Source organism: Mesorhizobium sp. M7D.F.Ca.US.005.01.1.1 (assembly GCF_003952545.1).
GTDB classification, from domain to species: domain Bacteria; phylum Pseudomonadota; class Alphaproteobacteria; order Rhizobiales; family Rhizobiaceae; genus Mesorhizobium; species Mesorhizobium loti.
Map to the genome: position 1 here is coordinate 1,704,372 of NZ_CP034453.1, position 113,456 is coordinate 1,817,827.

The following is a 113,456-nucleotide window of genomic DNA, read 5'->3' on the forward strand; positions in this document are numbered from 1 at the left end:
CGGTCATTTTTACGTGTGGGTACAGCATTTTTTATTGCCGATAAGCTTGGCAATTTTTGCAGGATATCTCTTGGTCAAATACGGAACCTTTTCTATCCCTCCACACATGTAGACGCAGAGCAGCGGAGCTCGATGGTGCGCTGAAGACGGTGGTCCACTCAGAACCCTGTAAATCCTGGCTACACCGTCAATTTATCGCCGCTAGCCCATGCAACGGCACCGCTTCCGGGAACAGATGCAGCAGCCCTGAATCGACGCGCCTGCGCAGATGCGCATCCACTTCGGCTCTGTCCTTGCAGCCATGGAACCTGCCGCCGCAATGGTCGCGCAGGCGCACGAGATCGATCATGACAGGCGACATCGGCAAGCCGGCGGCGTCGAGCAGGCTTGCGCTGAGAAAGCCGACGTCGAGCGGCGCCATGTCAGGCATCGGGTGGCGCAATGGATGGTTGAAGGTGGTGAGCGTGTAGAAGGTGCGGTAGGCAAGCGAGCCGGGCGTTGCCAAGGCGTCGTCGCCGGCGATGGCGTCGACGAACGGCTTTGTCGCAGACGACTGGTGATCGCCGAATTCGAGCACCACGGCGGCGCGCTGACCGGCATCCGCTTGCCTGTTGTCGAGGAAATCCTGGAAATCGCCGCGCGCCACCGCCATCCGGCGCAGATATTCATTGGCCTGGAAATCGTCCGAGAAAGGCTCGCCCTCGACCTTCAGTTCCGGCTCCATCCGCCCCTCATAGGGTGAGTGCGGGAACATGGTCTGGATCTCGAGGAACAGCGGGCGGCCGTCCTCCTTGCGGTGCCTGGCGATGAACGCCTCGGCTGCGTGATAGTAGAAGTTGTCGCGCAAATGATAGAAGGGCGCGGCGATGTCCTTGATGTCGAGAACGGTCTCGAAACCGATCGACTTCAGGAACGGCCCTTCATTGACGAACGAAAAGTCCATCGGCGTCATCACGACAGTCCGATAGCCGCAGCGCGCCAGCACCTCCGGCAAGGCACCGGCGATCTTGTCCTGCAGGGTGATCGTCAGATAAGGGCTTCGCCAGCCGAAATCGGTGGCCGACAGACCGGTCATTAGCGACAGATTGGTGATCCAGGTGCCGCCGCCAAACGTCTCGACCTGCATCGGATGCGGCGTGCCGGCCCCAGGTGCGAACCTTTGCAGGAAGCCCGCGCCATTCTTGAGCTGCGGAAAATAGCCGGGATCGGACTGGCTTTCGCTGAGCACGAAAAAGACGTCGGGAAGGTTCGCGCGGTCACCGCAATCGACCGTGTCGGCAAAAGGCGGCTGTGGCGCGACGGCTTGCAGCCGCTTCTCGAAGGTCGATTCAACAACGAGGTTGCGCAGATCCAGCAGCGAGACGAAGAAGGCCGACATATGCCGGCCCTGCATGTAGTAGAAATAGCGGTCCTTCGAGGCCTCGGCCGGAAAGGTCAGCGGCACCAGGGCGACGAGCACCGCCATGATCAGGACGCGCGCCGACACCGGCCAACCGATCTTTCGATCTATCCGGAACAGAAGGATCGCCGCCGCGACGCCGAGCCCCAGGGCAATGACAACCGGCGCGATCAGATGGAGGTAGGAGCCGAGCAGGAAGCGATACACTTCCGGATCCCTCGACACGAAGACCGCGTCGTAGAAATGCAGCGAAAACCCCTTCATCCGGAACTTGATCGCCGAAACCACGGTGACGAAGGCAATGCCCATCCAGGCGAGATAGACGGAAAAGGCGAGGCGTCCCGAAGCCAGGAACAGAAGTCCGGCAAGGGTTGCCACCAGCGCCAGCGAGAACGGCACCGACAGCCATTCGTGCTCGGCCCGTCCGGCGGCGAAGACGCCGGCGAGGCTGACCACGGTCAGCGTCAGCGGATGGTAGAGCACCCGTCCTAGGATTTGAAGCTGAATCACAGATTTTCCCATGAACATGCCTGAGCATAGTTTCGGGAAACTCTTCGATTATTCGTGGGCTAAGAACAAATGTATAGTGAACTTAACCTTAACTCCGGGCTGGTGCGCGGGATTGTCCGGTGCGCGCCAGCGCTCACGCGGGGCCAGCCTGAAAGGTGCCTGGCCCCGCGGCGCCTTGATCAGTAATGGTGCCAGCGGCGCCAGTGATGATGCGGGTGCCAGACGTAGACCGGAGCGTGCCAGTAGTGGTAGCGCGGGCGCACGACGACGACGCCGTTCGGCACGCAGCGACCCCAGCGGTTAGGGTGCCAGCCGATGCCGCAGCCCCAGCGGACATGCTCGACCAGTGCCGGGGCGGCCGGCTGGGCAACGGACACGATGGGCATTGCGCTGGACGCGGTGGCTGTCACGACCGTTCCGCTGAGGGCCAGGATGGCAGCTGCTGCATAGTTTTTCAGGCGACTCATAATTGGGCTCCGAGTGCTTTCGAGTTTGAAGATGGCCGCCCCGCATGGTGCGATCGGGCAGGCTTGTCCCTTCTCTTCGTTAAACGGCGTCTCCGGCCTTTTCCGTCGGTCGTCATGGCGACTTTTTTGGCGCAACGGCGGCGCGGCGTTCCATATGGCGCAGCAATGCCTGTGCCAGCACGCTCCGGTTTTCGGGCGACGTGTTCGCCGCGAAGTCGGCAATGGCTTGTTCAAGCCGGGTGCGCACCGTCACGTCGGCGTTGCGTGCCCGCTCCAGGGCAGCCGACAAGGCAGCCTTGTCCACGACAGGCTGCTGCAACAGGTCGGCTGCCTCCTGCCTGGCCTGCTGGCCATCGAGAATGATCTGTCGGGACTCCACGCGTACCCGGCGCAGCGCTTGGCGGAACGCCTTGCGGTCCTGGTTGGGAAGCTGTCGGCCAGCCGATTCCAGCGAGACACCCGCGCCTGCTTTGGCATTTCTCAGCCAGACCGCACCACCGACAAATGCGCCAGCAAGAAAGACGTTCAGCACCACGGAAGCGATGACCAGGCCACGGATCCAGCGCGTGCTCATAGGCTGTCCTCTCCGTTCTCGGCATCGGGGCCAGCATCGCCAAATGCCGTCACATTGGCATCCAGCACAGTGTGGTCCGGCTGGACCTCGGGCGTGACGATGGCCACCAGGGCCAGTCCTGCCAGGCCGCCGGCGAGACCAATGCCGGCAAGTCCCAGCCCCAGCCACCAGAACCGCTGACGCCGGCGCTGGATGAGGTGCCGGCCGGCGGCCTGCTGGATGCTGCCGTGCAGGGCCTTGCCGGGGGCGTCGACGCGGTAGCTGTCAAGCCGCGCGTCGAGTGTCCCGGCATGCTTCAAAATGGCCTCGCCCGCTTCGCTTGCGGCAAAGATAGTGCCGGCCATCCGTTCAGCCTCGGGCCATCGCCGCAAGTCACCGCCATAGGCCGCAGCCAGGGCGGCAAAGCGCTTGGCATCCATTGCCGGTTCGTTCCTGGACCCTTCAGCCATGTGTCTTCCCCTTGCCCATTGGCGCCGCGCGCTCGCGCGGCATGGGGCTGACAGGAATCGAGCGCCAGGCAGCGCCTGCAAGGCGCGATGGCCGTTGCGCCTTGGTGCCGATCCGGTTCTCACTCATCGGCGCCATCCCTGGTCAGGATCGTCTGCAGCGAGCGGCGGCCGCGTGCAAGCAGGCTCTCCAGGGCATCGACGCTGATCTGCAAGGTCGCTGCCGCCTCGATGTTGGACATCTCCTGATAGTAGACCAGGATGATCGCCTCGCGCTGGCGCGGCGCGATACCTTGCAGCGCCTGTTTGACCCGATGATCTTCCTCCCCGGGATGAGCATCGGGAAGCGGCGCAGGATCGGCCACGTCCGGCACCTCGTCGGTCACCCATTCGCGGCGTCGGCGCAGCCGGTCGTAGCACAGGTTCAGCGTCACCCGGTGGACCCAGGTGTCGAAGCGCGCATTGCCGTACCGCCAGCCCGAGGCATGACGCCAGATCCGGACAAAGGTTTCCTGGGCGACATCCTCGGCCTCCGCCGCATCGCCGAGCATGCGCACGGCAAGCGCCAGGATGCGCGGCAGCTTGCGCGCGACCAGGGCTTGCACGGCAGCCGGATCGCCGGCGCCGACACGGCGAACCAGCTCCTCGTCCGGATCCGCAGCCATCAGTCGGCGCACTCCCGATGTTCATCGCGCGTCATTGCCTCTTGGTCATTGCTCCTGCTTGGGAGCGGTTTTGTGGCTTGGCAGTTCGTCGGCCGTCAGAACGCCGTCGGCATTCTTGTCCAGCCGGGCAAAGCGCTTGGCGAAGAATGCATCGAGCTCGGCGCGGTCGATGAAGCCGTCATGGTTGGAATCGATCCGCGCGAAGGATTTGGCGGGGTCGCCCTTGCCGTTGCGTTTCGCCTGAAAGGCCGTCCACTCCAGCAGGCTGATCTTGCCGTCGCCGTCCGTGTCGGCCGCCATGATCGCCTTCTCGCGCCGCTTCTGGAATTTGGCCAGCGTGATGTCGGATTTGACCCCCGAGGCGCTTGGCGCGGCGGTCGGCGGTGCAGGGGGCGGTGTCGTTGTCTGGGCGAGAGCCGCAACGGCTTGCAAACTCAAGGTAACGACGATTATCGAACGGCTGATCATGCTTTGCGTCTCCGGGTTGGTGCGTTGCAGACGGCCTGTTCCGCCATCACGCTTCAACCGTTAAACGCCGCGACCCGAAAAATCCGTCGGTCGCGCGTGCTGATCCGTTCGTGCTCGAAAAAACAAATAGAGCCCATCCCGATTCCATCGGGATGGAACAGGCTCTAGTCTGATTGGTCGGCCGCAACCAGTTGTTCAGGCTTGAACCCGGCATGTTGCGGGGTCCACACCTCGCCCTCGCGATTGAACCAGTGGCACATATACATGCCCGAGGCCGCACCATCGCTGACCGTCATCCTGGGGCCTCCGGATTTCAGCTTGACGACGTCTCCGGTCTTGAAATTGTTGGGCATTTTTGACCTCCCATGCTGAGGCCACGAGTTTCACATCAAACCGGGGTCTCGACAATGGCAGATGTGCTTCGCCGGCGTCGCAATCCTTTGCACTAGCAGAGCATCCCCCGAGCGCCAGCCGAACGCGTTGCGGCGGTCCGATCTATCTCTTCGGTCTTAACCTTTCCGTAAATATTTGGCGGCTACTTGGACAGCGATGGCCTCGTGGCGGAGCGGCTACGCTGGAGACTGCAAATCTCTGAAGCCTCGGTTCGATCCCGAGGCGAGGCCTCCACCTTTCCAGGATACTATCGGACCATCAGGGGATCCTGTCCGGCAGGCATTCAGCGGCGACAATCGACAAAGAAGCGACAGGTCGGGCACAAGAGGCTTGGCCCCGGACGCAAGAGGCTTAGCCCAGTGAGGGCGCTATTGCCTGTTCTTTTGGGAGAAGTGGTGCCGCTTGCGTGACTCGAACACGCGACCCCCGCATTACGAATGCGGTGCTCTACCAACTGAGCTAAAGCGGCCCGGGAGGCCAAGGCCCCCAAGATGTGGGGGTGATAGACGCAACCGGCCGCGAATTCAAGATGCGACTTGGCAAATCATGCGAGGATGTCGTGCCGCCGTCGAAAGCCGGCCGCCGCGTTGTTTGCCAACCGGTTGTTAAGTCATGTTCAGCACGGCGCGCACCTTCCTACGCGTGAAAACCGATGAAACATGCTGATTTTGTTGCCGGAACAGCGCCGGCATGGACTTTGGACACCTCTCCAAGGCAGAATGCGCCGCTCGCCCGTTGATTGATTGGTCGCCTGCGGCTAACGATCACGGCAAGGTTGGCGAACGGACAGAGGGACCCGCTTGGACGCGATCGAAAAAGCGATCCGGAACGCCTTGGAGAAAGGCAGCGCCGAGGACCGCGCGTTCCGCGAGAGGGTCTATCGCGCGGCTTTTGCCGCGCTTGATCGCGCGCTCCAGGCCAATCCCGGCGTGACCGTGGAAGTAGCCATCAAGCGCCGCAAGGCGATCCAGGCGAAAATCACCGAAATCGAATCCGAGTTTCTGCCGGCGGTGCCGGATGTCGGCCCGCAAGGCGATGCACCGGCGGTCGAGCTTGGTGCAGACTCGGCGCCTGCGGTCGAAACCGGCCAACAGACACCGTCCCCCGCTGTCGTCGTCGATGGGCCCGTGCAATCCGCTTCCGATGCGCCGCGCTCGCGCGTGCTGCCCGTCGTTCCCGACATCATGCCGGACGCTACTCTTCCCGACGCTCCGGCCATCGACATGTCCGCTCCGGCCTCGGCCGGCGCGGCGACGGAAGTGGCGCCCGATCGCGATGAACGGCGCATAAGAGGGCGTCGCCTGCCGCTGACCGCCATCTTCCTGACCATAACGCTGCTTGCCGCTATTGGCATTGGCCTGTTTTTCGCCGTGCAGACCGGCGTGTTCAAGACACAGGCGCAGCTTGATACCGCCCCGCCCGAAGCGCCGCCGACCGTCGACGACGACGATTTCGCACCGGCCGACGGCGGCCCGGCAAAGCCTGGTGACGCGGACCAGGCGCGCGACTGGATCAACGTGTTTTCGCCGGCCGATGCGTCGCATGTCAGCGCCCCGTCGGACGCCAAGGCCGAAGTGATGAAGGACGACACCGGGTCGTTCCTGCGCATCCGTTCCGGCGCCTCCGGTTCGGCGATCAGCTTCGATGTCGGACAAGGCGTGCTGGAGAAGCTCGCCGGCAAGCATGCCGTGTTCGACATCATCGCCCGCTCCCAAGAAGGCAAGGAGACGCAGATTTCCGTCGACTGCAATTTCGGCGAACTGGGTGACTGCGGCCGCAAGCGCTACGCTGTCGGCCAGCAGCAGAACGAATATCTGTTCGACGTACAGTTTCCCGAAAAGCGTCCGGGCTCGGCCGGTACGATTGCCATCAATTCCGACTTCGACAAGCAGGGCAAGGCCGCGGACATCTACGAGATCCGGGTTTCGGTCGAGCCGTAAGACAGCTCTAGCGGTCGAGCAGCGCCTGCAGCGTCTCGATGCGGTCTGCCTCATTGGCCGGCTTGTCCCAGCGCAACCGTGAAATGCGGGGAAAGCGCATGGCGACGCCGGATTTGTGCCGGGTCGAGCGGTTGAGGCCTTCGAAGGCGACTTCCAGCACCAGGCCGTTGTCGCGGTCGGCCCGTACCGAGCGCACCGGCCCGAAACGCTCGACGGTGTTGTCGCGGACATATTTGTCGACCTGCTTCAGCTCCTCGTCGGTGAAGCCGAAATAGGCCTTGCCGACCGGCACCAGCTCCTCTTCGCCTTCGGCACCGGACCAGACGCCGAACGTGTAGTCCGAATAGAAGCTGGAGCGCTTGCCATGGCCGCGTTGCGCATACATCAGCACCGCGTCCACCGTGTGCGGATCGCGTTTCCACTTGAACCACGGGCCTTTCGGCCGGCCAGCGACATAGGGTGAGTCCCAGCGCTTCAGCATCACGCCTTCTATGATCGGGTGCGGTGGTGCCCGGCGCAGTTCCTCCAGCGCCTGCCAGTCTGTGAATTCGACGAACGGTGACAGATCGAAGCGGCTCGGGTCGAGCGTCCCGGCGAAGCTTTCGAGGCGGCCACGCCGCTCGCGAAACGGCAGCGCGCGCAAATCCTCGTCGCCGATCTGTAGCAGATCGTAGCAGCGCATGAAGGCCGGGTACTGCAGCTGCATCTTCGGCGTCACCGTCTTGCGGTTCAGGCGCTGCTGCAGGTCCGAGAAGGTTCCCGTTGCCTCCCGGGGATCGCCGACCAGCAATTCGCCGTCCAGCGTCGCGGAAAAATGCATGGCGTCGGCGAGGTCCGGAAAGGCGCCGGAGACATCGTCGCCGGTGCGCGAATAGAGCCGGCGGATGCCGCCTTCGGCCACCGCCTGGACGCGGATGCCATCCCATTTCCATTCGGCGGCATAATCCGCCGGATCGAGCTTTTCGAGATCGCCGTCGCCGACCGGGTTCGACAGCATCACCGGGCGAAACAACGCCATCGCCGTGTTCCTGGGCTTTTCGGCCTTGCCTTCCAGCCACGCGAACAGTGTCGTGTAGGGCGGCGACAGCCCGTGCCAGAGCTCCTCGATCTCGGTGACATCGACGGTGCCGAAATCCGCCAGCGCCTGTTTGGCCAGCCGCGCCGACACGCCGATGCGCAGGCCGCCGGTGACCAGCTTGATGATAGCAAAGCGCGCCGAGATGCCGGCGCTATCGAGCAGCCCTGCCAGCACCTTGGGTCCGTCGGAACGGCTTGCCGCCTGCAGTTTCGCGACGACCTCGCCAAGCGTCGGCTCGCGGTTCGGGATGTTTCCGGGCGTTTGCGGCCAGACCAGCGAGACTGTCTCGGCCAAATCGCCGACATAGTCGTAGGAATAGCCGAACAGCACCGGATCCATGCGCTCGGTGACCAGCGTGCGCAGCATCGCCGGCTTAACCGCGGCGATGTTGAGATCGCCGGTGATGGCGGCCAGCGCCAGCCCGCGGTCGGGATCCTCGACGCTGCGGAAATAGTCGGTCAGCAAGGTCAGCTTGCCGTTGCGCGACGGCGTCAGCACCAGACGGTCGAGAAGTTCGGCGAAGCGGTTCATACCATCAATCGCCCTCGTCCTCGTAGCCAACCAGATGCAGCGGTCGCGCCGCGATGCCTTCGAGTTCGCACCAGCGCACCAGCGCTTCCTCGCGGCCATGCGTCACCCAGATTTCCTCGGCTCCGGTCTCCTTGATGGTGGCGGTCAGTTCGTCCCAGTCGGCATGGTCCGAGATGATCAGCGGCAGTTCGACGCCGCCCTGCTTGGCGCGCTGGCGAATACGCATCCAGCCCGACGCGAAGCACGAGATCGGATCGGGAAAACGCCGCGCCCAGCGATCGGCGAAGGCCGATGGAGGGCCGACGACGATAGCGCCCGCGAAGTCGTCCTTGCCGCCCTCCACCGTTGCCGGCTCGAGAGTGCCCAAATCGATGCCCTGGCTCTGGTAATACTCGCTGAGTTTGGCCAGCGCGCCATGGATATAGAGCGGCCGGTCGTAGCCGGCGTCGCGCAACAGCCGCATCACCCGCTGCGCCTTGCCCAGCGCATAGGCGCCGACCAGATGCGAGCGTTCGGGAAACTGCGCCGCCGATTTGAGCAGCCGGGCGATCTCTTGCGTGTCGGGGGGATGGCGAAACACCGGCAGGCCAAAGGTCGCTTCGGTAATAAACACATCGCACCGGATCGGCTCGAATGGCGCGCAGGTCGCGTCCCTCTGCCGCTTGTAGTCGCCGGAAGCGACGATGCGCGTGCCCTGATGTTCGACGGATATCTGCGCCGAGCCCAGCACATGGCCGGCGGGATGGAAGCTGACGCAGACACCGTTGAGCGCAATCGTTTCGCCGAGCCGGGCTGCTTGCGTTGTTCCCGCGAAATCCTCGCCATAGCGCAGACCCATGATGTCGAGCGTCTGTTGCGTCGCCAGCACCGAGCGGTGGCCGGAGCGCGCATGGTCGGAATGGCCATGCGTGATCAGCGCGCGGTCGACCGGCCGCACCGGGTCGATGAAGAAATCGCCCGGCGGGCAATAAAGGCCTTCGGGCCGGGGATGAAGCAGGTCGCTGGCGCGCATGGCCCCAAGATAGGATATAATTCCGCTGCGGGAAGCCTGTTGTAAGTCACTGCTGACTCCCGCATACAGCACCGCCGGCTCGATCCGCCGGCAGGACCCATCGCCATGAAACCGCTTCAGGCCTCGTCCGGCGACTTGAACGCCGATCGCCGTGCCGATTATGCCGAGATGCTGCATGCGGACGGCGATCATGCGGCAGCGGCGGAATTGCTGCTCGGTGCGCTGGGGATGACACCGCAATGGGCGATGGGCTGGTTTCGCCTCGGCGAGATACAGCAGGCGGCGGGCGCGCCGGATCTGGCTGCGCAGGCCTGGACGATGTCGCTGCAACTCGATCCATCGGATCATCAAGGCGCTGCACTGAACCTGCAATTGATCGGCAAGGCGCCGGCGCTCGATGCGCTGCCCAGCGCCTTCGTTGAGACACTGTTCGACCACTATGCCGAGAGCTTCGATGAATCACTGGTCGACAGACTGGGCTACCGGCTGCCTGAGTTGCTCGATCATGCCATTCGAACGGCAAGGCAGGGGCGCTTCGCGCTGGCGCTGGACCTCGGCTGCGGCACCGGCCTGATGGGTGAGAGGCTGCGGCCAATCGCCGATCGGCTGGAGGGTTATGACATCTCGGCTAGGATGCTGAAGCAAGCGCGCGCCAAGGGCGCCTATGATTTCCTCGGCAAGGCTGATCTGCGGGATTTTTCCTATACCGGCCCGAAAGCCGATCTGGTGACGGTGGCCGATGTCTTCATCTATGTCGGCGCGCTGGACGGCGTTGTGAAGACGATTGCCGGCTTGCTGGCAAGGGATGGCCTGTTCGCCTTTTCCGTCGAGAAGCTGGCCGGCAGTGGCGATTTTGTCCTGCAGCCATCGCGCCGCTACGCGCATGCGCAACACTATGTGCGCGACGTCCTGGCTGCCAACGGATTTTCGGTCCTGTCGCTGGAAACAACCGTGATCCGGCAGGACCGGCGGGAACCCGTCAACGGGCTGGTCGTTGTGGCAGGCAGGCTGCCGGCGGCTTGAGGCTGCAGTCTCTTGTGGCCTTGCGGACATCCGTGCTGCGAAAAAGTCCGATTTGCATGCGCGACTGATATTTGCGATCTGGTCGCATCAGGGCGGGATATCAGGAGGAGCATAGTCGATGCGCTGGAACATGATGATCTTGGCATCTTGCCTGCTGACCGCCGGCTGCGTCGGCGGCACCTCGATGGCCGAACGGCAGGACGCCAACATCCAGTCTTCCCTGCAGTATGACAGCGTGCCGTGCGACCAGTTGCTGGCGCAGCGCAACGGCTTGGCGCAGCAATACAACCTTTCGGCGAAGGCCAAGCCGACCTTCTCCAATCCGGCCATGGGCTTCGGCCCGTTCACGCCGGACATGCGCTCCAAGGCCAAGCGCGACACCGACAAGGCGAGCGGCGAGATCGATGCCATGAACCGGTCGATTGATCGCCGCGACTGCGGCCATCCGGACAAGCAGAAGAAGCTCGCTCTGCCTGGTTAATATCCGGCTTTGCGGTCCACCAGATTGTCGAGCTTTTCGCCGCGCTCGAAGGCGTCCATCTGGCGCAGCATGATTGGCGCCAAATGGACAGGGTCGGAGGTCGCCGCCGCGTGCGGCGTCACGAACACTTTTGGATGCCCCCACAGCGGGCTGGTCTTCGGCAGCGGTTCGACCTCGAACACGTCGAGGCTTGCCTCCTTCAGTGTGCCGTCATCCAGCGCCCGCAAAATGTCGGCGTCCTTTTGCAGGCGGCCGCGCCCGGCATTGATCAGCACCGAGCCGCCGAGGCCGTTGCGCTTCCTCAATTCCTTCAGCACGCCGTAGTTGATGATGCCCTTGGTGTCCGGCGTCAGCGGCAAAAGCACCACCAGGATGTCGGTCGCCTTGAGGAAGGGAATCAGCCCGGCCTCGCCGGAATAGGTCGCGACGCCTTGCATGGCCTTGTCGCTGCGCGACCAGCCATTGACGGCAAAGCCGAGCGACAGCAGCACCGTGGCCGCGGCGCGGCCGAGACTGCCGAGACCCATGATGCCGACCGAAATGTCACTGGCCGGCCTTTGCTGCGGCTCGTGCCAGATCTTTTTCGGCTGCTGCGACCGGTAGAGCAGGCCCTGGCGGTGATGGTCGAGCACCCGCCAGACGACATATTCGGTCATGTACTGGGTGAGGTTGTCGGCGACGACCTTGACGATCGGCACATCGGGCAGGCCGGGATCGGCGAAGATATGGTCGACACCGGCGCCGATCGAGAAGATGGCGCGCAGATTGGGCAGCGACGCCAGGATGTTCGGCTTCTGCTTCCACACCACGGCATAGGTGATCGAGGGGTCGCTGGCGCCGTCCGGCTCCAGCACCACCTCGCGTTCGGCCGACAGGAGTTCGCGCCAGCGCTGCGGATGAAAGCCGGTGACGGCAAGCAGGATGCGGCCTTTTTCCATTGCGATCTTCTCGTCCTCTTTACGCAAATCACTCGCTGACGATGCCGACCGGCGCCGTTTCTATCTTGAAGGCGGCCGAGATCAGAGCCCGAGTATAGTCGGTTTGCGGATTTTCAAAAATCTGCTGGGAAGGGCCGGCTTCGACGATCCTGCCATTGCGCATGACGATGACGTCGTTGGCCAGTGCGCGGATGACTTTCAGGTCATGGCTGATGAAGAGATAGGCGAGGTCGTGCTTGGCCTGCAGGCTGCGCAACAGGTCGACGACCTGCGCCTGCACGCTCATGTCGAGCGCCGATGTCGGCTCGTCCAGCATGACGAAGCGCGGGTTGAGCACCATGGCGCGTGCAATGGCAACGCGCTGGCGCTGGCCGCCGGAGAACTCGTGCGGGTAGCGGTTGCGCGTCGCCGGATCGAGGCCGACTTCCTTCAGCACGGCCGCCACCTTGTCGTCGCGCTGGTCGGGCGACAGCTTAGGCTCGTGGATCTTCAGGCCTTCCTCGATGATCTCGGCGATCGACATGCGCGGGCTGAGCGAGCCGAACGGATCCTGGAAGACGATCTGCAATTCGCGCCTGAGCGGTCGCATGGCGTTGAAGGACAGCTGGTTGATGTCGCGGCCGTTGAACTGGATGGTCCCGGTCGAGGAGATCATGCGCGCCAGCGCCAGGCCGAGCGTCGTCTTGCCGGAGCCGGATTCGCCGACCACGCCCAGCGTCTGGCCGGCGCGCACGGTGACATCGATGCCGTCGACCGCCTTCACATTGTCGACGGTGCGGCGAAAGAAGCCCTGCTTGATCGGGAACCAGACCTTTATGTCCTTGCCGGTCATGACAGGCTTGGCGGCGGCATTGGCGGCCGGCGGTTTGCCCTTCGGCTCGGCCGCCAGCAGATGCCTTGTGTAGGCATGCTGCGGATTGGCGAAAATCTCCTTGGTCGGCCCGGTCTCGACGATCTTGCCCTTGGTCATCACGCAGACCCGGTCGGCAATCTTGCGCACAATGCCAAGGTCGTGGGTGATGAACAGCATCGACATGCCCTTGCGGCTCTTCAAGCCGGCCAGCAGTTCGAGGATCTGCGCCTGCACGGTGACGTCGAGCGCCGTCGTCGGTTCGTCGGCGATCAAAAGTTCAGGCTCGTTGGCCAGCGCCATGGCGATCATCACGCGCTGGCGCTGGCCGCCTGACAGCTGGTGCGGATAGGCATCGAGGCGCTTGTGCGGATCGCGGATGCCGACCTCGTTGAGCAAGGCCAGCGTGCGCTCCTTGGCCGGTCGGTCGGCCATGCCTTGATGCAGCTTCAGGATCTCGACGATTTGATGCTCGATCGTGTGCAGCGGATTGAGCGACGTCATCGGCTCCTGGAAGATCATGGTGATCTTGTTGCCGCGCACCTGCCGCAACTGCTTCTCGCTCATCGCAAGCAGGTCGGCGCCCTGGAACAGGATCTTTCCCGAGGGGTGGCTGGCGCTGGGGTAGGGCAGCAGCTTCAGCACCGACAGCGCCGAGACTGATTTTCCGGAGCCGGATTCGCCGACCAGCGCCACCGTCTCGCCCTTGGCGATGTCGAACGAGATGTGGTCCACAGCCAGCGACTGGCCGCCGCCCTGGCCGAAGGCGACGCTGAGGTCCTGTACGCTGAGCAGGGGCGCTTCGCTCATCGGAACGTCTTGCGCGGATCGAAGGCGTCGCGCGTTGCCTCGCCGACGAAGACCAGCAGCGACAGCATCAGCGAGATGACGATGAAGCCGGAAATGCCGAGCCACGGCGCGTTGAGGTTGCGCTGCGCCTGCTTCAGCAGTTCGCCGAGCGAGGCGGAGCCGGGCGGCAGGCCGAAGCCGAGATAGTCGAGCGAGGTCAGCGTCGAGATCGAGCCTGAGAGCAGGAACGGCAGGAAGGTCAAGGTCGCTACCATGGCGTTGGGCAACAGGTGCCGGAACATGATGGTGCGGTTGGGCACGCCGAGCGCGCGGGCCGCGTTGACATATTCGAAATTGCGGGCGCGCAGGAACTCGGCCCGCACCACGCCGACCAGCGCCACCCAGGAGAACAACAGCATCAGGCCGAGCAGGATGAAGAAGCCTGGCGGCAGGATGGCAGCGACGATGAGCAGCAGATAGAGCACTGGGATCGCCGACCAGATTTCGATGAAACGCTGGAACAGCAGATCGGTCCAACCGCCGAAATAGCCTTGCACGGCGCCGGCCGCGACGCCGATCAGGGCCGAGCCGGCGGTCAGGATCAGGCCAAACAGCACCGAAATGCGGAAGCCGTAGATGACGCGCGCCAGCACGTCGCGTGCCTGGTCGTCGGTGCCGAGCCAGTTCCAGTTGCCGACGATGCAGGCCGGGTCGGCCGCACCCTGCGGATACTGGTTGCAGCGCGTCTTGGCGTCATACTGCCAGGACGGCTTGGCCGGAGCTGCTTCCGGAATAGCGTTGTTGACGGTCTGATAGGAGTAGCGCACCGGCGGCCAGATCATCCAGCCATTGGCGTTGATCTCGTCCTGGATGACCGGATCGCGATAGTCGGTGACGGCATAGAAGCCGCCGAATTTTTCCTCGGGATAGGCGACCAGTACCGGAAACAGGATCTCGCCCTTGTAGGAAGCGATGATCGGTTTGTCGTTGGCGATGAATTCGGCAAACAGCGACAGCACGAACAGGACGAGGAAGATCCACAACGACCAGAAGCCGCGCCGGTTGGCTTTGAAGTTCTGCAGGCGGCGCTTGTTGAGCGGCGACAGAAACGGCCGCTTGATCCGCGCGGGTGCAGCCTCCGCGGTGGCAGTAGCCTCCGACATCAGACGTCTCTCCGCTCGAAATCGATGCGCGGATCGACCCAGGTGTAGAGCAGGTCGGACAGCAGCCCGACGAACAGCCCCAGAAGCGAGAAGATATAGAGATTGGCGAACACGACGGGATAGTCGCGCTCGACCACCGACCGGAAGCCGAGCAGGCCGAGGCCATCGAGGGAAAAGATGTTCTCGATCAGCAGCGAGCCGGTGAAGAAGGCCGAGATGAAGGCGCCGGGAAATCCGGCGATGACGATCAGCATGGCATTGCGGAAGACGTGGCCATAGAGCACCTGCCGTTCCGACAGGCCCTTGGCCCGCGCCGTAACCACATACTGCTTGCGAATTTCTTCGAGGAACGAGTTCTTGGTCAGCAGCGTCGTGGTGGCGAAGGCCGACAGCACCAGGGCGGTCAGCGGCAAGGTCATGTGCCAGAAATAGTCGACGATCTTGCCCCACCAGGACAATTGATCCCAATTGTCCGATGTCAGGCCGCGCAAGGGAAACCAGTCCCAGAAGGATCCGCCGGCAAACAGCACCATCAGCATGATGCCGAACAGGAAGCCAGGGATGGCATAGCCGACGATCACGACGCCGCTGGTCCAGACGTCGAAGGGGGTGCCATCCTTGACCGCCTTGCGGATGCCGAGCGGGATCGAGATCAGGTAGGACAGAAGCGTGATCCACAGCCCGATCGAGATCGACACCGGCATTTTTTCCAGGATCAGGTCGAGCACGGAAATGTCGCGGAAATAGCTGTCGCCGAAATCGAAGCGGGAATAGTTCCACAGCATCATGCCGAAGCGTTCGAGCGGCGGCTTGTCGAAGCCGAACTGCTTCTCCAGCTTCTTGATGAATTCCGGATCGAGCCCCTGCGCGCCGCGATATTTCGAGCTGACGTCGCCGGCGACGTCGAAATTGGCGCTGCCGCCCGCGTCGCCACCGCCGCCGCCGAGGCGGTCGCTGCCGCCCTGGTTGGTCAGCCTGGCGATGACCTGCTCGACCGGGCCGCCGGGGGCGAACTGGATGACAGCGAAGGATATCGCCATGATGCCGAACAGGGTCGGGATCATCAAAAGGATGCGGCGCAGGATATAGGCGCCCATCAGGCTTTCTGCCTTCGTTGGACCGATATCTCAGCCTTTGCCAATTTTTGCCGCCTTGCCCTTATCGAACCACCACAGCGTCTCGACCGGAAAGCCGAAATCGGGCTTCTGCTCGACAAAGCCGAACATGTCCCAATAGGCGACGCGGTGATTCGCCAGATAGTATGTTGGAATCCAGTCCAGCCGCGCGCGCAAGACCCGGTCGAGCGCTCTAAGCGCCGTGACGAGTTCAATTCGGCTTTTCGCCTTGCCGGCTGCCACGATCAGCGCGTCGATGGCTTTGCTTTCGGTGCCCGGATAGTTGCGCTGCCCCGGCGTTTTCGCCATCCGGGAATCATAGAGCATCTCCAGGCCGTCGTCGGTCGGCGTCGCCCCGATCGACCAATGCAGCAAGGCAAGATCGAAGTCGTAATCGCTCTGCCGCTGTTCATACTGTGCCGAATCGATTTGCCGGATCGATGCGTCGATCCCGATCGCCTTCATATTCTCGGACCATGGGGTGTAGATGCGAACGATGCCGTCATCCTCCGCCAGCATTTCGACCCGCAGCTGCTCACCCTTGTCGTTGACGACGAAACTGCCCGCGCGCTTCCAGCCGGCTTGCGCAAGCAATCTTGAAGCCTCGCCCAGCAGCTTGCGGTCATGGCCCGAACCGTCAGAGAGGGGCTGCGTTACCGCTTCTCCAAAGACCTCTGGCGGCAACTCGGTCCGGAACGGCTCCAGCAGGGCTAATTCGCCAGGCGAGGGCAGGCCTTCGGCCTTGTAGTCCGACCGTTCGAAGTTCGATTGAGAGCGCTCGTAAGAGCCGTAAAACAGGGCCCGCTTCATCCATTCGAAATCGAAGCATCTGGCTATCGCCTGCCGCACCCGCTCATCGCGGAACTGCGGACGACGCTGATTCAGCGCGACAGCCTGCATGTCTGGCGTCTTCTCGCCGGGAAACTCCCGTTTGACGACCTTGCCGTCCTTCAGCGCCGGAAAGTCGTATCCGGTCGCCCATACCCGTGAGGTGAATTCCTCGCGAAAATGCGTGTCGCCTTTCTTGAAGGCCTCGAATGCCGCTTGCCGGTCAAGATAGAAGTCGATGCGGATGCGGTCGAAATTGTAGAGGCCACGGTTCACCGGGAGATCGCGGCCCCAATAGTCGGGCACACGGTCATATTCGACAGTCTGTCCGGCCGCCACGCGTCCAATCTTGTAGGGTCCCGAACCAAGCGGCGGTGTCATCGTCGAGGAAGCGAAATCATTGGCCGTATAAAAGGCCTTGGAGACGATTGGCATCCCAACGATCGAAAGGATGTTTTGCGCCGACTGTTTGCCGTTGAGGGTGAGATCGACGGTGGCGGGATCGACCGCAACCGCGTCGGCCATGTACCGCAACGCCTGGGAAAGGTTCGGATGGCCCTTGTCCTTATAAAGCTTCAGCGCGAAGACAACGTCTTCCGCAGTCAGCTGCGAGCCGTCGTGGAAACGCGCTTGCGGTCGCAGCGCGAAGCGGAAACCGTTGCGGTCCTGCGACAGGGTAACGGTTTCGGCAAGCAGGCCATAGACCGCATCCGGCTCATCGAGCGCGCTTGTCATCAGCGAATCGAAACAGAGTTCGGTGCGCGGCGGCGCCTCCCCCTTCAACACCAGTGAGTTCAATGTGTTGAAGGTCAGGAAGCTCTGATTGAGGGTCGAGTTCGGCGGCGCGAAATTCATCTGGCCGCCCTTTGGGGCGTCCGGATTGACGTAGTCGAAATGCGTGAAGTCCGGTTTGTATTTGAGGTCGCCGAAGGCAGAGAGGCCGTGCAGTTTGGTGCCGGTCGCAGTGTCGGCGAAGGCCCGGCCTGGCAGCAAGGCGGCGGCAGCAGCGGCACTGCCCAAGGCCAGGAAGTCGCGGCGGGGCAGGGCCGCCATCAATTGCTGCCCTTGTATTTGGCCGCCAGCGCCTTTTCTCTGTCCGGGTCGATCCACCAGGAGTCCAAATCGACTCCGAGATAGGTTGGTTGTTTTTCAGGCATGCCGAACTTGTTCCAGTACGCGGCCCGAACTTTCCCCAAGTGCCATTGCGGCACCATGTAGAAATTCCAAAGCAATACCCTATCGAGGGCATGGGTCGCAGCCGCCAGGTCGTCGCGGTCGGTCGCAAAGATGACGCGGTCGATCAGCGCGTCGACGACAGGGTTCTTGATGCCGGCCAAATTGCGTGACCCGGCCCTGTCCGCAGCCGTGGAACTGAAAAAGTCGCGCTGTTCGTTGCCGGGTGAGTTGGATTGCTGAAAACCTGCGAGCGCCAGCATGTCGAAGTCGAAAGCGCGGGTACGGTTCGTATATTGGCTGTCATCGACAATGCGCAGCGTTGCATCGATGCCCAGGCGCCGCAAATTGTCGATGAAAGGCGAGGCGACCCGCTCGTCAACGGGATCATTGCCGAGGAACTCGATCTTGAACACTTCGCCGGTCTTCGCATTCACCAGCTTTCCGGCCTGATTGATCCAGCCGGCTTGCTTGAAAAGCTCGTAGGCCTTGCGCAAATTCTCGCGACCCGATTGTGGCGTGTCGTAGACCGGCAGCTTGAATTCCTGCGTGAACAGTTCAGGCCGCAACTTGTCTCGAAACGGCTGGAGTATCTCCAACTCCTTGCCCTGTGGCAGGCCGGTCGAGGCCAGATCGCCGCCTTCGAAATAGCTGTCCGTGCGCGTATAGGCGCCGAAGAAAATGGTTCGGTTCATGCTCTCGAAATCATACGCGTAGGTGAGTGCCTGGCGTACGCGCACATCCTGGAACAGCGGGCGGCGCGTATTTATCAAATAGGCCTGCATCGGTTCTGGTGAGGTCGTGGGGAATTCCTTTTTGATGACATCTCCGGATTTGATCGCTGGAAAGGTATACTCGACCGCCCAACGCTGGGCGCGTGCCTCGGCGCGGAAGTCCTCGAAGCCCCCTTTGGTGAAGGCCTGCCAACCGGCGTTGTCGTCAAGGAAATAGCTGAAACGCTGCTTGTCGAAATTCTCGCGGCCGATCTTCACCGGCAGTTTGGCGCCCCAATAGTCCGGCACACGCTGCCAGATGATTTCGGAACCCGGCTTGAAACTAGCGATCTTGTAGGCTGCTGACCCCAGCGGCGGCTCCAGACTCGTCTTGGTGATATCGCGCTTCTTGCCGCTGGCGTCGTTGCCCTCCCACCAATGCTTCGGCAGAATGACGAGATCGCCGAGAATCTTCGGCAGTTCCCTGTTGCCTTTCTGATTAAAGTGGAACTCGACCTCGCGATCGGAGACCGCGACCGCGTCGGTGACGTTCTCAAAATAGCGGTTGTACAACGGGCTGTTGGCCTTCAGCACCTGGAACGACCAGATCACGTCGTCGACAGTGATCGGCTGGCCGTCATGCCATTTCGCACGCGGGTCGAGCCGGTAGGTCGCGGAGGAATAGTCAGCCGGATATTTGTAGGCATCGGCAATCAGTGGGTGGCTGGTGCTGCCTTCGTCGGTCGCCTGCTCCATCAGCGTGTCGTAGAGCAGGCCGCCGCCGAATCCGACCAGGCCAGCCGCCGGTGATCCCTGAACGATATAAGGATTGAAGTTGTCGAACGTGCCGATCACCACCCGGTTCAGCGTGCCGCCCTTGGGCGCGTTCGGATTGACGTAGTCGTAGTGCTGAAAATTGTCGCCGTATTTGGATTCGCCGATCAGCGATGAGGTGGTGCGCCATTCGTCGGCTCGGGTCGCTTGCAACCCCGCCGCCAGAAGGGCTGCCGCCAGCAACGACTTGAGAAGCGTTCGGCCAACCGTCATGCACTATCCTCTTCGCAATGCCCGTTGATAGGCAATCTAGATGATTTGGCGCTCGTGAAAACCGCCATGCGCGGCTTTGTCGCCGCATATGTGGTTTTCCTAACAAAAAAGCCGGGCTGAACCCGGCTTTTTCAAGATCGTTGAGCTGACAGTTTGTTTATTTGGCCGGGGCAGCTGGAGCGGCAGGTGTCGCCGGCTTGGCTGGAGCGGCACCTTCAGCCGGCTTTGCCGGAGCAGCTGCATCGGCAGGCTTGGCGGGCGCGGTTGCATCGGCGGCAGCGCCTGGCGCCGGCAGCGGCTTGGGATTGTCCGACAGCGTGCGCAGATAGGCGATGACGTTGGCGCGGTCCTCGTCCTTGGGCAGGCCGGCGAAGCCCATGGCGGTGCCCTTCACGAATTTCTTCGGCGAGGTGATGAAGTGGTTGATGTTGTCGTAGGTCCACTTCTCGGTGCCGCCCTTGGAAAATTCCTTCATGCCGGCCGAATAGGCAAAGCCTTCATGCTCGGCCACGGGGCGGTCGACGAGATCCCACAGATCGGGGCCGACCTTGTTGGGGCCGCCCTTTTCGCCGGAATGGCAGGCCTGGCACTTCTTGAAGACGGCAGCGCCCTGCTCGACATTGGCGGTCGCCAGCAGATCGGCGATCGGCTTGGCTGCGGCAGCAGGCGCGGCCGGGCCGCCTTCGGCGGGCTCGGTGGCCTCGATGGCGAAACCGGGCTTTTCCGGAGCCGGCGAGGCAAACAGCGCATCGGACACAATGCCGACCGAGAAGACCACGAAAACGGTTCCGAGCAATCCGGCGAGCAGTTTGTTGACTTCGTTGGAATCCATACGCCCCTTGCTCCCTTTTCCGGCGGACCGAACCGTCCACTCCGTCCGTCGGTATCGTGACCCACCCTGCCAGGGCGGTCAAATCGGGCGGAAACTAGGTCTTTTGCTGCGGCGTTGCAACACCTATAAGGGCGCTTCCAGTGAGACCTTTTGCCACTTTCCTTGTCCTCTTTGAGACGCCTTGCACCTGAGATGTCCACGCTGATCCTGATCCCGGCCCGCATGGCCTCGACCCGCCTGCCGGGCAAGCCGCTGGCTGACATAGCCGGCGCCCCGATGATCGTCCATGTCGCCCGCCGCGCCGCCGAGGCCGACCTTGGCCGGGTGGTGGTGGCGACCGACACGCAAAGCGTGGCCGAAGCGGTGCGCGCGCACGGTTTCGAGGCCGTGATGACGCGCATGGACCACGAATCCGGCTCCGACCGCATCCACGAAGCGCTGGTCGCGCTCGATCCTGACCGCAAGGTCGAAACGGTCGTCAATGTCCAGGGCGACCTGCCGACCATCGATCCCGGGATCATCGTTGCATCGCTGAGGCCACTCCAGGATAGAGCGGTGGACATCGCCACGCTCGGTGTCGAGATCGTCCGCGATGAGGAAAAGACCAATCCCAACGTCGTCAAGATCGTCGGTTCGCCGCTTTCGGGCACCAGGCTGAGGGCGCTCTATTTCACCCGTGCCACAGCACCTTGGGGCGAGGGGCCGCTTTATCATCATGTCGGACTCTATGCCTATCGTCGCGCCGCGCTTGAACGTTTTGTCGCGCTGAAGCCGTCGCCGCTCGAACGCCGCGAGCGACTGGAGCAGTTGCGGGCACTGGAGGCCGGCATGCGCATCGATGCGGAGATCGTGCGTTCGATGCCGCTGGGCGTCGACACGCCGGACGACCTCGAACGCGCCAGAACCATCCTTGCAAACTGAAAAATCCCTTCGAAGCTGAGACCCCCTGAATCGAGAATTGGCCATGCCTGAAAAGACCAACAGAATATCCTTCCAGGGCGAGCCGGGCGCCAATTCCGACACCGCCTCCCGCAACGTCTATCCATCGATGGAGCCGTTGCCGTGTCCGACCTTCGAGGATGCGTTCAACGCGGTAGAGACCGGCAAGGCCGACCTCGCCATGATTCCGATCGAAAACACCATTGCCGGGCGCGTCGCTGATATCCATCATCTCTTGCCGGAATCGAAGCTGCACATCATCGGCGAATATTTCCTGCCGATCCATTTCCAGCTGATGGTGCTGCCGGGCGTCAAGCGCGACGAGATCAAGACGGTGCACAGCCACATCCACGCGCTTGGCCAGTGTCGCAAATACATCCGCAAGAACGGCTGGAAGGCGATCGTCGCCGGCGATACGGCCGGCGCCGCCAAGATGGTCTCCGAGGTCAAGGACCGCACCATGGCGGCGCTGTCGCCGGCGCTGGCCGCGACGCTCTACGGGCTGGATATCATCGAGCAAAATGTCGAGGACACCGATTCGAACGTCACCCGCTTTGTCGTCCTGACCAAGAACAAGCAATGGGCGGAGCGCCCGTCGCCTGACGTCAAGATGATGACGACCTTCATCTTCCGCGTCCGCAACGTGCCGGCCGCGCTCTACAAGGCCATGGGCGGCTTCGCCACCAACGGCATCAACATGACCAAGCTGGAGAGCTACCAGCTCGGCGCGTTCACGGCGACGCTGTTCTACGCCGACATCGAGGGCCATCCCGACGATCCACTGGTCAAGCTGGCGCTGGACGAGCTTCGCTTCTTCTCGCGCGAGGTGCGGATTCTGGGCGTCTATCCGGCCAGCGAGTCGCGTGAGCAGTGGAAAGTGGCGGATTAAATCACCGCCCCCAGCGGCACGTAGTCGATCTCCATGAAGGCCTCGACCTCCGGCACCCAGCGGTCGCGCACGAAGGCGACATGGTCTGGATGGTCGTTGTACCTGTTGTAGGCGGCCTGGTCGGCGAACTCCATCGAGAATCCGAAGCGATAGTCGTTCTTCGGGCTAACCTGCCGCAATTGCTCGAAATGCGTGACGCCCCTGATCGCGGTGAGGATTTTCTTGGCGTCGACGAGGAACCTCTTTTCCTCCAGCGAATGCGGCGGGTGCTTCAGGGTGAAGACGACGGTGTGACGGATCATGTCCTGCTCCTGCTATGTCTTTCGGTGTTCGCGGTCATCATTCCGAGTCGACCCAGGCGCGGATCAGGTGATGCGCAATGGCGCCTTTCGGTGGCGTGATCAGATTGACGGGATGCTCCCTGGTCAGCATCAAACGCACTTCGTCGCGGGCAAACCAGCGGCAGTCCTCCAGCTCGTTGAGGTCGGCCTGGATATCGTCGTTGAGCGGTTCGCCGAAGCAGCCGATCATCAGCGAATAGGGAAACGGCCAGGGCTGGCTGGCATGGTAGACGACACGGCCGAGCCTGATGCCGGCCTCCTCCAGCGTCTCGCGGCGCACCGCCGCTTCGATCGTCTCGCCCGGCTCGATGAAGCCGGCAAGGGCCGAGTACATGCCCGGCGCGAAATGACGGCCGCGCCCGAGCAGGCACTTCTCCCGCGTCGCCGTCAGCATGATCGCCACCGGGTCGGTGCGTGGAAAATGCTCGGTGCCGCAATTCGGGCAATGCCGTTTGTATCCGCCGGCCCGCATCTGCGATTCGGTACCGCATTTGCTGCAGAAACGATGGCTGGCGTGCCAGGCAAGCAGGGCGGCCCCTTGCGCCATCGCGCCGGCAGCCGCCTCGTCGATCAGCCCTTGCATATAGACCGAGCGATAGTCGATGGCCTTGATGGTTTCCGGCAATTGCTCGGCGTCGATGCCGGCGGGCACGGCCAGCACCGGTCCCTGTTCGGAAAAACCGAGCAGGATGCCTTGCGCAAGGGAGACCTTGAAGGGCTCGCTCTCGGCGGCGCTGAACCAGGGGTCGAGACCGCCGCCATCCCCGAGCCTCAGATAGAGCCGGCCGCCATTCATCAGAAGCAGCCGCGTCGCCGGGTCGGCGAGCGCCTTGTCGACGGAATCGTCGGCGCGGTTTTCGGATTGCCGGTCGATGGTGTTGCCGGCAAAGCCGACGAACTGGCTCGGCTCGCGCAAAGGCGCGTCAAACAGGCGGAAGCTCATGGAGACTCTGGCGTACGTTGCGGGATGGACACGGGGAACGCTTATAGCGCCGCCTTGATCGTTTCGGCAAACCGCCGCAGGTCGGAACGTTGATAGGGCTCACGCAGGCCGTGCCCCCATACCGGGCCTGGCCAGCCGGGATCGCCTTCCGAACGCGCAATGACATGGATGTGCAGCTGGCGCACAATGTTGCCGAGAGCGCCGGTGTTGATCTTGGTGCAGCCGGTCGCTTTTTTCAGTCCCTGTGCCACCATATTGGTCTCGAAGGTCAGCATCGCCTGGTCGAGCGGCGTCATGTCGTGGATTTCCTCCGCGCCCGGCCGCTGCGGCACCAGGAGCAGCCATGGCCAGCGGCGGTCGTTCATCACGCGCAATTCGCACAGCCCAAGCCACATCAACTGCTCGCTGTCCGCCTCCAGCCGGGTGTCCAGCGTGAATCCGGCCTTCAGGCCCGGCAGCATCGGCGTTTCCCTTGCTTTTCTTGGTTTCCTCAAACGCAGGAACGCTAGAGCGGCGGCAAGGGGGCTGCAAGCGAATCATTGCGCCGCTCACGGTTTGGTGCGCCAATTTCATCTTTTGGCGATTTCTCCGGCGCACTTGCATTTCGTCGCACAATTGCCGATATGGAAAGCGGGAGGTTGGTGGTGGACGATCCACTCGCCAACCGGGTCAGGTCCGGAAGGAAGCAGCCCTAACGAGCCCGGAACGGGTCATTGTTCCAGCCTCCCACCTCATCGGCCCCTCTCGCGACATTGACGATGCATTGCAGCGCGGGCGAGACTATGCGCAGGAATCGGCCGCCTTCGGGTGTGGCCATTTGGAGCTTACGGGCGAATGAGCGAAGCCGGAAATTCGGGACCAAAAAGCCTGGAGATAGGCAAGGCCGCCGCCTATCGTGTTCTGGCGCGCAAGTATCGTCCCTCGAACTTCTCCGAACTGGTCGGCCAGGAGCCGACGGTGCGCACCCTCACCAATGCCTTTGCCACCGGCCGCATCGCCCAGGCCTGGATGCTGACCGGCGTGCGCGGCGTCGGCAAGACCACGACGGCGCGCATACTCGCACGGGCCCTGAACTATAAAACCGCCACCGTCGACCAGCCGTCGGTCGACCTTGCCGTGCTCGGCGAGCATTGCCAGGCGATCATGGAAGGCCGCCATGTCGACGTCATCGAGATGGATGCCGCCTCGCACACCGGCATCGACGACATCAGGGACATCATCGAGCGCGTGCGCTACGCGCCGGTCTCGGCCCGCTACAAGGTTTACATCATCGACGAAGTGCACATGCTGTCGACGCAGGCCTTCAACGGCCTGCTGAAGACGCTTGAAGAGCCGCCGCCGCACGTCAAATTCGTCTTCGCCACCACCGAAATCCGCAAGGTTCCGATCACCGTCCTGTCGCGCTGCCAGCGCTTTGACCTAAGACGCATCGACGCCGGCGCGCTGGTCGCGCATCTCGCTTCGATCTCGGCCAAGGAAGGCATTTCGGTCGACGACGACGCGCTGGCGATGATCGCGCGCGCCGCCGAAGGCTCGGCCCGTGATTCGCTCTCCATCCTCGATCAGGCGATTGCCCATGGCGCCGGCTCCGTCAGCGCCGATGCGGTTCGGGCGATGCTGGGGCTCGCCGACCGCGCCCGCATCGTCGACCTGTTCGAACATGTGATGAAGGGCGATGTGGCGGCGGCCCTTGGCGAATTCCGCGCGCAGTACGATACCGGTGCCGATCCGGCTGCCGTGCTGACCGATCTGGCCGAATTCAACCATCTCGTCACCAGGCTGCGTTTCGTGCCGACGGCCATCGAGGATGCCTCGCTCTCCGAGGACGAGCGGCAACGCGGCGCGGAATTCGCCAGGACGCTGTCGGTCCGTGTGCTGTCGCGGACATGGCAGATGCTGCTCAAGGGCATTCCCGAGGTGCAGTCCTCCAACCGGCCGGTGAGTGCAGCCGAAATGGTGCTGATCAGGCTGGCGCACGCCGCCGACCTGCCGACGCTGGACGAGGCGTTGAGATCGCTTGAGGGCGCAGCACCGGTGCAAAATGGTGCGCCGCGCCCGAATGGTGCGCCCGCAGGTTCCGGCAATGGCGGTGGCGCCAGCGCGGTGGCGCAGACCCGCATGCCTGCCGGGTCGGGCGGCGCACAGACCATGCGGCTTGTGGAGACCACGCCCGCCCCCGTTGCCTTCGTCGCTCCGCCGGAACCCGTCGTGGAGACGCAATCGGCACCGCTGAAATCGCTGGCCGACATCATTGCCCTGGCTGATGCGCAGCGCGACATCGCCTTCAAGGTGCAGGTCAAGAGCTATATCCGCCTCGTGCGCATCGAGCCCGGCCGGATCGACGTCGGCCTGACCAGCGACGCGCCCAAGATGCTGCTCAACGACCTGACGACAAAGTTGCGCGCCTGGACCGGCCGCAGTTGGCTGGTCTCGCTGTCGAAGGAAGAGGGTGGCCAGACGCTTGCCGAGATGGAATCGGCCAAGCGCGAGAACGCCTTCCTCGATGCCAAGAGCGACCCGACGGTGGCCGCCATCCTGGCCCGCTTTCCCGGTGCCAAGATCATCGACGTGCGCATTCCAGACGCGCCGGAAGCCGAAACGGCCGAGGCCGAAGTGCCGGTCGAGCCGCCGGCTGACGACGACGAAACCTGATCCAGCCACGAATCCGCAAAGGACCCGACCATGAAAGATCTTCTCGGCTTGATGGGCAAGGCGAAGGAAATGCAGGCCAAGTTCCAGGCCATGCAGGACGAGATCGCGACGCTGGAAGCGTCCGGCCAAGCCGGCGGCGGCCTGGTCAACGTGACGCTGACCGGAAAATTCGAGATGAAGTCGCTGAAGATCGATCCCTCCTTGTTCAAGGAGGACGATGTCGAGATATTGGAAGACCTCGTGCTCGCCGCCCACAATGACGCCAAGACCAAGGTCGAGCAGGTCATGCAGGAAAAGACCAAGGCGCTGACCGCTGGCCTGCCGATCCCGCCGGGTATGAAACTGCCCTTCTAGCATTCGGCACGGCCATGACCGATGACCCTTCCGAAAGATTGATCGAGCAGCGTATTCGCAACAGGATCTACGAGATCCTGGAAATCCTGGCCGATTGCGACGACGGCGTCGATCTCGTCGGCATCAAGGGGTACTTCAATCTGTTCGAGGATTTCGTCCATCGCCCGTCGATCGAAGCCGGCATATCGGCGCTTTCGAAGGACGAGCGCGCCATCGTGCTGGAGATCGCCGAATTCCTGGAAGCTGCAAGCGAGACAAACCCGGACTTCACCAAGGCCGAGTTCATCGAAAGCGACTGGCCGGCAAAGATCGCGCCGACGGCCAGGGACGCGCGGACGCTGTTCCTCCGGCGCGGCCTGTTTTCGGAGAAGGTTGAGGAGCTTGAGCCTGGCCAGCCGGCCGCGATTGCGGCCGGGCGATAGACCGGTTCCAGGAAAGACGTGACGCGGTTTTCCCGGGAAAAGCGTGTCGCGCTTTCCCTGGGCAATTGCGGCGAAACAAAGAGAGAGCGGTCATCGCTTTTGTGAAATGATGGCTCGATCTATCTGGAAAGCCACGAAATTGTGCCAATTTGGCAACAGTGCGTTGTTAATAACGTTTTGGCCATCATTTTGCCCGAAAGTGTCTCATTCTTGCCGCAGCCTGGGGGCGGGCACGAAGTGAGAGGGTTACCTGTTGATTTCCACGCGATGGAAGACGCCGTTGTTGCTCGGCGCCGTCATTTCACCCCTGTTTTTGGCTGCCTGCAGCCAGACCACTTCGCACGGCATGTCCGTCGCCAGCCTGACCGACGCCATCACGCCGAGTTTCCTGAGCTCGCGGGCCTACAGCCATACGCCGAAGGACAAGGAATGCCTGGAACGGGCGATGTTCTTCGAGTCCAACCGCTCAAGCCGTGATGGCATGGTCGCTGTCGGCACGGTGGTGATGAACCGGCTGCGCTCCGGCAACCACGGCAGCACCATCTGCCAGGTGGTGGGCGAGCCCGGGCAGTTCGCGCCCGGCGTCATGACCAGGTCGATGAATTCGCGGGCGATGCCCGATGTCGAGGAAGCCGCCGATGCCGTGCTCAAGGGCGAGCGCAAGGCCAAGCTCAAGAACACCATGTATTTCCACACCGCCGGGCTGCGCTTCCCCTACAAGAACATGCACTACACCATGGTTGCCGGCGGCAATGCCTTCTATGAGAAGCGCGGCCGCAACTGGCAGCCGCTGCCGGATGAGCCACAGGTCGCCATTGCCTCGGCGGCACCGGAGAAGCCAGCCGCACCGGTGACGCTGGTCGCATCCGCCGAGCCGGCACATCCGGCCAAGACGACAACCGTTCGATCCGCTCCTGCCCAACAGACCTATGTGACCGCGGCCGCCGCGCCGACCGCGAAATCCGCGCGTGTCTCGGAGGAGCCGACGGTGGTGGCGATGCAGGAGCCGATGGAGGAACCGGATGCCGCTCGTTTTGGCGGAACCTTGAACGCAAGGACAAGGGTCATCTCCTCGGTTGAGGACGCGCCGCAAGAGGCGTCGATGGGATTCCAGTCGACGCCTGAGAACACCGACGCCATCGGCGCGATGATTGTCAGCCAGGGCCGGCCGCTCGAAGCCAACTGAACGAATCGCACTCCATAGGGTCCGCCAATTCAACATGGCGGATCCAGTGCTGGGCTGTTTCAAAGCGCGCTGAAAAATCCTAGATCAGAGCGATGTCCAAGCGAATCGCCGGTCCCGAGATCGAACGCCTGATCCAGCTCCTGGCCAAGGTGCCGGGGTTGGGTCCCCGTTCGGCCAGGCGCGCCGCCCTGCATCTGATCAAGAAGAAGGAACAGCTGCTGTCGCCGCTGGCCGCCGCCATGGCCGAGGCGGCCGACAAGGTGCGCATCTGCTCGACCTGCGGCAATGTCGATACATCGGACCCTTGCATGATCTGCACCGATCCGCGCCGTGATGCCGGCACCATCATCGTCGTCGAGGACGTCTCGGACCTGTGGGCGCTGGAGCGCGCGGCGGCGATGAATGTGCGCTACCACGTGCTCGGCGGCACGCTGTCGCCGCTCGACGGCATCGGCCCCGATCAGCTCAACATGAGCTCACTGGTCGATCGCGTCGCCGGTGGCGAGGTCAAGGAGATCATCCTTGCCGTCAACGCAACGGTGGAGGGCCAGACGACCGCGCATTACCTCACCGACCAGTTGTCCGGCTTCGACATCAAGGTGACGCGCCTTGCGCATGGCGTGCCGGTCGGCGGTGAACTCGACTATCTCGACGAAGGCACGCTGGCCGCGGCGCTACGCTCGCGGACGGCGTTTTGACGCAATTGGCCGGCAGGAGAAGCAAATGATTCCTGCTTTTATGAAATCCGCCCTCGTCTTTGCCTGCCTCGTCTTTGCGGCGATGGTTTGGGCCGCTCCCGCCTCCGCTGCAATGATCGACGATCAGTTCCGCGCCTGGCTGCAAAACGACCTCTGGCCGCAAGCCAAGGCGAAAGGCATTTCCAAAAAAACCTTCGATGCCGCCTTCGACGGCATCAAGCCCAATCTGAAGCTGCCCGACCTGGTCAAGCCGGGCGAGAAGGCGACCACGCCGCAGAAACAGCACCAGGCCGAATTCGGCTCGCCCGGCGCCTATTTCGCCGAGAAGACGGTTGGCGCGGTAACGGCAGGCGGACGCGCGCGTGAAGTCACCAATGCCAGGACACTTTCGGCCATCGAAAAGCGCTATGGTGTGCCGGGCGAAGTGCTGCTGGCGATCTGGGGCCGCGAGACCGGCTTCGGCGCGGCGAAGATGCCTTACGACGCTTTCGAGGTGCTGGGCACCAAGGCGTTCATGTCGACCAAGAAGGATTTCTTCCGCACCGAACTGCTTGCGGCACTCGAGATCGTCGAGCGCGGGCTGGCCCCTGTCGGCGCGATGAAATCGTCCTGGGCCGGCGCGCTCGGCCAGCCACAATTCATGCCGACATCGTTCCTGAAACATGCCGTCGATTTCGACGGCGATGGCCGTGTCGACATCTGGAACTCGACGCCGGACGTGCTGGCCTCGATCGCCAACTATCTCGTCCATTATGGCTGGGTGAAGGGCCGCGGCTGGGGTTTCGAGGTGACCGTGCCGGAGACGGTTTCCTGCGCGCTGGAAGGTCCGGACCAGGGCAAGAAAATCTCCGAATGGGCGGCAATGGGCATCAAGCGTATTGGCGGAAAACCGTTTCCAGCCAGTGAGCTGAAGGCCGAGGGGTTTCTGCTGATGCCGGCCGGGCGCAGCGGCCCGGCCTTTATCGCCACGCCGAATTTCTACGTGCTGAAGGAATACAACACCAGCGACCTCTACGCGCTGTTCATCGGCCATGGCGCCGATCGCATCGCCCATGGCGATAGCAATTTTGCCGGCAGCTGGGGCGCGGTCGGCGGGCTCCACCGTTCGGACATCGCCGCCCTGCAGCGGGCGCTGGAAGCCAAGGGCTATGATGTCGGCAGCGCCGATGGCCTGCCCGGCTTCAAGACCCGCCGTTCGATCGGCAAATGGCAAGCCAAGGACGGCCGGGCCGCTACCTGCTTCCCTGACGCCGACCTGGTCTCGGTGCTGAAGTAGCCGCGAAATTAGCAGATTTTTCCCGATTGGCGGCATCGATTAGCCGGCGCATGCATCGACACGCCACCGCCCATTCTGGTCCAATACGCCGTCTCGCAAATGCTCGTTGCCGGCTTGCAAGCCGCCGGATATGGTGTTGACCAACTGGACAAAAACCACGACGGTAAGTGGGCAGAGGGCCATTGCCGGCCTCGAAAGAATACTGCAATCCTGAGCCGGGAACTCAGGGATCAACAAAACAGGGAACAATCACAATGATGATGGAAAAGTTTGCTCTACGCTCCCGCTTCTTGCTCGCGGGTGCAGCCATGTCCGCGCTGCTTCTGGCCGGCGCACCAGCCGGCGCCGTCACGCCCGCCGACACGCTGGTTGAAGGTTTCGCGATCGACGACATCATCTCCATGGATCCGGGCGAGGCGTTCGAGCTGTCGACCGCCGAAGTCACCGGCAACACCTATGATCTGCTGGTCCGTCTCGACCTCAGCGACACCTCCAAGGTCAAAGGCGACCTCGCCGAAAGCTGGACCGTCTCCGACGACGGCCTGACCTACACCTTCAAGCTCAAGCCCGGCCTCAAATTCGCTTCCGGCAATCCGATCACCGCGGCCGACGTCGCCTGGTCGTTCGAGCGCGTCATCAAGCTGGACAAGAGCCCGGCCTTCATCATCGGCCAGTTCGGCATCAGCGGCGACAACGTCACCGAAAAGGCCAAGGCTGTCGACGACGGCACCTTCCAGTTCACCGTAGACAAGGCCTATGCGCCGAGCTTTGTGCTGAACTGCCTCTCGGCAACGGTCGCTTCGGTGGTCGACGCCAAGGTGGTCAAGGAACATGTCGCGGCGGTAACGCCAAGTGCCGACTACAAATGGGACAATGATTTCGGCAACGCCTGGCTGAAGACCGGCTATGCCGGCTCCGGCGTCTACAAGCTGCGCGAATGGCGGGCCAACGAGGCCGTCGTTCTCGAGCGCAATGACAATTACTATGGCGAAAAGGCCAAGCTTGCCCGCGTCATCTATCGCAACATGAAGGAAAGCTCGGGCCAGCGCCTGGCGCTCGAAGCCGGCGACATCGACGTTGCCCGCAATCTCGAGCCGAACGATCTCGACGCCATCGCCAAGAACGCCGACCTCACCACCACCAGCGCGCCGAAGGGCACGGTCTATTACATCAGCCTCAACCAGAAGAACGCGAACCTCGCCAAGCCGGAGGTGCGCCAGGCGTTCAAATATCTGGTCGACTATGATGCCTTGAGCTCGACCATCCTCAAGGGTATCGGCGAAATTCACCAGACCTTCCTGCCCAAAGGCGTGCTCGGTGAGCTCGACGAGAATCCGTTCAAGCTCGACGTCGCCAAGGCCAAGGAATTGCTGGCCAAGGCGGGTCTGGCCGACGGCTTCAGCGTAACCATGGACGTACGCACCGGCCAGCCGACGACCGGCATGGCCGAATCGATACAGCAGACGCTCGGTCAGGCCGGCATCAAGCTCGAGATCATCCCCGGCGACGGCAAGCAGACGCTGACCAAATACCGCGCCCGCAACCACGACATCTATATCGGCCAGTGGGGCCAGGACTATTTCGATCCGAACTCCAATGCCCAGACCTTTGCCTCGAACCCGGACAATTCGGATGCAGCCAAGACCAAGACGCTGGCCTGGCGCAACGCCTGGGACATTCCGGATCTGACCAAACAGACGGAAGCGGCGCTGCTCGAGAAGGATGCGGGCAAGCGCGCCGATATGTACAAGGACCTTGAGAAGAAGATCCTCGACACCAGCCCCTTTGTCGTCATCCACCAGCAGCTGGAAGTCGCCGGCCTGCGCAAGAACCTCAAGGGTTTTGCGCTCGGCCCGAGCTTCGACAGCAATTTCGTCGGGCCGGTGTCCAAGGAATAGTGTTCGCGGACACGCCGCATGAGCGCGGTTGAAAAAGAAGTGGCGGCGGGGCGCGGCAGCGCCCGCGCCGTCGCCATTGCATCATCGCTTGGCCGTTTCCTGGTCATCGCGATCACGACCTATCTGGGTCTGCTCGCGGTCACCTTCTTCATCGGCCGTGTCATCCCGATCGACCCGGTGCTGGCGGTGCTCGGCGACCGGGCGCCGGCCAATGTCGTCGAGCGCACGCGCCGCGAGATGGGTCTTGACCTGCCGCTGGTCGAGCAGTTCTACATCTATGTGAAAAATGCCCTGAACGGTAATTTCGGCACCTCGGTGCTGACCACCAATCCGGTCATGACCGACATTCGCCGCGCGCTTCCGGCCACCACGGAACTGGCGACGCTGGGAACGCTGATCGGCGCGCTGTTCGGCGTGCCGCTTGGCGTGCTGGCGGCGGTCAAGCGCGGCAGCCTCATCGACCAGATCGTGCGCGTCATCGGGCTGATCGGCTATTCCGTGCCGATCTTCTGGCTCGGCCTGCTGGCGCTGGTGCTGTTCTACGCCAAGCTGCAATGGGTCGCTTTCCCGGCGCGGCTCGATGTCGTCTACGAATACACCTTCACGCCAATCACCGGCTTCTATCTCCTGGATTCCCTATGGCAGGGGCAGTGGGATGTTTTCTACGACGCCTTCCGCCACATTATCCTGCCGGCCTCGCTGCTCGGCTATTTTTCACTCGCCTATATCAGCCGCATGACGCGCTCGTTCATGCTGAACGAACTGTCGCAGGAATACATCGTCGCGGCGCGCGCCAAGGGCCTGTCGGAAACTCGCATCATCTGGGGCCACGCACTGCGCAACGCCGCGGTGCCGATGGTGACGGTGATCGCGCTCTCCTATGCCGGGCTGCTCGAAGGCTCGGTGCTCACCGAAACCGTCTTCTCGTGGCCGGGCATCGGCCTTTACATCACCAATTCGCTGCAGAACGCCGACATGAATGCCGTGCTCGGCGGCACCATCGTCATCGGCTCGGTCTTCATCGCCATCAACCTTCTCTCCGACCTGCTCTATCGCGTTCTCGATCCGAGGACGAAGTCCGCATGAGCGTCGAGACCATCCAGAGCCGTCGCGACTGGCTGCTCAGCGAGCGGCCGGCGTCGCGTACCCAGGCGAGGCTCGGCCGCGCCTATGTGGCGTGGCGGCGATTTTCCGCGAACCGGCTGGCGTTTCTCGGCCTGCTCATCATCATTGCCCTGCTGGTCGTCGCCGCCCTTGCCGGCGTGCTGGCGCCCTATTCGCCGACATTCGGAGACCTCAAGGGGTCGCGCCTGCTGGCGCCGAGCGCGGAGCATTGGTTCGGCACCGATGACCTCGGCCGCGATATCCTGTCGCGCATCCTCTACGGCTCGCGCTGGACGCTCTATGTGGTCATCCTGGTTGCCATCATCGCCGCACCCATCGGCCTTCTGGTCGGCACCGTCGCCGGTTATGCCGGTGGCTGGACCGATGCCGTCCTGATGCGCATCACTGACATCTTCCTCGCCTTCCCCAAGCTGATCCTGGCGCTGGCTTTTGTCGCAGCGCTCGGGCCCGGCATCGAGAATGCGGTGCTGGCCATCGCCATCACCTCATGGCCGCCTTACGCCCGCATCGCACGCGCCGAGACGCTGACGGTGCGCAATTCCGATTACATCAAGGCGGTGCAACTGATGGGCGCCTCGCCCTTCCGCATCGTGCTGCGCCACATCATGCCGCTGTGCATCTCCTCGCTGATCATCCGGGTGACGCTCGACATGGCCGGCATCATCCTCACCGCCGCGGGCCTCGGTTTCCTCGGTCTTGGCGCGCAGCCTCCGCTGCCGGAATGGGGCACCATGATCGCTTCGGGGCGTCGCTTCGTGCTCGACCAATGGTGGGTGGCCGGTGCGCCGGGCTTCGCCATCCTGATCGTCAGCCTCGGCTTCAATCTGCTTGGCGACGGACTGCGCGACGCGCTCGATCCCCGGAGTGGTGATCAATGAGTGGTGACCCCAATCAGCAGCGATCAATGAGCACGCTGCTCGACGTCGACGATCTGCGCGTCAGTTTCCCGACCCGCACCGGGTTGATCGAGGCGGTGCGCGGCGTCTCCTTCTCGCTCGGCCGCGAACGGCTCGGCATCGTCGGCGAATCCGGCTCCGGCAAATCGCAGACCGGCCGCGCCATCATGGGCCTGACGCCGCCGCAGGCGCGGATATCGGCCAACAAGCTCGCCTTCGACGGCATCGACCTGCTGGCCGCATCGCCACGCGAACGCCGGAAGCTGCGCGGCAAACGCATCGCCATGATCCTGCAGGATCCGAAATACTCGCTCGACCCTGTAATGAGCATCGGCCGCCAGATCGTCGAGACTCTGCGCACCCATGAAAAGGTCGGCAAAGCCGAGGCGCGCGACCGCGCGCTGGCAATGCTGGAGGCGGTGCAGATCCGTGACCCGGCCCGCGTCTTCGACCTGCATCCCCATGAAGTGTCGGGCGGCATGGGCCAGCGCGCCATGATCGCCATGATGCTGATCGCAGGACCGGAAATGATGATTGCCGACGAGCCGACCTCGGCGCTCGATGTCACCGTGCAGCTCGACGTGCTCGGCATCCTCGACCGGCTGGTCAGCGAGCGCGGCATGGGGCTGATCTTCATCTCGCACGATCTGCGCCTGGTCTCGTCCTTCTGCGACCGCGTCATCGTCATGTATGCCGGCAAGGTGGTCGAGCAGCTCAAGGCCTCCGAACTCGGCCGCGCCCGGCATCCCTACACGCGCGGCCTGCTCAACTGCATGCCCAAGATCGGCGCCGACCGTCACCCGCTGCCGGTGCTCGATCGCAAGCCGGAGTGGGCGGCATGACTTCTGCGATTGCCGTCGACAGGCTGGAAGTGATCTTCGACCGTTTTCGCGCGCTGAAGGGCGTCAGCCTCGACGTGCAGCCGGGCGAATCTTTCGGCCTGGTCGGCGAATCCGGCTCCGGCAAATCGACGCTGCTCAGGGCCATCGCCGGCCTCGCGCCGGTCGCATCGGGCAGCATCACCGTCAATGGCAAGACGCTCGGCACCCGCCGCGACAAGGCTTTCTACCGCGAAGTGCAGATGGTCTTCCAGGATCCGTACGGTTCGCTGCACCCACGCCAGACCGTCGACCGCCTGCTGCAGGAGCCGCTTGCGATCCATGGCTTTGCCGATGGCGAAAAGCGCATCCAGCGGGCGCTCGACGAGGTCGGCCTCGGCAACGGTTTTCGCTTCCGCTACTCGCACCAATTGTCGGGCGGCCAACGCCAGCGCGTGGCGATCGCGCGTGCCTTGATCCTCGAACCGTCGATCCTGCTGCTCGACGAGCCGACCTCGGCGCTCGACGCCTCGGTGCAGGCGGAGGTGCTCAATCTGCTGGAAGAGATCCGCCGGCGGCGCAAGCTGACCTTCCTCATGGTCAGCCACGACCTCGCCATCATCACCCATATGTGCGAACGGCTGATGGTGATGCAAAGCGGCGAGGCGGTGGAGAATCTGGCGGCGGCCGACCTTGTCGAGCGCCGCGTGACGAAGGACTATACGCGCAATCTGTTGCGGGCCAGCGACGGGTTTGTGAGAGCTTAGCGGACCTTTCTACGCCGAGTTCCGTCACGCCCCCCTCTGTCCTGCCGGACATCTCCCCCACGGGTGGGGAGATTGGCAGTCATCGCGGCCTTCGCCAATCTCCACCGTTGCAGGGTTGAGCGCGGCGCCGAAGGCTCCGATCTCCCCCCTTGTGGGGGAGATGTCCGGCAGGACAGAGGGGGGCGTGACGGAACTCGGCGCTGTTCGCAACCTGCCCTCAGGCCGTGCCGCCTTCCGGGATGGTAGCATCATTGGCAGGAGCGGTGTTGTCTTGCCCCTGCTTCGGCTCCTTGATCCTGAACCACGTCACATAAAGCGCCGGCAGGAACAGCAGCGTAATCGCCGTGCCGGCGATGATGCCGCCCATCATGGCGTAGGCCATCGGCCCCCAGAACACTTCGCGCGCGATCGGGATCAGCGCCAGGCTGGCGGCGGCCGCCGTCAGCGCGATCGGCCGCATGCGGTGTTCCGTCGCCTCGATGACGGCCGCCCAGCGGTCCTTGCCCTCGGCGACCAGATCCTCGATCTGCACGATCAGGATGACCGAGTTGCGGATCAGGATGCCGATCAGCGCCAGCACGCCGAGGATGGCGACGAAGCCCAGCGGCGCGCCGCTGGGCACCAGGGCCGCCACCACGCCGATCAGGCCGAGCGGCGCTACGGCAACGACCAGGAACAGTCGCTGGAAGCTTTGCAACTGCACCATCAGGATGGTCGCCATGACGAACAGCATCAACGGCACCACGGCGGCGATCGGTCCCTGGCTTTTGGCGCTTTCCTCGACCGAGCCGGCGGTCTCGATCGAATAGCCCGGCGGCAGCTTGGCGATGAAGGCATCGACCGATGGTTTCAGTTCGTTGACGACCGTGGCCGGCAGCACATCACCGACCAGGCCGGCCCGCACGGTGACCGTCGGAATGCGGTCGCGCCGCCACACTGTCGGTTGCTCCAGATCGTAGCGGAAGTTGGCGACGGCGGCGAGAGGAATGGCCTCGCCGGTGCTGGTCGGCAGCTGCATGTTCTGCAACGTCTCGATCGAGCCGCGTTCGGCCCCGCGCGAGCGGGCCACGACATTGATCAGGTAGGTGGCGTCACGCACTTGCGTGATGGTAGCGCCGCCGACGGTGCTGTTGAGCGCGCTGGCGATGTCGGAAGAGGTGATGCCAAGCTGGCGTGCCTTGTCCTGCAGCACGTCGACCCTCAGCACGCGTTGCGGCTCGTTCCAGTCGAAGGTCGGCGCGGCAAGCTTGGGGTTGGTGGAAATGATACCGGCGAATTGCTGCGCCAGCCCGCGCACCGTCTGGATGTCGGGACCGCCGACACGATATTGCACCGGCCGGCCGACCGGCGGTCCGAGTTCAAGCGGCTTGACGAAGGCGTCCGTGCCGACGAATTCCTCGCGCAGCAGCTTCTCCAGAGCCGGATTCACTCGGTTGCGAGCTTCGATGCTCTTGGTGACGATGACGGTCTGGCCGAAATAGGGGTTGGCCGGCTGCACGTCATAAGCCAGCACGAAACGCACCGCGCCCTGGCCGATATAGGACGAGAAATGGTCGATGTCGGGATTGCCGACCAGCGCCCGCTGCTCGAACCGCTCCATCTGGTCGCGCGTCTCGGCGATCGATGAGTTCTGCGGCAGGTTCCAGTCGACGATCAGCTCCGGCCGGTCCGATGGTGGAAAGAACTGCTGCTGTACCAGGCCGAAGCCGGCGATCGAGCCGGCAAACAACAGCACCGTGGCGATGATGGTCAGCCAGTGATGGCGCACCGAGCCGACAAGCACGCGCCTGAACAGCGAGGTGAGGCGGCCAGGCTGGTCGTGATGTTTCGTCTTCATCGTCGCCGGCAGGATGGTGACGCCAAGCAGCGGCGCGAACAGCACCGCCACGATCCATGACACCAGCAGCGACACGGCGATGACGACGAACAGGGTGAAGGTGTATTCGCCGGCTGCACTGTTGTTGAGGCCGATCGGGATGAAGCCGGCGACCGTCACCAGCGTACCGGTCAGCATCGGGAAGGCGGTCGAGGTGTAGACATAGGTCGCCGCCTTGCGCAGATTGTCGCCGACCTCCAGCCGCGCCACCATCATCTCGACCGCGATCATAGCGTCGTCGACCAGAAGGCCGAGCGCGATGATCAGCGCGCCGAGCGAAATGCGCTGCAACGATATCCCGAGATATTCCATGACGGTGAAGGTGATGGCCAGCACCAGCGGGATCGACAGCGCCACGACGAAGCCGGCGCGCATGCCGAGGCTGATGAAGGACACCGCGAGCACGATCGCCACCGCCTCGAACAGCGCGCGCGTAAAGCCCGAGACCGCCTCCTCGACGATGACCGGCTGGTCTGCGACCAGATGCACCCCGACGCCGACCGGCAGGTCGGCCAGCACCTTGTTCATCTCCTGGTGCAGCGCCTCGCCGAATTTGAGCAGATTGGCGTTGGGTTTCATGCCGATGGCGAGTCCGATCGCATCCTGGCCGTTGAAGCGGAACAGCGCCGCCGGCGGATCGACATAGCCGCGGGTGATGGTGGCGACATCGCTCAGCCGGAAGAAGCGGTCATTGACGCGCAGATTGATGGCGCGAAGGCTGTCCTCGGAGGTGAACTGGCCGCCGACACGAACGCTGATGCGCTCCGGGCCGGACTGGATGACACCAGACGGCGTGATCGCGTTCTGCGCCTGCAGGCTGGCGACAATCGCTTGCTGGTTGAGGCCAAGGGCCGCGATCTGGCGGGTCGAGAATTCGAGATAGATCGCCTCGTCCTGGGCGCCGACCAGATCCACCTTGCCGGCATTCGGGACGGTCAGGATTTTTGTGCGGACATCCTCGACATAGTCGCGCAGCTGGCGCGGCGTCAGCCCGTCCGACGTGAAGGCATAGATGTTGCCGTAGACGTCACCGAAGCGATCGTTGAAGAACGGTCCCTGCACGCCTTGCGGGAACTGCGCCTTGATATCGTTGACCATGTTGCGCACCTGAATCCAGTTCGGCACGACATCGCGCGCCTTGGTGGTATCCTTCAGGTTGACGAAGATGACGGTCTGGCCGGCCGTGGTGACCGATTTGGTGTAATCGAGGCTGTCGAGCTCCTCGAGCTTCTTCTCGATGCGGTCGGTCACCTGACGCAGCGTCTCGTTGACCGAGGCTCCGGGCCAGTTGGCTTGGATGATCATCGTCTTGATGGTGAAGGCCGGGTCTTCCTCACGGCCGAGGTTGAGATAGGAGAACACGCCGGCCACGACGAAGACCAGCATGAAGTACCAGACCAGGGAGCGGTGGTTGAGCGCCCAGTCGGAGAGATTGAAGCCCTTCATGAGGCCCCTCCCTCGGGCACTTTCACCTTCTGACCTTCGCTAAGGCTGTGGACGCCCGCCGTGACCACGCGCATGCCGGCTTCAAGCCCTCCGGCCACCGTGAACGTGCCGCCATTCTTCGACGCGACCTTGATGTCGCGCGCGCTCACACTCGATGTCTGCGGGTCGACGATCCACACTTTTTCGGAACCATCCTTTTCGAGCAGCGCCGACATGGGCAGCTCGATCGTCGGCACAACCTTGGTCATGCGGGTCGCCGTCACCGTCGAGCCGAGCCTGAAGGCCTGCGGCGGATCGGTCAACGTCAGCTTGACGCGCCGCGTGCGGGTCGAACCCTCGGACTGCGGCGCGATCTCGCGCAGTTTCGCCTCTGTCTGGATCGTCGGCAGCGATTGCAGGATGACCTGGAACGGCATGCCGGCCGCGAGGTCGCCGGTCAACTGGTCGGGAATGTCGACTACCGCCTCGCGCAGGTCCGAGCGCGCCACGGTGACGACCGTCTGGCCGGGCGAAACCGTCTGGCCAACTTCGGCACCGACGGCGGTGACAACGCCGTCGAAATCCGAAAACAGGCGAGCGTAACCCAACTGTTCCTGCGACTTGGCCAGCGAAGCCTTGGCCCGTTCGACACTGGCTTCCGCCGCTTTCCTTGCCTGCTGCGCGGCATCGAAGACGGCCTGCGATGTGTTGGCGGAGGCGAGCAGCTGGCGCTGCCGCTCCTCGCTGGCGGCGGCGTTGGCGAACTGCGCCTCGGCATTGGAGAGCTCGGCCTTGGCCGCTTGGACGGCCAGCTCCAGCGCGGTCGGGTCGAGCGCTGCGATCGTCGTGCCCTTGCTGACGATGTCGCCGACATTGACGTCGCGCGAGACGACCCGGCCAAGCAGGCGGAAGGCAAGATCGGCGCTGACCCGCGGCTCGACAGAGCCGGCAAAGCCGAAAGTCTGCGTGGTGCGCGGTTCGACCACGACCGACAGCACCGGCCGGATGATCTCGGGTGGCTTTTCGTCGGACTTCGAGCAGGACGCGAGCGTGCCGAGCATAAGCACGCCGAGCAGGATGCGTGGCAGCCGGCTCATTGGCCAGCTCCCGATATTTCGATCGTCTGTCCGGGGCTGAGCAACTGTCCACCTGCGGTGACGACGCTTTGGCCTTCGTTCAGCCCGCTGGCGATCACGACCGTGCCCGAGCCGAACGCCAGCACCTCGACCGGCATCACCGTCACTGCCTTGGTCGATGGGTCGACGATCCAGACCGCCGGCTTGCCGGCGCTGGACGTCAGCGCCTGCCAGGGCAGCAGGATCGCCTTCGCCGGCCTGGCGCTGACCGAGCCGATGACGGCTGCTCCCAGCGGCATGTCGGTGGGCGTATCGGGAATGGCGACCTTGACCCGGACCGAGCCCGAAGCCGGGTCGACTGCTGGTGAGATTTCGCGCACCTTGCCCGTCGCCCTGATTTGCGGATCGGACAACAGCGTGATCGTCACCGCAGGAGACGCTGGTGTCTTGGCAACCAAAGTCTCCTGCACGTTGAACACCGCGTCGCGATCACCGTCCTCGGCAACGGTGAAGACGGTTTGCGCCGCCTGCACCACCTGGCCGGCTTCGACCTGGCGGGCCGTGATCACGCCCGCGGCCCCCGCCTTGAGTTCGGTGAAGGAGAGGTTTTGCTGAGCATTGGTGAATGCACTTTGCGCGGCATCGACGCTGCCTTGCGCCACCTTCAGCGCCTGATCGGCAGCGTCATAGTCGCGCCGGGTGGTGAAGCCCTGGGCAAGCAGTGTCTTCTGCCGCTCGAAGGCAGCGGCGGACTGGGTCAGTTGCGCTTGTGCTGCGTCGAGATCGGCCTGTGCGGAGCGCAGATCGGATTCCTGCTCCTGCGGGTCGATGCGGGCAAGCACTGCACCCGGGTCGACATGCTGGCCGACATCGACGAGCCGCTCCGCGACGCGGCCACCGACCCGGAACGACAGATTGTTCAGCGTGCGGGCCGCGATCACTCCTGTCAGCGAGGTTCTTGGTGCATAGTCGGCCGTCGCCACGGTTTCGGTGCGCACCATGATGGGCAGTTTCTTTGCTGCCGCTTCCTGCTTCTGGCAGCCGGTCAGCAGAAGGGCAGCTGTGCAGGCGAAAAGCGCTGGGCCGGTTGGAAAAGACAAAAGGCTGGAGGTTTTGACCGATGGCGGCGAGACGGACGATGTCGCGTTTCTGCTCATGGGCTCCCCCAGCCGTAGGCCGCTCGCAGATCGCGATGCCCCGCGGACATCTGGAGGATAATCGATCCCTTGGAAAAGGGAACCTCCCCCGTACGCGTATCGGTCGACTGGTTAAGCCGGGATCGCAGGCCCAATCGCCTGCCGGTGGTGCCGACTTGAGGAAAACGTGAAATAAGGTCAGAAGACGTGTCAGCGGCATCAAACAAGAACGGGCGCCAGCCCGATGAGGATATCATGAAGAATTCAGCCATTTCCGAACGCAAGAACCAGTCGATCTCGCGCGGCGTCGGCATGACCACGCAGATCTATGCCGACCGGGCTGAAAATTCGGAGATCTGGGATGTCGAAGGCCGCCGCTACATCGATTTCTCGTCGGGTATCGCCGTCGTCAACACCGGTCATCGCCACCCCAAGGTGATCGAGGCGGTCAAGGCGCAGCTCGACCGCTTCACGCACACCTGCCACCAGGTGGTGCCCTATGAGAGCTATGTGCGGCTGGCCGAGCGGCTGAACGCCATGCTGCCCGGCAAGTTCGAGAAGAAGACGATCTTCGTCACCACCGGTGCCGAGGCGGTCGAGAACGCCATCAAGATCGCCCGCAACGCCACCGGCCGCCCGGCGGTCATCGCCTTCGCCGGCGGCTTCCATGGCCGCACCTTCATGGGCATGGCGCTGACCGGCAAGGTCGTGCCTTACAAGGTCGGCTTCGGCGCCATGCCGGGCGACGTCTACCACGCGCCGTTCCCGGTGCCGCTGCACGGTGTCTCGGTCGCCGATTCGCTGGCGGCACTCGACCGGCTGTTCAAGGCCGATGTCGACCCGGCCCGCGTCGCCGCCATCATCATCGAGCCTGTGCAGGGCGAGGGCGGCTTCTATGACGCTCCGCGTGAGTTCCTGACGGCGCTGCGCAAGCTCTGCGACCAGCACGGCATGCTTCTGATCGCCGACGAAGTGCAGACCGGCTTTGCCCGCACCGGCAAGATGTTTGCGATGGATCACCATGAGGTGGCGGCCGACATCACCACCATGGCCAAGAGCCTGGCCGGCGGTTTCCCGCTGGCCGCGGTCACCGGCCGCGCCGGAATCATGGATGCGCCCGGCCCCGGCGGGCTCGGCGGCACCTATGGCGGCAGCCCGATCGGCGTCGCCGCCGCCCACGCTGTGCTCGACGTGATCGACGAGGAAAAGCTGTGCGACCGCGCCAACACGCTGGGTGCAAGGCTGAAGCAGCGGCTGCAGTCGATCCGCGACGACGTGCCCGAGATCGTCGACATCAGGGGGCTCGGCTTCATGAACGCGGTCGAGTTCAACGACGTCAAGAAGGGCCTGCCGTCGGCCGAGATCGCCAACGCGATCCGGCTGAAAGCACTCGACAAGGGCCTGATCCTCTTGACCTGCGGCGTCTACGGCAACGTCATCCGCTTCCTGGCGCCGATCACCATCCAGGACAGCGTCATGAACGAGGCGCTCGACATCCTGGAAAGCTCGATCCGCGAAGTCTGCGCCCCTGATCGGTAAGGTGCCGGGCCTGAGGGCCGGAATTATCCCGCCGCTCTGGCGGGCTCATTCTCGAGGAAAGCGGCCAAGGCCGCTTTCAGCCCTTCGGGACCCGCCGCGATCGTCTGCGGCGTCGGCGAGAAGCCGGCGCCGAGCATCTTGCGGCCAAGCATGTGGTCGCCAGGGCGGTTGACGGATTCGATGCCGAGCAGCCGGTCGCCGGCATAGTGGTAGATCGAGAACTTGTTGTCGGGCAGGTCACCCAGCACGACATGGCTGTCGCCGCCGGCGGTCAGGCCGACCATCTGCAGCTTCATGTCGCCGATATCGGACCAGAACCAGGGCACCGCCGAATAGACGTCGGCATGGCCTGATATGGTGCGTGCGGCAAGCCGCGCCTGATCGGTGGCGTTCTGCACCGATTCCAGCCGCACCTCGCCGCCGGTGAACCAGTGCCGGTAAGAGGCAGCATCGCCGATCGCCAGGATTTCAGGAGCCGAAGTGCGCATCTGGTGATCGACGCGGATGCCGTTGGCGATGCTGAGGCCTGCGGACTGCGCCAGTTCGACATTCGGCACGGCGCCGATGCCGACGATGACCATACGCGCCGGCAGAATTTCGCCTGACGAGGTGATCGCAGCCACCACATGGCCGTTTTCGCCTTCGAGCCTGGCAATCGAGGTGCCGGTGAGGATGCGCACGCCTGTCGCTTCCAGCCGTTGCCGGACGTGGCTCGCCACGACCGGCGCCACGGCGCGGCCGAGCAGCCGGTCGACCGCTTCGACCACTGTCACTGTGCGGCCGGCGGCCCGCAGCGTGGCGGCGATCTCCAGCCCGATGAAGCCGCCGCCAAGGATGACGACCTCGTCACTCCGTGCGCTGAGCTCGCGGATCAGCCGCGCATCGGCCAGCGAGCGCAACGACAGCACGCCGGACAGGTCGGAGCCGGGCAGCGGCAGGGTGCGCGGGCGCGAGCCGGTCGCCAGGATCAGATGGTCGAAGGCAAGTGTGCCGCCGCCTGATATCTCCAGGCTGCGGCGTCCGGCATCGATGCGATCGATCCTGACGCCCGGCCGGTAGTCGATAGCACTGCCGGTGTAGAAGGCCTCGCCACGCAAGGGTTGCGGTTTGGCCTCGGCATCCTTGATGAAGGTCTTCGACAGCGGCGGCTTGTGGTATGGCAGCTCGTTCTCGTCGCCGACGAGGATCACCGGCCCGTCATAGCCGTCCTCGCGCAGACTGGCAGCCGCTTGCACGCCCGCATGACCCGCGCCGACAATGACCACACCGTTCTTCATCGCATTCCAATCCCTCTTCTATCCTAGGATGTCTCGCCATGTGGCAATTGTCTGGCGACGCCGCAAGCGAGCTTTGCGGGTCGCACCCGAGATGGCGGCTGTCAATCGCACAGTTCAGCTGCAAGACCGGTGCAGGAAGATGCGTAAAGTTGACAGTCGTAGTTTAGAATAATTCTAAACTGTTGTTTCAATTGACTTTTCTTGCGGATTGTCATTGACATCCGACGATGTCGCAGCTTTATGGAAGCTCGCGCGTCAGCGCATCCCTTTAATGTCTGGGCCTTGAACCCTTTCGATTGGAGGCATTTTGGTGTCTTTCTTCCGCGAACCGCGCGATGGCGTGGCATCTCTTGCGCCCAATGGCATGCCTATGGCGTGGCGCCCGTTGCCGCGCGCGCCGTTTACAGAAATTCCGAGAAACTGGAGAGCGATTATGACAGCACGATATGGCGGCAGGCTTGCCGCGATCGGCGCCACGGCCCTGCTGACGGCGGCGGTTTTCGTGTTGCCGGCAAAGGCGGAAGCCGACGTGAAGGCGGTCATCAAGACCTATTCCGACATCGCGCTGGCCAAGTACGAGGATTCGCTGACCACCGCGCAGGCACTCGACAAGGCGGTCGACGCATTGCTCGCCACGCCATCGGTGGAAACCCTCAACGCTGCCCGAGAGGCATGGAAGGCATCGCGTGTGCCTTACCAGCAGACCGAGGTCTATCGTTTCGGCAACAAGATCGTCGATGACTGGGAAGGCGAGGTGAATTCCTGGCCGCTGGACGAAGGCCTGATCGACTACGTCGCCAAGAGCTACGGCACTGAATCGGACGCGAATTCGCTCTATACAGCCAATGTGATCGCCAACAAGGAGATCGAGATCAACGGCAAGAAGGTCGATGCCTCGAAGCTTTCGCCGGAATTCCTGTCCGGCACGCTGCAGCAGGCCGGCGGCATCGAAGCCAACGTTGCCACCGGCTATCACGCCATCGAATTCCTGCTCTGGGGCCAGGACCTGCATGGCACCGGCCCGGGCGCCGGCGAGAGGCCCTACACGGACTATGATCTCAAGAGCTGCACCGGCGGCAATTGCGACCGCCGCGCCCAGTATCTGAAATCGGCGACGGACCTTCTGGTCTCCGACTTGCAGAAGATGGTCAACGACTGGAAGGAGGACGGCGCCGCACGCCAGAGCCTCGTCGACGGCGAGCCGAACACCGCCATCTCGACCATCTTCACCGGCATGGGCTCGTTGTCCTACGGCGAACTGGCCGGCGAACGCATGAAACTCGGCCTGCTGTTGCACGATCCGGAAGAAGAGCATGACTGCTTTTCCGACAACACCTACAACTCGCATCTCTACGACGCCATCGGCATTCGCGCTGCCTACCATGCCAGCTATACCAGGCTCGACGGCACTGTTGTATCGGGGCCCTCGGTGGCCGATATGGTGAAGGCGGCCGATCCGGCGATCAACAAGGAGCTGTCGGATAAGCTCGATGTCACCGTCGCCAAGATGGAGGCGATCAAGGCGCGGGCACTGGCGGGCGAGGCTTATGACCAGCAGATCGCCGAGGGGAACACGCAAGGCAATGCCACCGTACAGGCAGCGATCGACGCACTGATCGACCAGACCAAGTCGATCGAACGCGCCGTTGGCACTCTCAAGCTTAACGCCATCGCCTTCGAAGGGTCCGACAGTCTCGACGCACCCGACAAGGTTTTCAAGTAGCCGTCGAAGGCTGGAGCGTGATCCGAAGCTGGACAATCGGCATCGGATTGGGCTCCGGTTAAGAAATCAAACCACACGGCGCGGGAGGCGCCGTCAGCCATCCGAGCAAATTGATGCTGATCTGCCATTGCAATATTATCACGGAGAAGGAGATCGAGCAGACGATCATCGGGCTGCTGGACCAGGATCCCTGGCAGCTGATCGTGCCGGCAAAGGTCTATCATGCCATGCAAAAGCGCGGCCGCTGTTGCGGCTGCTTCCCAAATGTGGTCGAAACGATCATTCGGGTGACCGAAAATTACCACGCCCGCTCGGAGGCGAGCGACGTGGATATCGTTTCACATCTGGATCGCGTCAGAGGCCTGCGCGTCCAATACGGGAGCAGAACCCATGAAAGGCGAAAAGCAGGTCATCGAGCGGCTTAACGAGGCTCTTTTTCTGGAGCTCGGCGCCGTCAACCAGTATTGGGTGCATTTCCGTCTGCTGGAGGACTGGGGATACGCTAAGCTGGCCAAGAAGGAGCGCGCGGAATCGATCGAGGAGATGCACCATGCCGACAAGCTCGTGGCCCGCATCATCTTCCTTGAAGGCCATCCGAACCTGCAGTCCGTGGCGCCGCTGCGCATCGGGCAGAACGTCAAGGAAGTGCTCGAATCCGATCTTGCCGGCGAATATGACGCGCGTACAGCATACAAGCGTTCGCGCGAGATCTGCGAGGAAGCGGGTGACTACGTGACCATGAAATTGTTCGAGGAATTGCTGGCTGACGAGGAGGGTCACATCGATTTCCTCGAGACGCAGCTCGACCTGCTCGCCTCGATCGGCGAGGAAAAATACGGCCAGCTCAACGCCACATCGGCGGACGAGGCGGAGTAAAGGGCATGCGGGAATGCGGCGCCTGCTAGAGTTCGTGCGCCGCTCGCGGCGGGCCGATGGCTCGCCGCACCTCGAGAAGACGCCGGCCAGACTGGCGCGTCGGCGCTGCGTCTTCCTCGTGGTGGCGCTCACCTCTTCCGCAATGGCCGGTGATCTTCAACCTGCCGGCCTCGCCACCACACGCACCGACCTCAATCCAAAGGATCAGGCGCGCGTCACCGCCATCACCAGGCCGACGACGGATTTTTCCAAACCCGAGCAATTCGAACTGATGCAAGGTGGCGCCGGCACGTCCAGAAAAGACGTCAACCGCGATTCCTTCTCGCAAGCCTCGGCCAACATCACCTTCGAGGAAGAGGGCGACTTCAAGCTCGGCAATGCCCTCTTCCGCAAGAACTGGGTGTCGTCGCCATCCTCGACGCAGGCTTCGGATGGGCTCGGCCCGCTGTTCAACGAACGCGCCTGCCAGAACTGTCATCTGAAGGATGGCCGCGGCCGTCCGCCGCAAGGCGACACCGGCACGACGTCGATGTTCCTGCGGCTGGCCCGCGAGGCGAGCAGCGAGGAGGAGAAAGCCGAGCTTGCCGACCACAAGGTGCTCAATTTCCCCGACCCGGTCTACGGCACGCAGTTGCAGGAACTGGCCGTCCCCGGCCTGCGCGGCGAAGGCCGGATGCATGTCGACTATCAGGAACGGCAGGTGACGCTGGCGGACGGCACCGCTATTTCCTTGCGCAAACCAAGCTATTCGGTTGTCGATCCTGCCTATGGACCGCTCGATCCGCGCACCACGCTGTCGCCGCGCCTGACGCCGCCGATGATCGGCCTTGGCCTGATCGAACAGATCGCACCAGCGGACATTCTTGCTCGCGCCGACCCGGACGACCGCAACAGTGACGGCATTTCCGGCAGGCCGAACATCGTGCGCGACGGCCCAAGCGGCGAACTGACGCTTGGCCGTTTCGGCTGGAAGGCGCAAACCGCGTCGATCCGCCAGCAGGCGGCGGACGCCTTTGCCGGCGACATCGGCATCTCGACGCCGGAAGAGCCGAAACACTGGGGCGACTGCACCGCGGCGCAAGCAAAATGCCTCGCCATGCCGAACGGCGTGCAGCTGCGTCTCGGCCCGGTCGAGGCGCCGCCGCCGGTGATGGATCTCGTCACCTTCTATTCGCAGAACCTGGCCGTGCCGGCGCGCCGCGATCTCGACGCGCCGCAGGTGCTCACGGGCAAGAAGGTCTTCTATGAGATCGGCTGCATTGCCTGCCACACACCGAAATTCGTCACCCGTCGCGGCACGCTCAACAAGGCGCAGGCCTTCCAGTTGATCTGGCCCTATTCCGATTTCCTGCTGCACGACATGGGGCCTGATCTGGCTGATGGCCAGGCGGTGGGCGATGCGACGGGCAATGAATGGCGCACGCCACCGCTGTGGGGCATCGGCCTGACCGAGACGGTCAACGGCAATTCTTTCTTCCTGCATGACGGGCGCGCGCGCAGCCTGACCGAGGCCATCCTGTGGCATGGCGGCGAAGCGCAGAAAGCGCGCGACCGCTTTGCCGTGGCCAGCGCGGCCGACCGTTATGCGCTGCTCAAATTCCTGGAGTCACTGTGATGTTCAAGCGCTCTGCATTGTTTCTCGTTGTTCCGCTGGCTTTGCTGGGCGGTGTCCCGGCGTCGGCGGCGGTCAAAGCCTCCGACATCATCCAGCGGGCGATCGATGGCTTTGTCCGCCCGGCCTATGCCAGCCTGCACGAGCATGCTGAAACCTTGACCGGATCCATGCGCAAGCTGTGCGTCACGCCCTCGCAAGGGGAACTCGATGCCGCACGCGCCGAATTCTCCGCCACCGTCTATGCCTGGTCGTCAGCCGAAATCATCGGCTTCGGGCCGATCAAGGAGAACAACCGGCTGGAACGCATGCTGTTTTGGCCGGATCGCAAGAGCATCGGCCTGAAGCAGGTGCAGGCGGCGCTGTCGGCCAAGGATCCGACCGCGACCGATCCGGCACAGCTGGCCGGCAAGAGTGTAGCCATGCAGGGGCTGGGCGCGCTTGAGTTCGTGCTTTACGGCGACGGCGCCGATGCACTTGCCGGCAAGGATGATCCCTATCGCTGCGCGTATGGCGCCGCGGTTGCCGGCAACATCGAAACCATGGCCGGTGAGGTCAGCTCCGCCTGGAACAAGCCGGACGGCTTTGCAGAACTTTGGGCCAATCCAGGCGCGCAGAATCCGCTTTACCGCGACGGCAACGAAGCGGTGACGGAACTGGTCGGCGTCTTCATCAATGAGCTGGAAATGGTCCGCGACGTGCGCCTGAAAGGGTTTTTCGGCGGCAAGCCGGACGCGGACAAGCCGAAACAGGCAATTTACTGGCGCTCGCAAAACACCACTGCGTCACTGGCTGGAAATCTCTCCGGCATCGATACGCTGTTCCAGGCCTCGAAGCTTGGCGACGCCCTGCCGGCCGATGAACGCTGGATGGCCGAATCGACCCACATCCAGCTGATCAACGGCGTCGCCACCGCCAAGGCCGTCAGCGGTCCAATCGACAAGGCACTTGGCGATCCGGCACTGCGTGACAAACTCGACCATTTCGCGCTGATCACCTCCAGCCTGTCGACCCTGATCGGCACCAGGTTGACCGCCGAATTCGGCCTGACCGCCGGCTTCTCCTCGCTGGATGGGGACTGAATTGAAAACCCCTCTGATAGATCGTCGCGATTTCCTGAGAGCTGCTGGCGTTGGCTTCATGGCCGCGATGGCCCCCTCGGCCTGGGCAACGACGCTTGCGGCCGACGCCGTCTTCGCCACCGCCTTCGTCAAGCGCGACGGCAGCTTTGGCGCCGCCGTCCTGTCCGAGGTTGGCAAGGTCCTGCATACGATCGACCTGCCCGATCGCGGCCACGACGTCACCTTCGATCCGGTGTCGAAACGCTCGGTGGTGTTCGCCCGCCAGCCCGGCACCTTCGCCGTGGTTTTCGACCACTCGGGTCGTGACGCGCCGCAGACCATCGCCAGCATCGCCGGCCGGCATTTCTTCGGCCATGGCGTGTTCTCAGTCGATGGTGCGCTGCTCTATGCCACCGAAAACGACTTCGACAATGCGGCGGGCGTCGTCGGTGTCTACGATGCGCGGGCGAAATTCAGCCGTGTCGGCGAGTTCCCGACCTATGGCATGGGTCCGCACGAGCTTCTGCTGCTGGGCGACGGCAGGACGATCGCCGTTGCCAATGGCGGCATCGAGACCCATCCGGATTACGGCCGCGCCGAGCTCAACATCGCCACCATGAAACCGTCCTACGTGCTGATCGACCGCATCACCGGCAGTCTCGTCGAGAAACACGAATTGCCGGCCGTGCTGCATCAGCTTTCGATCCGCCACATGGACACCGATCCGTCCGGCACGGTCTGGTTCGGCTGCCAGTACAGGGGGCCGCGCACCGATCGTCCGTTGCTGGTCGGCCGCGCGGCGCGCGGCAAGGAACTGCAACTGCTCGACATGCCGCAGGACGTTTTGTCCGGCTTCCGCAACTATATAGGCTCAGTCGCCGCCAATCCGGCTGCCGGCACCGTCGCCGTCTCCTCGCCGGAAGGCAATTCGCTTGTCGTGATCGATGCGGCCAGCGGCCGGATCGTTTCGAACAGCGCGCTGGTCGAGGTCTGCGGCGTGGCGCCCGACGGAACCGGCTTCATGGCCACCACCGGCGCTGGCGAGATCATCGAGGGCAGCGGCACGACACGCTCCGAACCGGACTATGTCTGGGACAACCACATGCTGCGCATCGAGCAGGTCTGATAGCTCGCCAGCCGAAGCGAAGCCGCTTAACAAATTATGCACTATCCCCTTGCGGTGGCGGGCCGTGGCGGGCACAGGGGATTGCTTCTCGAACTGGTCGCTTCATGAAATTGCTTGCCATCGACTGTGCCGCCAATCTCTGCGCCGCTTGCGTCTATGACGCGAAGGCGAAGCAGGAGCTTGGCCGTTCGGTGCTCGATCTCGGCAAGGGCCATGCCGAGCAGCTGATGACGGTCATCGCCGAAGCGCTGAAGGCAAGTGCAACCGACTATGCGGGGCTTGGCGCGATTGCTGTCTCTGTCGGCCCCGGTTCTTTTACCGGTCTGCGCGTCGGCGTCTCGACCGCGCGTGGCCTGGCGCTGGCGCTGAAGGTTCCGGCGATCGGAGTGACGACGCTCGAGGCGCTGGCCGCTGAAGCAGCAGCGGCATTCCCCGGTCGCGCCGTTCTGGCAGCACTCGATGCCGGGAGGGAGGAAGTCCATGCCGCCCTTTACGATGAAATGTTAGCTTTGACTTACGGTCCGGCGGTGGCCACGCTGGCAGAAGCCGTGGCGATGGCGACGGAGGGTTCTTCGGTGCTTGCCGGTACCGCAGCAGCGCTAATTACCGCATCGGCCGGGCGCCCCTTCGATATCGGGCCTCAGACGGCAACTGCCGACATTGTCACCTACGCCCGTCTGGCGGCCGCCAAGGGCGAGAGCGAAAGGCCGAAACCCCTTTATCTGCGCGGCGCGGACGCCAAGCCGCAGGCAGGGTTCATTCTATCAAGGCAAGAAAGATAAATGCGCATACCTTTTCTCCAACCACGCCGCCGGGACTATGCGCTCGAGCCGTTGAAGATCGCCGACAGCCGCGCGGTCTCGCTGCTGCATCGCGAGGACTTTGTCCGCCCCTGGACCGATGGAGAATTCGCCGCCTTGCTCGAACAGGACACCGTGTTCGGCTACGCCGCACGCGAAACCGGACAGGGCGCCAAGCCGCCCGTCGGCTTCGTGCTGGCGAGGCTCGCGGCCGGCGAAGGCGAGATCCTGACCGTGGCGGTGGCGCGATCGCATCGCCGCCAGGGATTGGGCTGGCAATTGATGGACGCGGTGCTGCGCGAACTGCACGCGCAGCGCGCCGAAGCGCTGTTCCTCGAAGTCGACGAGACCAATGTCGCCGCGATTGCGCTTTACCGTCGGCTGGGCTTCCGCGAGGTCGGCAAGCGTCCGAATTACTACAGGTCGGCGGAGCACGGGCCGACCGGCGCGCTTGTCATGCGCCGCGATCTTCGCTAGCGAGACGGCCGGGGTAGGGCGATGATCAAGAAAATCAGGATTTTCCTGGCGCTGGGCCTCGTTGTCGTCGGCTCATTGGTCCTCGTGCCATTGCAGATACTGTCGATGAAGACCGGCTGGTGGCCGGAAACGATCATCCTCAAGATCTGGCACAGGCTCATCATCCGGGCGCTCGGCATGCGCATCCATGTCAAGGGAGCGCTATCGGCCAAGCGTCCTTTGCTGGTGGCGTCCAATCATATCTCCTGGACCGACATCATGGTGCTCGGCTCTTTTGCCGACGTGAAATTCATCGCTCGAGCCGATATGGAAGGCTGGCCGCTGATCGGGATGCTGTCGAAGCTGCAGCGCACCGTGTTCATCGAGCGCGAACGCAAGCGTTCCTCGGGCGACCAGGCAAGCGAGATAGCCAGCCGCATGGCCAAGGGCGATGCCATGGTGCTGTTTGCCGAGGGCTCGACCGGCGACGGCAACATGATCCTGCCGTTCAAGAGCACGCTGTTTGGCGCTGCCTCGATGGCGATTTCGGAAGGCGCGGCCGAGCAGGTCTTCATCCAACCGGTGGCGATTGCCTACACGCGCCTGCACGGCGTGCCGCTCGGCCGCCGGCACCGCCCGCTTGCCGCCTGGATCGGCGATGAGGATTTGATGCCGCATCTCAGGGTGCTGCTGGCGGAGGGCGCCCTCGACGTCGAGGTGCATTTCGGCGAACCGATCGCCTTTTCCAAGGGCTCGAACCGCAAGGAAACGTCGAAACTGATGGAAAGTCAGGTGCGCGGGATGATGCAGGCAGCGCTTGCCGATCCGCGCCCGAGCCGCTAGCCCCGGCATGTGCCTGCAGGCGCATGCTGAAAATCGTCTGTTTTTTGTCATCGAAAGGCGTTAGAAGCCGCCGGATGGACTTGAACACGATAGAGCGTGACGACATCGACGCCGTGGCCGAAGGGATGGCCGCCGCGCCGGCTGCAGCGACCAGGAAGGTCTTCATCAAGACCTATGGCTGCCAGATGAACGTCTATGATTCACAGCGTATGACCGATGCGCTGGCCGCCGACGGCTACACCGCGACCGATGCCATTGGCGAGGCCGACCTGGTGCTGCTCAACACCTGCCACATCAGGGAGAAGGCGGCCGAAAAGGTCTATTCCGAGCTTGGCCGTATTCGCGATATGAAAGCCGAACGTGCCTTGGCCGGCCGTGAGATGCTGGTCGGCGTCGCCGGCTGCGTGGCGCAGGCCGAAGGCGCCGAGATCATCCGCCGTTCTCCGGCCGTCGACCTGGTCATCGGCCCGCAGACCTATCACCGGCTCCCCGACGTGCTGGCGCGGGTGCGCGGCGGCGAGAAGATCGTCGAGACCGACTACGCCATCGAGGACAAGTTCGAGCATCTGCCGCAGCCGAAGCGCGCCGAGGTCATCAAGCGTGGCGTCACCGCCTTCCTCACCGTGCAGGAAGGTTGCGACAAGTTCTGCACCTTCTGCGTCGTGCCTTACACCAGGGGCTCCGAGGTCTCGCGGCCGGTGGCGCAGATTGTCGCGGAGGCTGAGCGCCTGGCGGAAGCCGGCGTGCGCGAAGTGACGCTGCTTGGCCAGAACGTCAATGCCTGGCATGGCCGGGGCGAGACCAAAGAGGGTAAGACCGAGGAGTGGGGCCTTGGCCGCCTGTTATTCAGGCTCGCCGAAATTCCCGGCCTGGCGCGGCTGCGCTACACCACCAGCCATCCGCGCGACATGGACGACGAACTCATCGCCGCACACCGCGATCTGCCGGCGTTGATGCCTTACCTGCATCTGCCGGTACAATCAGGCTCCAACCGCATCCTCAAGGCAATGAATCGCCGGCACACGGCGAAGGATTATCTGGCGCTGCTCGATCGCATCCGCACTGCCCGGCCGGACATCGCACTTTCCGGCGACTTCATCGTTGGCTTCCCCGGTGAGACAGAAGCGGATTTCGAGGCGACCATGGAACTGGTGCGCCAGGTGAACTACGCCTCGGCCTTCTCGTTCAAATATTCGCCTCGTCCCGGCACGCCGGGCGCCGAAATGCCCGATCATGTGCCGGAAACAGTCAAGGATGAGCGCCTGCAGCGGCTGCAGGCTCTGCTTGTGAAACAGCAGCAGGATTTCGGCTTGAGCCTCGTCGGCAGCACCATCGACACGCTGATCGAGAAGCCCGGCCGTCAGGCTGGCCAGAAGGTCGGCCGCTCGCCCTGGCTGCAGCCGGTTATTGTTGATGAAAAGGCCGGCGAAATCGGTGACATTATCCAGGTGCGAATCACGAAGACAGGTTACAATAGCCTGTTCGCCGAATTGGCCTGAGGGGTCTCGGCAGATGAGGAGAGACGGTTGAGCGCAGCAGAGCTGAAGAACCTGCCCCCGGTACCGGCATCTGGGGCTTCTGACATGGCGCACATCGTTCTGACTTTCGACAACAACAAGCTTGCCAGCGCCCTTTACGGTCAGTTCGACGAAAACCTCGCCCGGCTTGAGCAGAAGCTCGGCGTCGACATCCGCTCGCGCGGCAACCAGCTTACCATCAAGGGCTCGGCGTCGGCGGCCGAGCAGGCGCGCCGCGCCCTGGACAATCTCTATGGCATTCTCCAGAAGGGCGTCGATATCGGCCAGTCCGACGTCGACGGCGCCGTGCGCATGGCGATCGCCGCCGACGATCAGCTGACGCTGCCGACGCTGGAGCGCAAGGGCAAGGTCTCCGCCGCCCAGATCGCCACCCGCAAGAAGACGATCTATGCCCGCTCGCTCAACCAGGACGCTTATATGCGGGCGCTGGAACGGTCGGAACTGGTGTTCGGCATCGGCCCGGCCGGCACCGGCAAGACCTATCTGGCGGTGGCGCATGCGGCGATGCTGCTCGAGCGCGGCATGGTCGAGCGCATCATTCTCTCGCGGCCGGCGGTCGAGGCCGGCGAGCGGTTGGGCTTCCTGCCGGGCGACATGAAGGAGAAGGTCGATCCCTATCTGCGGCCGCTCTACGATGCGCTTTACGACATGATGCCGGCCGACAAGGTCGAGCGCGCCATTGCCGCCGAAGTGATCGAGATCGCGCCGCTCGCCTTCATGCGCGGCCGCACGCTGGCGCATGCCGCCGTCATCCTCGACGAGGCGCAGAACACCACGCCGATGCAGATGAAGATGTTCCTGACCCGTCTCGGCGAGAACTCGCGCATGATCGTCACCGGCGATCCAACCCAGATCGACCTTCCTTCGAACACCAAATCGGGCCTGGTCGAAGCCTTGCGGGTGCTGGACGGGGTGGCAGGCGCGGTCACCGTGCGCTTCAACGACGGCGACGTGGTCCGCCATCCGCTAGTGGCGGAAATCGTCAGGGCATACGACCGGGACGCCAAGCTGGCGCGCGGCCTCGGCGCCGAGAATTGATTTTGACGATGCGGCTTCATGCCTGAGGACATAATATCCGGCGACGGGGCACTTCCCGTCGACATCGACATATCGATTGAAGCGGGCGCTTGGCCCGATGAGGCAAGCCTGACGCGGCTGGTCGCTCGCGCTGTCGCGGCTGCTTTTGCCGAGACCGGTGTGGCGGGCCGTTCCGAACTCAGCGTTGTTTTTTCAAACGATAGCCATATTCAGAAGCTCAACGCCGGCTGGCGCGGCAAGGACAAACCGACCAACGTCTTGTCTTTCCCGGCTTTTCCGTTTGCGCAGGGCGGCCAGCTGCCGCCGATGCTCGGCGACATCGTGCTGGCCGCCGAGACAGTCGCGCATGAAGCGGCACTGGAAGACAAGCCTGTCGAGAACCATATCACCCATCTCGTCATCCACGGCCTGCTGCACTTGCTGGGCTACGATCACGAGACCGACACCGAGGCCGAGGCGATGGAGGCCATCGAACGCGCAGCGCTCGCAAGGCTTGCCATTCCCGATCCCTACGCGTAACTACTTCTGACCAATTGACCGGACGACGATGAACGACAAACCAGAGACTGCCGCCCGCCCCGACGCCGGCAGTGCGACCAAGGCTTCCGATACGTCGGAAGAGGGATCAAGTCCGAGTACCGTTACCCCTGGTGCTGCCAGCATCGGCAGCGCTGCCAGCGAAACTTCGCCAGCCGGTCCCTCCCTGTTCGACCGCGTTCTAGGCCTGTTCAGGCAGCGCAACGGAACCAGCCTGCGCGAGGAAATCGCCGGCGCGCTTGCCGAAACGACGAGCGATGCCGAATCCTTCTCGCCCGGCGAACGCGCCATGCTCAACAACATCCTGCGGCTGCGCGAGGTGCGCGTCGAGGACGTCATGGTGCCGCGCGCCGACATCCAGGGGGTCGAGATCACGACGACGCTCGGCGACCTCCTGGGCACTTTCGAACAATCCGGCCATTCGCGCATGCCGGTCTATTCCGAGACGCTCGATGATCCGCGCGGCATGGTCCATATCCGTGACGTGCTGGCCCACATCACCAAGATCGCGCGGGTCAAGAAGGGCCGCACGACCAGGAAAACCCCCGCCGCCACGGTTCTCGACCTCGCCCAGGTCGACCTCGCACGCACCATTGGCGACCTCAATCTGATCCGCCCGGTGCTGTTCGTGCCGCCGTCCATGCTTGCCTCCGACCTGATGGGCCGCATGCAGACGACGCGCACGCAGATGGCGCTGGTCATCGATGAATATGGCGGCACCGACGGCCTCGCCTCGCTGGAGGACATCGTCGAGATGGTGGTCGGCGACATCGAGGACGAGCATGACGAAGACGAGCCGATGATCACCCAGAGCGGTGACGGCGTGTTCATCGTCGACGGCAAGGCCGAGATCGACGACGTCGCCAAGATGATCGGCGAGGATTTCGCCGCCGGCGAACATGGCGAATATGTCGACACCATCGGCGGCATGATCTTCAACACGCTTGGCCGCGTTCCGGCCCGCGGCGAGGTGGTGCAGGCCATACCCGGCTTCGAGTTCCACGTGCTCGACGCCGATCCGCGCCGCGTCAAGCGCGTGCGCATCGTGCAGAGCCAGAAGGGCGAGCGCCGCCGGCGCGCCGCACGCACCGAGCAGGCATGAGCGTTACGCTCGCCCGATGACTGTCGATGACCCGTTCAAGCATCCCAGTCTGGGCTCCGGTGTTTTCTATAAGGACCCTCGTGCCGCGCTGGACTGGCTTGAAGCAGCCTTCGGCTTCGCGCGCAGCATGGTGGTCAGCGATGCCGAGGGCAGACTTGTTCACGCCGAGATGCGGTTCGGCGACAGCTACATCATCGTCGATTCCGAAATGGGCCGATTACGTAGCCAGCCCGGCTTCGGTCTCGGGCAAGAACACGCAATCAGTCTATGTCAGACTGAAGGATAGCATCGACGCACATTGCGAGCAGGCTCGGGCGGCCGGTGCTGATATAATCCAGGAGCCGACAGATCAGTTCTACGGCGAGCGCCAGTATCGGGCGCGCGATCCCGAGGGCCATGTCTGGACCTTCACCCTGACCCTCCGTTCGGTTCCGCGCGAGGAGGCCGAGCGGCTGGGCGGTGTTCAAATCGACGGCTGGCACCGGTAGGGCGGTGGCGGGAGCTTGCGCCACGGCCTGCCATCCGGCGTTTGGAGCACGGACCGCGGCCTGTTAAATCTTGCGTCCTGATTCGCGCGACTCGGAAGTATGCATGGAGCGCCTGACCGGCCGGATAATTCTGCTTTGGGGTTGGCGGCGCGCGCTCGTGGCGTTTCTCGCAGGCGCCCTGGCCGTGCTTGGGCAGGCGCCTTACGATTTCTTCGCCGCCTGTTTCATCTCGTTTCCGCTGCTGGTCTGGCTGATCGACGGCGCCACCGGTGAAGCTTCGGCCAGCTTGTTTCGGCGCCTGCGGCCGGCCTTCGCCGTCGGCTGGTGGTTCGGCTTCGGCTATTTCCTTGCTGGCCTCTGGTGGATCGGCTCGGCGCTGCTGGTCGAGGCCGACAGCTTTGCCTGGGCGCTTCCCTTCGCGGTGGTCGGCATTCCCTTCGCACTCGCCTTTTTCTACGGTTTTGCGGCCATGGTCGCCCGGCTAATGTGGAGCAACGACATCGGCCGCATCGCCGCCCTTGCCTTCGGCTTCGGGCTGACGGAGTGGCTGCGCGGCTTCTTGTTCACCGGTTTTCCCTGGAATGCCATCGGCTACGCGGCCATGCCCGTGCCCTTGCTGATGCAGAGCGTCTCGGTGACCGGCATGATCGGCATGAACGCGCTCGCGGTGTTCGTTTTCGCGCTGCCGGCGCTGCTGGCCGCGCGCCGGCATCTTCGCCTCGGCGCGGCGCTGTTTGTCGTCCTCGCCGCCGCCCATGTCGGCTTCGGCTATGTCAGGCTGGCCGCTCCCGAACCGCCAGCCCCGCGCAGCCTGGACGTCCGCATCGTCCAGCCGGCCGTGGACCTGTCGGAAAAGTGGGACGCATCGGTGCGCGACCGTATCTTCGCCACCTTGATGGGGCTGTCGGCCAAGGCGCCGGACCCCGGCCATGACAAGCCGCAACTGATCCTGTGGCCCGAAACCTCGGTGCCGTTCCTCTTCACCGAGCGCCCGGACGCATTGACGGCACTGGGCGACATGCTCGGACCTGGCCAGATGCTGATCGCCGGCGTCGTCCGCGAGGAAGGCGGCTCGGCCGCGAATGCCGACAGCCGCTATTACAACTCCGTGGTGGCGATCGACGACAAGGGTGAAATCACTGACGCTGTCGACAAGGTTCATCTGGTGCCGTTCGGCGAATACCTGCCTTTCTCCGACCTGCTCGAGCGTTTCGGCATCGAGCAGCTGGTTGCCGGGCCGATGACGTTCGCGGCCGGCAATGAGCGGCATGCCATCACCCTGCCTGACGGCATCAGCGCACTGCCATTTATCTGTTATGAGGTGATCTTTCCCGATCTGGTGGCAGTTGACGCAACGTCAGCACAGCTTATTGTGAACGTCACCAATGATGCGTGGTTCGGCGACACGCCGGGTCCGTATCAGCATTTCAGGCAGGCCCAGATCCGTGCGGTGGAGAATGGATTGCCATTGCTGCGTGCTGCCAACAACGGCATCTCGGCCGTCGTTGATCCGCGCGGCCGCATCGTTGATGCGCTGGCGATCGACGCCCGCGGCGCCATCGATGCCCATGTCCCGATTTCCGAACAGGCGGTCATATCTCCCGGCCAACGACGCATTAACGGAATGCTGATCATGTTGCTGTTTGCCATCGCCGCCACATTGTTGAACGTAAGGCAAAGGCTACGGGTGAATTGACAGCCTACACATTAGAAACTCATACTGTAAGCGCCTGAAATTTCTCGAAGCCGGTTGATCATTCTGTTGGGGCAGTTGCCTCCGGCTTCGTTTGGGCAGGAAAAAAATAGAGAAAGCCGAAAAAATTCGGCGAGGAAAAAATGACAGAAGACAACAAGAAGAAACCGAATCCGATTGATATCCATGTCGGCAGTCGCATCCGGCTTCGCCGCAACATGCTGGGAATGAGCCAGGAAAAGCTGGGAGAAAACCTCGGCATCACATTTCAACAGATTCAGAAATATGAAAAGGGCACCAACCGCGTCGGCGCCAGCCGTCTGCAGGCGATCGCGTCCATACTCGGCGTGCCTGTCGCCTTCTTTTTCGAGGATGCGCCCGGCCAGGAGCCCGTGGCGGGCCGTGGATTTGCCGAGGATGCGTCGATGGCTTTCGCCGTTGAATTCTGCGGCAGTCCGGAAGGACTCCAGCTCAACCGGGCCTTTGTCAAGATCGCCGACGCCAAGGTGCGCCGCAGGATCATAGACCTGGTCAAGTCCCTCTCCACGGACGATCCCGACTGATCCGCAATCACGCCAGAACCGGCGGCGTGTTGCCGCTGGTGGCACAAGATAACTGCATCGACATTCATGCCAGAGCCGAAGCACCGCTTGACGAGCGGCGCTTCGCCCCGCTAACACGTGGCGCGCCAAAATCGGCAGCCTGCCGATCGTTTTTCAAGAGGGGACACCCGTGACGCGGCAGAACTACTTCTTTACCTCGGAATCCGTTGCCGAGGGCCATCCCGACAAAGTCTGTGACCGGATTTCCGACGAGATCGTCGATCTGGTCTATCGCGAAGCCAAGAAGACCGGCATGGACCCGTGGAAAGTCCGTGTCGCCTGCGAGACGCTGGCCACCACCAACCGAGTCGTCATCGCCGGCGAAGTGCGTGTTCCCGACACGCTGCTCAAGAAGGACAAGGCCGGCAATATTCTCAAGGATGCCGCCGGGCATTCGGTCGTCAATCCGGCCAAGTTCAAGTCGGTCGCCCGCAAGGCGATCCGCGAAATCGGCTATGAGCAGGCCGGCTTCCACTGGAAAACGGCGAAGATCGAGGTCCTGCTGCACGGCCAGTCGCCGGATATCGGCCAGGGCGTCGACAATGCCTCCGACCGTCAGGGCGAAGAGGGTGCCGGCGACCAGGGCATCATGTTCGGTTATGCCTGCCGCGAGACGCCGGATCTGATGCCGGCGCCGATCTACTACAGCCACAAGATTCTCGAACTGCTGGCTGCCGCCCGTCACGAGGGCAGCGGTGAAGCCGGCAAGCTAGGGCCGGACGCCAAGAGCCAGGTCACCGTTCGCTATGTCGACGGCAAGGCCGCCGAGGCGACGCAGATCGTGCTGTCCACACAGCATCTCGATGCGAGCTGGGATTCGAAGAAGGTCCGCAAGGTCGTCGAACCCTATATCCGCGAGGCGCTGGGCGACCTCAAGATCGCCGACAACTGCATGTGGTACATCAACCCGACCGGCAAGTTCGTCATTGGCGGGCCGGACGGTGATGCCGGCCTGACCGGCCGCAAGATCATCGTCGACACCTATGGTGGTGCCGCACCGCATGGCGGCGGCGCCTTCTCCGGCAAGGACACCACCAAGGTCGATCGTTCGGCGGCCTATGCGGCACGCTATCTGGCCAAGAACGTCGTGGCGGCGAAACTCGCCGACCGCTGCACCATCCAGCTTTCCTACGCCATCGGCGTTGCCCAGCCGCTGTCGGTCTATGTCGACCTGCACGGCACCGGCAAGGTCGACGAGGCAAAGCTCGAGGAGGCGCTGCGCACCGTGATGGATCTGTCGCCGTCCGGCATCCGCCGCCATCTCGATCTCAACAAGCCAATCTATGCCAAGACGTCGTCCTACGGCCATTTCGGCCGCAAGGCCGGCCGCGACGGGTCTTTTTCCTGGGAAAAGACCGATCTCGCCAAGGCGCTCAAGGATGCGGTCGCCGCCTGACAGCGGCGCCGCAGAGTCCCGCCATGGACCCGAAGGACAGACCAAGCCGCGCGACCGAAGCCTTCTTCGGTCGCCGGCGCGGCAAGACCATGCGTCCGCAGCAGGCGGCCGCGCTGGAAAGCGGTTTTGGGACGTATCGGCTCGATCTGACGGCCGAACCGCCGGCCGATCTGCACACTCTGTTTGAAGCCGAGGTTTGCGCAGTTCACCTCGAGATAGGCTTCGGCGGCGGCGAACATTTGCTGCATCGCGCGACCGAGGCGCCAGCGATCGGCTTTATCGGCGTCGAACCGTTCGTCAACGGCATGGCCAAGATGATGATGGCGGTGCGCGAGAAGCCGCTCGCCAATCTGCGGGTTTATGACGACGACGCCACACGGCTGCTGGATTGGCTGCCGCAAGCCTCGCTCGACGGCATCGATCTGCTCTATCCCGATCCCTGGCCGAAGAAGAAACACTGGAAACGGCGCTTCGTCAGCCCGGTCAATCTCGAGCGGTTCGCGCGCGTGCTGAAGCCTGGTTCAAAATTCCGCTTTGCGTCCGACATCGACACCTATGTCAACTGGACCCTGCTGCATTGCCGTGCGCATGGCGCGTTCGCGTGGCAGGCTTCGGAGGCGGCGGACTGGCACCGGCCCTATGATGGCTGGCCGGGGACGCGTTACGAGGTGAAGGCCATTCGTGAGGGTCGGCGGCCAGCCTATCTCACTTTTGTCAGAGCATAGGCCCGCCCACGGCGCACCAGCTTTGCAAAGGCGGGTGTCATCCACTCGCCAGGTTCAGAAACGGCCGATCCTGTTGAAGACAGCCGGATCCATTCCAAGCTTGCGCAAGTCGTCGGCGCGCGGCTTGCGGCCCGCTTCCACGGCACGCGAGGCAGCGACCGCGCTGCCAAATGTCGTGAAAAGTTCGCCTATGGCGGTTAAGATCTTGCGATTGGTCATGGTCATGCCCTTTCGGTGCCGTGTCGTGCAATCATCTTTGTGCGATGCACCACAAATGGGGACGCAACGGCAAAGCTCACAGGGGTTTCGCCGCATGGAGGCCATGCGTCTGGCGCAACACTGGCGCCGCACGGCTTTTGTTCGGACTGCACGGCGGGCTTGAAACACCGGCCATGATCGTTTATATCAGCCTCAAATTCTTGGTCGGTATGACGAAGAGTGGGTCCACCCGGTCCCGCTCTTTTTTATTACCTGCCGATAACTTCGGGTAGAACGACAGGGTTTCAATGACTGCAACGGCAAGCGAGGGCGACGATCGCATCATCCGCGAAAGCGGCATCGATGCGCGCATCGCGCTGATCGTCCAGCCGGTTCTGCGTGGCATCGGCTTCCGCCTCGTGCGGGTGCATCTGTCGGGCCAGAACGGGCTGACGCTGCAGATCATGGCCGAGCGCGAGGACGGCACCATGACCGTCGAGGATTGCGAAGAGGTCAGCCGCGCGGTGTCGCCGGCGCTCGACGTCGATGATCCGATCGAAAAGGCCTATCACCTCGAAGTCTCGTCGCCCGGCATCGACCGGCCGCTGGTCCGCAAATCGGATTTCACGACCTGGACCGGTCATCTGGTCAAGATGGAAACATCTATCGTCGTTGCCGACCGCAAGCGGTTCAAGGGCAAGATCGTCGAGGCCGGCGAAGACGATGTGCTGATCGAGCGCGAAAAGGCCGCCTATGGCGAGGAGCCGACGGTGCGGGTCCCCTATGACGCAATTTCCGAAACGCGGCTGATCCTGACCGACGATCTCATCCGCGACGCCCTGTCGAAGGACAACCGGGCGCGCAAGGAAGCCAAAAGAAACCGCGGTGAACCGGACGATGACGTGCCCGAGGGTGCGGAAGCGGACGCCACGGAAGAAGACGAACAGGAACTATGATTGAGCTGCCGGGCGCAAAGGTCCGGCAAACAGGCTCGGGAGAAAAACGATGGTAGTAAGCGCCAACAGACTTGAACTGCTGCAGATCGCCGACGCGGTTGCGCGTGAAAAGTCGATCGACAAGTCGATCGTCATCGCCGCCATGGCCGATGCGATCCAGAAGGCGGCGCGCTCGCGTTATGGCCAGGAAACCAACATCCGCGCCGACATCAACCCGAACACCGGCGAGATGAAGCTGCAGCGGCTGATGGAAGTGGTCGAGAAGGTCGATGACTACGCCACGCAGATCGCCATTTCCTCCGCCCGCGAGCGCAATCCCGACGCCCAGCTCGGCGATTTCATCGCCGAACAGCTGCCGCCGATGGATTTCGGCCGCATCGCCGCCCAGTCGGCCAAGCAGGTCATCGTGCAGAAGGTGCGCGAGGCCGAACGCGACCGTCAGTATGACGAATACAAGGATCGCATCGGCGAAATCGTCAACGGCACCGTCAAGCGCGTCGAATACGGCAACGTCATCGTCGACCTTGGTCGTGGCGAAGCGATCATCCGTCGCGACGAACTGATCCCGCGCGAAAACTACAAATATGGCGACCGCGTCCGCGCCTACGTCTACGACGTGCGCCGTGAGCAGCGCGGCCCGCAGATCTTCCTGTCGCGAACCCATCCGCAGTTCATGGCCAAACTGTTCACCATGGAAGTGCCGGAAATCTATGACGGCATCATCGAGATCAAGGCGGTCGCCCGCGACCCGGGTTCGCGCGCCAAGATCGCCGTCATCTCGCGCGATAGCTCGATCGATCCTGTCGGCGCCTGCGTTGGTATGCGCGGCAGCCGCGTCCAGGCCGTCGTCGGCGAATTGCAGGGCGAGAAGATCGACATCATTCCGTGGTCGCCTTCGGCCGCATCCTTCATCGTCAATGCGCTGCAGCCGGCGGAAGTCGCCAAGGTCGTGCTCGACGAGGATGCCGAACGCATCGAAGTCGTGGTTCCTGACGACCAGCTGTCGCTGGCCATCGGCCGCCGCGGCCAGAACGTGCGGCTCGCTTCGCAGCTGACCGGCTGGGATATCGACATCCTGACCGAAGCCGAAGAATCCGAGCGTCGCCAGAAGGAATTCGTCGAGCGTTCGTCGCTGTTCATGGAAGCCCTCGACGTCGACGAGATGGTCGGCCAGGTGCTTGCCTCCGAAGGCTTCACCAGCGTCGAGGAAGTCGCTTATGTCGATTCCGGCGAGATCGCCTCCATCGACGGTTTCGATGAAGACACCGCTTCGGAAATCCAGACCCGCGCCCGGGAATATCTGGAGAAGATCGAGGCCGAGCACGACGACAAGCGCAAGGCGCTCGGCGTCTCGGACGAATTGCGCGAAATCCCCGGCGTCACCACCGCCATGATGGTGACGCTCGGCGAAGACGGCGTGAAGACGATCGAGGACTTCGCCGGCTATGCCGCCGATGACCTCACCGGCTGGAAGGAACGCAAAGACGGCGAAACCAAGGTATTCCCCGGCGTGCTGGCCAATCACGGCGTCGCGCGTGCCGATGCCGAGCAGATGGTTCTGGCTGCCCGCCTCAAGGCCGGCTGGATCACCGAAGACGAGCTTGCGGCCGAAGAAGTCTCGGCTGACGAAGCCGTTGGTGCGTGAGGTGAAACCGCATCGCACCGAACCCGCCCCTGGACGAGATGAACGATCGCACCTGCATCGTTACGCGCAAACAAGCCGAACCGGATGAACTGATCCGTTTCGTCGTCGGCCCGGATTCGGCCGTCGTTCCCGACATCAAGAGAAATCTGCCCGGCCGCGGTTGCTGGGTGAGCGCCGACCGCCTACATATTGACAAGGCTGCGGCGAAGAACCTCTTTGCCCGCGCCTTCAAGGCACAGGTGGTCGTGCCGCCCGATCTTGGCGGCATGGTCGACGGGCTGCTTTCCAGACACGCTCTGGGCATGCTTGGTCTGGCCCGCAAGGCAGGCGCAATTTCGCTTGGTGCTACCAAGGTCGAGAGCGCGGTGCGCGGCGGATTGGCGCTTTTCGTGCTTCACGCGACCGAGGCGTCCGACGACGGCGTGCGCAAGATCAGCCAGGCGCGACGGGCGACAGTCCATCTCGGCGGGCCCGCTATCCTTGCCTACAAACTTTTCTCCGAGGCCGAGTTGAGCTTGGCATTGGGGGGTACAAATGTGATACATGCTGCCGTTCTCGCGGGAGACGCGGGCAGGGCGGTCCAGAAGCGCATGGTTGCGCTCGACCGGTATCGGGGCGGTTCCCCGGACGATCTGGCAATGCTTGCGGCTGTTGCTGACGAAGATGATGCCGCAGAGGATATGGAATGAGCGATACGAAATCGGGTGACGACAATACGCTGAGTGTGACGCCGAAGAAGACCTTGACGCTGAAGCGCCCCGGTATGGAACAGGGCACTGTGCGCCAGAACTTCTCGCACGGCCGCACCAAGCAGGTCGTCGTCGAAACCAAGAAGCGCAAGTTCTCGATGCCCGGCGATAAGCCGGAGCCGGTTGCCGCCCCCGTCTTCACACCGAAGCCGCCGGTTGTGGCCGCGCCCGTCGTGCAGGAAGCACCGAAGGCGCCGCCACCTCCGCCCCCGCCGGCCCCGGTCGAGCGCAGCGGCATGGTGCTGAACGAACTGTCGCGCAGTGAAATGGAAGCGCGCCGCAGGGCGCTTGAAGGCTCCAAGGTGCGCGAGGTCGAGGACCGTCAGCGCGCCGCCGAGGACGCCAAGCGCCGTGCCGAGGACGAAGAGCGCCGCAAGCGCGAACGCGATGAATCCGCACGCCGCCAGGCCGAGGAAGAGGCGCGGTTGCAGACCGAGGCCGAGTCTCGCCGTCGGGCCGAGGAAGAGGCACGCCGCCGCGCGCCGCTGACCGCCGAACTGGCAACAGTCGACGATGAGGAAGAGGTCAAGCCGAAGCGGGTTGGTGCCGGTGCACCGGTGCGCCGTCCGGTCACGCCCGAAGTGGCGCGTCCGGCCAAGCCGACCAAGAGCGAGGAAGACCGCCGCCGTGGCAAGCTGACGCTGAATTCGGCATTGTCCGACGAAGACGCGCGGGCCCGTTCGCTATCGTCGATGCGTCGCCGCCAGGAAAAATTCAAGCGCGCGATGCATAATGAGCCGCGCGAGAAAGTCATGCGCGAAGTGATCCTGCCCGAGACCATCACCATCCAGGAACTGGCGCAACGCATGTCCGAGCGCGCGGTCGACCTGGTCAAGTTCTTCATGAAGCAGGGCCAGATCCTGAAGCCGGGCGACGTCATCGACGCCGATACGGCAGAGCTGGTCGCCACCGAATTCGGCCACACGGTCCGCCGCGTCGCCGAGTCCGACATCGAGGAAGGCCTGTTCAACATCGCCGACAATGCCGAGGACCTGGTGGCGCGTCCGCCTGTCGTGACGATCATGGGCCACGTCGATCACGGCAAGACCTCGCTGCTCGACGCCATCCGCAACGCCAATGTCGTCTCCGGCGAAGCCGGCGGCATCACCCAGCATATCGGCGCCTACCAGGTCGAGAAGAATGGTCACAAGATCACCTTCATCGACACGCCCGGCCACGCCGCCTTCACGGCGATGCGTGCTCGTGGCGCCCAGGCGACCGACATTGCCATCCTGGTGGTGGCGGCCGACGACAGCGTCATGCCGCAGACGATCGAATCGATCAGCCATGCCAAGGCGGCCGGCGTTCCGATCATCGTGGCGATCAACAAGATCGACAAGCACGATGCCGATCCGCAGAAGGTGCGCTCCGAGCTGCTGCGCCACGAGGTCTTCGTCGAATCCATGGGCGGTGAAGTTCTGGACGTCGAAGTGTCGGCGACCAAGGGCACCAATCTCGACAAGCTGCTCGAGGCGATCCTGCTGCAGGCCGAAATTCTCGACCTGAAGGCCAATCCGGATCGTACTGCCGAGGGTGTCGTCATCGAAGCGCAGCTCGACAAGGGCCGTGGTCCCGTTGCCACCGTGCTGGTGCAGACTGGCACGCTGATGCCGGGCGACATCCTTGTTGCCGGCAACGAATGGGGCCGGGTGCGCGCGCTGGTCAACGATCGTGGCACGCAGATCAAGGAAGCGCCGCCGGCGATGCCGGTCGAAGTACTTGGCTTGCAGGGCACGCCGCAGGCCGGCGACCGCTTCGCAGTGGTCAACAACGAGGCCCGTGCCCGCGAGATCACCGAATATCGCCAGCGTCTGGCGCGTGAGAAGGCGGTTGCCAAGCATGCCGGCCAGCGCGGTTCACTCGAGCAGATGATGTCGCAGTTGCAGACGAGCGGGCTGAAGGAATTCCCGCTGGTCATTAAGGGCGACGTGCAGGGCTCGATCGAGGCGATCAACGCTGCGTTGGACAAGCTCGGCACCGACGAAGTGCGTGCGCGCATCGTCCATGCTGGCGCCGGCGCCATCACCGAAAGCGACGTGTCGCTGGCGGAGACCTCGGGTGCGGCGATCATCGGCTTCAACGTCCGCGCCAACGTTCAGGCGCGTGCCGCTGCAGCGGCAGCGGGCATCGAGATCCGCTACTACTCGATCATCTACAACCTTGTGGATGACGTGAAGGCGGCTCTGTCGGGCCTTCTGTCGCCGGAGCGTCGCGAGACCTTCATCGGCAATGCGCAGATCCTCGAGATCTTCGACATCACCAAGGTCGGCAAGATCGCCGGCTGCCGTGTCACCGAAGGCAAGGTCGAGCGCGGTGCGGGCGTGCGCCTGATCCGCGACAACGTCGTCATCCACGAGGGCACGCTGAAGACGCTGAAGCGCTTCAAGGACGAAGTTTCGGAAGTCCCCGGCGGCCAGGAATGCGGCATGGCCTTCCAGAACTACGAGGACATGCGCGTCGGCGACGTCATCGAGTGCTTCCGCGTGGAGATGGTGACCCGGACACTCTGAGTTCGAGTGATTTGTCCATACCGGGCGGTGGTCGAAAGACCGCCGCCCAAGGTCTATTGAGAATGACCCATATGAGACATGCGGCACGGTCCCATCCCGCGCCTCACGCTTTCAGGATTGAGAAAAATGCCCCGTCCAACCACATCCAGCCCATCCCAGCGCATGCTGCGCGTCGCCGAACAGGTGCGCCATGCGCTGTCCGAAACCCTGCAGCGCGGCGAGATCATCGATCCGCTGATCGAGAACACCGTGGTGTCGGTCTCGGAAGTGCGCATGTCGCCTGACCTCAAGGTCGCCACGGCTTTCGTCTCGCCGCTCGGCGCCAAGGATACCGATGCGGTGGTCGAGGCGCTGAACAAGCATGCGAAATTCGTCCGCGGCCGTGTCTCAGGCGCGCTGCGGCAGATGAAGTTCATGCCGGAGTTCCGCTTCAAGCTCGACACCTCCTTCGACAATTTCGCCAGGATCAACGACCTGTTGAAGTCGCCCGAGGTAGCACGCGATCTGGGTCCTGAGGACCAGGACAAAGACGACAACAAGGACACCGAATAGTGGCGCGCCGCGGCAAGAAGAAGGGCCGTCCGATCTCGGGCTGGCTGATCCTGGACAAGCCGGTCGGCATGGGTTCGACCGAAGCCGTCTCCAAGATCAAATGGCTGTTCCAGGCGGAAAAGGCCGGCCATGCCGGCACGCTCGATCCGCTGGCGTCCGGCATGCTGCCGATCGCGCTTGGCGAGGCCACCAAGACCGTGCCCTACGTGCAGGACGGCGCCAAGATCTATCGCTTCACCGTTGCCTGGGGACAGGAGCGTTCGACCGATGACCTCGAAGGTCCGGTGACGAAGCAGTCCGACCTGCGTCCATCGGAAGCCGAGGTCAAGGCGCTGCTGCCGAAATACACCGGCGTCATCATGCAGACGCCGCCGCAATTCTCGGCCATCAAGATCGCCGGCGAGCGTGCCTATGATCTGGCCCGCGACGGCGCGACAGTCGACATTCCGCCACGCGAGATCGAGATCGGTCGTTTGGAGGTTGTCGAGCATAGCGCCGATCATACGGTTTTCGAGGTCGAATGCGGCAAGGGCACCTATGTGCGCTCGCTGGCCCGCGACATGGGCCGCGACATGGGCTGCTTCGGCCATATCAGCGAATTGCGCCGGGTCGAGGTCGAGCCGTTCACCCCGGAGGATTTCGTCACCATCGCCGAACTGGAAGCCGCCCGTTTCGGTGTGCAGGATGAAGACAGCTCGGACGCGACGGACGTCGCTGACACGACGGAAGCCACTGACGCGGTGGAAGCGCCAATCGACTTCAACGCCATCGATGCGCTTCTGGTCGATACATCGGCTGCCCTCGACTGCCTGCCGCAGATCGCCATCAGCGACGACGCGGCGACCAAGATCCGCCTTGGCAACCCGGTCATCATTCGTGGTCGCGATGCACCGGTGGAAGCCGAAGAAGCCTGCGCCACGGCGCGCGGCAAGCTGGTCGCCATCGGCGCCATCGAGCAAGGCATGTTCAAGCCCAAGCGGGTCTTTGCCGGCTGACTCCTGTCGTCTAGAGCAATTCCAGGAAAAGTGTGAACGGTTTTCCGTTCGGAATTGCGTCAAAACAAAGAGTTAAGAGTAGTTCGCCGTTTCCGTGAAACGGTGAACTGCTCTAATGTCGGACCAGGACTCGCGCGAGGGGCATATGGCAAAGGCTGAGGCGATCAAGAAGCGGGCGCCGGTGAAAACAAGGCGGCCGCCGGTCGGTGCGTCGCCCGGCACGCTGATCGCCGACCCCTCGGCGCGGCGCAGCGAACTCAGGCTGACCCTGATCTCGCCGCAGAAATTCAAGACCATCGAAAACGCCAGCATCGACGACCTCAACACTCATTGCGACAAATGGCCGGTCCTCTGGCTCGACTGCACCGGCCTCGCCAACATTCCGCTGATCGAGGAGATCGGCCGCATTTTCAGCCTGCATCCGCTGGCGCTGGAGGACGTCGTCAACACCGGCCAGCGGCCGAAGGTCGATTTCTTCGAGGACCATGCCTTCGTCGTCGTCAGGATGATCGACGATGTCACGTCGCACCGCTATGAGCAGATTGCCGTCTTCTTCGGCAACAACTTCGTCGTCACCTTCCAGGAACGTGAAGGCGATCCGTTCGATCCCGTACGCAAGCGCATCGAAAGCTCGGCGCCCAACCGGTTGCGCGCGCGGGGCGCAGACTATCTCGCCTATGCGCTGATCGACGCCGTCGTCGACAGTTATTTCCCGCCGATCGAGGCGGCTGGCGAGCTGGTCGACAGCATCGAGGACGAGATGCTGCATTCGACGCACAAACACCAGATGCGGCAGCTGCATGAATTGCGGCGCGATGCCAATGTGCTGAAGGGCGTGCTGTGGCCGATGCGCGATGCGCTGGCGACGCTGATCCGCAACGACGTGCCCTATGTGAAGGCGGAAACCAAGATCTTTCTCAACGACACGCTCGACCATTCGCTCAGGCTGATCGAACTGGTCGAAACCCAGCGCGACATGCTGACCGGCCTGATCGAGATGCATCTGTCGCTGAGCCAGGCGCGCACCAACGACGTCATCAGCTATCTCACCATCGTCTCGGTCATCTTCATGCCGCTGACCTTCCTCGTCGGCATCTGGGGCATGAATTTCGATCCGGAGTCTTCGCCCTGGAACATGCCGGAACTGAAGGCCTATTACGGCTATCCCTTGTCGCTGCTGTTCATGGCCGTTGTCGCGTTCGGGCTGATCGCCTTCTTCAAATGGAAGAAATGGCTCTGACAAGGATAAATCAGGCCATTTTGGCCTGAAAAGCCGGCTTGTGAATTGGGCTGGTGTTTTCCGGGAAATTGCACTATATGCGCCGCAGCATAGCGCTAAGACGCTTTGCTTGCACCGGCCCCTGCTGGACGACATCCCGGCTGAGGGCGACCCGTTTCCTCAAACAGATAAGGAAAAACACGATGTCGATTACTGCCGAGCGCAAACAGGAATTGATGGGTGAATTCGCAACCGCCAAGGGCGACACCGGGTCTCCGGAAGTCCAGGTGGCCATCCTTTCCGAGCGCATCAAGAACCTGACCGACCATTTCAAGGACCACAAGAAGGATAACCATTCCCGCCGTGGTCTGCTCGCCCTCGTCTCCCAGCGCCGCAGCCTGCTTGATTATCTCAAGCGCAAGGACGACGCGCGCTACCAGACGTTGATCGAGAAGCTCGGTCTGCGCCGTTGACGAATTGACCGGCGGGCTTTCTTCGGAGAGCCCGCCGGTCGCGCATTCTGCCAGTCGTATCGGCTGGCCAGACCCGGTTTCGATCGTGCAGAGGGCACTCGAAACCGCCCATGGACGGTCATGGGGCAGGATTGCAGGACGCTCGTGCGCGCTCGCCGCGCCGAAATTACCCGAGCTTCCCGTTGTCTTGCCCGTGGCTGCCCGAGAAAGGAAGCCAGGGAAAGGGCATCCGCGCACCGTGAAACGGCGCGGCCCTTTCCTCATATTAAGGACAAGACATGTTCAATCACCACAAAGTGGAAATCGAATGGGGCGGCCGTCCGCTCATCCTCGAAACCGGCAAGATCGCGCGCCAGGCTGACGGCGCTGTGCTCGCCACCTACGGCGAGACCAAGGTCCTCGCCACCGTCGTTTCGATGAAGGAGCCGAAGCCCGGCCTCGATTTCTTTCCGCTGACCGTCAACTACCAGGAAAAGACCTACGCCGCCGGCAAGATCCCGGGTGGCTATTTCAAGCGTGAAGGCCGTCCGAGCGAGAAGGAAACGCTGGTTTCCCGCCTCATCGACCGCCCGATCCGCCCGCTCTTCGCCGCAGGCTACAAGAACGACACCCAGATCGTCGTCACCGTCGTCCAGCACGATCTCGAGAACGATCCCGACATCCTGTCGATCGTTGCCACCTCGGCTGCCCTCACGCTGTCGGGCGTTCCGTTCATGGGCCCGATCGGCGGCGCCCGCGTCGGCTACATCAACGGCGAATACGTGCTCAACCCGCATGTCGACGAGATGCAGGAATCCAAGCTCGACCTGATCGTCGCCGGCACCACCGACGCCGTGCTGATGGTTGAGTCCGAGGCCAAGGAATTGGGCGAAGAGCTGATGCTTGGCGCCGTCATGTTTGGCCACAAGGGCTTCCAGCCGGTCATCGACGCCATCATCAAGCTGGCCGAAGTTGCCGCCAAGGAGCCGCGCGACTTCACCGCGCCGGATTATTCCGCGCTCGAAGCAGAGATGCTGAAGATCGTCGGCGACGAACTCAGCTCGGCCTACAAGAACGTCGACAAGCAGAAGCGCTACGCCGCCGTCGACGCCGTCAAGGCGAAGGTCAAGGCCGCGTTTGCCCCGGCTGAAGGCGAAGACGCCAAGTACAGCTCCGAGCAGATCGGTTCGGTGTTCAAGGAACTCCAGGCCAAGGTCGTGCGCTGGAACATCCTCGACACCGGTTCGCGCATCGATGGCCGTGACCTCAAGACGGTCCGCAAGATCGTCTCCGAAGTCGGCGTCCTGCCGCGCACTCACGGTTCGGCACTGTTCACCCGCGGCGAGACCCAGGCGCTGGTCGTTGCCACGCTCGGTACCGGCGAGGACGAGCAGTATGTCGATTCGCTGACCGGCATGTACAAGGAGAAGTTCCTCCTTCACTATAACTTCCCTCCCTACTCCGTCGGTGAGACCGGCCGCATGGGTTCGCCGGGCCGCCGCGAAATCGGCCATGGCAAGCTCGCCTGGCGCGCCATTCGCCCGATGCTGCCGAGCGCTGACCAGTTCCCCTACACGCTGCGCGTCGTCTCGGAGATCACCGAGTCCAACGGCTCGTCGTCGATGGCGACTGTTTGCGGCACCTCGCTGGCGCTGATGGATGCCGGCGTGCCGCTGGCCAAGCCCGTCGCCGGTATCGCCATGGGCCTGATCAAGGAAGGTGAGCGTTTTGCCGTTCTCTCCGACATCCTTGGCGACGAGGATCACCTCGGCGACATGGACTTCAAGGTCGCCGGCACCGCCAACGGCATCACCTCGCTGCAGATGGACATCAAGATCGATGGCATCACCGAGGAGATCATGCAGATCGCGCTTGGCCAGGCCAAGGACGGCCGCCTGCATATCCTCGGCGAGATGGGCCACGCCCTCTCTGGCGCGCGTTCGGAACTCGGTGAGTTCGCACCGCGCATCGAAGTGATGCACATCCCGACCGACAAGATCCGCGACGTGATTGGTTCGGGCGGTAAGGTCATCCGCGAGATCGTCGAAAAGACCGGCGCCAAGATCAACATCGAGGACGACGGCACGGTCAAGATCGCTTCGTCCAACGCCAAGGAGATCGAGGCGGCGAAGAAGTGGATCCACACCATCGTCGCCGAGCCGGAAGTCGGCGAGATCTACGAAGGCACGGTCGTCAAGACCGCCGACTTCGGCGCTTTCGTCAACTTCTTCGGCCCGCGTGACGGCCTCGTCCACATCTCGCAGCTTGCCAACGACCGGGTCGCCAAGACCTCGGATGTGGTCAAGGAAGGCGACAAGGTCTGGGTCAAGCTGATGGGCTTCGACGAGCGCGGCAAGGTCCGCCTGTCGATGAAGGTCGTCGACCAGGCCACCGGCAAGGAACTCGCCCGCGACAAGAAGACCGAAGGCGAAGAAAACGCCGCCTGATCGGTCTGAGATCATAAATCGAAGCGGGCGCGGCGTATGTCGCGCCCGTTTTCATTTTCAGCCTGGGTTCATTTTCAAAGCGTCTAGACAGGTCGAGATCGAACAATGTCCGCCGAGCCGTTGAAGACGCTTTTTCATCCCTTTGAGGCCGAGGCTGTTCCCCTGCCGGGAAAGGGCGAGCGCGCTCTGTTTCTCGGCGCTGAACCGGGTTTTCGGCTGCCCGAAGGCTTCGAGGCGGCGCTTCACCTCGTGCAGGGCTTCCGGCCGGATTTTCGCGCGCTGCAGGCGTCTGGCCTCATCGTCACCGCACAAGCGGAAGGCGACGGTTTCGATATGGCACTTGTGCTTGCCGGTCGGCACCGGGGCCTGAACGAAGTGCGCATCGCTGAGGCGCTTGAGCGCGTGGCGCCGGGCGGGCTGGTCGTCGTTGCCGGCGGCAAGGACGATGGCATTGCCAGCCTGCGCAAGCGCGTTGACGAACTGGCGCCGCTAGAGGGCCACCTGCCGAAATATCACGGTATCGCCTTCTGGTTGCGCCGTCCCGCCGATCTGGCCGCCGCGGAAGAATTGCGGACCGCCAATCCCGCCTTGCTGGTTGAAAACCGGTTCCACACCGCGCCCGGCATGTTTTCCTTCGACCGGATCGATACCGGCTCGAAATTGCTGGTCGAGAACCTGCCCAGTGATTTGCGGGGCAACATTGCCGATTTCTGCGCCGGCTGGGGCTATGTGGCTGCCGAGATTGCCGCCCGCTCCCCCGGCGTTCCGGCGCTCGACCTCTATGAGGCCGATTTCGCCTCGCTCGAAGCCGCGAAGCTCAATCTGGCGGGGGTCAGCCAGTCGATCGCCAGGAATTTCCTCTGGGTCGATCTGCTGAAGGAACCGATCGAGAAGCGCTACGACGCGATTGCCATGAACCCGCCCTTTCATCGCAGCCGGGCGGCCGAGCCGGAAATCGGCGCCGGCATGATCCGCGCGGCGGCAAAGGCCTTGAAGCCAGGTGGGCGGCTGTTCATGGTCGCCAACCGTCAGCTTCCCTATGAGCCGATCCTGGCGGCCGCCTTTTCGAGCCATGCCGAACTCGCTCGCGACGGCATGTTCAAGGTGCTTGTCGCGCGGCGTTGAATGATTCCGAAAAGTGGATGCCGGCTTTTCGGAAGAGATCATACTCAAACGAAAACAGAGTGCATCGCGCTCAATGCAGATTGGCGATGCGTCGGACCTCGTCGGTGACATGCGCGTCGCCAACCCTGATTTTGAGCGGCGCCGGCCTGCCGAACAGGTAGCCCTGCACCACTTCGCAGCCGGCTGCCCTAAGCAGCGTCGCCTGGTTTTCGGTCTCGACGCCTTCGGCAATGATACTGACGCCGAGCGCGCGAGACAGTCCGACGATGGTCGAGACGACCGCGCCGGAGCTGGCATCGGTATCGAGGCGGCTGACGAAGGACCGGTCGATCTTCAGCTTGCCGAACGAGAAGTCGATCAGGTAGCTCAAATTGGAATAGCCGGTGCCGAAATCGTCGACGGCGACCGAGATGCCCATATCCGCAAGCTGCTTCAGGATGGCGGCGGCGCGGTCTCGGTCCTGCATCATCGCCGTCTCGGTCACTTCCAGTTCCAGCCGCGACGGCTTGATGCCGGTGCTTGTCATGGTGTCGCGCACGGTACCGACGAAGTCCTTGGTCATGAACTGCACGGGCGAGATGTTGACGGCGACGAAGCAGTCGTCGGGCAGATGCCGGGCGTCGCTGCAGGCTTTGCGCAGCACCCATTCGCCGATCGGGCCGATCATGCCGGTTTCCTCGGCGATCGGAATGAACTCCATCGGCGGGATCATGCCGCGTTCCGGATGCCGCCAGCGGATCAGCGCTTCGTAGCCGACAATGCGGCCGGTCGGCAGATCGAGCTGCGGCTGGTAGTGAAGATCGAAGTCACCGCGTTCGAAGGCTGTATTCAGTTCGGATTCGATCCACTGGCGATGGTCGGCGACCCTGCCCATTTCGGCATGGAAGACCGACCAGTTGCCAACGCCGCTGGCGCGTGCATTCTGCAGCGCCAGATTGGAGCGGCGCAGGATGAGGACGGGATCGACGCCGTCCTTTGGCATCGCCACGATGCCCACCGACAGGCTGACCGATTGCAGGTGCGTGCCGAGATCATAGGGCTCCATCATCTCGTCGATGAGCCTCTCTACGGTGCTTTCCAAGGACCCTGAAACCTGGTTGTCAGGGAGCAGAATCGCGAATTCACCGGCACCGATGCGTCCGATCAGCGCGCGCTGCGGCATGCAAGTCTTCAATCGCTTGGTGAAGGCGCGGATCAGCTCGTCGCCCTGGCTGTAGCCGATGGCATCATTGATCTGCTTGAACCGGTCAATGTCGATATCGATGAGGAACATCGGCTCGCCAGTCCGGCTTGTCGAGCATGCCGCCTCGGCAATCTTGCCGACCATCGCCGGGCGCGCCAAAAGGCCCGTCAGCTTGTCGAAATGGGTTTCCGTGAAGACGAAATCCACCGATTCGTCGACGCCGGCGAAGAAGGACATCGCGGCGACCGACGCCGCCAGTGCGCAAAGAGCGGCCATCACCGCGACCATCATGTCCGTGGAGATGCCGGCAAAGCCATCGCCGAGACCGAGCTTCAGGCCCCAGAGTCCGAGGACGAAACTGCCGAGACCCGAACTCGCTATGGTGAGCAGTCGGAACACCGGTGTTCGCTTCGGGTTGCTGACGGTGGACATTGAAAGATCCCCAGAGTACGGGGCCTTTTACCGGATATGTCCTTAAAATGCGTTTCCGCGAATGCGTCCAATTTTATTGGAGCGAAAGTATTTCTTGAGCGGGTTAAAGCGCGTCGCGTCGAAATGGGTTCAGTCGGGGCATTTTAAGCTTTTGTTTTATAAATGTCGTTGTCCCAAAACCGCTGCGCACTTTTGGGCGACATGCATTAGTCTCGCCCGCCGTCGGTCTGCTTCAATTCGTCGAGCGTCGGCATGGAAACGATGTGATAGCCGGAATCGACATAGTGGATTTCGCCGGTAACGCCGGAAGACAGATCGGACAGCAGATAAAGCGCGGAGCCGCCGACCTCGTCGATGGTCACCGTGCGGCGCAGCGGCGAGTTGCGCTGCTGGTAGGAGAACATGTGGCGGGCGTCGGAAATGCCGGCGCCGGCGAGCGTACGCACCGGTCCAGCCGATATGCCGTTCACCCTGATGCCGCGCGGACCGTAGTCGTTGGCGAGGTAGCGCACACTGGCCTCCAGTCCGGCCTTGGCGACGCCCATGACATTGTAATTCGGCATGACGCGGACCGACCCCGCATAGGTCAGCGTGATCATCGATCCGCCGTCCTGCATCAAGGCGGCCGCGTGGCGGGCGATCTCGGTGAAGGAGTAGCAGGAGATCACCATGGTGCGGACGAAATTGTCCCGGCTGGTGTCGGCGTAGAGGCCTTTCAGCTCGTTCTTGTCGGAAAAGCCGATGGCGTGGACGACGAAATCCAGCCCGCCCCATTCCTTGCCCAGGGTCTCGAACGTGGCGGCGACCGAAGCGCTGTCCTCGACGTCGCACGGCACGACCAGCGAGGCGCCGAGCTTGTCGGCCAGCGGCTTGACCCGGCGTCCGAAGGCATCGCCCTGGTAGGTGAAGGCGAGTTCCGCCCCGTGTTCGGATAATTTCCGGGCGATTCCCCAGGCGATCGAATGATCGTTGGCGACACCCATGACAAGCCCGCGCTTGCCCTTCATCAATCCGTCCATGGCCGGCAAATCCTTATGCGGAATAGCGCTGGAAAACGAGCGTGGCGTTGGTGCCACCGAAGCCGAACGAATTTGACAAGACAGTGTCGATCCTGGCGTCGTCGATGCGCTTTCGCACGATCGGCATGCCCTCGAATTCAGGGTCGAGGGTCTCGATATGGGCGCTTTCGCCGATGAAGCCGCCCTGCATCATGAGGATCGAGTAGATGGATTCCTGGACGCCGGCCGCACCCAGCGAATGGCCGGTCAGCGATTTCGTCGAGGTGATGTACGGCATCTCTGGGCCGAACACCTCGCGGATCGCGCCCATTTCCTTGGAATCGCCCACCGGCGTCGACGTGCCATGGGTGTTGATGTAGTCGACCGGCGTGGACACCGTGGCCAGCGCCTGGCGCATGCAGCGGACCGCGCCTTCGCCTGAAGGGGCAACCATGTCGTGGCCGTCGGAGGTCGCGCCGTAGCCGACGATCTCGGCGTAGATCTTGGCGCCGCGCGCCTTGGCATGCTCCAGCTCTTCCAGCACCAGCACGCCGGCGCCGCCGGCGATGACGAAGCCGTCGCGATTGGCGTCATACGCGCGCGAAGCGGTCGATGCCTTGTCGTTGAATTTCGACGACATGGCGCCCATCGCGTCGAAGAGGTCCGACATCGTCCAGTCGAGATCCTCGTGGCCGCCGGCAAAAACCATGTCCTGCTTGCCCCACTGGATCAATTCGTAGCCATTGCCGATGCAATGCGCCGAGGTCGAGCAGGCCGACGAGATCGAGTAGTTGACGCCGTGGATCTTGAACCAGGTGGCAAGCGTTGCCGATGCGGTCGACGACATCGCCTTCGGCACCGCAAACGGACCGATGCGCTTGGGACTGCCGTTCTTCAGCGTGATTTCGGCCGCTTCGACGATGGTGCGGGTGGATGGTCCGCCCGATCCCATGACGATGCCGGTGCGCTCATTGGTGATGTCGCTCTCGCCGAGGCCCGCATCTGCGATCGCCTGATCCATGGCGACGTGGTTCCAGGCCGCACCTTGGCTCAGGAAGCGCATCGCACGGCGATCGATCATGGCCGATGGATCGAGCGTCGGCGCTCCCCAGACCTGGCAGCGGAAGCCGTGTTCGGCGAAGGAATCGGAGAAGCTGATGCCGGATCTGGCGTCATGCAGCGAGGCTTGCACCTCGTTGGCATTGTTGCCGATCGACGACACGATGCCGAGGCCTGTGACTACGACACGTCTCATTCGCAACTCCTTCTAGGGGGCGGGCCGGGGACGCCGGTCAGCCGACCGCCGACTGCTTGGACAGACCGACTTTCAAATCCGTTGCCGCGTATATGGGTTCGCCATCTGCCCTCAGCCAGCCATCGGCGATGCCGAGCACCAGCCGACCTCGCATCACGCGCTTGAAGTCGATGCCATACTCGACCTTCTTCACCGAGGGCGTCACCATGCCCTTGAATTTCACCTCACCGGTCGACAGCGCCATCCCCTTGCCGGGTTCGCCGAGCCAGCCAAGATAGAAGCCCGTCAATTGCCACATGGCGTCGAGGCCGAGGCACCCCGGCATGATCGGATTGCCGATGAAATGGCAGGCAAAGAACCACAGATCCGGCTTGATGTCGAACTCCGCGCGGATGAAACCCTTCTCGAAGGCGCCGCCCGTCTCGCTGATCTCGGTGATACGGTCGAACATCAGCATGGGCGGATAGGGAAGCTGGGCATTGCCCGGTCCGAACAGTTCGCCGCGGGCGCAGGCCAGCAATTCGTCGTACTCGTAGCTGGATTTACCCGCCATCAATCTCGTCCCCATATCGTTTCGGGCTATCGGGTGCCCTTGTCGTTGGTTTCCTAACACAATCTGTTTCAGGCCGGAAACCGGCGTTTGCGCTTAACCTGCTCGTCTGCCTGGGTCAATGCGCGCTATTGATCGCATTCGGACGACAGAATATATGTCCTGAGAGGTCCGGTTTCGGCAGACGTTCATTTTTTTGCCATTCTGGGCGTGTCTTGGGGCGGAACTGTGGGGTTCGACGAGAAGATGGACCTGGACGGCCGGAAGGAAAATGTCGCTGTGGACAAGCGGGTCCGTGAAGCCGGCCTGAGGCCGACGCGTCAGCGCATTGCGCTGGCAGACCTGCTTTTCGCCAAGGGCGACCGCCATTTGTCGGCTGAGGAACTGCATGAGGAGGCGGTTGCCGCCGGCGTGCCAGTTTCGTTGGCCACCGTCTACAATGCCCTTCACCAGTTCACCCAGGCGGGACTGTTGCGCATCCTCGCCGTCGAGGGCGCCAAGACCTATTTCGACACCAACACGTCCGACCACCACCATTTCTACATCGAAGGCGAAAACCGCATATTCGACATCGACAGCGGTCCGGTGACGGTTGCCAACCTGCCGGAGCCGCCGGAAGGAATGGAGATCGCCAATGTCGACATCGTGGTGAGGCTGCGCCCCAAACGCCGCGAATGATCGGCCAGGCCAGAATCATCTGTCGGGGATGAAATCCGTCGATCTCACAATCCGGCTCGAATGGGCGTTTGTGGCTGCTGCTGCCGTCGTTTTCTACGGTTCGACCGGCATGTCCTGGTGGCTGTTCGGATTGCTCATCCTGGCGCCGGACCTGTCGATGTTGGGCTATCTGGCTGGACCGCGCGTCGGTGCTCTTGCCTACAATGCCTTGCACATCCTGATCGTGCCGGTGCCGCTGCTGATCGCCGGGTATATGTCCGGCAATGCGACCGCAATCGCGGTCGCGCTGATCTGGGTCGCCCACATCGCCATCGACCGTGCGCTGGGCTACGGCCTGAAGCTGTCGACCGGCTTTCAGGACACCCATCTCGGCCGTATCGGGCGCTAGAACCACGACCGCGAATCTTCAAAAGATCGCGCTCAAAGGGTCAAAAGATCAGTCCTTGACCCGTTCGCCGGGATAAGCGCCCCAGACGATCGACTGGGCAAGCCAGCCGGTGTGGCCGTCGAACGTCATTTCGCACCACTGGCCGTCGCAGGATTTGATCGTGCCCATCACCCCCGGCTCGACCATCGCGACCACCCTTGCATCCTTGTCGGGGCTGTTGAGAAGGTTGATCTGCGCGCCCTTGCCGCGCTGCCATGGTGCGACGATTGCCGTGCGTCGGCCGGAGAGCAGCGACTGGTTGATCCAGCCTTCCGAACCATCGGCATCGCGCACGCGGCGCCATGTGTCGAATTCCTGGATGATCTCCATCGGCAGGCCGGCCTTCATATACATCCAGTCGACCGAGTAGTTGGCGCCGGGGCCGACGCGCGAGTTGACGCGGCCGGATTTCAGGCTGACGAATCGCGGCAGCGGCAAGCCGCTCGGCCCGAGCGTGACGACGCTCTGGGCAGGTGCTGCGGCACTCTGCGCGGCCGCAAGCGGAGAATAAAGCAAAGCGCCGAGAAATGCTGCACTGAGGGTCAGGCGAAGCGACGCGAAACCAGACACTTTCATTCCTTTCGGCGCTTGCCCATCGGCCTCGGCGCCCCTTTTTCTTTGTCTTCGGCGGCACCGCTTGTTACATGGGGTAATCGGCACCGCGACCGGCTTTCAGTTTCGCCGGTCTTGGTTAAAGAGGTCTCAACGAGATCGGGGTACGAGGAAACAATGGCAGGCAAAAAGAAGCCTCTCGTCGTCATCACGCGAAAGCTGCCCGACCCGGTCGAGACCCGCATGCGCGAACTGTTCGACGCAAGGCTGAATGTCGAGGATAGGCCGATGACGCAGCCGGAACTGGTTGCGGCGGTCAAGGAGGCCGACGTGCTGGTGCCGACGGTGACGGACCAGATCGATGCGGCGTTGATCGCCCAGGCCGGCGACAACCTCAAGCTGATCGCCAATTTCGGCAACGGCGTCGACAAGATCGATGTCACCGCCGCGGCCAAGAGGGGCATCACCGTCACCAACACGCCCAATGTCCTGACCGAGGACACCGCAGACATGACCATGGCGCTGATGCTGGCGGTGCCACGGCGGCTGGCGGAAGGCGCCAATGTGCTCACCGGCGACAAGAAATGGGCCGGCTGGTCGCCGACCTGGATGCTTGGCCGGCGCATCTGGGGCAAGCGGCTGGGCATTGTCGGCATGGGGCGCATCGGCACCGCCGTCGCGAGGCGAGCCAAGGCCTTCGGTCTTTCTATTCACTACCACAACCGCCACCGCGTGCTGCCGGCGGTGGAAGACGAGCTGGAGGCGACCTATTGGGAGAGTCTAGACCAGATGCTGGCCCGCATGGACATCATTTCGGTCAACTGCCCGTCGACGCCGGCGACCTTTCATCTGCTTTCGGCGCGGCGGCTGGCGCTGCTGCAGCCGACCGCCTATGTCGTCAACACCGCGCGCGGCGACATCATCGACGAGGAAGCGCTGGTCAAGCTGATCCAGGACGGCAAGATTGCCGGCGCCGGTCTTGACGTCTACGAGCACGAGCCGGCTTTGAACGGCAAGCTGCTGAAGCTCGCCGCCAAGAACAAGGTCGTGCTTCTGCCGCATATGGGCTCGGCGACGCTCGAGGGCCGCATCGACATGGGTGAAAAGGTGATCATCAACATCCGCGCCTTCGTCGACGGCCATCGCCCGCCGGACCGCGTGCTGCCGCTCAGGACTTGACGCTAGAGCATGATCCCGAAAAGTGGAAACCGGTTTTCTCGGACAAACGGAAACCGTTTGTCCAGAGATCATGTTCAAACGAACAGATACAGATAGAGCCCATCCCGATTCAATCGGGATGACAGGTTCTATCGCGGCGCAACATTTTTCTGCCTTGAAACGAAAGGCCAAGCTTACGCAAGAGCCTTGCGCATGGTGATCGAGGTCGCCCTGTCGTAGCCTTCATGCGCCGTCCGCTCGGTCTCTTGAAAGCCGAGGCGAGCAAAGGCTGCATGGTTTCCGGTCAGTTCGACTCGCGTCTGAAGCTCAATGGCGGCCTTGCCGCGGCTGCGGGCAAGGCCTTCGACCGCCTGCATCAGCCGCCGGCCAATGCCTTGTCCCTGGCAGTCCGGAGCCACGGCGAGCTTGCCGACATAGAATTCCGCGACCCTTTCAAGGGCAAAGACACAGCCGACGATCCTGTCGCCCTCGAGCGCCACGAAGCCGGTCTCCTGCCGCGCCTTGTCCCGCAGGCTGTCGGCGGTCAGCAAGTGGGCCGAGGAGGGCGGGTCGATGACGCCGTCCATCGAGGCGAAGGCACGCATGATCAATGCGAGCACATCGTCCCAACGGTCGAAGCCGGCCACTATCTGTGTGATGAGGACGGCGTCGCTCCGCTCCACGGGGTCAGTTTCTCTTGTAGCGGATCGTGTCGAAGCGCGCCGCCAACGCATCATAGAGCAGCAGCCGGCCGACCAGCGGTTCGCCAATGCCGGTGACCAGTTTGATCGCCTCCATCGCCTGCAGCGTGCCGATGACGCCGGTCAGCGCGCCAAGCACACCGGCTTCGGCACAGGACGGCACCAGGCCCGGCGGTGGCGCTTCGGGAAACAGATCGCGATAGCCTGGGTTGGGCTTGCCGTCCTTGCTGTCTTCGAATGGCTTCAGCACCGTGACGGAGCCGTCGAAGCGTCCGACGGCGGCATGCACCAGCGGTTTCCCAGCGCTCGCGCAGGCATCGGCCACCGCATAGCGGGTTTCGAAATTGTCCGAGCCGTCGACGACGATGTCATAGGCGGCGACGAGGGCAGGTGCATTGTCCGGGTTCAGCCGGATTGCGTGCGTTTCAACCTTTGTGTTTGGATTGATGCGGGCGATTGCCGCCTTGGCGCTATCGGTTTTCAGCATACCCACAGTGTCGGTGCCGTGAATGACCTGACGCTGCAGGTTGGACAGCGAAACGGTGTCATCATCGACCACGCCGAGCGTGCCGACGCCGGCGGCGGCAAGATATTCAAGCACCGGCGCGCCCAGCCCGCCGGCGCCGATGACCAGCACCCGCGCCTGCTTCAGCCTCTGCTGGCCGGCGCCGCCGATTTCGGGCAGCACGATGTGGCGGGCATAGCGTTCGATCTCGTCGGCGGTCAGGGCGGCAGCGGTCATTGCCAGACCATATAGGGACTGAAAAACCTTGTCAGGAGCTAATGCATGTCGCCCAAATGTGTGAAGCGGTTTTGGGCCAACGACCTGCATAAGATCTAGATCGTTGGCCCAATCACGCCGTGGTCGACGGTCAGGAACTGCGCACGCCCCTTGAGACTGGAAAACAGCGCTGCATCGGTTCCGGTCATGAACGCTTGGCAGTTCAGTTCTTCCAGGATAGAAAACAGCGCCGCGCGCCGCCCGCTATCGAGATGCGCGGCGATCTCGTCGAGCAACAGGATCGGCGTCATGCCCGACATTTCACCGGTCAGCCGGGCATGCGACAGCACGATGCCGACCAGCAGCGCCTTTTGCTCGCCTGTCGAACAAAGCTCGGCCGGCATCGCCTTGGGACGGTGCCGAACCACCAGGTCCGAACGGTGCGGTCCCTCGAGCGTGCGTCCGGCGGCACGATCGCGGTCACGGCCCTCGATAAGCGTCCGGCGGAAGCGCTCCTCGACATCGACCGCCGGCGCGGTGGCAATTTCGGCTTCCAGGTCGCCCGAAAGGCCGATATCGGCCTGCGGAAATGGTCCCGTGTCGGGCAGCCTGTCGATCATGGCGGCCAGAAGGCGCACCATCTCGGCTCGCGCCGCGGCGATCGCCACACCGGTTTCGGCCATCTGCGTCTCGATCGCGTCGAACCAACGGTCGTCCCGGGAGCCTTCGGTAAGCAGGCGGTTACGGCCACGCATCGCCTTCTCGTAGTCGATCGCACGTTGCCCGTGGCCGGGGTCGATCGCCAGCACCAGCCGGTCGAGAAAGCGGCGGCGATCTGCGGCCGGCCCGGTGAACAACGCGTCCATCGCCGGCGTCAGCCAGACCACGCGCAGCCATTCCAGCATGTCCTCGGCCGAACGCGCCGAAGCGCCGTTGATGCGCACCCGCCTGCCGCCTTCGCCGGCGGTGTCGCCGCCGGCAATGCCCGTTCCGATCTCGACCTGGCCGTCAGGTCCGTCGAGCTGGGCATGCAGCGCAAAGCCGCCGTCGCCACCTTCGCGCGCGACATCAGCGTAGGGGGCGCGGCGCAAGCCACGCCCCGGTGTCAAAAAGGAGATCGCTTCGAGGAGATTGGTCTTGCCGGCACCGTTGTCGCCGGAAAAAACCACGGCACCTGGCGCCAGATCGATCGTCAGCGCCGCATAGTTGCGGAAATTAGTAAGTGTTAGCTTACTTATATGGTTCTGTATCGGCAACCGCTATCCGCCTATAGAGCGGTCCATCGTTTCACGGAAACGCAGAACCGCTCTATCTCTTTGTTTTAACGCAATTCCCAAGGGAAAGCGCTATGCGCTTTTCCCGGGAAAACCACTTCACACTTTTCCTGGAATAGCTCTGGAAGTTGCCGCAATCATCATTCTTGCCGCCGCTCCGCTACAAGACCGAATTGCTGACACCGCGCCGGCTACACCCGCATCGGCATCAGCACATAGAGTGCGGTCTCGTCGGCCATGTCGTGGATCAGCGTCGGCGAACCGGCATCGGCCAGCATGAACTTGGCCTCCGTGCCGGTCAGCTGCGCGGCAACGTCGAGCAGATATTTGGCGTTGAAGCCGATCTCGATCGGATCCGATGAATAATCCGCCGCCAGCTCCTCGGTGGCGCTGCCCGAATCCGGATTGTTGACCGCAAGCGTCACCTGACCCTCGCTGATCGACAGCTTCACCGCGCGGCCGCGTTCGGAAGAGATGGTCGAGACGCGATCGACAGCGGCGGCAAAACTCTGGCGATCGATGATCAGCTTTTTGTCGTTGCCGGTCGGAATGACCCGTTGATAGTCGGGGAAGGTGCCGTCGATCAGCTTCGAGGTCAAAATCACGCTGCCGATGGTGAAGCGGATCTTGGTGTCCGACAGTTCGGTGGTGACCGCAACATCCGGATCGTCGACCAGTTTCTGCAACTCGCTCACCGTCTTGCGCGGAATGATGATGCCCGGCATGCCCTCGGAACCCGCCGGTGCGTCGATCTCGGCGCGCGCCAGACGGTGGCCGTCGGTCGCCACCGAGCGCAGCTTCAGCTTGCCGCCGACCTCATGCGTGTGCAGGTAGATGCCGTTCAGGTAATAGCGCGTCTCCTCGGTGGAGATGGCGAACTGGGTCTTCTCGATCAGGCCTCTCAGGGCAACCGAGTCGAGACGGAAGATGTGTGAGAAGGATCCGGCCGAAAGTTCCGGGAAGTCGGATTGTGGCAGGCACTGAAGGCGGAAGCTCGAGCGGCCTGACGTCACCGTCATGGCGTTGCCGTCCTCGTCCGTCTTCAGCATCACCTCGGCGCCATCGGCGAGCTTGCGCACGATGTCGTAGAGCAGATGTGCCGGAACCGTCGTCGCCCCGCCGCGCTCCACCTTGGCGGGCGTCGCTTCCGTCACCTCGAGGTCGAGGTCGGTCGCCTTCATCTCAAGGCTGGCGCCTTCGGCGCTGAGCAGCACGTTGGACAGGATCGGTATGGTGTTGCGCCGCTCGACCACACGGTGGACGTGGTTGAGCGACTTCAGGAGATTTGACCGTTCCAGGATAACACGCATGACGAAACAGGCTCGCTTGAATGAATGACGGGTCACCAGTGGGCGGCGCCCCGCGAAAGGTCTGAACAGGCTCAGAATCTGCGTAAACTGACAGGAAAAAACCAGCAAACGCAAGCCCGCGCCACCGGTTCGGGCAGGCTACGCGGGCTTTCTGGGGATAAAGGGCACGAAGTCCGCGAGCCGGTGTCATAAAACCGAAATCCGGGCCGCTTCCAGGCGGCGCCACGAGCCTATCCCAGGCCCCGGGCCGCACTGGCAAGCCATTGAATTCCGGCGTTGTTCCGGTTCGCCCCAGTCCGGTCAGGCCTGGTCGTTGATCAACCGCCTCAAGAGCTCGAGTTCCTGCGCCAGCGTGTTGTCGTTGCCGGATAGGTCCTCGATCTTGCGCACGGCATGCAGCACCGTGGTGTGATCGCGGCCGCCGAAACGCCGTCCGATCTCGGGCAGCGAGCGCGGTGTCATCACCTTCGACAGGTACATGGCGACCTGCCGCGGCTTGACGATGGTGCGCGTGCGTCGGTTGGACAGCAATTCGGTCTTCGACACATTGTAGTGGCGCGCGACGATGCGCTGGATGTCCTCGATACGGACCCGCTTCGGCTCGCCGGTACGATAGATGTGGCCGAGGATCTCGTCGATCCGGTCGATGGTGATCTGCGGCTCGAAGGATTGACGGAACAGCAGCTGGTTGAAGGCGCCTTCCAGTTCGCGTCCGCTGCCGGTCACGGTGCGTGCGACGTGATTGAGGATCTCTTCCGAAATGTTCAGCGACGCGTCATCGACCCTGGCGGTGGCAAGGCGCAATTTGAGCATGCCAAGGCGCATGGCGAAATCAGGCGCCGACATTTCGAGCGCGACACCACCATTGAGGCGCGAACGGACCCGCGGTTCGAGCGATTCCAGTTCCGACGGCGGCCGGTCGGCGGCGACGACAACTTGCTTGGCGCTGTCGAGCAACATGTTGATCAGGTGGCAGAATTCATGCTGGATCGACTTGCCCTGCAGGAACTGCATGTCGTCGATGATGAGCAGGTCGATGTCGCGCAGCTGTTCCTTGAGCGTCAGCGCGTTGTTGTCACGGATCGCGGTGGCAAAGCGCCACATGAAATACTCGGCCGTGAGATAGACGACGCGCGACTTGGGGTTCTGCTTCAGCGATTCCGCGGCGATGGCCTGCAACAAATGTGTCTTGCCGAGCCCGACGGTTGCATGAAGGAAAAGCGGGTTGAAGCGCACCGCGCTCGATTGCGATTCCGCCACTGCCTTGGCTGCGGCGAAGGCCACCCGGTTCGACGGTCCCTCGATGAAGGAGCCGAACGTGTAGCGCGGATCAAGCGGTGACCCCAGCACATTGTGGCGGAATTCGCTCTCGACCGGTGTGCCTGGACGCGGAGCCGGTGCACGCTCTGTCCGGCCGGGGCTGACGGTGCCGGCGGCAAGCACCGTCTGCGTCTGCCGAGTCATCTTGCGTGCCGGCACCACCTCCGGCTCGGCCGGGCTGCGTCCCTGGCGGGTTGCCGTGCGCACGACGATGTCGATCTTGAGGAGATCGGGATCCTCCTGCTTCCACAACTCGGAGATGAGGTCGAGATAGTGGCCGTTGATCCATGAGCGCAGGAAGGCGGTGGGCACCGAGATGCGGACAATGCCCTTGGAAGCCTCCGCGACCTTCATGCGGCCAAACCAGCTCGAATAGACTTCGGTTCCCAGGCGCGCCTTCAACTGGGTCTTGACCCGGTCGAATTTCTGTTCCGCGTCGCTGGAGACCGCCATGTCGTTTGCTCCGATCAAAGTTCCAGGAAATGGGAGGTCGCCCGTAAGTTCCCTTTCGATGCCGCTCTGCATGATCTTTTCCTTGTCCTTCCGTACCTGTTTTTCCACCGGGGATGCGCCTCCTGCATCCGGTTCCGGCGACTGCGTCTTTGCTACGATGTCCGCTGCCGCCGCCGGCAGATGAACGTCGCCCATTATCGAGGGGAACCGGTGCCGGCCCATGGAAGCCAGTCCGCGTTGGGTATGTCAGGGCAATACAACACCGTCCGGCGAAAAGAGCGCCGGCGCGCCATCTACCTGCCATGTCTAGTTACGCCAGTCCCCTACCGTGTCGAAAAAAGACAAACCAAATCGGTCCGCGGACTTGATCCGCGTTGCAAATCCCGCCAATTTAAGCTGGCCGATTCAGGCTGGGTGTAAGGCCCAGAGCCCGTCCCTTTCGATAGATCGACATTACCGAAATCGCTGTGGATAGGGCAAGGCCACGTCTAACGGATTTTTAAGGAATCTGGTTACTGGAGGCGGGTTCGAGTGGCGTGCCGCAACGGCACATTTTAACAAAGCCATTGTGATTCAAACCCTTTTCCGGCGAATATGAAAAACCGGGCGCTTAGAGAAATATTCTGAAATATTTCGCTTGACAGCTACTTGTCCCCCATCGGGTTGGCCCGGTGTGGACAAGCTGTGGATCACCATCTGTAAGTGTCTGAAAAATATAGGCTATTTCTGATAGCTAAGAATCTTTAAGCCAGCCCTTTTCAAGCATGCCGGCCAACAGCAGGCATGCATATGCCGGCAAAGTATTCCCAATCGTGAAATCCGCACAAGACGCCGTTTCCGGACATTCTTTTTAAGTGCTTGCCGGCAAACGAAAAAACCCGGCACAAACGGCCGGGTTCGAAAGAACGTCAGTCTAGGGAAGTTATATTAGGCCGAGAGAACTTTGACCCGCTGGGCCAGTCGCGACACCTTGCGGGACGCTGTGTTCTTGTGGATCACGCCCTTGGTTGCGGCGCGCATCAATTCCGGCTCCGCGATCTTGAAGGCAGCCTGTGCGGCAGCCTTGTCACCGGAGGCAAGTGCCTCTTCGACCTGGCGGATATAGGTGCGGACGCGCGAGCGGCGGTTCTTGTTGATCGCTGCGCGGCGGACGATCTTGCGCGTTGCCTTTTTGGCCGAGGATGTATTGGCCATGATGCCTCTCTTCTGATCTGGTCGGCCGCATGCGGGATGCCGCAGGGCGCAAAAAACAAACGGGCAGCCACGGGGCCGCCTCGGTTGGTGGGGCTTATAGTTCAGCTTTTCCGGCGCGTCAACGCTGCCTGGCCTTCTTTTTGGCGGCCAACAGCCATCTTCTTCGCAGCTAAAGGATTGGCGTCAGCGGTTGGTGAAATTCGGCTTCCGCTTCTCGGCAAAGGCCGCCATGCCTTCCTTCTGATCGTCCAGTGCAAACAGCGAGTGAAACAGCCGGCGCTCGAACCGCAATCCCTCGGCAAGCGTCGTCTCGAAGGCGCGGTTGACTGCCTCCTTTGCCATCATCACCGATGGCAGCGAGAAAGCGGCGATCTTGGCTGCCGCCTTCAGAGCCTCCTCGACTAGGTCACTGGCAGGCACGACCCGCGACACCAGGCCCGAACGCTCGGCTTCGGCGGCATCCATCATCCGCCCGGTCAGGCACATGTCCATCGCCTTCGACTTGCCGACGAAGCGGGTCAGCCGTTGCGACCCGCCCATGCCTGGAATGACACCAAGAGTGATCTCGGGCTGGCCGAATTTGGCCGTGTCGGCGGCTATGATGAAATCGCACATCATCGCTAGCTCGCAGCCGCCGCCGAGTGCATAGCCCGCCACCGCCGCGATAATTGGCTTTCGCGCCCGCGTAAGCTCCTCCCAGCCGACGAAGAAGTCTTGGGCGTAGGCGTCCGCATAGGAGATGGACTGCATCTCCTTGATGTCGGCGCCGGCGGCGAAAGCCTTTTCGGAACCGGTGATGACCATGGCGCCGATGCCGGCATCGGCGCCAAAAGCGTTCACGGCTGCGATCAGTTCGGTCAGTATCTGGGAGTTCAGCGCGTTGAGCGCCTGCGGCCTGTTCAGCGTGATCAGTCCGACCTTGCCGTGCGTCTCGGTGATGATCGTCTCATAGGCCATGGCTGCTTCTCCTCGCTCGCGCTCGTCTAACTCACCGTTGACATGTCCGGCAATAGAAGGTCGATCGGCCGCTCTGCACGATCCGTTCGATGTGGCCGCTGCAGCCGGGCTTCGAGCAGGCTTCGCCTTCGCGGTCGTACACGGCGAAGGAGTGCTGGAAATAGCCCAGTGACCCATCGGTCTGCATATAATCCCGCAGTGAGGACCCGCCGGCGGCAATCGCATCTGATATCACCGAGCGGATGGCTTGGGCCAGGTGTTCGCTTTGGGCCTGGGCTTTCTTTCCGGGTTTGGCGATCGTGCCCGCCTCACGCAGCGGCGACAGGCTGGCGCGCCATAGCGCCTCCGACACATAGATGTTGCCAAGCCCGGCGATCAGCCTCTGGTCGAGAAGCGCTGCCTTCAGCGGTGATCGCCGCCCTTTCATCAATGAGGCAAGCAGTGCGCCGTCCAATGTATTGCCCGTTGGCTCAACGCCGAGTCCGGCGAGCATCGGATGGACGTCCGGCCCTTCGGCAAACAACATGAAGCCGAAGCGGCGCGGATCATTGAAGATCACGCGTGATCGGGCGCCTGCCGGAGATACGACATGGAAGACGACATGATCATGATTGGAGCTCTTCGAGCGGTCGTGGTGGAAGATGCCGGGCATGTCGTTGCTGTCCGCCGTCTCGATGCGGAATGAGCCCGACATGCCGAGATGGCAGATCAGCACGGGACCGCCTTTCAGGTCCATCGTCAGATACTTGGCCCGGCGGCCGAGTGCCGTGACCGTCTTGCCGGTCAGCCGCTGTGAGAATTTCTCGGGAAATGGAAAGCGCAGATCCGGGCGGCGTGCCTCGACACGGGTGATGGTTGCGCCTTCCAGGACCGGCTGCAGCCCGCGCCGGACGGTTTCGACCTCCGGCAATTCAGGCATGACCGCCAATCGCCGTATAGAAAGAAGTCCCGTAAAGGCCGTGCGCCAGCCCAAGATGCTCGGCCACGGTTTCGCCGATATCGGCGAAGGTTGTTCTCAGCCCGATGTCGCCGCCCTTGAAACCCGGACCTGTGCCGATCACCGGAATGCGCTCGCGCGTATGATCGGTCCCTTGCCAGGTCGGATCGTTGCCGTGATCGGCCGTCAGGATGAGAAGATCGCCCTGCCGCAGCCTTGCAAATGCCTCCGGCAGCCGCCGGTCGAAGGCCTCAAGCGCGGCAGCATAACCTGCAACATCGCGGCGATGACCGAATTCGGTGTCGAAGTCGACGAAATTGGCGAAGACGAGATCGCCGTCGCCGGCATCGTCCATCGCGCCCAGCGCCTCGTCGAACATGGCCATGTTGCCCGCCCCCTTGCGCACTTGCGAAATTCCGCGATGGGCGAAGATGTCGCCGATCTTGCCGATGGCGATGACACGGCTGCCACGCGCTGTCAGCCGATCGAGCAGGGTTGGCTCCGGCGGAGGCACGGCGTAGTCATGACGGTTGTATGTGCGCTCGAAAGTGGCGCTGGTTTCGCCGACGAAAGGCCGCGCGATCACCCGTCCGATCCTCAGCGGGTCAACCAGCCTGCGCACCACCTTGCAGAATTCATAAAGCCGCTCGAGGCCGAAATGGACTTCATGCGCGGCGATCTGCAGGACCGAGTCGACAGACGTGTAGCAGATCGGCTTGCCGGTGCGGATGTGCTCCTCGCCGAAGCGCTCGATGATCTCGGTGCCCGGCGCATGACAATTGCCGAGAATGCCCGGCACCTTGCCCTCGCGGATGATCGCCTCGGTCAGTTCCGCCGGAAAGGCGGGAACCGTATCCGGGAAATAGCCCCAGTCGAAGCGCACCGGCAGGCCGGCGATTTCCCAATGGCCCGATGGGGTGTCCTTGCCGCTTGAAACCTCCTGCGCGGCGCCGTGGAAGGCAGCCGCGAGCAGATCCGTCCCACTGCTGGAAAAGCCCAGTCCCGTCGCGGTTTCGGCAGCCTTGCCAAGCCCGAGCGAGGCCATGTGGGGGACAAACAGCGGTCCACTGCGAAGCCCTTCGCGATCCGAGCGTCCTTCGGCACAAGCTTCTGCTATGTGCGCGAATGTGTTGGCGCCGTCGTCACCGTAGCGGTCGGCGTCGGCCGCGCCGCCGATGCCGAAGGAGTCCAGAACGAAGAGGAAAGCGCGCGCCATCGAGTTGTTGCCAGTTTGAACGACCAGACATAGGGTTCCGCGACTTCATTGGCAATTCGGAAACCAAACGGCAACGGCTTGGCGCGATAGTCCAGTGATGTCGCCCAAGGTGCACGGCGGTTTTGGGCAACGACATGCACAAACAACGACATGCACAAACAAGGAATGCATGTCGCAACGATGCGACGGGCATGGGTCTGGGAAAACAGACGGCGGTTTTGTCATGAGCATTGCGCTGAAGGCGTCTGCTGCCCTCATGTTGATGCAGGGTGCGCTCTGGTCCGGTCCGGCACATGCCGATTGGCGCGATGATATCGGCACGTTTCGCATCGGCATCGTTGCAGAGCCAGGCGCCGGCAACACCGTTCCGGGGCTGGCTGTGTTGACCGACGCCTATACAAAGGCCTTGGGCATGAAGGTCGAGTTTGTCGTTGCCCGTGATTATGCCGCGCTGATCGAGGCGCAGGCCAATGCCCGCATCGAATACGCGATCTATTCGGCAACCGCCTATGCGACGGCCTCGCAGCGCTGCTTATGTATCGAGCCGCTTGTGGCTCCGGTCGATTCCGACGGCGCGATCGGCATCCGCTCTGTTCTGCTGACGCGGGACGGCAAGCTGCCCGATCTGGCGGCGATGCAGAGCCATCGCATCGCCATGGCGCCTTCGGGCAGCGTTGGCGGTTCTCTCTTGCCATTGGCGGCGTTGGCGGCGGAAGGCCGCAAGGTTGCGGAAGATGCGCCGTTTCTTGTCCATGCCGACTCGGCTGCGGCGGCCGAAACGATGCTGGTCGATGGCAAGGCCGATGGCCTGTTCGGTTGGGTGACGGCCGCCGCCGACGGCCAGCCGGAAACATCGGGCACGCAGGCAAGGCTCGAAGCGGCAGGGCTCTCAGTGACGGCGCTTCGGGTGGTATGGACGTCTGGCTTGCTCAGATATGGCCCCCATGCCGTCCGCAGCGATCTCGACCCTGAAGCCAAGCGCCGGCTCACCGTGTTCCTCACCAACCTCAAGTCGATGACGCCTGATATCTACGACCTCCTGGAATCAAAGCATTCGGGAGGCTTCGCTACCGTCGCGCCAAAGGATTACGAGATGGCCGCTTCTATCGTGCGCTTCGTCTCGGACAGTGCCCCACAGCAATAGTGCTCCGCAGCAGTAGCGCAATTCCAGGAAACAGAAGAAGTGCGTGATTATTCTCAGTCTGCAGTTGCGTGGCAACAGAGAGCTGAAGCGGTCCTGCGAATCGCCCGGCTGTCTCTGTTCAACAGTCGCCGCAAGGGATAGTCACGCTTCTGCGGGGGCGCAGATAGTAGGTTTCGCCCATCGTTATATTGCTGAAAGCCGAGGTCAATCCAAGTTTCTGCTGGTTGCTGGCCGTCCAGGCGATGACCGGCGTGTAGCCGAGATTGCTTTCGACGCGGATGAGGAAGGTGCTGGCGACCTTGAGCGTTGCTGGAACCGTGGTTTCCGTGGTCGCCGCGGCGCCGGCGCTGGCGACGCCGGCGACCAACTTGCGTGACCATACCACCAGTGCCTTCGTCGCATCGGCCGAGACCTGTATTGCCGTGATGGTGATGGTCGGGGTCGAGCGGTTGTAGGGCTGAAGGGTCACGCTGCCGATCTGCATGATGGCGTCGACATCCGCCTTGACGACGCTTGTCTGCTGGGTGACGAGATCGGCCACCATGCTGCCGATACGACTGACCTTCTTGCTGGTCTCGATGGCCTGTGACGCCTCCATTGTCAGGAAATACATGATCAGCAAAATTGGCATGATCAAAGCGAATTCGACCGCCGCGATGCCGCGGCGATCGGACCAGAATCGATTTGCTTTCCGCCAAACTCCTGCAGTCCTAAGATGTGCCCCCGCACGCATCATACCCATTGCCCTTTTTCTTTTACTGCCTGTGCATCCGCCTCGAACTCAGTTGTCGAACGGCTCGTTCTGCCAGGTCACCGATGCGAAATGCAGAGTCTTGTTGCCGCCCATCGACTGCGCCAACAGGTCTGTCATAATAGGCCACTTGTAGAAGACGCGAAGCATGTTCCTCGACTCCGCCGCCCCCGCCGTTACTGCAAACGATTGGGTTGCGGCGCCTTTCGTCAGTACGACATCACCGTTCTGGATCATGAAGCCCGCCGTGGCCGCGTCGGCGAATGTTGTATATTGGCGGAGATCCACCAGCAGCTGATTGGGACAATCCTGGGAAACGATGATCTCCAGTTTTGTGCAGATCATGTCCCGCAAATTGGTCCCGGCGACGTCGGTAGCCCTCAACTGGCCGGTGCGCAGCTTGCGCGCGACATCGTCGGTTATGTTGGCCATCACTTCCTGGCCGGCAAACGCGATGCAGCTTTCCAGAATGGCAAAGACAAGCAGGGCGAACGGAACTGAAAGGATTGCGAATTCGATTGCCGTGGCGCCGCGCCGGTCACGTAGGAAACGGGCGAAAAACCTTGGGCGTTTCGCTTTGTGGTCGCCTGTGCAGCCGAATTCCTTGCTCATGTCTGATCCTGCCGATCTCTATGCGGTCTCGGAAGGAGCATTAGCGCAAACCGATTTAGGTCCGGTTTGGATGATCGTTAAAGTCAGCGCCAGCTTCTTAACCAGCCGATAACCTGAACGGCATTCGACTACGCCATCCTACCGGCTGACGCTCATCTCCGTTTCGGAGGCCTTCTCCGCATCGCTCTTGTAGGAGCTTTCGCAATAGGGCGTGCAGGACATCGTCTGTATTTCGGCACGCCGATAGATACGCACGGATGAGGCGGCCTGCCGCACGACGGTAACCTGCTCGTCGACGATCGGGCTGCCATCCGTGTCGAGCACGACCAGATTGGTGACGCCGAAGCCTTTGCCGGTCAGCACGATCGTCGAAGCGTCCTGCACGGAAGCGTCGGCGATTGCCGGGTTGCCAACCACGATCGTGTCGGCAGGGCGCGACAGTTTGACGATCTTGGCCTGGTTCATCGTGACCTCGATGCCAGCGCCGGCCATTGCGGGCGCGATGAAGGTCGTGGCGGCAAGAAGCGCGGCAATCAGGATTGACGATCTCGGCTGGGCCATTGAGGCGCTCCACGCAAGCGGACTGATCAACGGAACATGAACGAGATTGGTGAACCAACGGTTAAGCGCGCGTCGTTACCGATGGTGCAATGGCGACAAGGCTACTGTGAGGTGCGGTCCGGCTCGGGGTCGCAAGCGCCACCAAACCCGTAAACGGAAGGTCGGTCGGCATTTAGCCTGGAGTTAACCACGCAATATGTTCGAACCGGGAAAGGAATCGGTAAGGCTGTTTATTAAGCCGATCGAAAGAGCTTCTCCCTAGATTGGCAGCATCCGATCAACCATCACAGAAGTTGACGGAAGTGCTGTAACACGTGGAGTAGGAGCTCTCAAATGTCTAATCTCATCGCACGTTTTGTGAAGGACGAATCCGGCGCGACCGCTATCGAATATGGTCTGATCGCCGCTCTCATCGCGCTCGCCATCATCACCGGCGCCGGCGCGCTCGGCAATGCACTCAACGCTAAGTTCACCACTATCGGAACCACCTTGAACAGCGCGCCGAGCGGCAGCTGATCGGCCTTATCGCCGAGCACTTGGATTGCGTTCTGGAAAGGGCCGCCACGTGGCGGCCCTTTTCCTTGCCGCTGCCAGTTCAGTATCAGTCATCTTTTCGTTCCGGGCCTCATCAATCGTTAATCGAACATGCCTAGATTGAGCCCCGTGAAATCGGACAATAGGCATAGCGCCGATGCTTGAAGCCCTGATCTTCGTCGTTTTTCCGTTCTGCATGCTGTTTGCCGCGATCTCCGACATGCTGTCGATGACGATCGCCAATCGCGTGCCGATGCTGCTCGTCGTTGTCTTCGCGCTGGTTGCGCCGCTGACGGGTATGGAATGGGCGGCCTATGGCGGACATTTCGCCGCCGGCGCCCTGGTCCTTGCCGTGACGTTCGGCCTGTTTGCAATGGGCGGCATGGGCGGCGGCGACGCCAAGCTTCTGGCTGCCACCGCGATGTGGATGGGCCTCAACGTGAATCTCGTCGAGTATCTTGTCGCCTCGACAATCATCGGTGGCCTGCTGACACTCGCGATCATCCTCTACCGGAAGTCACCGCTTGCGGCCGTTACCGGCCAAAACCCGTTTCTGCGCCATTTCGCCGACGAGGCAAAAGGTGTTCCTTACGGAGTAGCCCTTGGCCTTGGCGGGTTGCTGACCTATCCGGATTCGCCTTTGATGGTGTGGGCGCTGGCCAGGCTGTCGGCCTGAACACGATCTATTTTTTTATTGATCAGCGTTGCCGCAACAGGCTTTCAACAAGGCCGGCCCGGTCATTTCTGCCGGTCAGGCCACGTTCCGTCCAATTTATGTAAACCTTAAATTAATCACGATCGTAAGCATTACATTAACCTTGTTTTGACGATTGCCGCTGCAAAGTCCGGCTTGGCTACGTGGTTTGCCAGGGCAAGGGTTCGGACAGATGCCAGCATCGCGATTGATAATTCTGAGCGTGGCGGTGGCCGCGGCGGGCGGCGCTGGGTATGTCGCGAAAAATATGGTGGCACCGCCGCCCCAGGTCGTCGTCGATTCCGGCCCCCAGGCCCCGGCGGTATCTCTGCAGGATGTGCTTGTGCTTTCGGGCGACGTTCCGATGGGCAGCCCGATCGAGAACAACATCGCCTGGCAATCCTGGCCCGCCGACGGCGTCAACGCGAATTTCATCACCCGCACCGCTGAGCCTGAGGCACTGGACAAGCTGAAGGGCTCCGTTGCCCGTGTGGCGATGTATGCCGGAGAGCCTCTGCGGCGTTCCAAGTTGATCGGCGAGGGGCAGAGCTTCATGTCGTCGATCCTGCCTTCCGGCATGCGGGCTGTGGCCACGGCCATCTCGGCCGACACGTCGGCCGGCGGCTTCATTCTTCCGAACGATTTCGTAGATGTCATCATGACCCGCAGGGCCGATGCCGCCAGCGGTGCCGCCGGCTTCAACACCGAGACCATCCTCAAGAACATTCGCGTCCTGGCCATCGACCAGACCATTCAGGAGGACGAGGAAGGCAAGAAGACCAGGGTGGGCCAGACCGCCACGCTGGAACTGACGCCCAAGCAGGCAGAGATCATCACCGTCGCCCAACAGATGGCGGATCGCCTGACCTTGGCGCTGCGGGCGGTCGCAGACACGCAGGAAAAGAATCTGGGTGAGGCCGACTATCTCGTTTCCGGCAATGGCCGCAGGGGAACGGTGAGGCTGATCAAGTCGGGCGAAGTTTCCGAAGTAGGGGCAAGGAAATGAGGCTAAATGGTAAACTGCCGGCAATTGTAGCCGCGGCATTCGGCCTGCTGCTCGTCGGAACGAATTTGCAAGGCGTTGTCGAGGCAAAGAACGCGCAGGTCACGGCATCGACGGCCACCCAGCGCGTCAAGCTCGGCCTCAACAAGTCGGTGGTCATCGACCTGCCGAGCGATGCCTACGATATTCTCGTCGCCAACCCGGCGGTGGCCGATGCGGTCACCCGCACCGCAAGGCGCATCTACCTGTTCGGCAAGGCGGTCGGCGAGACGAACATTTTTGTCTTCGGCCCGAATGGCGAGCAGATCGTCAGTCTGGACCTTGCCGTCGAACGCGACGTTGCCGGCCTTGAGGATTATATCAGGCGCTTCCTCCCCACGTCGGCTATCAAGGTAGAACTGCTGAATGACAACGTCGTCCTGACAGGGACGGTCGACACGCCGCTGGACGCGAAACGCGCGGTCGACCTGGCGACGATCTTCGTTTCGGGTGGTGAAGCGACGACGGGACAATATTCGCAGACCGCGGCCGGCGGTTCGTCCCAGAGCGGTGTCGACATCAACAACCCGGACCAGGAGCGCCGCACCAGCAAGATCGTCAACCTGCTTCAGATCATCGGCGACGATCAGGTCACGCTGAAGGTGACGGTCGCCGAAGTCAGCCGCTCGGTGATGAAGCAGCTCGGCGTCAACATGGTCGGCAGCGGCGGCAGCAACGGCATCAGCTACGGTGCGATCAGCGACAATTTCACCGGCCTCGGCAAGCAGCTGTCGAATTCGGGCTTCACGATCGGCGCCTCGGGCCTGCAGTCCTATATCAACGCCATGGAGCAGTCCGGGGTCATGAAGACCTTGGCGGAGCCGACCTTGACCGCCGTATCCGGCGAAAAGGCGACCTTCAAGGTCGGCGGCGAATACAACATGGTGAGCGGCGTCTCCCAGAACGTATCCACGGACAACCAGACTGGCCTGAAAACCTACACCGTCGACAAGATCGAGTACGGCATCGGCCTGGAATTCCAGCCGGTGGTGTTGTCTCCCGGCCGCATAAGCCTGAAAGTCCGAACCTCGGTTTCCGAGCCAACAACCGAGGGATCCGTGTCGTTGTCCGAAGGCGTGACGAGTGCCGGCATGAATGCCCTTTCGCTGCGCAAGCGTCTTGCCGACACAACGGTGGAACTGCCTTCAGGCGGATCCATGATGATCGCCGGTCTGGTTCGCGACGACGTCAGGCAAGCCGTCAACGGCTTGCCTGGACTGACAAAAATCCCTGTGCTCGGCGCGCTCTTCCGCAGCAGGGACTTCGTGCGCAACGAGACCGAACTCGTCATCATCATCACGCCCTATCTGGTGAAGCCCGTGGCACGCAACGACCTCGCCAAGCCGGACGACAATTTCAACGCCGCCAGCGATGGTGCCGCGATGTTCCTTGGCCGCGTCAATCGCGTCTACGGCACCATGCAGACCGACAAGCCCAATGGCCGTTACCACGGCGTTGTCGGCTTCATCTACAAGTAAGCGGGGAAGTGGATATGTCTCAGTCAGTATTGCAGGCAAGCACCATCGCCACGACGATGCGCCTTGGACGTTCGCAGGTCTGCCGGCGAGCCGTTCCGGCCCTGGTGGTCGTGGTTGCGGCGTTGCTCGCTGGCTGCGCGCAGCGCGACAGCATCACGGTCGGCGCCATTCCGGATGACTATCGCACCAACCATCCGATTGTGATCGCAGAGAAGAATCAGAAGATCGATCTGCCGGTTGGCGCTGGTGACCGCGGCATGACCGGCTCCCAGCGCGATACGCTTCTTGGCTTCCTCGACGGATATGACAAGAGTGCCGCCCCGACGCTGACGATCCAGATCCCGAGCGGATCGGCCAACGAGGTCGCCGCGACGGCGGCCGGCCGTGATTTCGCCAGGCTCGCAGTCGCCAGCGGCATCAAGCGCAACCGCATCGTCGTGGTCTCCTATCAGGCCGGTTCGAGCGAGACATCCGCCCCGGTTCGCGTCTCCTATATCTCGGTGAGAGCTCAGACCGACAAATGCGGACGCTGGCCCGACGACCTCGTCAACACGTCGGAAAACAAGCACTATGCCGACTTCGGCTGCTCCTATCAGAACAATCTTGCTGCCCAGATGGCTAACCCGGCCGATCTGCTCGGCCCCCGCAAGCCCTCTACCATCGATGCTGAAAATCGCGGCGCGGTGATCGACACCTATCGTGCAAGAGGCATTTCGGAAGAGTTCCTCGGCAATTCGGAAGTGACGTACTGAGCCGCCAGTCTCGGATAGAACAGGCTACGGGAAAGAGTATGACGATGACCAACCTTGCCTACGACGCCCCGGTGGATGGCAGCGATACCTCGCAGCAGGACATCGCCGCGATGCAGGCATTGCGTCCGATCCCGCGCATCTCGATCCAGGCATTCTGCGAGACCGAGGGCGTTGCCAATCCGGTCGAGCGCGCCGGCGAGGACCGCCGCATGGCGAAGGCGCATCTCAAGGTCCATATGGGCGGCGTCCCCACCGCCATCGAATTCTACCAATCGGCGCCAACGCCTAACCTGATCCTGCTGGAATCGCGCAGCGAGCCCAAGCAATTGCTGGAGCAACTCGCCCAGCTCTCGGAATATTGTGATCCGACTTCGAAGGTGGTGGTGATCGGTCATTACAATGATGTCGGCCTCTACCGCGAACTCATCCGCAACGGCATTTCCGAATATGTGATCGCACCGGTATCGATGGCTGACATCGTCAGCGTGGTATCTTCGATTTTCATCGATCCGGAAGCCGAGCCGCTAGGCCGCTCGATCGCCTTTGTCGGCGCCAAGGGTGGCGTCGGCTCCTCGACGATTGCCCACAATGTGGCTTGGGCGATGTCCTCCCTGTTCAAATCCGAGGTGGTCGTCGCCGATCTCGATCTCGCTTTCGGCACGGCCAACATCAATTTCGACCAGGATCCGGCGCAAGGCATCGCCGAGGCGGTGTTTTCGCCGGAGCGCATCGATGAAGTCTATCTTGACCGGCTGCTGACCCAGTGCGCCGAGCATCTGTCGTTGCTGGCAGCACCTTCGACGCTCGAACGGGTCTATGACTTCGATCCGGAGGCCTTCGCTCAGCTCATCGACACTGCCCAGCGCAGCGTGCCGCTTTTGGTGCTCGATGTTCCTCATGTCTGGACGGGCTGGACCAAGAACACCCTGATCAAGGCCGACGAGATCGTCATCACTGCGACACCGGAACTGGCCAATCTGCGCAACACCAAGAACCTCGTCGACATGTTCAAACGGCTTCGTCCCAACGACCCGCCGCCGAAGCTGATCATCAACCAGGCCGGCATCCCGAAGCGTCCGGAGATTTCGCCGTCCGATTTCGCCGAGCCGCTCGGCCTGTCGCCAATGTCGGTCATTGGTTTCGATCCTTTGCTGTTCGGCAATGCCGCCAACAACGGACGCATGCTTGGCGAGATGGATGCCAAGAACCCGGTTGTCGCAATGATCAACGAAATGGCGCATGTGCTGACCGGGCGCAGTGAAATCAAGGCCAAGAAGAAGGCCGGGCTTGGCAACCTGCTCGGCAAGTTCTCGCGCAACAAGAAGTGACGCTTCAGCAGTGGAATCGGTAGTCGATCATGTTTGGTAAAAGAGGCAGCGACGACGGCAACCGGTTCACGCCGGAATTTCGCCAGCCAGCAGCGGCGCCTGTTGCGCCCCCGGCGGCAAGTTCTGCGGAGACGGCAGTTCTGGCCCGGCCTGCGGCTGCGCCAAGCGCACCTGTCGTGCCGCCGGCGCGTCGTGCGGTCGAGGCACCGCCATTGGCGCCTGAGCCGAAGCGGGCACAGCGCGAAAAGAGCGAAACCTACTACGACACCAAGAGCCAGGTTTTCTCTGCGCTCATCGACACGATCGATCTGTCGCAGCTCGCCAAGCTTGATCCGGAAAGCGCGCGCGAGGAAATCCGCGACATCGTCAACGACATCATCGCGATCAAGAATTTCGCGATGACGATCGCCGAGCAGGAAGAACTGCTCGAGGACATCTGCAACGATGTGCTTGGCTATGGGCCGCTCGAGCCGCTGCTCGCGCGCGACGACATCGCCGACATCATGGTCAACGGCTCCAAGAACGTCTACATCGAAGTCAACGGCAAGGTCGAGCAGACCGGCATCCGCTTCCGTGACAACCAGCAGCTCCTCAACATCTGCCAGCGCATCGTCAGCCAGGTTGGCCGCCGTGTCGACGAATCCAGTCCGATCTGCGACGCGCGTCTTCCCGACGGCTCCCGCGTCAACGTCATCGCGCCGCCGCTCTCCATCGACGGCGCCACGCTCACCATCCGCAAATTCAAGAAGGACAAGCTGACGCTCGATCAGTTGGTCAAGTTCGGCGCCATTTCACCCCAGGGCGCCGAAGTTCTCAAGATCATCAGCCGTGTTCGCTGCAACATCGTCATCTCGGGCGGTACCGGCTCGGGCAAGACGACGCTGCTCAACTGCCTGACCAACTATATCGACCGCGACGAGCGCGTCATCACCTGCGAGGACTCGGCCGAGCTGCAATTGCAGCAACCGCACGTGGTGCGCCTTGAAACCCGCCCGCCGAATCTGGAGGGCGAGGGTGAGGTGACGATGCGTGATCTGGTCAAGAACTGCCTGCGTATGCGCCCTGAGCGCATCATCGTCGGCGAAGTGCGCGGACCCGAAGTGTTCGACCTTCTGCAGGCGATGAACACCGGCCATGACGGTTCGATGGGAACGATCCACTCGAACAGCCCGCGCGAATGCCTGAACCGTATCGAATCCATGATCGCCATGGGCGGTTATTCGCTGCCGCAGAGGACGGTGCGAGAAATCGTCGTCGGCTCCGTCGACGTGATCATCCAGGCGGCACGCTTGCGCGACGGATCGCGTCGCATCACCCACATCACCGAGGTGATCGGGATGGAGGGCGACGTCATCATCACGCAGGATATCGTCCTCTACAACATCAAGGGCGAGGACGCCAATGGCAGGCTGCTGGGAGAGCATGTATCGACCGGCATCGGTCGTCCGCATTTCTGGGAGCGGGCCCGCTATTATGGCGAGGAACAGCGCCTCGCCATTGCGCTCGAGGCGATGGAGAAACGCGCTGACTGACGCATCCTGGGGCGTAAGGGTTCGGGCCAATGTTTGGAATTGACGGCACAGTACTGGCGTTTGTCGTGCTCGCCGGCTTCAGCGCCGGCGCGGTCGCCTATGCATTCCTGTTCACTCGGATCAGCAACGAGAAACAGGTCGGCAAGCGGCTCGAAACGATCAAGACCGCCGAGACGGATCGTTCCGTCGTCAAGGCCTCGCGCGACCGCGCAGCGGAAGCCGTCAAGCGGCGCAAATCGGTTCAGGATTCGCTCAACGATCTCGACGCAAAGCAGAAAACCAAGGACAGCGTTGTCAAGAAACCGCCGCTGAAAGCCCAACTCCGTCAGGCCGGCCTGAAGACCACAGTCGAGCGCTTCTATATATACTCCGCCATATGCGGCCTCGCTTTGACGATGGCTGCCTTCGTGGCCGGAGCGCCGTTGATCGTCTTGCCGGGCGTGCTGCTGGCCGGCGCGCTCGGCCTGCCGCGCTGGTTCGTCTCGTTTCGTCGCGCCCGCCGCGTCAAGGCATTCCTCAACGAATTTCCAAACGCGCTCGACATCATCGTGCGCGCCGTAAAATCCGGCCTGCCGCTGAACGACGCCGTGCGCCTGATCGCCAACGAATCGCCCGAACCGGTGAAGACTGAGTTTCGTCGTATCGTCGATTCGCAGCAGATGGGCCTGTCGATCCCCGATGCGACCTTGCGCATGCCCGAAACCATGCCTTGCACGGAGGCAAGTTTCTTCGGTATCGTCATCCAGATCCAGTCGCAGGCCGGCGGTAATCTCTCCGAGGCGCTGGGCAATCTTTCGCGCGTGCTCCGCGATCGCAAGAAGATGAAAGCCAAGGTCGCGGCGCTGTCGATGGAAGCGAAGGCGTCCGCCGCCATCATCGGTGCGCTGCCCTTCATCGTCGCTTTTCTTGTCTACCTGTCGAGCCCGGCCTACCTGATGCCGCTGTTCGTCACCAGCGTTGGACACCTGATCCTTGGGTGCGCGGCAGTCTGGATGTCGATCGGCATCTTTGTGATGCGCAAAATGATGAACTTCGAAGTCTAGGATCGCAGCATGACCGAGCAAGTCATCAAAACCCTGACGGATCCGACCTTCCTGATCGCGCTGCTGGTCGCCATTGCGGTGTTTGCGACCGTCTTCACCTTGCTGCCGGCGTTTGGCGGAGACCAGCTCAAGTCGCGCATGAAAACAGTCGCCCTGGAACGCGACGAACTCCGTGCCAAGCAGCGCGCGCGGCTTGCCGTCGAGGCGGATCGCCGTCGCAAGGGCCTGCGCGAGGAACAGTCGGTTGGCATGCGCAACATCGTCGACCGGCTGGATCTTAGGCGCGCGCTCGCCGATGAGGGCACGCTGCAGAAACTCAAAGTGGCCGGGTTTCGTGGGCAAAATCCGCTGACGCGGTTTCTTTTCTTCCGTCTCGTGCTTCCCTTCGTCGGCTTCGCGCTGGCCACAATCTACATCTTCGTCCTCGGAGGATTGCCCGACAAGCCATTGGTCATCAGGCTGTTCGTCTGCATCCTCGTTGCGTATGGCGGCTTCTACGCACCGGTCGTCTACGTCAACAACCGCGCCACCAAGCGCAAGCAGTCGATCCAGATGGCATGGCCGGATGCGCTCGATCTGCTGCTGATCTGCGTCGAGTCGGGCATGTCGGTGGAAGCAGCACTCCGCAAGGTCGCCGACGAGATCGGCGCGCAATCGGTGGCACTGGCGGAAGAATTCATCCTCACCAACGCCGAGCTTTCCTATCTGCAGGAGCGCAAGCAGGCCTACGAGAACCTGGCAAGCCGCACCGGCCTGGATTCGGTCAAATCGGTGTCGCAGGCACTCGTCCAGGCCGAGCGTTACGGCACGCCGGTGGCGCATGCACTGCGCGTACTTGCAGCCGAAAGCCGCGACATGCGCATGAATGCGGCCGAAAAGAAGGCTGCCGCCTTGCCGCCAAAGCTCACCGTGCCGATGATCCTGTTTTTCCTGCCGGTGCTTTTCGCCATCATTCTGGGCCCTGCCGGCATTCAGGTCAGCCAGCGCGGTATCTTCGGAGATCATCCGGCACCGGCAGCGGCCCAGTAACGGCAAGGCAAATCCCTGCACGACATGTGAAGAAGCCGCGCTGCATGCAGCGCGGCTTCTTCATTGATGGTCACTACAAGGATCGTCGTCTCAGTTGGTTGCCGGTTTTGACTTGTCTTGGTCCTTGAGCTGGCTCCAGGCATTCTGCTGGGCCAGCATCTGCCTGAGATAGGCGACGTTTGCCTGCGCCTGGTCAGGCGAGAGTTCCTGCGAGGCGATCTTCTCGGCTTCGTCGAAACGGCCTTGCAGGCCGACGACCAGCGCCAGGTTCTGGCGGACCCGGCTGTCCGCATTCGGCTGCTGCGCAGCCGAGCGCATATAGGTTTCGGCGGTGCGCAGGTCACCTTCCAGCACATAGGACATGCCAAGATTGGAGAGCACCGAAGGCTCGTTCGGCTTGAGCTCGAGCGCCTTGCGGTAAAGCTGGCGCGCATCGTCCTTCTGGCCGGTCTGGTCGAGAATGGCCGCTTCGGCCGACACCAGCCTCCAGTCGGGATATTCCGGCGTCTGGGCGCGGCGCACGGCGTCGAGCGCCGCCTCGAACTGGCCATTGGCCGCCAGCGCCTTGCCATAGGAGGCAAGCACATCACGATCCTTCGGCAGAGCGATCGCCAGCTTGCGCATCACGGCGAGCGACTGGTCGGCGTCACCATCCATCTGCAGTGCCGCGGCATAATTTGTCGCTATCCGCTTGTCGTTGGGGTTCTTGGCGTAGGATTGGCCAAGTGACGTCGTCGCAGTGTGCAGTTCTCCCGCCGACATGGTTTCCAGCGGTTTGCCGCTGGTGCGCCCGATCGAGCCGGTGGAAAGCTTGTCGGTCCCGCAACCGGCGACGCCCGCTGCGAGCACCAGCGCAAGGGCAGTGGTGATGAGCCGTTTTCCCCTGGCGTTGATCGTGCGGTTGGTCGGCATGGCTACCTAAGCCTCCATTCATGCGCGGCCATTGCGTGGCCGTCTTCCCTCCCGCAGAAATATTCTGTTAACCCTAACGGATGGTTAAGAACGGCGACTCGAAGGTCGCCGCATGGAGAACATCGAATGCCTGTCGAACTCGTCGAGAAGAAACTGCCGGGCTCACTGCCGGTCCATCTGGTCGCCAGGGATCGCCTTGAGGCGACGGGTGTTGCGCCAGCCGCCGTCGCCTGGGCCAGAGCCAACGGCTTTTCCGGCGAGCCAGGCAGGACGCTGGTCGTGCCCGGCGAAAACGGAGCGCTCGGCGGCGCGTTGTTCGGTATCGGCGATGGCGAAGGCGCGCTCGCCCTCGGCGCGCTGTCGAAAGCCTTGCCGGAAGGTGATTGGCATTTCGCCTCGGCGCCGGTCGAGCCCGAGCTCGCGGCCACCGCGCTGGTGCTCGGCGGCTATGTCTTCACCCGTTACGGCAAGAAGTCAGGCAAGGCGCTGCGCTTCGAACTGCCGGCAGCCGTCGATGCCGGGCGCGTTCGCCGCATTGCCGATGGCGTCTTCCTGACACGCGATCTGGTCAACACACCGACCAGCGATATGGGCCCGGAAGACCTGGAGCAGGCGGTGCGGACCCTGGCCGTCAGGCACAAGGCCGAAGTCTCGGTGGTGACGGGCGACGATCTCCTCGATCAGAACTTCCCGATGATCCATGCGGTCGGCCGCGCGTCGGCCGGCGCGCCGCGCCTGATTGACATGAGATGGGGGCAGCAAGGCGCGCCGAAGGTGACGCTGGTCGGCAAGGGTGTCTGTTTCGATACTGGCGGTCTCGACATCAAGCCATCGTCCGGCATGCTGTTGATGAAGAAGGACATGGGCGGTGCTGCCAATGTGCTTGGCCTCGCCTCGATGATCATGGCTGCCGGCCTGAATTTGCGGCTGCGCGTGCTCATTCCCGCGGTCGAGAATTCGATTGCCGGCAACGCCTTCCGGCCCGGCGACGTGCTGACGAGCCGCAAGGGCATCACTGTCGAAATCGGCAACACGGATGCCGAGGGGCGACTGGTGTTGGGCGATGCGCTGGCGCTGGCCGACGAGGAGGAACCGCAGCTTCTGGTCGACATGGCGACACTGACCGGGGCTGCGCGTGTCGCGCTCGGCCCCGACCTGCCACCCTTCTACACCGGCGACGAAGCGCTGGCAGCCGAGCTGGCGGCGGCTTCCGTCGCGGCTGAGGATCCGTTGTGGCGCATGCCGTTGTGGCGGCCTTACGATGCAAAACTGTCATCGAAGATCGCCGACATCAACAACGTCACCACGGACGGTTTTGCCGGCTCGATCACGGCGGCGCTGTTCCTGAAACGCTTTGTCGAAAAGACCGCGGGATGGGCGCATTTCGACATCTTCGCCTGGAACCCGGCCGACCGCCCGCATGGCCCCGCCGGCGGCGAGGCACAAGGCATCCGCGCGCTGGAGCGGATCATCTCGAAACGCTACGGGTGATAGCTGTAAGCAGAGCCGGCAAATTGCGGAAACTGAAACGGAACCGAAACAATTTGCCGTCATGCTGGCGTGATGTCGATTGGGATGCGCCCGAGCCAGGCCTTGCGACTGTGGCAGCAAGTGATGCTGTCGCAGGTGCGCGACGACGAGCCCGATCTGACCATGCGCCAGACGGCGATCCTGTTCACCATCTATCTCGATCCGCCGCCGCACACGGTGCGCGGGCTCGCCGCCCGCCTCAATGTCACCAAGCCGGTGATCACCCGCGCGCTCGACACGATGGGCGCGTTGAAACTGGTGTCGCGCCATCGCGACGAGCTCGACAAGCGCAATGTGCTGATCAGGCGCACGGTCGAGGGCGCGCTCTTTGTCGAGCGCTTCGGCGATGGTATCATCGCCAAGGCCCACGAACTGCCGATTTGAGCGAATTGCCCATCTAGAGAGCATGATCCTGAAACGTGGAAACCGGTTTTCGGATAAAGATCACGCTCAAACAGAATAGAAGAGATACCCGATTTGACTGCCAGGGATGCCCGTCTTCACGCTTTCCGTTCCGACCTTGCCGATGCGCGGCTGAAGGGCGAGGTTGCCGCCGAGCGCTTCGTCGCCGGCCGACCGGCGCGGATCACCGCATCCGTGGCCGATATGCGCAGGGCGCCGCGGCCGGATGCCGGGGTCAACACGCAACTTCTGTTCGGCGATGATGTCCTCGTCTTCGAGGTCGCTGAAGGCTGGGCGTGGGTCCAGGCCGAACGCGACGGCTATGTCGGCTATGTCGCCGACACGATGCTGGGCGGGCGGGACCTTGCGCCCACCCACATCGTCTGCGTGCCGCGCACCTTCCTCTACCCCGGGCCGGATCTGCGCTTTCCGATCGCCGGACAATTGTCGATGGGATCGACGGTGACGGTGACGGATGCCGCCGAGACGCGTGGCACGCACTATGCCGTCCTGTCCTCTGGCGAGGCGTTGATCGCAGGTCACCTGCGGTCAATCGGCAAAGCTGCCGCTGACTATGTCGCGGTTGCCGAGACGTTTCTTGGAACACCTTATCTCTGGGGTGGTACTTCCGGCTTCGGCATCGACTGTTCGGGCCTGGTGCAACTGGCGATGCGCATGGCTGGCAGCAACGTGCTGCGCGATTCCGACATGCAAGCGGCGACGCTCGGCGAGCCGCTGGATCCGGGTCCGGACTACGCCGGCTTGCGGCGCGGCGATCTGGTGTTCTGGAAAGGCCATGTCGCCGTCATGACCGACGCCGACACCATGATCCATGCCAATGGCCACACCATGCTGGTGTCACGCGAAGGGCTGAAGGATGCGGTTGCCCGCATCGGTTATCTCTATGGCGGCCCGACCGGGTTTCGGCGACCCTAATGCATGTCGCCCAAAAGTGGTCCCGGTTTTGAGACAACGACATGCATGAAAACAAAGACCTAAAGCGCGGCGCATGAATCCGTTTCGACGCGACGCGCTTTAGATCAGGACCGAGCCAAACGCTTACCTTTGAAGGCCGTACCGTCCAATGTCCGGTCGACGGGTTTGGCGACTACGGGAGGAAGCCGGGTTTCAAACCTGCCGGACGATGGTGCCTACCACATTGACGAGAATGCGCGCGGCGGTCAGGGCCGACAGGCCGTCAATGTCGGCGGGGGGATAAAACTCGACCAGGTCGAACCCCGCAATCCTGACCCGCCTGCCGAGACCCGCCACCAGGTCGATCACCTGCGTGTAGATGAGGCCGCCGGGTGTACGCGCCGCTACGCCCGGCATGATGCTTGGATCGAGGCTGTCGCAGTCAAGGGTGACTACGACCCGCGCGCCTTCCGGAATATGCCGGAGTGCGGCTTCGACGCCCTGGGCGTGGACCTCGCGGGCGGTCACGAAGCGGCTGCCATAGCGCCGTGCCGCTTCGATGTCGGTGATGCCCGCGCTGCCGACGCTGCGCAGGCCGACCTGCACCATGCCGGCGACATGCGGCATCTCGCTCGCCCGGCGCATCGGGCTCGAATAGCCGTGGCGTTCGCCATACACCTCGTCGCGCCAGTCGATATGGGCGTCGATCTGCAGGACCCAGACCGGCCCGTGATCCGTAAAACCGGTGAGGAAGGGAATGGTCATGGAACAGTCGCCGCCGATCAGGATCGGCACAGACGGCAGCGCCAGGATTTCGCGCATTTTCGCTTCGATCCGAGCCCGGTTGCCGGCATTATCATGCATCGTGGTTGGGACATCGCCGGCGTCGATGCAAGAGACCGGCTTGCCGTCGAACAACGGGCCGCCGAGATCGAAATCCCAGTGCTCGATGAGCGCGGCATCATCCTGGCTCGCAGCGCGGATGGCGTCGGCGGCCAAGGCATGGCCGCTGCTGTCCTTGCCGGGATAGGTGCTGCCGTGACCGGCTCCGAAGATCACCGCACGGGGCACCCGGCTATCGGCGAGGCGGTCGGGAAAGCCGAGAAAGGGAGGCGAGGCGGTCATTTCTAAAGTTTCGGTTGTTGAGGGTGCAAGACGGGGTCGTTTGCGGCAGGCGGCAAAATCCTACGCTAGGCCGGTAAGGTCGCAAGACCAATACGAAGTGCGCCCATTGACGTAAGAAAATCAGAATCTTTCGTCGATTACGGATGTGTCAGCTTGGCGAAGCCTGTGGAGCGAACACGCGAATGCCTGTCACCCCAAGTAGGTACCGGTACGACATGCACCGGAACAAAGGCCTCGATCACCTTTTGTTCCGATTCTTCTTGGCGATTGCCCGTCGTCGCGCTACCTCTGGCGGGTGACAGAACAGCCGCGCCTTGCCGAACAGAATGCCACCGTGGCCCTGCCCGAACCATTCATCCGATGGTTTGGCGAGAAAGGCTGGTCGCCGCGCGCCCATCAGATCGAACTTCTGGCGAAAGCCCAGGCCGGACAGTCGGTCCTGCTGATCGCGCCGACCGGCGCCGGCAAGACGCTGGCCGGCTTCCTGCCCTCGCTGACCGAACTGGCCAACCGACCAAGGCGAAAGCCAGGCCAGGCGCATCGCGGCATCCACACGCTCTACATCTCGCCGCTGAAGGCGCTTGCCGTCGATATCGAGCGCAATCTCGGCAAGCCGGTGGAGGAGATCGGCCTGCCGGTCACCATCGAGACGCGCACCGGCGACACCCCCGCCCACAAGCGCCAGCGCCAGAAGCTGGTGCCGCCCGACATCCTGTTGACCACGCCCGAGCAGCTGGCGCTGCTGATCGCGGCGCCCGATGCCAGGCGTTTCTTCGAGGATCTGCGCTATGTCGTGCTCGACGAGTTGCACTCGCTGGTGACGTCGAAGCGCGGGCATTTGCTGGCGCTCGGTCTGGCGCGGTTGCGCAGCTATGTGCCTGGCCTGCAGACGATAGGCTTGTCGGCGACCGTTGCCGAGCCCGACGAGTTGCGGCGCTGGCTGGTCGGGCAGAATCCGCCGGGCGCCATGGCCGGCCTGATCACTGTTGCGGGCGGGGCCAAGCCCAACATCTCCATCCTCGACTCGGAACAGCATGTGCCGTGGTCCGGCCATTCGGCCCGCTACGCCATCCCCGAAATCTATGAGGCGATCAAGCGGCACCGCACGACGATCCTGTTCGTCAATACACGCAGCCAAGCGGAGCTCCTGTTCCAGGAATTGTGGCGGGCAAATGAGGACTCGCTACCGATTGCCCTGCATCACGGCTCGCTCGATGTCGGTCAGCGCCGGCGCGTGGAGAAGGCGATGGGCGAGAATGCGCTGCGCGCCATCGTCGCCACCTCGACGCTCGACCTCGGCATCGACTGGGGCGATGTCGACCTGGTCGTGCATGTTGGTGCGCCGAAGGGCGCGAGCCGGCTGGCGCAGCGCATCGGCCGCGCCAACCACCGCATGGACGAGCCGTCCAAGGCGATCCTCATTCCGGCCAATCGCTTCGAGGTGCTGGAATGCCGGGCCGCCCTCGATGCCAATTATCTCGGCGCACAGGACACGCCGCCGCTGATCACCGGCGCGCTCGACGTACTGTCGCAGCATGTGCTGGGCGTCGCCTGCGGTGCGCCCTTCGATGCAGATCTGCTGTTCGAAGAGGTGCGCGGTGCCGCGCCCTACGCCGGGCTGGCGCGTGAGACCTTCGACCGCGTCGTCGATTTCGTCGCCACCGGCGGCTACGCGCTGAAGAATTACGAGCGCTATGCCCGCATTCGAAAGACGGTCGACGGGCTGTGGCGGGTCTCGCATCCGCGCATCGCGCAGCAATACCGGCTGAATGTCGGCACCATCGTCGAAATGCCGGAGCTCAACGTCCGCTATGTCAGGCAGGGCCGTGGCATGACTGGCCGCGGCGGGCCGGTGCTGGGCAAGGTCGAGGAGTATTTCGCCGAGACGCTGCGGCCCGGCGACAATTTCCTGTTCGCCGGCAAGGTGCTGCGCTTCGAGGGCATCCGCGAGAACGAATGCGTCGTCTCCAACGGCGCCGGCGCCAACATCATCGTGCCGTCCTATGCCGGCGGCAAGTTTCCTTTGTCGACCTATCTGGCCGATCAGGTGCGCGGCATGCTGGCCGACAGCGACCGCTGGCAGGCTCTGCCCGAACAGGTCGCCGACTGGCTGCGGCTGCAGAAAGAAAGGTCGGTGCTGCCGAAGCGCGGCGACCTTCTGGTCGAGACCTTTCCACGCGGCAACCGCCACTACATGGTCGCCTATCCCTTCGAGGGCAGGCTGGCGCACCAGACGCTCGGCATGCTGTTGACGCGGCGGTTGGAGCGGGCGAACGCCCGGCCGCTCGGCTTCGTCGCCACCGATTATTCGTTGGCTGTGTGGGCTCTCGACGACATGGCCGCCCTGTTCAAGGCGAAGAAGCCGTCATTGGCCGCCTTGTTCGACGAAGATATGCTGGGCGACGATCTCGAGGCCTGGCTGAACGACAGCTGGATGCTGAAACGGACGTTTCGCACCTGTGCGGTCATCGCCGGGCTGATCGAGAAACGTTATCCGGGTCAGGAGAAGAGCGGCCGCCAGGTGACGGTGTCGGCCGACCTCATCTATGACGTGCTGCGTAGCCACGAACCGGATCATATCCTGCTGCAGGCAACACGCACCGATGCGGCGGCCGGACTGCTCGATGTCAGCAGACTTGCCGAGATGCTCTCGCGTGTGCGTGGTCGAATCATGCATAAGCATCTTGAGCAGATATCGCCGCTGGCGGTGCCGATCATGCTGGAGATCGGCAAGGAATCGGTCAATGGCGGCGCCAATGAGTCCTTGCTCATGGAAGCCGCCGATCTGGTCGAGGAGGCCATGGGCCAAAGATGAGTCGGATTTCCTGATGAATTTTTCGCTGGCGCGCGCATCGCTGATCGCCGAGGCCGACCTTGTCGGCATCGCCGGCGAGCGCGCCGTCTGCGACCCGCGCGGCGTGCTCTATTTTCCGGATCTGCGGCTTCTGGCCGTTTCCGACCTGCATCTGGAAAAGGGTTCGTCGCTGGCACGGCGCGGCGCGCTGATCCCGCCTTACGACACCGGTGCGACCTTGCTGAGACTGCAGGCGGTGATATCAGACTACCAGCCATCGATCGTCATCAGCCTAGGCGACAGTTTTCATGATGGCGGCGGCGCCGAACGCATGCATGCAAGTTTTCGCGAGCGGCTGGAAGCGCTGATATCAGGACGCGACTGGTTCTGGGTCGCCGGCAATCACGATCCGGATGCGCCCGCCGACCTGCCTGGCGAAACGGTGCGCGAACTGGCTATCGGCTCGCTGCTGTTCCGACATGAGCCATCGAAGCAGCGCGTCGAAGGTGAAATAGCGGGCCATCTGCATCCTTGCGCTCGCATCGTCCAGCGTGGCCGCTCGGTGCGGCGGCGCTGCTTTGCCGGCGACGGCGGCCGCATGATCATGCCGGCCTTCGGCGCCTATACCGGCTCGCTCAACGTGCTCGACCGCGCCTATGCAGGGCTGTTCCGGCTGGACACTTTGATGGCTTACATGCTCGGCACGGACCGTATCTTCGCCATCTCGCGCTCGATGCTCAGGCCCGGCTGAAACGCCCTATCTGCCGTAGTAGAGCGTGACAGTGTGCTTGGCTTCGGCGAAGAACAGCCAGCGTTCGACCAGCATACCGGCGAACTGCACGATCGCGGCAAGCAGTGACAGTGCTGCTGCGAAGGGCCAGGGCAGGGCAACTGTTACGGCGAGCAGCAGGCCGGGCAGCGCGAAGGCCAGGAGCTGCGTGATCTGGCGTAGCCGCGCGCTGTGCTTGCGCGCGATGCGAAAGCCCATTTCCTTGAGCAGATAGTTTTCCTCGGTGTGCGGCCATTCCAGCGACCGCACCGTGCCGCCGGCCAAACCCGTCGCAGTGTTGGCGGTGGTCGGGATTTCCAGCCGGTCGTTGTAGCGCCAGGTTGCCAGTTTCCAGCCCCAGCCGAGCAAGGTCAGCAGCACACAAGCCGCCAGAATGATTTTCGAACCAAGCGCAAACCCCTGCAGCAGCGCGTTCAGCAACACGCTGCCGGTCATCGCCGAAAAGATGAGATAGCCCGGCAAGGTGAAACGGCTGTGCCACTGGGCGATCGGCTTCAGCGACGCGTAGATCATGCCGGTCGTGCAGACGGTTACGGCCGCACCACAGGCCGCGAGCAATCCTGCGATGCCGACCCAGCCATCGGTCTTGCCGAAGAATATCCAACCGATGCCGAACAGTCCCGCCGGAATGAAGGTGAGGACCGAGGCAACGCCTTCGCGCGACAGCCAGGAACTGCGCCACTGCGAGAACGCCCGCCAGGCGCGTTCGGGGCGGCCGAGATGACCCGTTGAGGACAACA

At 62.8% G+C, this 113,456-nt stretch carries 110 protein-coding genes, 2 tRNA genes and 1 other RNA gene (2 of these 113 cut by a window edge); 67 read left to right on the top strand and 46 right to left on the bottom strand.

Annotated elements, in window-relative coordinates:
* Window positions 1-112 carry the final stretch of a hypothetical protein gene (locus EJ076_RS08165; RefSeq protein ID WP_126067548.1) on the top strand. The gene continues 482 nt to the left of window position 1, outside the view, so the window shows 112 of its 594 coding nt (coding positions 483-594); its start codon lies beyond the left edge, outside the window; it ends in the stop codon at window positions 110-112.
* 75 nt (window positions 113-187) lie between these two features.
* On the opposite strand, the gene EJ076_RS08170 is transcribed toward EJ076_RS08165, so the two are convergent.
* From EJ076_RS08170 to EJ076_RS08200, 8 genes are all read right to left on the bottom strand, one after another.
* Entirely contained in the window at window positions 188-1,909 is a 1,722-nt protein-coding gene (locus tag EJ076_RS08170) for a sulfatase-like hydrolase/transferase (RefSeq protein ID WP_245462974.1), read from the bottom strand.
* A gap of 179 nt (window positions 1,910-2,088) precedes the next feature.
* The gene (locus EJ076_RS08175; RefSeq protein ID WP_126067550.1) at window positions 2,089-2,376 is read right to left on the bottom strand and encodes a hypothetical protein; all 288 of its coding nucleotides are present in this window, start codon (window positions 2,374-2,376) and stop codon (window positions 2,089-2,091) included.
* A gap of 112 nt (window positions 2,377-2,488) precedes the next feature.
* Entirely contained in the window at window positions 2,489-2,950 is a 462-nt protein-coding gene (locus tag EJ076_RS08180) for a periplasmic heavy metal sensor (protein WP_126067551.1), read from the bottom strand.
* Window positions 2,947-3,399: a hypothetical protein gene (locus EJ076_RS08185; RefSeq protein WP_126067552.1), complete on the bottom strand. Its 453-nt coding sequence runs from the start codon at window positions 3,397-3,399 to the stop codon at window positions 2,947-2,949. Before EJ076_RS08185 ends, EJ076_RS08180 begins: the two co-directional genes overlap by 4 nt.
* Window positions 3,392-3,526 (bottom strand): hypothetical protein, encoded by a 135-nt coding sequence (locus EJ076_RS36000; RefSeq protein WP_281038039.1) that lies wholly within the window; start codon window positions 3,524-3,526, stop codon window positions 3,392-3,394. The genes EJ076_RS08185 and EJ076_RS36000 overlap by 8 nt, the downstream gene beginning before the upstream one ends.
* Window positions 3,519-4,061, bottom strand: coding sequence for an RNA polymerase sigma factor (locus EJ076_RS08190; RefSeq protein WP_126067553.1), 543 nt, complete (start codon window positions 4,059-4,061; stop codon window positions 3,519-3,521). Before EJ076_RS08190 ends, EJ076_RS36000 begins: the two co-directional genes overlap by 8 nt.
* A 45-nt stretch (window positions 4,062-4,106) precedes the next feature.
* Window positions 4,107-4,529, bottom strand: coding sequence for an acid-shock protein (locus EJ076_RS08195; protein WP_126067554.1), 423 nt, complete (start codon window positions 4,527-4,529; stop codon window positions 4,107-4,109).
* 164 nt (window positions 4,530-4,693) lie between these two features.
* Complete coding sequence (locus tag EJ076_RS08200; RefSeq protein WP_109666250.1) at window positions 4,694-4,882, bottom strand: DUF2158 domain-containing protein; 189 nt, start codon at window positions 4,880-4,882, stop codon at window positions 4,694-4,696.
* A 198-nt stretch (window positions 4,883-5,080) separates the two neighbouring features.
* Here EJ076_RS08200 and EJ076_RS08205 point away from each other — a divergent pair.
* Window positions 5,081-5,156 (top strand) — tRNA-Cys (locus tag EJ076_RS08205).
* Window positions 5,157-5,315: 159 nt separating this feature from the next.
* Here the strand turns inward: EJ076_RS08205 and EJ076_RS08210 are convergent.
* Window positions 5,316-5,391: transfer RNA gene (locus EJ076_RS08210), tRNA-Thr, on the bottom strand.
* Between the two features lie 331 nt (window positions 5,392-5,722).
* On the opposite strand from EJ076_RS08210, the gene EJ076_RS08215 reads away from it, so the two are divergent.
* Window positions 5,723-6,862, top strand: a complete 1,140-nt coding sequence (locus tag EJ076_RS08215; RefSeq protein WP_126067555.1) for a hypothetical protein — start codon at window positions 5,723-5,725, stop codon at window positions 6,860-6,862.
* Window positions 6,863-6,869: 7 nt separating this feature from the next.
* Here the strand turns inward: EJ076_RS08215 and EJ076_RS08220 are convergent, their stop codons facing one another.
* Window positions 6,870-8,471 carry a cisplatin damage response ATP-dependent DNA ligase gene (locus EJ076_RS08220; protein WP_126067556.1) on the bottom strand — a complete coding sequence of 534 codons (1,602 nt, stop codon included), beginning with the start codon at window positions 8,469-8,471 and terminating at the stop codon, window positions 6,870-6,872.
* A 4-nt stretch (window positions 8,472-8,475) separates the two neighbouring features.
* The gene (locus EJ076_RS08225) at window positions 8,476-9,483 is read right to left on the bottom strand and encodes a ligase-associated DNA damage response exonuclease (RefSeq protein ID WP_126067557.1); all 1,008 of its coding nucleotides are present in this window, start codon (window positions 9,481-9,483) and stop codon (window positions 8,476-8,478) included.
* Window positions 9,484-9,588: 105 nt separating this feature from the next.
* Between EJ076_RS08225 and EJ076_RS08230 the strand changes: the two genes are divergently transcribed.
* Together EJ076_RS08230 and EJ076_RS08235 are read left to right on the top strand one after the other, a co-directional pair.
* A complete protein-coding gene (locus tag EJ076_RS08230; RefSeq protein ID WP_126067558.1) occupies window positions 9,589-10,506 on the top strand; it encodes a methyltransferase domain-containing protein in 918 nt (305 codons plus the stop codon).
* A gap of 118 nt (window positions 10,507-10,624) precedes the next feature.
* Window positions 10,625-10,987 (top strand): hypothetical protein, encoded by a 363-nt coding sequence (locus EJ076_RS08235; protein WP_109666264.1) that lies wholly within the window; start codon window positions 10,625-10,627, stop codon window positions 10,985-10,987.
* Here EJ076_RS08235 and EJ076_RS08240 read toward each other — a convergent pair.
* The 7 genes from EJ076_RS08240 to EJ076_RS08270 form a co-directional block, all read right to left on the bottom strand.
* Complete coding sequence (locus EJ076_RS08240) at window positions 10,984-11,925, bottom strand: glyoxylate/hydroxypyruvate reductase A (protein WP_126067559.1); 942 nt, start codon at window positions 11,923-11,925, stop codon at window positions 10,984-10,986. The genes EJ076_RS08235 and EJ076_RS08240 overlap by 4 nt on opposite strands.
* A 28-nt stretch (window positions 11,926-11,953) precedes the next feature.
* On the bottom strand, window positions 11,954-13,585 hold the full coding sequence (locus EJ076_RS08245) for an ABC transporter ATP-binding protein (protein WP_126067560.1): 1,632 nt from the start codon (window positions 13,583-13,585) through the stop codon (window positions 11,954-11,956).
* Complete coding sequence (locus EJ076_RS08250; RefSeq protein WP_109666273.1) at window positions 13,582-14,727, bottom strand: ABC transporter permease; 1,146 nt, start codon at window positions 14,725-14,727, stop codon at window positions 13,582-13,584. Before EJ076_RS08250 ends, EJ076_RS08245 begins: the two co-directional genes overlap by 4 nt.
* Window positions 14,727-15,824 carry a microcin C ABC transporter permease YejB gene (locus EJ076_RS08255; protein WP_109666276.1) on the bottom strand — a complete coding sequence of 366 codons (1,098 nt, stop codon included), beginning with the start codon at window positions 15,822-15,824 and terminating at the stop codon, window positions 14,727-14,729. The genes EJ076_RS08250 and EJ076_RS08255 overlap by 1 nt, the downstream gene beginning before the upstream one ends.
* Before the next feature lie 30 nt (window positions 15,825-15,854).
* Window positions 15,855-17,723 (bottom strand): extracellular solute-binding protein, encoded by a 1,869-nt coding sequence (locus tag EJ076_RS08260; RefSeq protein ID WP_126067561.1) that lies wholly within the window; start codon window positions 17,721-17,723, stop codon window positions 15,855-15,857.
* Window positions 17,723-19,603, bottom strand: a complete 1,881-nt coding sequence (locus EJ076_RS08265; RefSeq protein WP_126067562.1) for an extracellular solute-binding protein — start codon at window positions 19,601-19,603, stop codon at window positions 17,723-17,725. Before EJ076_RS08265 ends, EJ076_RS08260 begins: the two co-directional genes overlap by 1 nt.
* A gap of 157 nt (window positions 19,604-19,760) precedes the next feature.
* Window positions 19,761-20,435 carry a cytochrome c family protein gene (locus EJ076_RS08270; protein ID WP_109666284.1) on the bottom strand — a complete coding sequence of 225 codons (675 nt, stop codon included), beginning with the start codon at window positions 20,433-20,435 and terminating at the stop codon, window positions 19,761-19,763.
* A 192-nt stretch (window positions 20,436-20,627) separates the two neighbouring features.
* On the opposite strand from EJ076_RS08270, the gene EJ076_RS08275 reads away from it, so the two are divergent.
* Both EJ076_RS08275 and EJ076_RS08280 read left to right on the top strand, forming a co-directional pair.
* The gene (locus EJ076_RS08275) at window positions 20,628-21,356 is read left to right on the top strand and encodes a 3-deoxy-manno-octulosonate cytidylyltransferase (protein ID WP_109666287.1); all 729 of its coding nucleotides are present in this window, start codon (window positions 20,628-20,630) and stop codon (window positions 21,354-21,356) included.
* Between the two features lie 43 nt (window positions 21,357-21,399).
* Complete coding sequence (locus tag EJ076_RS08280; protein WP_109666762.1) at window positions 21,400-22,263, top strand: prephenate dehydratase; 864 nt, start codon at window positions 21,400-21,402, stop codon at window positions 22,261-22,263.
* On the opposite strand, the gene EJ076_RS08285 is transcribed toward EJ076_RS08280, so the two are convergent.
* From EJ076_RS08285 to EJ076_RS08295, 3 genes are read right to left on the bottom strand one after another with little or no spacing between them, the layout of a single operon-like run.
* Window positions 22,260-22,565 (bottom strand): Dabb family protein, encoded by a 306-nt coding sequence (locus EJ076_RS08285; RefSeq protein WP_109666291.1) that lies wholly within the window; start codon window positions 22,563-22,565, stop codon window positions 22,260-22,262. The genes EJ076_RS08280 and EJ076_RS08285 overlap by 4 nt on opposite strands.
* A 37-nt stretch (window positions 22,566-22,602) precedes the next feature.
* Complete coding sequence (gene nudC / locus EJ076_RS08290) at window positions 22,603-23,547, bottom strand: NAD(+) diphosphatase (RefSeq protein WP_109666294.1); 945 nt, start codon at window positions 23,545-23,547, stop codon at window positions 22,603-22,605.
* A gap of 41 nt (window positions 23,548-23,588) precedes the next feature.
* Window positions 23,589-24,008 (bottom strand): HIT family protein, encoded by a 420-nt coding sequence (locus tag EJ076_RS08295; RefSeq protein ID WP_109666296.1) that lies wholly within the window; start codon window positions 24,006-24,008, stop codon window positions 23,589-23,591.
* Between the two features lie 172 nt (window positions 24,009-24,180).
* Here EJ076_RS08295 and ffs point away from each other — a divergent pair.
* The 12 genes from ffs to EJ076_RS08355 all read left to right on the top strand — a co-directional run bounded on the left by ffs (window position 24,181) and on the right by EJ076_RS08355 (window position 35,639).
* An RNA gene (gene ffs / locus EJ076_RS08300) (signal recognition particle sRNA small type) lies at window positions 24,181-24,277 on the top strand.
* Between the two features lie 104 nt (window positions 24,278-24,381).
* The gene (locus tag EJ076_RS08305) at window positions 24,382-26,199 is read left to right on the top strand and encodes a DNA polymerase III subunit gamma/tau (RefSeq protein ID WP_126067563.1); all 1,818 of its coding nucleotides are present in this window, start codon (window positions 24,382-24,384) and stop codon (window positions 26,197-26,199) included.
* A 30-nt stretch (window positions 26,200-26,229) separates the two neighbouring features.
* Window positions 26,230-26,553 (top strand): YbaB/EbfC family nucleoid-associated protein, encoded by a 324-nt coding sequence (locus tag EJ076_RS08310; protein ID WP_126067564.1) that lies wholly within the window; start codon window positions 26,230-26,232, stop codon window positions 26,551-26,553.
* 14 nt (window positions 26,554-26,567) lie between these two features.
* Window positions 26,568-26,975 carry a hypothetical protein gene (locus EJ076_RS08315; RefSeq protein WP_109666302.1) on the top strand — a complete coding sequence of 136 codons (408 nt, stop codon included), beginning with the start codon at window positions 26,568-26,570 and terminating at the stop codon, window positions 26,973-26,975.
* Window positions 26,976-27,228: 253 nt separating this feature from the next.
* On the top strand, window positions 27,229-28,161 hold the full coding sequence (locus tag EJ076_RS08320) for a cell wall hydrolase (protein WP_109666304.1): 933 nt from the start codon (window positions 27,229-27,231) through the stop codon (window positions 28,159-28,161).
* Between the two features lie 92 nt (window positions 28,162-28,253).
* Complete coding sequence (gene recR, locus EJ076_RS08325; protein WP_126067565.1) at window positions 28,254-28,859, top strand: recombination mediator RecR; 606 nt, start codon at window positions 28,254-28,256, stop codon at window positions 28,857-28,859.
* A gap of 82 nt (window positions 28,860-28,941) precedes the next feature.
* Window positions 28,942-30,135 (top strand): lytic murein transglycosylase, encoded by a 1,194-nt coding sequence (locus EJ076_RS08330; protein WP_245463072.1) that lies wholly within the window; start codon window positions 28,942-28,944, stop codon window positions 30,133-30,135.
* Between the two features lie 254 nt (window positions 30,136-30,389).
* Window positions 30,390-32,033, top strand: coding sequence for an ABC transporter substrate-binding protein (locus EJ076_RS08335; protein ID WP_126067566.1), 1,644 nt, complete (start codon window positions 30,390-30,392; stop codon window positions 32,031-32,033).
* 18 nt (window positions 32,034-32,051) lie between these two features.
* Entirely contained in the window at window positions 32,052-33,119 is a 1,068-nt protein-coding gene (locus EJ076_RS08340) for an ABC transporter permease (protein WP_126067567.1), read from the top strand.
* Window positions 33,116-34,036 (top strand): nickel transporter permease, encoded by a 921-nt coding sequence (gene nikC, locus EJ076_RS08345; protein ID WP_126067568.1) that lies wholly within the window; start codon window positions 33,116-33,118, stop codon window positions 34,034-34,036. The genes EJ076_RS08340 and nikC overlap by 4 nt, the downstream gene beginning before the upstream one ends.
* A gap of 26 nt (window positions 34,037-34,062) precedes the next feature.
* The gene (locus EJ076_RS08350; RefSeq protein WP_126067569.1) at window positions 34,063-34,896 is read left to right on the top strand and encodes an ABC transporter ATP-binding protein; all 834 of its coding nucleotides are present in this window, start codon (window positions 34,063-34,065) and stop codon (window positions 34,894-34,896) included.
* Window positions 34,893-35,639: an ABC transporter ATP-binding protein gene (locus EJ076_RS08355; RefSeq protein WP_126067570.1), complete on the top strand. Its 747-nt coding sequence runs from the start codon at window positions 34,893-34,895 to the stop codon at window positions 35,637-35,639. The genes EJ076_RS08350 and EJ076_RS08355 overlap by 4 nt, the downstream gene beginning before the upstream one ends.
* 217 nt (window positions 35,640-35,856) lie before the next feature.
* On the opposite strand, the gene EJ076_RS08360 is transcribed toward EJ076_RS08355, so the two are convergent.
* The 3 genes from EJ076_RS08360 to EJ076_RS08370 are packed head-to-tail and all read right to left on the bottom strand — an operon-like array spanning window position 35,857 to window position 41,173.
* Window positions 35,857-38,961, bottom strand: coding sequence for an efflux RND transporter permease subunit (locus tag EJ076_RS08360; RefSeq protein ID WP_126067571.1), 3,105 nt, complete (start codon window positions 38,959-38,961; stop codon window positions 35,857-35,859).
* A complete protein-coding gene (locus tag EJ076_RS08365; RefSeq protein WP_126067572.1) occupies window positions 38,958-40,037 on the bottom strand; it encodes an efflux RND transporter periplasmic adaptor subunit in 1,080 nt (359 codons plus the stop codon). Before EJ076_RS08365 ends, EJ076_RS08360 begins: the two co-directional genes overlap by 4 nt.
* A complete protein-coding gene (locus tag EJ076_RS08370) occupies window positions 40,034-41,173 on the bottom strand; it encodes an efflux RND transporter periplasmic adaptor subunit (protein WP_126067573.1) in 1,140 nt (379 codons plus the stop codon). The genes EJ076_RS08365 and EJ076_RS08370 overlap by 4 nt, the downstream gene beginning before the upstream one ends.
* Window positions 41,174-41,407: 234 nt before the next feature.
* Here EJ076_RS08370 and EJ076_RS08375 point away from each other — a divergent pair, with 234 nt between their 5' ends.
* Window positions 41,408-42,691: a 4-aminobutyrate--2-oxoglutarate transaminase gene (locus tag EJ076_RS08375; RefSeq protein ID WP_126067574.1), complete on the top strand. Its 1,284-nt coding sequence runs from the start codon at window positions 41,408-41,410 to the stop codon at window positions 42,689-42,691.
* Window positions 42,692-42,714: 23 nt separating this feature from the next.
* On the opposite strand, the gene EJ076_RS08380 is transcribed toward EJ076_RS08375, so the two are convergent.
* Window positions 42,715-43,968 (bottom strand): FAD-dependent oxidoreductase, encoded by a 1,254-nt coding sequence (locus EJ076_RS08380; RefSeq protein ID WP_126067575.1) that lies wholly within the window; start codon window positions 43,966-43,968, stop codon window positions 42,715-42,717.
* A 433-nt stretch (window positions 43,969-44,401) separates the two neighbouring features.
* On the opposite strand from EJ076_RS08380, the gene EJ076_RS08385 reads away from it, so the two are divergent.
* From EJ076_RS08385 to EJ076_RS08470, 19 genes are all read left to right on the top strand, one after another.
* The gene (locus EJ076_RS08385) at window positions 44,402-45,691 is read left to right on the top strand and encodes an imelysin family protein (RefSeq protein ID WP_126067576.1); all 1,290 of its coding nucleotides are present in this window, start codon (window positions 44,402-44,404) and stop codon (window positions 45,689-45,691) included.
* Between the two features lie 113 nt (window positions 45,692-45,804).
* A complete protein-coding gene (locus EJ076_RS08390; protein WP_126067577.1) occupies window positions 45,805-46,116 on the top strand; it encodes a (2Fe-2S)-binding protein in 312 nt (103 codons plus the stop codon).
* Entirely contained in the window at window positions 46,082-46,567 is a 486-nt protein-coding gene (gene bfr, locus EJ076_RS08395; protein ID WP_126067578.1) for a bacterioferritin, read from the top strand. The genes EJ076_RS08390 and bfr overlap by 35 nt, the downstream gene beginning before the upstream one ends.
* Window positions 46,568-46,580: 13 nt before the next feature.
* Window positions 46,581-48,182: a di-heme oxidoredictase family protein gene (locus tag EJ076_RS08400; RefSeq protein ID WP_126067579.1), complete on the top strand. Its 1,602-nt coding sequence runs from the start codon at window positions 46,581-46,583 to the stop codon at window positions 48,180-48,182.
* The gene (locus EJ076_RS08405; protein ID WP_126067580.1) at window positions 48,182-49,261 is read left to right on the top strand and encodes an imelysin family protein; all 1,080 of its coding nucleotides are present in this window, start codon (window positions 48,182-48,184) and stop codon (window positions 49,259-49,261) included. The genes EJ076_RS08400 and EJ076_RS08405 overlap by 1 nt, the downstream gene beginning before the upstream one ends.
* Window position 49,262: 1 nt before the next feature.
* Window positions 49,263-50,366 carry a DUF1513 domain-containing protein gene (locus EJ076_RS08410; protein WP_126067581.1) on the top strand — a complete coding sequence of 368 codons (1,104 nt, stop codon included), beginning with the start codon at window positions 49,263-49,265 and terminating at the stop codon, window positions 50,364-50,366.
* 104 nt (window positions 50,367-50,470) lie between these two features.
* The gene (gene tsaB / locus EJ076_RS08415; protein ID WP_126067582.1) at window positions 50,471-51,148 is read left to right on the top strand and encodes a tRNA (adenosine(37)-N6)-threonylcarbamoyltransferase complex dimerization subunit type 1 TsaB; all 678 of its coding nucleotides are present in this window, start codon (window positions 50,471-50,473) and stop codon (window positions 51,146-51,148) included.
* Window positions 51,149-51,643 carry a ribosomal protein S18-alanine N-acetyltransferase gene (gene rimI, locus EJ076_RS08420; protein WP_126067583.1) on the top strand — a complete coding sequence of 165 codons (495 nt, stop codon included), beginning with the start codon at window positions 51,149-51,151 and terminating at the stop codon, window positions 51,641-51,643. It abuts the gene before it with no gap.
* Window positions 51,644-51,664: 21 nt separating this feature from the next.
* The gene (locus tag EJ076_RS08425; protein ID WP_126067584.1) at window positions 51,665-52,465 is read left to right on the top strand and encodes a lysophospholipid acyltransferase family protein; all 801 of its coding nucleotides are present in this window, start codon (window positions 51,665-51,667) and stop codon (window positions 52,463-52,465) included.
* Window positions 52,466-52,539: 74 nt separating this feature from the next.
* Window positions 52,540-53,964: a tRNA (N6-isopentenyl adenosine(37)-C2)-methylthiotransferase MiaB gene (miaB, locus tag EJ076_RS08430; RefSeq protein ID WP_126067585.1), complete on the top strand. Its 1,425-nt coding sequence runs from the start codon at window positions 52,540-52,542 to the stop codon at window positions 53,962-53,964.
* Between the two features lie 84 nt (window positions 53,965-54,048).
* The gene (locus tag EJ076_RS08435) at window positions 54,049-55,041 is read left to right on the top strand and encodes a PhoH family protein (RefSeq protein ID WP_023758127.1); all 993 of its coding nucleotides are present in this window, start codon (window positions 54,049-54,051) and stop codon (window positions 55,039-55,041) included.
* A gap of 18 nt (window positions 55,042-55,059) precedes the next feature.
* A complete protein-coding gene (gene ybeY / locus EJ076_RS08440; RefSeq protein WP_126067586.1) occupies window positions 55,060-55,560 on the top strand; it encodes an rRNA maturation RNase YbeY in 501 nt (166 codons plus the stop codon).
* Window positions 55,561-55,588: 28 nt separating this feature from the next.
* On the top strand, window positions 55,589-56,680 hold the full coding sequence (locus tag EJ076_RS08445; protein WP_126067587.1) for a hemolysin family protein: 1,092 nt from the start codon (window positions 55,589-55,591) through the stop codon (window positions 56,678-56,680).
* Window positions 56,681-56,696: 16 nt separating this feature from the next.
* On the top strand, window positions 56,697-56,966 hold the full coding sequence (locus EJ076_RS35685) for a hypothetical protein (RefSeq protein WP_245462975.1): 270 nt from the start codon (window positions 56,697-56,699) through the stop codon (window positions 56,964-56,966).
* 1 nt (window position 56,967) lies between these two features.
* Window positions 56,968-57,168 carry a VOC family protein gene (locus EJ076_RS36115; RefSeq protein ID WP_348639824.1) on the top strand — a complete coding sequence of 67 codons (201 nt, stop codon included), beginning with the start codon at window positions 56,968-56,970 and terminating at the stop codon, window positions 57,166-57,168.
* 103 nt (window positions 57,169-57,271) lie between these two features.
* Window positions 57,272-58,864 (top strand): apolipoprotein N-acyltransferase, encoded by a 1,593-nt coding sequence (gene lnt / locus EJ076_RS08455; RefSeq protein WP_126067589.1) that lies wholly within the window; start codon window positions 57,272-57,274, stop codon window positions 58,862-58,864.
* A 140-nt stretch (window positions 58,865-59,004) separates the two neighbouring features.
* A complete protein-coding gene (locus tag EJ076_RS08460; protein ID WP_023811410.1) occupies window positions 59,005-59,424 on the top strand; it encodes a helix-turn-helix domain-containing protein in 420 nt (139 codons plus the stop codon).
* 169 nt (window positions 59,425-59,593) lie between these two features.
* Complete coding sequence (metK, locus tag EJ076_RS08465; protein ID WP_109666370.1) at window positions 59,594-60,859, top strand: methionine adenosyltransferase; 1,266 nt, start codon at window positions 59,594-59,596, stop codon at window positions 60,857-60,859.
* A 23-nt stretch (window positions 60,860-60,882) separates the two neighbouring features.
* Window positions 60,883-61,584, top strand: a complete 702-nt coding sequence (locus EJ076_RS08470; RefSeq protein WP_126067590.1) for a tRNA (guanosine(46)-N(7))-methyltransferase TrmB — start codon at window positions 60,883-60,885, stop codon at window positions 61,582-61,584.
* Between the two features lie 54 nt (window positions 61,585-61,638).
* Here EJ076_RS08470 and EJ076_RS08475 read toward each other — a convergent pair whose 3' ends face one another.
* A complete protein-coding gene (locus EJ076_RS08475) occupies window positions 61,639-61,803 on the bottom strand; it encodes a hypothetical protein (protein WP_126067591.1) in 165 nt (54 codons plus the stop codon).
* A 287-nt stretch (window positions 61,804-62,090) separates the two neighbouring features.
* Between EJ076_RS08475 and rimP the strand changes: the two genes are divergently transcribed.
* From rimP to EJ076_RS08525, 10 genes are all read left to right on the top strand, one after another.
* Complete coding sequence (rimP, locus tag EJ076_RS08480) at window positions 62,091-62,738, top strand: ribosome maturation factor RimP (protein ID WP_126067592.1); 648 nt, start codon at window positions 62,091-62,093, stop codon at window positions 62,736-62,738.
* A 49-nt stretch (window positions 62,739-62,787) separates the two neighbouring features.
* Window positions 62,788-64,383, top strand: coding sequence for a transcription termination factor NusA (nusA, locus tag EJ076_RS08485; protein ID WP_109666377.1), 1,596 nt, complete (start codon window positions 62,788-62,790; stop codon window positions 64,381-64,383).
* Between the two features lie 38 nt (window positions 64,384-64,421).
* The gene (locus EJ076_RS08490; RefSeq protein WP_126067593.1) at window positions 64,422-65,072 is read left to right on the top strand and encodes an RNA-binding protein; all 651 of its coding nucleotides are present in this window, start codon (window positions 64,422-64,424) and stop codon (window positions 65,070-65,072) included.
* Complete coding sequence (gene infB / locus EJ076_RS08495; RefSeq protein ID WP_126067594.1) at window positions 65,069-67,642, top strand: translation initiation factor IF-2; 2,574 nt, start codon at window positions 65,069-65,071, stop codon at window positions 67,640-67,642. The genes EJ076_RS08490 and infB overlap by 4 nt, the downstream gene beginning before the upstream one ends.
* 126 nt (window positions 67,643-67,768) lie before the next feature.
* Complete coding sequence (gene rbfA / locus EJ076_RS08500) at window positions 67,769-68,194, top strand: 30S ribosome-binding factor RbfA (protein WP_109666384.1); 426 nt, start codon at window positions 67,769-67,771, stop codon at window positions 68,192-68,194.
* A complete protein-coding gene (gene truB / locus EJ076_RS08505) occupies window positions 68,194-69,189 on the top strand; it encodes a tRNA pseudouridine(55) synthase TruB (RefSeq protein ID WP_126067595.1) in 996 nt (331 codons plus the stop codon). The genes rbfA and truB overlap by 1 nt, the downstream gene beginning before the upstream one ends.
* 145 nt (window positions 69,190-69,334) lie before the next feature.
* Entirely contained in the window at window positions 69,335-70,429 is a 1,095-nt protein-coding gene (corA, locus tag EJ076_RS08510) for a magnesium/cobalt transporter CorA (RefSeq protein WP_126067596.1), read from the top strand.
* A 77-nt stretch (window positions 70,430-70,506) separates the two neighbouring features.
* Window positions 70,507-70,881 carry a 30S ribosomal protein S15 gene (gene rpsO, locus EJ076_RS08515; RefSeq protein ID WP_274533684.1) on the top strand — a complete coding sequence of 125 codons (375 nt, stop codon included), beginning with the start codon at window positions 70,507-70,509 and terminating at the stop codon, window positions 70,879-70,881.
* Window positions 70,882-71,159: 278 nt separating this feature from the next.
* Window positions 71,160-73,307, top strand: a complete 2,148-nt coding sequence (pnp, locus tag EJ076_RS08520) for a polyribonucleotide nucleotidyltransferase (RefSeq protein WP_126067597.1) — start codon at window positions 71,160-71,162, stop codon at window positions 73,305-73,307.
* A 105-nt stretch (window positions 73,308-73,412) separates the two neighbouring features.
* Window positions 73,413-74,432 carry a class I SAM-dependent methyltransferase gene (locus tag EJ076_RS08525; protein WP_126067598.1) on the top strand — a complete coding sequence of 340 codons (1,020 nt, stop codon included), beginning with the start codon at window positions 73,413-73,415 and terminating at the stop codon, window positions 74,430-74,432.
* Window positions 74,433-74,502: 70 nt separating this feature from the next.
* On the opposite strand, the gene EJ076_RS08530 is transcribed toward EJ076_RS08525, so the two are convergent.
* The 4 genes from EJ076_RS08530 to fabA form a co-directional block, all read right to left on the bottom strand.
* Entirely contained in the window at window positions 74,503-76,047 is a 1,545-nt protein-coding gene (locus EJ076_RS08530; RefSeq protein WP_109666396.1) for a bifunctional diguanylate cyclase/phosphodiesterase, read from the bottom strand.
* A 206-nt stretch (window positions 76,048-76,253) separates the two neighbouring features.
* Complete coding sequence (gene fabI / locus EJ076_RS08535) at window positions 76,254-77,066, bottom strand: enoyl-ACP reductase FabI (RefSeq protein ID WP_109666399.1); 813 nt, start codon at window positions 77,064-77,066, stop codon at window positions 76,254-76,256.
* Between the two features lie 13 nt (window positions 77,067-77,079).
* Entirely contained in the window at window positions 77,080-78,300 is a 1,221-nt protein-coding gene (gene fabB, locus EJ076_RS08540) for a beta-ketoacyl-ACP synthase I (RefSeq protein WP_126067599.1), read from the bottom strand.
* Between the two features lie 37 nt (window positions 78,301-78,337).
* Window positions 78,338-78,853 carry a 3-hydroxyacyl-[acyl-carrier-protein] dehydratase FabA gene (gene fabA / locus EJ076_RS08545; protein ID WP_109666404.1) on the bottom strand — a complete coding sequence of 172 codons (516 nt, stop codon included), beginning with the start codon at window positions 78,851-78,853 and terminating at the stop codon, window positions 78,338-78,340.
* A gap of 243 nt (window positions 78,854-79,096) precedes the next feature.
* Here fabA and irrA point away from each other — a divergent pair, with 243 nt between their 5' ends.
* Together irrA and EJ076_RS08555 are read left to right on the top strand one after the other, a co-directional pair.
* Window positions 79,097-79,528, top strand: coding sequence for an iron response transcriptional regulator IrrA (gene irrA / locus EJ076_RS08550; RefSeq protein WP_024503471.1), 432 nt, complete (start codon window positions 79,097-79,099; stop codon window positions 79,526-79,528).
* Between the two features lie 28 nt (window positions 79,529-79,556).
* Window positions 79,557-79,916 carry a DUF4260 domain-containing protein gene (locus EJ076_RS08555; RefSeq protein WP_126067600.1) on the top strand — a complete coding sequence of 120 codons (360 nt, stop codon included), beginning with the start codon at window positions 79,557-79,559 and terminating at the stop codon, window positions 79,914-79,916.
* Between the two features lie 48 nt (window positions 79,917-79,964).
* On the opposite strand, the gene EJ076_RS08560 is transcribed toward EJ076_RS08555, so the two are convergent.
* Window positions 79,965-80,525 (bottom strand): SH3 domain-containing protein, encoded by a 561-nt coding sequence (locus tag EJ076_RS08560; protein ID WP_126067601.1) that lies wholly within the window; start codon window positions 80,523-80,525, stop codon window positions 79,965-79,967.
* 159 nt (window positions 80,526-80,684) lie between these two features.
* Between EJ076_RS08560 and EJ076_RS08565 the strand changes: the two genes are divergently transcribed.
* Window positions 80,685-81,686, top strand: a complete 1,002-nt coding sequence (locus EJ076_RS08565) for a D-glycerate dehydrogenase (RefSeq protein ID WP_109666410.1) — start codon at window positions 80,685-80,687, stop codon at window positions 81,684-81,686.
* 173 nt (window positions 81,687-81,859) lie between these two features.
* Here the strand turns inward: EJ076_RS08565 and EJ076_RS08570 are convergent, their stop codons facing one another.
* The 9 genes from EJ076_RS08570 to EJ076_RS08610 form a co-directional block, all read right to left on the bottom strand.
* A complete protein-coding gene (locus EJ076_RS08570) occupies window positions 81,860-82,348 on the bottom strand; it encodes a GNAT family N-acetyltransferase (protein WP_245462976.1) in 489 nt (162 codons plus the stop codon).
* Between the two features lie 4 nt (window positions 82,349-82,352).
* Window positions 82,353-83,108, bottom strand: a complete 756-nt coding sequence (locus tag EJ076_RS08575; protein WP_126067602.1) for a molybdopterin-synthase adenylyltransferase MoeB — start codon at window positions 83,106-83,108, stop codon at window positions 82,353-82,355.
* Window positions 83,109-83,203: 95 nt separating this feature from the next.
* Window positions 83,204-84,343 (bottom strand): DNA replication/repair protein RecF, encoded by a 1,140-nt coding sequence (gene recF, locus EJ076_RS08580; RefSeq protein ID WP_109666419.1) that lies wholly within the window; start codon window positions 84,341-84,343, stop codon window positions 83,204-83,206.
* Between the two features lie 209 nt (window positions 84,344-84,552).
* Window positions 84,553-85,671, bottom strand: a complete 1,119-nt coding sequence (gene dnaN, locus EJ076_RS08585; RefSeq protein ID WP_126067603.1) for a DNA polymerase III subunit beta — start codon at window positions 85,669-85,671, stop codon at window positions 84,553-84,555.
* A gap of 300 nt (window positions 85,672-85,971) precedes the next feature.
* A complete protein-coding gene (dnaA, locus tag EJ076_RS08590; protein ID WP_245462977.1) occupies window positions 85,972-87,444 on the bottom strand; it encodes a chromosomal replication initiator protein DnaA in 1,473 nt (490 codons plus the stop codon).
* 927 nt (window positions 87,445-88,371) lie between these two features.
* Window positions 88,372-88,638, bottom strand: a complete 267-nt coding sequence (rpsT, locus tag EJ076_RS08595) for a 30S ribosomal protein S20 (protein ID WP_013533694.1) — start codon at window positions 88,636-88,638, stop codon at window positions 88,372-88,374.
* A 183-nt stretch (window positions 88,639-88,821) separates the two neighbouring features.
* Window positions 88,822-89,595 carry an enoyl-CoA hydratase gene (locus EJ076_RS08600; protein WP_109666425.1) on the bottom strand — a complete coding sequence of 258 codons (774 nt, stop codon included), beginning with the start codon at window positions 89,593-89,595 and terminating at the stop codon, window positions 88,822-88,824.
* A gap of 31 nt (window positions 89,596-89,626) precedes the next feature.
* The gene (gene mutM / locus EJ076_RS08605) at window positions 89,627-90,514 is read right to left on the bottom strand and encodes a bifunctional DNA-formamidopyrimidine glycosylase/DNA-(apurinic or apyrimidinic site) lyase (protein ID WP_109666428.1); all 888 of its coding nucleotides are present in this window, start codon (window positions 90,512-90,514) and stop codon (window positions 89,627-89,629) included.
* Window positions 90,507-91,748, bottom strand: coding sequence for a phosphopentomutase (locus tag EJ076_RS08610; RefSeq protein ID WP_126067604.1), 1,242 nt, complete (start codon window positions 91,746-91,748; stop codon window positions 90,507-90,509). The genes mutM and EJ076_RS08610 overlap by 8 nt, the downstream gene beginning before the upstream one ends.
* 223 nt (window positions 91,749-91,971) lie before the next feature.
* Between EJ076_RS08610 and EJ076_RS08615 the strand changes: the two genes are divergently transcribed.
* Window positions 91,972-92,892: a PhnD/SsuA/transferrin family substrate-binding protein gene (locus EJ076_RS08615; protein ID WP_164548572.1), complete on the top strand. Its 921-nt coding sequence runs from the start codon at window positions 91,972-91,974 to the stop codon at window positions 92,890-92,892.
* A 118-nt stretch (window positions 92,893-93,010) separates the two neighbouring features.
* On the opposite strand, the gene EJ076_RS08620 is transcribed toward EJ076_RS08615, so the two are convergent.
* The 3 genes from EJ076_RS08620 to EJ076_RS08630 form a co-directional block, all read right to left on the bottom strand.
* A complete protein-coding gene (locus EJ076_RS08620) occupies window positions 93,011-93,628 on the bottom strand; it encodes a TadE/TadG family type IV pilus assembly protein (RefSeq protein WP_109666435.1) in 618 nt (205 codons plus the stop codon).
* A gap of 45 nt (window positions 93,629-93,673) precedes the next feature.
* Window positions 93,674-94,255, bottom strand: coding sequence for a TadE/TadG family type IV pilus assembly protein (locus EJ076_RS08625; protein WP_109666437.1), 582 nt, complete (start codon window positions 94,253-94,255; stop codon window positions 93,674-93,676).
* 138 nt (window positions 94,256-94,393) lie between these two features.
* Window positions 94,394-94,816 (bottom strand): pilus assembly protein N-terminal domain-containing protein, encoded by a 423-nt coding sequence (locus EJ076_RS08630; protein ID WP_109666441.1) that lies wholly within the window; start codon window positions 94,814-94,816, stop codon window positions 94,394-94,396.
* 333 nt (window positions 94,817-95,149) lie between these two features.
* On the opposite strand from EJ076_RS08630, the gene EJ076_RS08635 reads away from it, so the two are divergent.
* From EJ076_RS08635 to EJ076_RS08675, 9 genes are all read left to right on the top strand, one after another.
* The gene (locus EJ076_RS08635) at window positions 95,150-95,332 is read left to right on the top strand and encodes a Flp family type IVb pilin (RefSeq protein ID WP_109666443.1); all 183 of its coding nucleotides are present in this window, start codon (window positions 95,150-95,152) and stop codon (window positions 95,330-95,332) included.
* Window positions 95,333-95,507: 175 nt separating this feature from the next.
* Window positions 95,508-96,026, top strand: coding sequence for a prepilin peptidase (locus EJ076_RS08640; protein ID WP_126067606.1), 519 nt, complete (start codon window positions 95,508-95,510; stop codon window positions 96,024-96,026).
* A 211-nt stretch (window positions 96,027-96,237) separates the two neighbouring features.
* Window positions 96,238-97,050: a Flp pilus assembly protein CpaB gene (cpaB, locus tag EJ076_RS08645; RefSeq protein ID WP_126067607.1), complete on the top strand. Its 813-nt coding sequence runs from the start codon at window positions 96,238-96,240 to the stop codon at window positions 97,048-97,050.
* Complete coding sequence (locus EJ076_RS08650) at window positions 97,047-98,564, top strand: type II and III secretion system protein family protein (protein WP_126067608.1); 1,518 nt, start codon at window positions 97,047-97,049, stop codon at window positions 98,562-98,564. Before cpaB ends, EJ076_RS08650 begins: the two co-directional genes overlap by 4 nt.
* Before the next feature lie 14 nt (window positions 98,565-98,578).
* Window positions 98,579-99,316 (top strand): CpaD family pilus assembly protein, encoded by a 738-nt coding sequence (locus EJ076_RS08655; protein WP_126067609.1) that lies wholly within the window; start codon window positions 98,579-98,581, stop codon window positions 99,314-99,316.
* A gap of 38 nt (window positions 99,317-99,354) precedes the next feature.
* Window positions 99,355-100,644 (top strand): CpaE family protein, encoded by a 1,290-nt coding sequence (locus EJ076_RS08660; RefSeq protein ID WP_126067610.1) that lies wholly within the window; start codon window positions 99,355-99,357, stop codon window positions 100,642-100,644.
* A 29-nt stretch (window positions 100,645-100,673) separates the two neighbouring features.
* The gene (locus EJ076_RS08665; RefSeq protein WP_126067611.1) at window positions 100,674-102,176 is read left to right on the top strand and encodes a CpaF family protein; all 1,503 of its coding nucleotides are present in this window, start codon (window positions 100,674-100,676) and stop codon (window positions 102,174-102,176) included.
* Between the two features lie 29 nt (window positions 102,177-102,205).
* Window positions 102,206-103,219: a type II secretion system F family protein gene (locus tag EJ076_RS08670; RefSeq protein WP_109666462.1), complete on the top strand. Its 1,014-nt coding sequence runs from the start codon at window positions 102,206-102,208 to the stop codon at window positions 103,217-103,219.
* A gap of 9 nt (window positions 103,220-103,228) precedes the next feature.
* On the top strand, window positions 103,229-104,248 hold the full coding sequence (locus EJ076_RS08675) for a type II secretion system F family protein (RefSeq protein WP_109666464.1): 1,020 nt from the start codon (window positions 103,229-103,231) through the stop codon (window positions 104,246-104,248).
* Between the two features lie 90 nt (window positions 104,249-104,338).
* Here EJ076_RS08675 and EJ076_RS08680 read toward each other — a convergent pair whose 3' ends face one another.
* The gene (locus EJ076_RS08680; protein WP_126067612.1) at window positions 104,339-105,160 is read right to left on the bottom strand and encodes a tetratricopeptide repeat protein; all 822 of its coding nucleotides are present in this window, start codon (window positions 105,158-105,160) and stop codon (window positions 104,339-104,341) included.
* Window positions 105,161-105,286: 126 nt separating this feature from the next.
* On the opposite strand from EJ076_RS08680, the gene EJ076_RS08685 reads away from it, so the two are divergent.
* From EJ076_RS08685 to EJ076_RS08695, 3 genes are all read left to right on the top strand, one after another.
* On the top strand, window positions 105,287-106,651 hold the full coding sequence (locus EJ076_RS08685) for a leucyl aminopeptidase family protein (protein WP_126067613.1): 1,365 nt from the start codon (window positions 105,287-105,289) through the stop codon (window positions 106,649-106,651).
* A 72-nt stretch (window positions 106,652-106,723) separates the two neighbouring features.
* Window positions 106,724-107,074 (top strand): MarR family winged helix-turn-helix transcriptional regulator, encoded by a 351-nt coding sequence (locus EJ076_RS08690; protein WP_109666469.1) that lies wholly within the window; start codon window positions 106,724-106,726, stop codon window positions 107,072-107,074.
* Between the two features lie 93 nt (window positions 107,075-107,167).
* Complete coding sequence (locus EJ076_RS08695) at window positions 107,168-108,028, top strand: NlpC/P60 family protein (protein WP_126067614.1); 861 nt, start codon at window positions 107,168-107,170, stop codon at window positions 108,026-108,028.
* A gap of 192 nt (window positions 108,029-108,220) precedes the next feature.
* Here EJ076_RS08695 and EJ076_RS08700 read toward each other — a convergent pair whose 3' ends face one another.
* On the bottom strand, window positions 108,221-109,132 hold the full coding sequence (locus EJ076_RS08700; RefSeq protein WP_126067615.1) for an agmatinase: 912 nt from the start codon (window positions 109,130-109,132) through the stop codon (window positions 108,221-108,223).
* A gap of 295 nt (window positions 109,133-109,427) precedes the next feature.
* Between EJ076_RS08700 and EJ076_RS08705 the strand changes: the two genes are divergently transcribed.
* Complete coding sequence (locus EJ076_RS08705; RefSeq protein WP_126067616.1) at window positions 109,428-111,947, top strand: ligase-associated DNA damage response DEXH box helicase; 2,520 nt, start codon at window positions 109,428-109,430, stop codon at window positions 111,945-111,947.
* 13 nt (window positions 111,948-111,960) lie between these two features.
* Complete coding sequence (gene pdeM, locus EJ076_RS08710; protein ID WP_126067617.1) at window positions 111,961-112,677, top strand: ligase-associated DNA damage response endonuclease PdeM; 717 nt, start codon at window positions 111,961-111,963, stop codon at window positions 112,675-112,677.
* Window positions 112,678-112,683: 6 nt separating this feature from the next.
* Here the strand turns inward: pdeM and EJ076_RS08715 are convergent, their stop codons facing one another.
* A protein-coding gene (locus tag EJ076_RS08715; RefSeq protein ID WP_126067618.1) for a DmsC/YnfH family molybdoenzyme membrane anchor subunit crosses the window boundary here: on the bottom strand, window positions 112,684-113,456 show its 3' portion. The gene runs 163 nt beyond the window's last position; the window shows 773 of its 936 coding nt (coding positions 164-936); its start codon lies off the right edge, out of view — the gene reads right to left on this strand; it ends in the stop codon at window positions 112,684-112,686.

Coding starts and splice junctions, on each gene's coding strand:
- EJ076_RS08175 (WP_126067550.1), bottom strand. CDS start 2,376: ATGAGTCGCCTGAAAAACTATGCAGCAGCTGCCATCCTGGCCCTCAGC.
- EJ076_RS08180 (WP_126067551.1), bottom strand. CDS start 2,950: ATGAGCACGCGCTGGATCCGTGGCCTGGTCATCGCTTCCGTGGTGCTG.
- EJ076_RS08185 (WP_126067552.1), bottom strand. CDS start 3,399: ATGGCTGAAGGGTCCAGGAACGAACCGGCAATGGATGCCAAGCGCTTT.
- EJ076_RS36000 (WP_281038039.1), bottom strand. CDS start 3,526: ATGAGTGAGAACCGGATCGGCACCAAGGCGCAACGGCCATCGCGCCTT.
- EJ076_RS08190 (WP_126067553.1), bottom strand. CDS start 4,061: ATGGCTGCGGATCCGGACGAGGAGCTGGTTCGCCGTGTCGGCGCCGGC.
- EJ076_RS08195 (WP_126067554.1), bottom strand. CDS start 4,529: ATGATCAGCCGTTCGATAATCGTCGTTACCTTGAGTTTGCAAGCCGTT.
- EJ076_RS08200 (WP_109666250.1), bottom strand. CDS start 4,882: ATGCCCAACAATTTCAAGACCGGAGACGTCGTCAAGCTGAAATCCGGA.
- EJ076_RS08220 (WP_126067556.1), bottom strand. CDS start 8,471: ATGAACCGCTTCGCCGAACTTCTCGACCGTCTGGTGCTGACGCCGTCG.
- EJ076_RS08225 (WP_126067557.1), bottom strand. CDS start 9,483: ATGCGCGCCAGCGACCTGCTTCATCCCCGGCCCGAAGGCCTTTATTGC.
- EJ076_RS08230 (WP_126067558.1), top strand. CDS start 9,589: ATGAAACCGCTTCAGGCCTCGTCCGGCGACTTGAACGCCGATCGCCGT.
- EJ076_RS08235 (WP_109666264.1), top strand. CDS start 10,625: ATGCGCTGGAACATGATGATCTTGGCATCTTGCCTGCTGACCGCCGGC.
- EJ076_RS08240 (WP_126067559.1), bottom strand. CDS start 11,925: ATGGAAAAAGGCCGCATCCTGCTTGCCGTCACCGGCTTTCATCCGCAG.
- EJ076_RS08245 (WP_126067560.1), bottom strand. CDS start 13,585: ATGAGCGAAGCGCCCCTGCTCAGCGTACAGGACCTCAGCGTCGCCTTC.
- EJ076_RS08250 (WP_109666273.1), bottom strand. CDS start 14,727: ATGTCGGAGGCTACTGCCACCGCGGAGGCTGCACCCGCGCGGATCAAG.
- EJ076_RS08255 (WP_109666276.1), bottom strand. CDS start 15,824: ATGGGCGCCTATATCCTGCGCCGCATCCTTTTGATGATCCCGACCCTG.
- EJ076_RS08260 (WP_126067561.1), bottom strand. CDS start 17,723: ATGGCGGCCCTGCCCCGCCGCGACTTCCTGGCCTTGGGCAGTGCCGCT.
- EJ076_RS08265 (WP_126067562.1), bottom strand. CDS start 19,603: ATGACGGTTGGCCGAACGCTTCTCAAGTCGTTGCTGGCGGCAGCCCTT.
- EJ076_RS08270 (WP_109666284.1), bottom strand. CDS start 20,435: ATGGATTCCAACGAAGTCAACAAACTGCTCGCCGGATTGCTCGGAACC.
- EJ076_RS08275 (WP_109666287.1), top strand. CDS start 20,628: ATGTCCACGCTGATCCTGATCCCGGCCCGCATGGCCTCGACCCGCCTG.
- EJ076_RS08280 (WP_109666762.1), top strand. CDS start 21,400: ATGCCTGAAAAGACCAACAGAATATCCTTCCAGGGCGAGCCGGGCGCC.
- EJ076_RS08285 (WP_109666291.1), bottom strand. CDS start 22,565: ATGATCCGTCACACCGTCGTCTTCACCCTGAAGCACCCGCCGCATTCG.
- nudC (WP_109666294.1), bottom strand. CDS start 23,547: ATGAGCTTCCGCCTGTTTGACGCGCCTTTGCGCGAGCCGAGCCAGTTC.
- EJ076_RS08295 (WP_109666296.1), bottom strand. CDS start 24,008: ATGCTGCCGGGCCTGAAGGCCGGATTCACGCTGGACACCCGGCTGGAG.
- EJ076_RS08305 (WP_126067563.1), top strand. CDS start 24,382: ATGAGCGAAGCCGGAAATTCGGGACCAAAAAGCCTGGAGATAGGCAAG.
- EJ076_RS08310 (WP_126067564.1), top strand. CDS start 26,230: ATGAAAGATCTTCTCGGCTTGATGGGCAAGGCGAAGGAAATGCAGGCC.
- EJ076_RS08315 (WP_109666302.1), top strand. CDS start 26,568: ATGACCGATGACCCTTCCGAAAGATTGATCGAGCAGCGTATTCGCAAC.
- recR (WP_126067565.1), top strand. CDS start 28,254: ATGTCCAAGCGAATCGCCGGTCCCGAGATCGAACGCCTGATCCAGCTC.
- EJ076_RS08330 (WP_245463072.1), top strand. CDS start 28,942: ATGGTTTGGGCCGCTCCCGCCTCCGCTGCAATGATCGACGATCAGTTC.
- EJ076_RS08335 (WP_126067566.1), top strand. CDS start 30,390: ATGATGATGGAAAAGTTTGCTCTACGCTCCCGCTTCTTGCTCGCGGGT.
- EJ076_RS08340 (WP_126067567.1), top strand. CDS start 32,052: ATGAGCGCGGTTGAAAAAGAAGTGGCGGCGGGGCGCGGCAGCGCCCGC.
- nikC (WP_126067568.1), top strand. CDS start 33,116: ATGAGCGTCGAGACCATCCAGAGCCGTCGCGACTGGCTGCTCAGCGAG.
- EJ076_RS08350 (WP_126067569.1), top strand. CDS start 34,063: ATGAGCACGCTGCTCGACGTCGACGATCTGCGCGTCAGTTTCCCGACC.
- EJ076_RS08355 (WP_126067570.1), top strand. CDS start 34,893: ATGACTTCTGCGATTGCCGTCGACAGGCTGGAAGTGATCTTCGACCGT.
- EJ076_RS08360 (WP_126067571.1), bottom strand. CDS start 38,961: ATGAAGGGCTTCAATCTCTCCGACTGGGCGCTCAACCACCGCTCCCTG.
- EJ076_RS08365 (WP_126067572.1), bottom strand. CDS start 40,037: ATGAGCCGGCTGCCACGCATCCTGCTCGGCGTGCTTATGCTCGGCACG.
- EJ076_RS08370 (WP_126067573.1), bottom strand. CDS start 41,173: ATGAGCAGAAACGCGACATCGTCCGTCTCGCCGCCATCGGTCAAAACC.
- EJ076_RS08375 (WP_126067574.1), top strand. CDS start 41,408: ATGAAGAATTCAGCCATTTCCGAACGCAAGAACCAGTCGATCTCGCGC.
- EJ076_RS08380 (WP_126067575.1), bottom strand. CDS start 43,968: ATGAAGAACGGTGTGGTCATTGTCGGCGCGGGTCATGCGGGCGTGCAA.
- EJ076_RS08385 (WP_126067576.1), top strand. CDS start 44,402: ATGACAGCACGATATGGCGGCAGGCTTGCCGCGATCGGCGCCACGGCC.
- EJ076_RS08390 (WP_126067577.1), top strand. CDS start 45,805: ATGCTGATCTGCCATTGCAATATTATCACGGAGAAGGAGATCGAGCAG.
- bfr (WP_126067578.1), top strand. CDS start 46,082: ATGAAAGGCGAAAAGCAGGTCATCGAGCGGCTTAACGAGGCTCTTTTT.
- EJ076_RS08400 (WP_126067579.1), top strand. CDS start 46,581: ATGCGGCGCCTGCTAGAGTTCGTGCGCCGCTCGCGGCGGGCCGATGGC.
- EJ076_RS08405 (WP_126067580.1), top strand. CDS start 48,182: ATGTTCAAGCGCTCTGCATTGTTTCTCGTTGTTCCGCTGGCTTTGCTG.
- tsaB (WP_126067582.1), top strand. CDS start 50,471: ATGAAATTGCTTGCCATCGACTGTGCCGCCAATCTCTGCGCCGCTTGC.
- rimI (WP_126067583.1), top strand. CDS start 51,149: ATGCGCATACCTTTTCTCCAACCACGCCGCCGGGACTATGCGCTCGAG.
- EJ076_RS08425 (WP_126067584.1), top strand. CDS start 51,665: ATGATCAAGAAAATCAGGATTTTCCTGGCGCTGGGCCTCGTTGTCGTC.
- miaB (WP_126067585.1), top strand. CDS start 52,540: ATGGACTTGAACACGATAGAGCGTGACGACATCGACGCCGTGGCCGAA.
- EJ076_RS08435 (WP_023758127.1), top strand. CDS start 54,049: ATGGCGCACATCGTTCTGACTTTCGACAACAACAAGCTTGCCAGCGCC.
- ybeY (WP_126067586.1), top strand. CDS start 55,060: ATGCCTGAGGACATAATATCCGGCGACGGGGCACTTCCCGTCGACATC.
- EJ076_RS08445 (WP_126067587.1), top strand. CDS start 55,589: ATGAACGACAAACCAGAGACTGCCGCCCGCCCCGACGCCGGCAGTGCG.
- EJ076_RS35685 (WP_245462975.1), top strand. CDS start 56,697: ATGACTGTCGATGACCCGTTCAAGCATCCCAGTCTGGGCTCCGGTGTT.
- lnt (WP_126067589.1), top strand. CDS start 57,272: ATGGAGCGCCTGACCGGCCGGATAATTCTGCTTTGGGGTTGGCGGCGC.
- EJ076_RS08460 (WP_023811410.1), top strand. CDS start 59,005: ATGACAGAAGACAACAAGAAGAAACCGAATCCGATTGATATCCATGTC.
- EJ076_RS08470 (WP_126067590.1), top strand. CDS start 60,883: ATGGACCCGAAGGACAGACCAAGCCGCGCGACCGAAGCCTTCTTCGGT.
- EJ076_RS08475 (WP_126067591.1), bottom strand. CDS start 61,803: ATGACCAATCGCAAGATCTTAACCGCCATAGGCGAACTTTTCACGACA.
- rimP (WP_126067592.1), top strand. CDS start 62,091: ATGACTGCAACGGCAAGCGAGGGCGACGATCGCATCATCCGCGAAAGC.
- nusA (WP_109666377.1), top strand. CDS start 62,788: ATGGTAGTAAGCGCCAACAGACTTGAACTGCTGCAGATCGCCGACGCG.
- EJ076_RS08490 (WP_126067593.1), top strand. CDS start 64,422: ATGAACGATCGCACCTGCATCGTTACGCGCAAACAAGCCGAACCGGAT.
- infB (WP_126067594.1), top strand. CDS start 65,069: ATGAGCGATACGAAATCGGGTGACGACAATACGCTGAGTGTGACGCCG.
- rbfA (WP_109666384.1), top strand. CDS start 67,769: ATGCCCCGTCCAACCACATCCAGCCCATCCCAGCGCATGCTGCGCGTC.
- corA (WP_126067596.1), top strand. CDS start 69,335: ATGGCAAAGGCTGAGGCGATCAAGAAGCGGGCGCCGGTGAAAACAAGG.
- rpsO (WP_274533684.1), top strand. CDS start 70,507: ATGCGCCGCAGCATAGCGCTAAGACGCTTTGCTTGCACCGGCCCCTGC.
- pnp (WP_126067597.1), top strand. CDS start 71,160: ATGTTCAATCACCACAAAGTGGAAATCGAATGGGGCGGCCGTCCGCTC.
- EJ076_RS08525 (WP_126067598.1), top strand. CDS start 73,413: ATGTCCGCCGAGCCGTTGAAGACGCTTTTTCATCCCTTTGAGGCCGAG.
- EJ076_RS08530 (WP_109666396.1), bottom strand. CDS start 76,047: ATGTCCACCGTCAGCAACCCGAAGCGAACACCGGTGTTCCGACTGCTC.
- fabI (WP_109666399.1), bottom strand. CDS start 77,066: ATGGACGGATTGATGAAGGGCAAGCGCGGGCTTGTCATGGGTGTCGCC.
- fabB (WP_126067599.1), bottom strand. CDS start 78,300: ATGAGACGTGTCGTAGTCACAGGCCTCGGCATCGTGTCGTCGATCGGC.
- fabA (WP_109666404.1), bottom strand. CDS start 78,853: ATGGCGGGTAAATCCAGCTACGAGTACGACGAATTGCTGGCCTGCGCC.
- irrA (WP_024503471.1), top strand. CDS start 79,097: ATGGACCTGGACGGCCGGAAGGAAAATGTCGCTGTGGACAAGCGGGTC.
- EJ076_RS08555 (WP_126067600.1), top strand. CDS start 79,557: ATGAAATCCGTCGATCTCACAATCCGGCTCGAATGGGCGTTTGTGGCT.
- EJ076_RS08565 (WP_109666410.1), top strand. CDS start 80,685: ATGGCAGGCAAAAAGAAGCCTCTCGTCGTCATCACGCGAAAGCTGCCC.
- EJ076_RS08575 (WP_126067602.1), bottom strand. CDS start 83,108: ATGACCGCTGCCGCCCTGACCGCCGACGAGATCGAACGCTATGCCCGC.
- dnaN (WP_126067603.1), bottom strand. CDS start 85,671: ATGCGTGTTATCCTGGAACGGTCAAATCTCCTGAAGTCGCTCAACCAC.
- dnaA (WP_245462977.1), bottom strand. CDS start 87,444: ATGGCGGTCTCCAGCGACGCGGAACAGAAATTCGACCGGGTCAAGACC.
- rpsT (WP_013533694.1), bottom strand. CDS start 88,638: ATGGCCAATACATCCTCGGCCAAAAAGGCAACGCGCAAGATCGTCCGC.
- EJ076_RS08600 (WP_109666425.1), bottom strand. CDS start 89,595: ATGGCCTATGAGACGATCATCACCGAGACGCACGGCAAGGTCGGACTG.
- mutM (WP_109666428.1), bottom strand. CDS start 90,514: ATGCCTGAATTGCCGGAGGTCGAAACCGTCCGGCGCGGGCTGCAGCCG.
- EJ076_RS08610 (WP_126067604.1), bottom strand. CDS start 91,748: ATGGCGCGCGCTTTCCTCTTCGTTCTGGACTCCTTCGGCATCGGCGGC.
- EJ076_RS08615 (WP_164548572.1), top strand. CDS start 91,972: ATGAGCATTGCGCTGAAGGCGTCTGCTGCCCTCATGTTGATGCAGGGT.
- EJ076_RS08620 (WP_109666435.1), bottom strand. CDS start 93,628: ATGATGCGTGCGGGGGCACATCTTAGGACTGCAGGAGTTTGGCGGAAA.
- EJ076_RS08625 (WP_109666437.1), bottom strand. CDS start 94,255: ATGAGCAAGGAATTCGGCTGCACAGGCGACCACAAAGCGAAACGCCCA.
- EJ076_RS08630 (WP_109666441.1), bottom strand. CDS start 94,816: ATGGCCCAGCCGAGATCGTCAATCCTGATTGCCGCGCTTCTTGCCGCC.
- EJ076_RS08635 (WP_109666443.1), top strand. CDS start 95,150: ATGTCTAATCTCATCGCACGTTTTGTGAAGGACGAATCCGGCGCGACC.
- EJ076_RS08640 (WP_126067606.1), top strand. CDS start 95,508: ATGCTTGAAGCCCTGATCTTCGTCGTTTTTCCGTTCTGCATGCTGTTT.
- cpaB (WP_126067607.1), top strand. CDS start 96,238: ATGCCAGCATCGCGATTGATAATTCTGAGCGTGGCGGTGGCCGCGGCG.
- EJ076_RS08650 (WP_126067608.1), top strand. CDS start 97,047: ATGAGGCTAAATGGTAAACTGCCGGCAATTGTAGCCGCGGCATTCGGC.
- EJ076_RS08655 (WP_126067609.1), top strand. CDS start 98,579: ATGTCTCAGTCAGTATTGCAGGCAAGCACCATCGCCACGACGATGCGC.
- EJ076_RS08660 (WP_126067610.1), top strand. CDS start 99,355: ATGACGATGACCAACCTTGCCTACGACGCCCCGGTGGATGGCAGCGAT.
- EJ076_RS08665 (WP_126067611.1), top strand. CDS start 100,674: ATGTTTGGTAAAAGAGGCAGCGACGACGGCAACCGGTTCACGCCGGAA.
- EJ076_RS08670 (WP_109666462.1), top strand. CDS start 102,206: ATGTTTGGAATTGACGGCACAGTACTGGCGTTTGTCGTGCTCGCCGGC.
- EJ076_RS08675 (WP_109666464.1), top strand. CDS start 103,229: ATGACCGAGCAAGTCATCAAAACCCTGACGGATCCGACCTTCCTGATC.
- EJ076_RS08680 (WP_126067612.1), bottom strand. CDS start 105,160: ATGCCGACCAACCGCACGATCAACGCCAGGGGAAAACGGCTCATCACC.
- EJ076_RS08685 (WP_126067613.1), top strand. CDS start 105,287: ATGCCTGTCGAACTCGTCGAGAAGAAACTGCCGGGCTCACTGCCGGTC.
- EJ076_RS08690 (WP_109666469.1), top strand. CDS start 106,724: ATGTCGATTGGGATGCGCCCGAGCCAGGCCTTGCGACTGTGGCAGCAA.
- EJ076_RS08700 (WP_126067615.1), bottom strand. CDS start 109,132: ATGACCGCCTCGCCTCCCTTTCTCGGCTTTCCCGACCGCCTCGCCGAT.
- pdeM (WP_126067617.1), top strand. CDS start 111,961: ATGAATTTTTCGCTGGCGCGCGCATCGCTGATCGCCGAGGCCGACCTT.